Genomic DNA, 115,343 nt, shown 5'->3' with positions numbered 1-115,343 from the left:
TAGATGATATTAATACGGCAATTGAAACTGCAGGAAAGTTAGAGGTGTATCAATTAGAGAAAAACGTTAGTGTTTTGGCAACGATTGCTGGTGCGGCACCTATGATTGGTTTTTTAGGAACTGTTATCGGTATGATTGTTGCAATTCATGAAATTGCAAATGCAGGTGGTCAAATAGATATTAAATTACTTTCGGATGGTTTATATACGGCAATGACAACTACGGTTGGAGGATTAATTGTAGGTATTATTGCGTACATAACTTATAATCATTTGGTGGTAAGAACAGATAAGGTAATCTATCAAATGGAAGCAAAATCTGTTGAGTTCTTAGATTTATTAAACGAGCCAGTATAAGTAGTTTTAAATTCAAAGTTTGAAAAATAATATTTTATGAATTTACGCGGAAGAAATAAAGTAGATCCTACATTCAATATGTCATCAATGACAGATATTGTTTTTCTATTGTTGATATTTTTTATGCTTACCTCTACATTGGTTACTGTAAGTGCTATTGATGTTTTGTTGCCAAAGGCAGGAGGGAAAACAGAGAATAATAAATCTGTTGCGGTATCTATCACAAATGAATCGTTGTTTTATATTGATAAAACAAAAGTGAGTTCAGCAAGTTTAGAAAGTGAAATTCTAAAAAGTGTTGGTGCAGATAAAAAGAAGACTATTATTATAAGAGGAGATAAAGATGTGCCTTATAAAAATGTAATGCAAGTTATTGATATTGCAAATAAGAACAAGTTAAAAATGATTTTAGCTGTAAAAGGCAAATAAAATGCAAATACTAAATACAACACATAAACGTAAATCTGCTGTAATTACAACGGTTATTCTGGTGCTTATCATCTTCGGGATTCTAAATTACGGAATGAGTTATTTAGATCCTCCAGAAGAATACGGTTTGGCTATTAATTTTGGAACTTCAGAAGTTGGAAGTGGTGAACCTGTAGAAGATACAAAGAAAATTTCTGCTCCAGAAGTTGTTGAAGAAGAAGTTGTAGAAAAAGAGGTGGTTGAAGAAGTAGTTAAAGAAGCTCCGCAAGAAGTAGTTAAAGAAGATATTATTACAGAAGAGACTTCTAAAGACGTTCCGGTTCTAGAAAAGATAAAAGAAGTAGTAAAAGAGCCTGTAAAAAAGGTTGTAGAAAAAAAGGTGGAAGTTGTAAAACCTGTTGAAAAGGAAGTCGTGAAAGAAATTCCGAAAGAAAAGCCAAAACCATCTAAAGCAACTCAAGATGCGTTGAATAATTTATTAAACGGTAATTCTTCCGATGGAAAACCACAAGGAGAAGGAGATGATGCTAAGCCAGGTGTAAAAGGAAAAGAAACTGGAGATCCGGCTTCTTCTAAGTACTATGGAAATACAGGAAGTGGTGATGGAGGTGATTATAATTTAGCGGGTAGAAGAGCACTTTCTAAGCCAAAAGTGCAACCCGATTGTCAGGAAGAAGGTACTGTGGTGGTGCAAATTCAAGTTAATAAAAATGGAAAAGTAATTTTCACAAAACCAGGATATAAAGGAAGCACGAATACGGCTCCTTGTTTACTTAAAGCGGCAAAAGAGGCAGCTCTAAGAACTACCTGGAACCCTGATGAAAAAGCACCTGCAAACCAAGTTGGGACAATTATTTATAAGTTTACCTTGTCTAAATAATCACGTATTTTTACAAAATGAATTATCAACAAACATTAGATTGGATGTTTGCGCAATTACCTATGTATCAAAAAGAAGGTAAAACGGCATTCAAAAAAGATTTAACCAACACTTTAGCGCTTTCAAAAGAATTGGATTTTCTAGAAAAGAAGTTCAAATCTATTCATGTTGGAGGTACCAACGGAAAAGGCTCTACAAGCCATATGTTGGCTTCTATTTTACAAGAAGCAGGTTATAAAGTAGGTTTATATACGTCTCCTCACTTAAAAAACTTTACAGAAAGAATTAGAATTAATGGCCTTGAAATTCCTGAAACAAAAGTTTTATCGTTTGTAAAAAAACACAAAGCATTTTTAGAAATACAAAGGTTGTCGTTTTTTGAAATGACGGTAGGTTTGGCTTTTGATTATTTCGCAGAAGAAAAAGTAGACATTGCCATTATTGAAGTCGGTTTGGGAGGAAGATTAGATTCTACGAACATTATTACTCCAGAGGTTTCTGTAATTACGAACATAGGTTTAGATCATACGCAGTTTTTGGGAGAAACATTACCTGAAATCGCTTTTGAGAAAGCAGGTATTATAAAAGATAATATTCCGGTTGTAATTGGGGAGGAGCAAGAAACGGTTAAAAAGGTTTTTATTGCGAAAGCGGAAGAATGCAAAGCGCCTATTTATTTTGCTTCGGATGATGGTAAAAGTTACAGAACAGATTTGTTGGGCGATTATCAAAAGAAAAATACAAAAACAGCTGTTGCGGCCATTCAAAAATTAAAAGGATTCACGATATCTTCAGAAAACATCGAACAAGGATTGTTGAAGGTTGTTGAGAACACCAATTTAAAAGGTAGGTGGCAGATTTTACAAGAGCAACCAAAAGTAATTTGCGATACTGCGCATAATAAAGATGGTTTAAGTATTGTTTTAAAACAATTAGAAAAAGAATCATTTAAAAAGATACATTTTGTTTTAGGAGTTGTTTCTGATAAGAAATTAGAAGAGGTTTTACCACTTTTTCCTAAAGACGCACATTATTATTTTTGTAAACCAGATATTCCAAGAGGTATGTGTGAAGCTGTTTTGCAAGAACAAGCAAAAGAATTTCATTTAATTGGAAAAAAATATCCTTCGGTAAAAGAAGCGTTTGAAGATGCGTTACTAAATGCAAATCAGGGAGATATCATTTATGTAGGAGGAAGTACTTTTGTGGTGGCTGAAATTATTTAAATAAAATATCATTTTTTACTTGGTAGAACTAAAATAAGTTCTATATTTGCAACCGCTTAGGGCAATTAGCTCAGTTGGTTCAGAGCATCTCGTTTACACCGAGAGGGTCGGGGGTTCGAATCCCTCATTGCCCACCAAAGCAAAATCCTTCACATTTATGTGAAGGATTTTTTGTTTTTAGATAGTTTTTTAAATAAAAATGAAATTGTTTTTCATTTTGTTTGGTAAAACTAAATAAAGTATTATATTTGCAGCCGCTTAGGGCAATTAGCTCAGTTGGTTCAGAGCATCTCGTTTACACCGAGAGGGTCGGGGGTTCGAATCCCTCATTGCCCACCAAAGCAAAATCCTTCACATTTATGTGAAGGATTTTTTGTTTTTAATAGGTTTTGGTAAAGTAGCCAATGATTCTTTTGTTATATTTGTTTCTTTATAAAAAATAGCTAAAAGAGTTTTAATGGATATAAAGTTATCAGGAAAAAAAATACTTGTTACAGGTGGAGCTGGTTTTATAGGTTCTAACCTTTGCGAGGTTTTACTTGAGAAAAAGAATACAGTGGTTTGTTTAGATAACTTTTCTACAGGAAAAAGAGAAAATATAGAGCCTCTAAAAGAAAACCCAAACTTTACGTTGATTAATGGAGATATTAGGTGTTTAGAAGATTGTATGTTGGCAGCTTCTGGTGTCGATTATATTTTGCACCAAGCCGCATTAGGTTCTGTGCCAAGATCAATTAAAGATCCTATTACCACAAATGATGTTAATGTTACCGGTTTTCTAAATATGTTAGTAGCGGCAAGAGACAATAATGTAAAAAGATTTGTTTTTGCAGCAAGTTCATCTACGTATGGAGATTCTGAATCGTTACCAAAAGTAGAAGATGTAATTGGGAAGCCGTTGTCTCCTTATGCAGTTACCAAATATGTTAATGAATTGTATGCCGATGTTTTTGGTAAAACGTATGGTTTGGAAACAATTGGATTAAGATATTTTAATGTTTTTGGTAGAAAGCAAGATGCGAACGGGGCGTATGCAGCTGTAATACCTAAGTTTGTAAATCAGTTTATGAATTTAGAATCTCCGATTGTAAATGGAGATGGAACTTTTTCTAGAGATTTCACCTATATAGATAACGTTATTCAGGCAAACTTACTCAGTTTAGTGGCGGATAAAGAAGCTGCAAACGAAATATATAACGTAGCATTTGGAGATCGGAATACTTTAATAGATTTATGTGATTCTTTAAAGGGGTTTTTATCGAATTACAATCCGAAAATTAAGGACGTAGAAGTGGTTTTTGGTCCTAATAGAATTGGAGACATTCCGCATTCTCACGCAGATATATCAAAAGCTAAGAAATTATTAAATTATAATCCAAAATTTTCTTTAAAAGAAGGATTAAAAGAATCAATAGATTGGTATTGGGAAAACTTAAATAAATGAGTAAAATTAAAATAGGTATTATTGGTTTAGGCTATGTAGGCTTGCCATTAGCTAGACTTTTTGCAACAAAATTTTCTGTTGTTGGTTTTGATATTAATCAGCCTAGAATAGAAGAATTAAAATTAGGGCAAGACAATACAAGAGAAGTTTCTAAAGAGTTGTTGTTAGAGGTTATAAATGAAGAGAATTCAGATGAAAAAGGATTGTTTTTTGCATCTAATTTAGAGGAGTTAAGAGCTTGCAATTATTTTATTGTTACGGTTCCTACGCCAGTAGATAAAAATAACAGACCTGTTTTAACGCCTTTAGTAAAAGCGAGTGAAACAGTGGGGAGTGTAATGAAAAAAGGCGATATCGTTATTTATGAATCTACAGTTTATCCTGGTGCAACAGAAGAAGATTGTGTGCCAATTTTAGAAAGGGTATCTGGTTTAGTTTTTAATAAAGACTTTTTTGTGGGGTATTCTCCGGAAAGAATTAATCCGGGAGATAAAAAACATACCGTAGAAAAAATATTAAAAGTGACTTCTGGCTCTACAAAAGAAGTAGGAGAAAAAGTTAATGATTTGTATGCGTCTGTAATTACTGCTGGTACACATTTAGCACCTACGATTAAAGTAGCGGAAGCTGCAAAAGTGATCGAAAATTCTCAAAGAGATATTAATATTGCGTTTGTAAATGAGTTGGCTAAGATTTTTGGGCTGATGAATATCAATACACAAGATGTTTTAGAGGCTGCAGGTACAAAGTGGAATTTTTTACCTTTTAAGCCAGGTTTAGTTGGTGGACATTGTATTGGCGTAGATCCTTATTATTTAGCTCAAAAAGCACAAGAATATGGCTATCATCCAGAAATTATTTTGGCAGGTAGACGTGTAAATGATGGAATGGGAAGGTATGTAGCGTCGGAAGTTGCTAAATTGATGATTCAGCGTGATATGGAAGTAAAAGGGGCTGAAATATTGGTTTTAGGAATTACTTTTAAAGAGAACTGTCCGGATGTGAGAAATACAAAGGCAGTAGATCTTATTTATGAATTAAAAGAGTATGGAGCTAATGTAACTATTTTTGATCCTCATGCAAATGAAAGTGAAGTTCAAAGAGAGTACCAGTTAGAATCGAGTATTGTTTTACCTAAAAAGAAATTTGATGCTGTTATATTAGTTGTGGCACATAAAGAGTTTCTTAAATTGGATTTTACTGAATTAAAAAAAGAAAAATCAATTGTATACGATGTGAAGAATTTTTTAGATTCTAAACTTGTAGATAAATCACTATAAAAATGAAGAATTTTGCATTAATTGGTGCTGCAGGATATATTGCACCAAGACATTTAAAAGCGATTAAAGAAACCGATAATCAACTAATTGCGGCTTTAGATAAGTTTGATAGTGTAGGAGTAATGGATAGTTTTTTTCCAAAAGCAGATTTTTTTGTAGAGTTTGAGCGATTTGATCGTCATATAGAAAAATTAAAAAGAGGAGGAACGCATTTAGATTATGTAAGTATTTGTACACCTAATTATTTGCACGATTCTCATATTAGAATGGCTTTAAGAAGAGGTGCGGATGCTATTTGTGAAAAACCGTTGGTTTTAAATCCTTGGAATGTTGATGCTTTAAAAGATATAGAAAGAGAATCTGGTCAGAAAATACATACCATTTTACAATTAAGATTGCATCCAAGTATTATTGCTTTAAAAAACAAAGTTGCTTCAGAAAATAAAGCAGGAAAATACGATGTAGATTTAACGTATATCACTTCTAGAGGAAAGTGGTATGACATTTCTTGGAAAGGAGATGAGAGTAAATCTGGAGGAATTGCTACAAATATTGGAGTCCATTTTTACGACATGTTGTCTTGGATTTTTGGCGAAGTACAAGAAAACATAGTACATCTTAGGGAAAAAGATAAATCTGCAGGATATTTAGAATTTAAAAATGCTAGAGTACGCTGGTTTTTATCAATAAATGAAGATGATTTACCGCAAGAAATTAAAGAAAAAGGACAAAGAACTTTTAGATCTATTACTATTGATAACCAAGAATTAGAGTTTAGTGCTGGTTTTACAGATTTACACACTACAAGTTATCAAGAAATACTAAAAGGAAATGGTTTTGGACTTCAAGATTCCGAGGAGTCTATTAAGATTGTTCACAATATTAGAAATGCTGCTATTAGTACAATGGGTGAAAAACATCTGTTTGTTAAGTAGTAGGGGTTTTCTAAACAAAATTAACGTATATATAATTTGTTGTTATTAATGATTATGCTGTCTTTTTAGAAGGAAGCATCATAATATCAAATTATTTTGAATAAGAATAATGAAAAAAAGAACCTTTTAATTTTCGGAACAAGGCAGAAGCAGTCAAAATGGCACCTTTAGTAAATCAGTTTTTAGCGGATAAAAGGTTTGAAACTAAAATTTGTGTAATGGGCAGCGTATAGAAATGTTAGATCAGGTTTTAAGTTTTTTTGATACTGCTCCATATTTCGATTTGTGTTTAATGAAACCAAGTTTGTTGTGCAAAATAAATTTAAAAACAGATAAAGTTGTTTTAGATTTTTGTGGCATTATTAAATAGTAAGCTGATTAAAGTATGCTAATTATTGAATAATTATTCTGAAGGAGTTATATTCAATTTTACAGAATTTCATTGTTTTTTAAGTCTAAAGAGATTTATGATTTTTATTGATTTTAAGTAGTATTATTTGCTGTGTTTAGAAAAGGTAAATCTCTTTTTTGCTACTAATAAGAATACATTTATGTTGTTGTTAATTAGGTGTGTAGGTGTTTTTTTTTTCAATGAAACTAAAGGGACTAAAGAAAAAACTACTGTGTATTAAATAATTAAAAAATTAACATATATTTGCCAAAAAAAAAGAAACTTATGAAAGTAGGAATTACCTTTAGTGCTTTTGATTTATTCCATGCAGGACATGTGAAAATGTTAGAAGACGCAAAAGAACAATGTGATTATTTAATTTGTGGTATACAGACAGATCCTACTTTAGATCGTCCAGAAAAGAATATGCCAGTACAATCTGTTGTTGAAAGATACATTCAATTAAAAGGTTGTCGCTTTGTAGATGAAATTGTTCCTTATGCAACAGAACAAGATTTAGAGGATATTTTAAGGTCTTTTAAACTTGATGTTCGTATTATTGGTGATGAGTATGCTAGCAAACAATTTACAGGTAGAAAGTATTGCGAAGAAAAAGGAATCGACTTGTACTTTAATAAAAGAGAGCACCGTTTTTCTAGTAGTGGACTACGTAAAGAAGTTCAAGAAAAAGAGAATTTAAAAAAGAAAGAGAAATAAGTGTTTTACATATTCTGGTGAAAAGATTTCATTTTTAGAATGATTTAATATTTCGCCAATAATAGCGTGAAAACACGTATTTACCGTGGAATAATTTAATTTATATTTGCAAATAAATGAAAAAACTTATTATAGTATCAGGATATTTTAATCCAATTCACAAAGGACATCTAGAGTATTTTAACAATGCAAAAGCGTTGGCAGATGAATTGTTTGTAATTGTTAATAGTGATCTTCAAAGAGGGTTAAAAGGCTCTAAAGAATTTCAGAAAGAAGAAGAGCGCTTATTTATTGTAGAGAATATTAAATCTGTAGATAAAGCAATGGTTTCTGTTGACAAGGATAGAACTGTTTGTGCGTCTATACGTGCTATTCATGAAAAGTATGGAAAAGAGTATCAAATAGGTTTTGCCAATGGAGGAGACCAAGACAATAACTCTATTCCTGAAGTACCTGTTTGTAAAGAATTACATATTGACTTGATTGATGGTTTGGGAGATAAAATACAATCATCTTCGTGGTTGTTAAAAAATAATTAGAAAGAAAAACACTTATTTTTAAGTGTTTTTTTATGATGATATCTTAAATAAATTGAATATTAAAAAATAAAAAGAATTATGAATATTGCTATAGTTGGTTCTGGTTATGTTGGTTTAGTATCTGGTACTTGTTTCGCAGAAATGGGAAACAAAGTTACTTGTGTAGATATAGATCAGAAGAAAATTCAAAAATTAGAGGAAGGAATTATTCCTATTTTTGAACCAGGTTTAGAACAAATGGTTTTAAAAAATGTAAAGAATAAAAACTTGTTTTTTACAACAAAACTAGGAGAAGCTATTAGTGATGCAGAAATTGTTTTTATTGCTGTTGGTACCCCAATGGGCGATGATGGCTCTGCAGATTTACAATATGTTTTAGCAGTCGCAAAGTCTATTGGAGAAACTATGCAGAAAAGATTGATCGTAGTAGATAAATCTACAGTGCCAATTGGAACAGCAGACAAAGTAAAAGCAACTATTCAGGCAGAATTAGATAAAAGAGAATCAGATTTAGAGTTTAGCGTTGTCTCTAATCCAGAGTTTTTAAAAGAAGGAGCAGCTATAGATGATTTTATGAAGCCTGATAGAGTAGTTATCGGTGCAGATTCTGACTATGCTTTTGATTTAATGAAGCAATTATATTCTCCTTTCTTTAGAACCCATGATCGTTTTATAACGATGGATATTCGTTCTGCAGAAATGACAAAATATGCTGCAAATACAATGTTAGCGACAAAAATTTCATTTATGAATGAGATTGCAAATATTTGTGAAAGAGTAGGCGCAGATGCAAATATGGTGCGTATCGGTATTGGTTCAGACAAACGTATTGGGTATAGTTTTATTTATCCAGGTGCAGGTTATGGAGGTTCTTGTTTTCCTAAAGATGTAAAAGCTTTAAAGAAAATTGCAGAAGAAAACGGTTATAAAGCAAACTTAATCGAGTCTGTAGAGAATGTTAATGATGCTCAGAAATTAGTGATTGCACATAAAATTGTAAAACGATTTGGAGAAGACTTATCAGGTATGACTTTTGGTTTATGGGGATTGGCCTTTAAACCGGGTACCGATGATATGAGAGAGGCTCCAGCTATTTATATTGTAAAAGAATTAGAGAAAAGAGGTGCAAAAGTGAAGGCTTATGATCCTAAAGCGATAGAAGAAGCGAAAGAATTTTATTTAAAAGACGCTAAAAACATTACGTATTGTAGTTCTAAGTACGAAGTTTTACAAGGTTCGGATGCATTAATTTTATTAACAGAATGGAAAGAATTCCGTTCTCCAGATTTTGTAGAAATAAAGCAACAATTAAAGAATCCTATTATTTTTGATGGAAGAAATCAGTACAATGCTTTCAATTTAGAAGAAAAAGGATTTGAGTATTTTCAAATAGGGAAATAAAAACCGATTTCCGATGTTCGATATCCGTTTACAGCTCGAACGAAAAACGATCGTCGAAAAAGGAGACATCAGATAAGAAAAAAAAGATGAAAAAAGATACTAAAATATATATTGCTGGTCATAGAGGTATGGTGGGTTCTGCTGTGTGGAGAACTTTAGAAAAAAAGGGATATACAAATTTAATAGGCAGATCTAGCAAAGACTTAGATTTAAAAAATCAGGAAGCTGTACTTGATTTTTATCAAACAGAAAAACCTGAAGTTGTGATTGATGCAGCTGCAAAGGTTGGTGGTATTTTGGCCAATAATAATTTTCCGTATCAATTTTTGATGGAAAATATGCAAATTCAAAACAATTTAATTGATAGTGCTTTAAAATCTGGAATTGAGAAGTTTATATTTTTAGGGAGTTCTTGTATCTATCCTAAGTTTGCTCCACAGCCTTTAAAAGAAGAATACTTGTTGACTGATTCTTTAGAACCGACCAATGAATGGTATGCGATTGCGAAAATAACAGGTGTAAAAGCATGTGAGGCAATTAGAAAGCAATTTCAGAAAGATTATGTAAGCTTAATGCCTACAAATTTATATGGTACACATGATAATTTTGATTTAAAGTCATCACATGTGTTACCTGCCATGATTCGTAAATTTCATGAGGCAAAAATGAATAACAATTCAGATGTTACCTTATGGGGAAGCGGAACGCCAATGCGTGAATTTTTGTTTGTAGATGACATGGCAGAAGCTGTGGTATATGCTTTAGAAAACGAATTACCAGAATACCTATACAATATAGGTACAGGTGAAGATTTGACGATAAAAGAATTAGCAGAAACGATTCAAGAAGTAACAGGGCATCAAGGAACGATTGTTTGGGATGCTGATAAACCAGACGGAACGCCAAGAAAACTGATGGACATTTCTAAAATGCACAACTTAGGATGGAAGCATAAAGTTGATTTGAAACAAGGAATTGAAAAAACGTATACTTGGTTTTTAGAAAATATAGAAAATTTTAAAGAAGTCAAGCTTTAAAAATCGTTTATCGTCCAACGAAAATCGTCCATCGTTTACCGTTTACCGTCCATCGAGTAACGAACAACGAAACACGAACAACGTCCAACGAAACACGAATAACGAAAAAAAATATGGAATGTAAACTAGAAGTTTGGAAACTAGCACATCAATTAACCCTTGATGTATACCAAGTTTCAAATAACTTTCCTTCATCAGAAAAATTTGGGTTAACCAATCAAGTAAGAAGAAGTTCTAGTAGTGTTCCAACAAATATAATAGAAGGGCAAGGGAGGCAGTATAAAAAGGAGTTTATTCAATTTTTATATATTGCGAAAGGCTCTTTGGAAGAAGCTAATTATCAATTATTTTTGGCAAAAGATTTAGGATACATTTCTAATGAAGAATATGTGAAATTATTTGATCTTTGCACGAGAATTAAGATGATGCTGTATAAATTAATAAAATCACTAAAGTGAAAAATCGTTCTTCGATTTTCGTCCACCGTTTATCATTTATCGTCCACCGAGTATCGAAAAACGACCAACGAAAAACGACCAACGACCAACGAACCACGAATAAAGAAAAACGAACATGAAAGTAGCATTAATTACAGGGATTACAGGGCAAGATGGCTCATATTTAGCAGAATTATTATTAGAAAAAGGATATATCGTACATGGTATCAAGAGAAGATCATCTTTGTTTAATACAAACAGAATAGATCACTTGTACCAAGATCCACACGATCCTGATCAAAGATTAAAATTACACTATGGTGATTTAACCGATGCGATGAATTTAACGCGTATCATTCAAGAATGTCAACCAGATGAAATTTATAATTTAGGAGCAATGTCTCATGTTGCCGTTTCTTTTGATACTCCAGAGTATGTTGGTAATGTTGATGGATTAGGTACTTTACGTATTTTAGAAGCAGTAAGAATTTTAGGTTTAGAAAAGAAAACAAGAATTTATCAAGCGTCTACTTCAGAACTATATGGAGGTATGCCAGAGAATAAAAATGAAAGAGGTTTTTATGATGAACTGTCTCCTTTTTACCCTCGTTCTCCTTATGGAGTAGCAAAAATATACGGTTTTTGGATCACTAAAAACTATCGTGAAGCGTATGACATGTTTGCTTGTAATGGTATTTTATTCAACCATGAATCTCCAAGAAGAGGGGAAACTTTTGTAACAAGAAAAATTACACGTGCTGTGGCAAAAATTGCATTAGGCTTACAAGAAAAAGTGTTTTTAGGAAACTTAGAAGCAAAAAGAGATTGGGGACATGCAAAAGATTATGTTCGTATGATGTGGATGATCTTACAAGCTGATACACCAGAAGATTGGGTAATTGCTACAGGAGTAACTACAACAGTAAGAGATTTTGTACGTTTAGCTTTTAAGGAAGTTGGTATCGAGGTAGAATTTAAAGGAGAAGGAGTTGAAGAAAAAGCATATGTTACAGCATGTAATCATAAAGATTTTCAAATAGAAATTGGAAAAGAAGTCTTATCTGTAGATCCTTCTTATTTCCGTCCAACAGAAGTGGATTTATTAATTGGAGACCCTTCTAAAGCAAAAAATAAATTAGGATGGGTACCAGAGCATGACTTAGCTTCTTTGGTAAAAGATATGATGCAAGGGGATGTTGCAATTATGAAAAAAGATGTTGTTCTACTAAAAGCAGGACATGAAATTTTAAAACAAGCTGAGTAGGTTATATATTATATCATTTTTGTAGAAATAAATTATTTCTTTTTAGAATGGTTTTTTATTAAATAAAATAAAATAAAAATTAAAAAAGTATGAAAAAGGTATTAATAACTGGTGGAGCTGGTTTCATAGGATCGCATGTTGTGCGTCTTTTTGTAAACAAGTATCCTGAGTATCATATTTATAATCTAGATGCTTTAACTTATGCAGGTAATTTAGAAAATTTAAATGACATAGAAAATAAGGAGAATTATACTTTTTTAAAGGGTGATATAACCAATGAATCATTTATTGAAAGTATTTTTCAAAAATATAAATTTGATTCAGTTATTCACTTGGCAGCGGAGTCTCATGTAGATAGATCTATAACAGACCCTTTAGCTTTTGCAAAGACCAATATTTTAGGAACAATGAATCTTTTAAATTCATTTAAAAATTTATGGAATAAAGATTGGAAGAATAAACTTTTCTATCATGTAAGTACAGATGAGGTTTATGGAACTTTGGGAAGTGAAGGTTTGTTTACAGAAACTACTTCTTATGATCCTAATTCACCATATTCTGCATCTAAGGCAAGTTCAGATCACTTTGTTAGAGCTTATGGAGAAACTTACGGATTACCTTATGTAATTTCTAATTGTTCTAATAATTATGGTGCGAATCAGTTTCCTGAGAAATTAATTCCATTATTTATTAATAATATCATCAATAAAAAAGCATTACCGGTTTATGGAGATGGAAAATATACTCGTGATTGGTTGTATGTTGTAGATCATGCTATTGCAATTGAATTGATTTTTCGCAATGGAAAGAATGAAGAAACCTATAATATTGGTGGGTTTAATGAATGGCAGAATATTGATTTGATTAAATTGTTGTGTAAGCAAATGGATCAAAAGTTGAATAGAATAGAAGGGGAAAGTGAGCAGTTAATTACTTATGTAAAAGATAGACCAGGTCACGATTTACGTTATGCCATAGATGCTTCCAAAATCAATAAAGAATTGGGGTGGGAGCCTTCAGTTACTTTTGAGCAAGGATTATCTAAGACGATTGATTGGTATTTAAATAATACTGAATGGATGGATCGTATTGTAAGTGGAGAATACGAAAAATATTATAACAAACAATATAAATAATATGAAAGGAATTATATTAGCTGGAGGTTCAGGAACTAGACTATTTCCATTAACAATTGCTGTAAGTAAACAGTTATTACCTGTTTACGACAAACCTATGATTTATTATCCGCTATCGGTACTAATGTTAGCAGGTATTAAAGAAATATTAATTATAACAACACCTCACGATCAAGCGTCATTTAAAAAATTATTAGGAGACGGTTCTCAGGTCGGTTGTAAATTTGAATATGCCATTCAAGCAGAACCAAATGGTTTAGCAGAAGCATTTATTATTGGTGAAGAGTTTATAGGTAATGATAAAGTAGCACTAGTTTTGGGTGATAATATTTTCTATGGAAGTGGTTTTGGAGCTTTACTCCGTAGTAAAAAAGATATTACAGGAGCTGCAGTTTTTGCATATCCAGTTCATGACCCAGAGCGTTATGGAGTTGTTGAATTTGACAGTGAAAATAAAGTAATTAGTCTGGAAGAAAAACCCAAATTAGCAAAATCAAATTATGCGGTACCTGGTTTATATTTTTATGATAACCGTGTCGTTGAATTTGCTAAGAAAGTAAAACCATCAAGTAGAGGTGAAAAAGAGATTACAACTTTAAACCAAATGTATCTAGATAAATCAGAATTAGAAGTAGGTATAATGACAAGAGGAATGGCATGGTTAGATACAGGTACAGTCGATTCTATGGATGCGGCAACAGAATTTGTACGGGTTATAGAGAAAAGGACTGATAAAAAGATAGCCTGTATCGAAGAAATTGCTTATTTACATGGTTTTATTGATGAAAATCAATTATTAGAAACTGCTAAAAAGTATGGTAAAAGTGGTTATGGCGAATATCTAAAAAAATTGTAAAAATATGATAGAGAGAGTAAAAATAATAAATTTACCAAAAATATTAGATCCTAGAGGTAATTTAAGTTTTTTAGAATCTAATAATCATGTACCTTTTCAAATTAAACGTACTTATTGGATTTATGATGTGCCAGGTGGAGAAATTCGTGGAGGGCATGCTTTTAAAGAACAACAAGAGTTAATTGTTGTACTTTCAGGAAGTTTAGATGTGATTATTAAAGACGGGAACCAAGAAAAGAAATTTTCTTTAAATAGATCATATTATGGGTTATATGTTCCTAATGGACTTTGGCGTCATATGGAAAATTTTTCAACAAATACTTTAGCAGTAGTGGTTTCTAGTACAACTTTTAATGAGAATGATTATATAAGAGACTTTGAAGAATTTAAAAAAAACAAATAATATGTTGAAAAATAATACAGTTTTTGACTGTTCTTTAATAGAGTTACCGAAAGTTAAAAACAGATCTGGAAATATTACTGCAATTGAAAATGATATTCATATTCCTTTTAGCGTAAATAGAATCTTTTATTTATATGATATTCCTGGAGGTGAAGACAGAGGAGCACATGCACATATAGATTGCCATCAATTTTTAGTAGCGGCTTCGGGTAGTTTTGAAGTTTTATTAGATGATGGTAATGTGAAAAAAACAGTTATGTTAAATCAACCATTTAGAGGTTTACATATTCCACCTGGTATTTGGGCTTCAGAAATTAATTTTTCTTCTGGGTCAATTTGTTTAGTGTTAGCTTCTCATAAGTATGATGAGAATGACTATTTGAGAGATTACAATGATTATTTAAAGTTTAGATCATGATTTTTTTTAATCATAAATTATCTGAAGTACAATCAAGTAAAATTGGTAAAGGAACTACTATTTGGCAATTTGTTGTTGTTTTAAAAGACGCTGTAATTGGTGAAAACTGTAATATCAATTCCCATGTATTTATAGAAAATGATGTTATTATAGGAAATAATGTTACTATTAAAAGTGGTGTTCAAATTTGGGACGGTGTTACTTTAGAAGATGATGTCTTTATTGGGCCAAATGTAACATTTACTAATGATTTACTTCCAAGGTCTAAAAAGTATCCAAAATCTTTTTCTAAAACAATAATTAGGAAAGGAGCATCTATAGGTGCAAATGTAACTATTATAGCAGGGAATAATATTGGGGAGAAAGCTATGATTGGTGCAGGTGCAGTTGTAACAAAAGATGTTGGGGAAAATGAGCTTTGGGTAGGAAACCCTGCGAAAAAAATTGGCTATGTTTCTTGTATGGGAGATATTTTAGATCTCGATTTCAAAGATAAAAAAGGTAATAAATTTACCAGGAAAAATGAACAACTAATAAAAATAATCCAGAATGATTAAGTTTTTAGATTTACAAAAAATAAATGCTCAATACGAGCAAGAACTAAAAGAAGCAGCAGTTAGGGTAATAGATTCTGGGTGGTACTTGATGGGGAAAGAGTTAGAATCTTTTGAGAAAAATTTTGCTTCCTACTGTAATGTAGATTACTGTTTAGGTGTTGCCAATGGATTAGATGCTTTGCGTTTAATTTTTAAGGCATATTTAGAAATGGGAGTTATGGAAAAAGGGGATGAGGTTATTGTTCCTGCTAATACATATATTGCTTCTATTTTGGCTATTACAGATAATAATCTAGTACCTGTTTTTGTTGAACCTAATTTAGAAACATTTAATCTTGATTCAGATTTAATAGAAGCTGCTATTACAAGTAAAACAAAAGCAATATTAACAGTACACTTATATGGACAAAACTCTATAGATGTTAAAATGTTAGATATATGTTCTAAATTTAAATTAAAATTGATTGAAGATGGAGCTCAATCTCATGGAGCAAAATTTCAAGGAAAAATTTCAGGAGCTATTGGAGATGCAGCAGGACATAGTTTTTATCCAGGTAAAAATTTAGGTGCTCTTGGAGATGGTGGTGCGGTAACTACTAACGATTCGAAATTAGCAAGTACTATTAGTGCATTACGCAATTATGGATCACACAAAAAGTATGAGAACAAATTTCAAGGATTAAACTCAAGACTAGATGAGATTCAAGCAGCTTTTTTAGATGTTAAATTAAAATATATTCAAGAAGATATTGCTGCTAGGAGGAAAGTAGCTAATTATTATTTAGAAAATATTAAGAATTCAAAAATTGTGTTGCCTTTGGTTTTAAATCAAGAAGGGCATGTTTGGCACTTATTTGTTGTGAAAACTGAAAAAAGAGATGAATTACAATCTTATTTAGCAGAGAATGGTATTCAAACATTGATTCATTATCCAATACCACCGCATAAGCAACCCGCATATAAAGAAATGAACCATTTGTCTTTTCCTATTACAGAAAAGATACATGAGGTAGTTCTTAGTTTACCGATGAGTGCAGTAATGTTGGAAGAAGATATGAGAATAATAGTTGATATTTTAAATAAGTATTAATGCAAGACGTAAAGAAATCGTCTTATCGTGGTGTGGTTAAAGCTACTTCAATTTTAGGAGGTGTTCAATTTTTTCAAATTATTATTCAGATAGTTCGGTCTAAATTTATAGCAATATTTCTTGGTACTACAGGGATGGGTATTGCTTCTTTATTAAATTCTACATTAGATTTGATAGGGGCTTTTACAAATTTGGGTCTAAATACAAGTGCTATTAAAAATGTTTCTGTTGCGAATGCTAGTGGAGATGTTAATAAGGTAGGAACAATTGTAACTGTTTTAAGGAAGTTAATTTGGTTTACAGGAATTTTAGGAACTATTATTACTCTTATTTTTTCTTCATGGCTTAGTGAATTTACATTTGGTAATTCTGAATTTTCTTTTGCCTTTATGTGGATTTCTATTACTTTACTGTTTAAACAATTAACAACTGGTCAGTTAGTTATATTGCAGGGTTTGCATAAAATTAATTATCTGGCTAAAGCAAATTTAGTGGGTAGTTTAATTGGATTAATTGTTACTGTTCCCTTGTATTATTTTTTTCAGATTGATGCTATTGTTCCTGCAATTATAATTACATCTATAATAAGTTTAATTGTGTCAAAATATTTTTCTCTTAAAGTTGACGTAACTAAAGTTAAGGTATCAGGGAAGAAAACAATTGAGGAAAGTAAAGCTATGGTTGAAATGGGCGTAATGATTAGTTTGAATGGGATATTTACTATGATTGCTGCCTATTTCTTGAAAATTTACATAAGTAATATAGGCGGGGTTGAGATTGTTGGTTTGTATACAGCTGGTTTTGCAATTGTCAATACATATGTTGGAATGATTTTTTCGGCTATGGCTACAGATTATTATCCGAGGTTATCAGCTGTAAATACAGATAATGATTTAGTTCAAGAAACTGTAGAGCAACAAGCTCTTATTGTACTTTTAATTTTGATCCCAATAATTGTTGTTTTTTTAATTTTCTCACCTTTATTAATTCAATTTTTTTACAGTAATAAGTTTATACCTATTGTACAAATGGTAAATTTTGCGATTATAGGTATGGCTTTTAGAGCAGTTTCTTGGTCATTGGGTTTTATATTATTGGCAAAAGGAGAGAGTAAATTACTTATTAAAACAGGGGTAGGTTTTAATACTGTTTTTTTTTTATGTAATATAAGTGGTTATATGCTTATGGGATTAACTGGGATTGGGATCTCATTTATTGTAAATTATATTATTCATCTATTAGGTATGTTGCTTATAACGAAGTATAAATATTCTTTTTTCTTTAGCCTTACTTTCTATAAAGTTTTTTTAGTCAGTTTATTAATTTGCTTTATTGGATTAGGTATTACATTTGTGTCTAACAGTTTACTCAGATATCCTTTAGGAATAGTATTAATTATATCTACTATTTATTATTCTTTTATAGAACTGGATAAAAGGTTAAATCTTAGAGAAATCTATTTAAATTTCCGTTTAAAAAATAACAAATAACAAATAACAAATAACAATGAACTTCATTATTAAACTATTGAAATATTTATTTAATAAAATCAACTTTTATTTGTCAATAAATTGGTTGAAAACTATTTATTTTAATTTTAAAATGTTTCCATTTAAAATTGCAAAAAAAATGCCTGTTGTTTTTTATGGAAAAGTAAAACTTCAATGTTCGAAAGGTAAGGTAAAAATAAATGCACCAATTAAATTTGGAATGATTGGTTTTGGTCAGAAATATGAATTATTCAAAGTATCCAAAAAGAATGCACAATTAACATTAAAAGGGTTAATAGTGTTTAATGGTCATGTTCAGATAGGATTAGATTATTCAATATATATTAATAATGATGCAGTTCTTGAAATGGGGCACCTTTCTTCGATAGGGGCAAATGGTAAGATTATTTGTATGAATTCAATTACAACTGATGATTTTGCTAGAATTGGATATGAATCTCAGTTGATTGATACATCATTTCATTCAATGAAAGACTTGAAAAGTAATGTAACTTATGAAAAGATTGGTTCGATTAAAATTGGAAAATATAATTACATAGGTGGAAGAGTGTCAATTATGAAGTCAACACATACACCAGATTACTTTACCGTCAGCTCAAATAGTTTGTTAACTAAAAATTATTGTGAATTAGGCGAAAATGTCTTAGTCGCTGGGTTTCCTGCAAAGTTAATTAGAAACGATGTAAGAAGGGGATGGGAAGAAGAAGATTTAGAAGGCTTGTTAATCATTTAATTACGTAAATATTTAATTTTAGAATGAAAAATAAATTAGTTTCATATTGTCTTTTTACATATAATCAAGAAGAATATATAGAGCATGCAATTGCTGGTGCACTATCACAAACTTATACTCCCTTAGAAATTATTATTTCAGATGATTGTTCTAAAGATTCAACTTATAAAATAATTGAAGAAACTGTACAAGGATATAAGGGACCACACACAATTGTATTGAATAGAAATTCAAAAAATTTAGGGTTAGGAGATCATGTATCTAAAATTTTGTATGATACTGCTAAAGGAGATTATTTACTAACTTGTGCGGGAGATGATATTTCTAAGCCAAATCATGTATTAGAGGCGGTAAAGGTAATAGAAAATGATGCTATTGGTAATATGGTTGATTTTAGTGGTGAAATAATAGATGAGAATGGGGTATTTGTAAAGAAAATCGAATTGCCTTATCAAGAAAAATTTAATACTCTAGAAGATTATTTAAATTTAAAAAAAATTGAGTTATTTGCACCAGGTAGAATTGTTAGTAAAAAAATGCTAAACCATTTTGAACCTCTTACAAAAAAATGTCCTACAGAGGATACTGTCTTAGTCTTAAGAAGTTTATTATTAGGTGGCTTTACTAGAGTTAATAAGGATTTGGTTTCTTATAGAAAGCACATGAATAATATTTCAAGCAAAGGAGGATTGTCAAAACTGTCTAATTTGGCTATTATAGCTCAATATATAAAGGATGTATTGTTTCTTTTTGAGACAAATATGCTTGATGAGGAAACGGCAAGTATATTATTAAAAAGAATAAATTTAGAATATAAAATACGTTTTTTAAGTTTTGGTAAAAGAAAATATAAGTTACAAAACTTAACACGACCTTTATTAAAAAGAGTATATAAAATTAAATTTAAATTAATTACAAATAATAAAAATTAAATAATGAAAAGTAAAGTAAATGTATATTGGTTTAATAAAAAAGGGAAATATGGTAATTTCGGAGATGAATTAGGCCCTTACTTAATAAAAAAGATTTCAGGAAATGAAGTGTCTCAAGTTATTATTAATAGAAGTTCTATTAAATTAATACTAGCATATTTAAAAGGTCTAGTATTAGGTTATTATGGTTTAGATATTTTAAAAAACGTTTTAAAGACACTTAAATTAAATGGTAATTATATTGTTTCTATAGGTAGTATTATAGGTTGGGGTAGTGGTAAGAGAATTGTATGGGGTAGTGGTATTTTATTTAATAATGAAAAGGTAGATAACGGTAAGTTTTTAGCGGTTCGAGGTAAATATACTCAAAAAAGATTATTAGAGTTGGGGTATGTTTGTCCGTCTGTTTTCGGAGATCCAGCATTGCTTTTACCTTTGGTTTATAATCCAAAGGTTAAGAAAACCTATAAATTAGGTATGATACCTCATCACACGCAATATGAACACTTTGCAGGTTATGAAGAAAAACACGGAATAAAAGTGATTAATTTAATTGGAGATATAGAGGATATTTTAAATGAAATTTTATCTTGTGAAAAAATTATTTCATCATCATTGCATGGTGTAATTGTAGCACAAGCTTATTCTATACCTGCTCTTTGGTATGAGTATTCTAAAATACAATGGCATGGAGAAAATATTAAGTTTTTAGATTATTTTTCATCAGTAGGCATAAAGGAATACAACCCAATTCCTTTAAAAGAGATGGACGATTTTAATATAGAGGAAGAATTTGAGAAATTTAAAGAATACTCTGAATATTTAAATATTAATTTAAATTTAAAGAATATTCAAAAGAATCTTTTAGAAGTAGCTCCTTTTAATGTTTTGGAAGAATTTGCTAAATAATAGTTATTATACATTGTATGAGTTTTAGATATGATATTGGGTTTTTAAGGGCGTTAGCGGTTGTAGTAGTAGTTTTTTTTCACTACCAAATACCTTTTTTTGAAGGTGGCTTTGTTGGAGTTGATATTTTCTTTGTTATAAGTGGTTATTTAATGACAAGAATAATATTGAAAAAATTTCAAACAAACTCATTTATTTTAAGTGAATTTTACAAAAGACGATTAACTAGGATTCTACCAGTATTAATTGTTATGATAATAGGTGTTTTAATCAGTACTTATTTCTTGTATTTTCCGATAGATTTTAGGCAATTATCTCTTTATTCATTGTTTTCTAGTCTATTTTTATCGAACTATTATTATTTATTTAATTCTGGGTATTTTGATCCGTCAGCACAGTCTAATATACTTCTGCATACTTGGTCTCTTTCTGTAGAATGGCAGTTTTACATGATTTACCCTCTTTTCTTAATATTAATTAGAAAAATTTATTTAAAAAAATACAAGAAATTTAAAGTTATCTTTTTAACAGTAACAATCTTATCTTTTTTTCTGATAATTATTTTTAATAATTTTTTACCGACTAATTATACTAAAATTAGTTTTTTCTCATTTACACACCGAGCATGGGAAATGATGCTAGGTGGTGTTGCATTTCTTTATAGTGATTTTTTTCAAACAAACATATCTATTGTTTTAAAGAAACTAATTACTTATTTATGCTTTTTGGGTTTAGCTATAAGTATTTTCTGTTTTACAGATAATGATGTTTGGCCATCAGCTTTAACATTGTTGCCAACTATATCTTCATTTTTATTAATCGCAATCCATAAAGAGTATTCTTTTTACAAAAATAGAGGAATACAGTATGTTGGAAGTATTTCTTATAGTCTATACCTTTGGCATTGGCCTATTTATGTTATTTCGAAATATTTTGATTATAATGGGTGGGACGTAATAATTAGTTTATTAATATTATCAGTTATATTATCAGTTTTAACTTATACTTTTATTGAAAAGAAAACAAAATTTATATCTGTAAATGCAATCCTTGTTACAACTTTTTTTACTCTTCTCATTTCGGGTTTAGCATATTTTTTTCCCTTAAATAATCACTTATTTAGTGAAGATGTCGTAGCTCTTTCTGAATATAGACAACATTATGAAGCTACTAGAGCTAAGCAATTCCATTCTGGTACTTGTCACCATATGAAAAAGATTAACTATAAAGATTGCTTATGTATCAATTTTGATAAAAAAAATGTTTTGTTATTAGGTGATAGCCATGCAGCCCAATACTCCCTTTCTTTGAGAAGTAAATTAGATAGTAGTAAATATAATTTCATAGAACATACAGTAGTTGGTACTCTACCTTTAATTAATTTTCAAGGCGAAAAAATGGCTAGTAAGCAATTTCAAGATATCTTTGAAAACTTTATTGTTACTAATAAGGATAAAATAGATGTAATTATTCTTTCTGGCCATTGGGTAAATTATCACACCTTTAAAGATTATGAAAATGATGTAGATTTAGCAAAAGGTATCAATGAAACTATATTCTTTGTAGAAAAACTTGGAATAAAATTAATAATTCTTGGTCAAACTGAAAAATATAATATTAATTTTTCTAGAGTAGAAGCTTTTAAGATGATTGGTAAAAAAGAAAAGTCTTATATAGATGAAAACTCTTTTTTATTAAATAATAATCTAAAAAAATTAGTTCCAGTAAAAAATTATATTGACTTATTTTTAAGGAGTGAATTTAAGCATTATGATAATAAAACTAAAACTCCTTATATGTTTGATGATGATCATTTGAGTTTATACGGAGCTGACCAAGTAATCGATTTCCTAATAAAGGAAAAGAAAATTTAAAACAGAATCTGAGTATCGTATTCATAGTATATTAATTTTGTATGCTTAAATTGTACTCAGAAGGTAGAGCGAATTATTTTGCCTAAATTTGTAATATTAAAAGTGTGTTTATGAAAATAGGTTTTTTTTTAGGTCAATCAGCTATAATATCAGGTAATTCTAATGGTGTTAAAAATCAAGCGAGAGAATGGAGTAAAGGGCTTGTTTCTCAGGGACATACTGTAGATGAGCTTAATGTGTGGGGTAATTATGATTGGAAAACATATGATGTTTTACATATTTTTGGAACAGGTATTTGGTTACATGCTTTTATTATAGTATTGTCTAAAAAAAATAAAAACATAGTTATTTCACCGATAATTGACTCTATACAAAGTCCTTTTATGTATAAGCTATCTACTTTTGTTGGTTTTGAAAAATTACGGTTATATTCTCCCACGTATGCATTAAAAAAGTCCTTACCATATATTAAAGGGGTTTTTGTAAGATCCGATTATGAATCTCTCTTTTTTAGTAAGTCCATGAACTTAAAATCTTCAAAAATTTTTAAAGTACCATTAAGTTTTGATGATGAAATTTGTAAAGAATATAATCATAATTTAAAAAAAGAAAACTTTTGTTTACATATAAGTTCAATTTATCAAGAACGTAAAAATGTTATTAGGTTAATTAAAGCTGCAAAAAAGTACAAATTTAAATTGGTATTGGCTGGAGCAAAAGGTTCAGAAGAGCAATTTAGACCATTGCTTAATGAGATTGGTGATTGTAAGAATATTAAAGTTCTTGGTTTTATAACAGAAGAAGAAATGATTGATTTGTATAAAAAAGCAAAAGTATTTGCTTTACCAAGTATAAGTGAAGGAGTAGGTATTGTTGCTTTAAATGCGGCCTATTATGGATGTGAAGTTGTATTAACAAATGTAGGGGGACCAAAAGAATACTTTCACCCTTTTGCCGAATTGGTAAACCCTTATTCTGTGAGAGATATAGGAGTTGCTGTCAATAAATTATTGATTAAAAATCAAGATAAAAAATTACATAATCATATTTTATGTAATTTTAAAGAAAATGTAATTTCAAAAAAAATTATCAAAAGCTATTTTAAAATATTGAAAGAATATAAATAAGTTGTTCATGATTCGTAGGCTAGTTTTTATTATAACTTTTTTTTCTTATTCAGGATTTTATGCTGTTTTGGCTATAGTAATATCATTGGGGTTTGGTAATTCTTCAAGAGCAGTTACTGTTCCAATTAGATTAATTACCACTTTATTAATGAGCTATGTTATTTTTTGTCTCCTCAAGAAAAACAGTATGGATAAACAAAAAAGAACTATTATTTTTTTATTTATAGTTTTTTGGTTTTTTTATTTTATAAAAGTTTTATTACATCATAATTCAACATTGTTATTATCTAAAAATTGGTTTGAGTATATCTTTTATTCGATAAATTTTTGTATTCTGCCTTTTTTAATGTTTTCTTCAATAAACTTTTCTGATTTTAAAAAAAATATTTTAAAATCTTTTATATTTTCAGGTTTTTTAATGGGCTTAATATCTCTTTATTTGTATAAAGATATGCTAGCTGCTGGAATAGGAAGAATATCGATGGCAAAATATGAAGGTTTTGATGAGAGTACTTTAAATCCATTAGCATTATCTTATGGGGGAGCTCTTTCTTTAATGTTATGTATATTTGAAATTGTATTTAATAAATATAAAACAAGAATTTATAAAGTATATCTTTATCTTACGATAACTTTGTCATTAATGATGTTTTTCCTTGGTGCTTCTAGAGGGTCTTTAATCGCTATTGTGTTTTCTTTACCCTTGTTTGTTTTATATGGTTCAGTAAAAAATAAATTTAAATTTTTAGCGGCCTTCATATTAAGTATTCCAATACTTATTTGGGGGGCTATAAAAACAGGTAGCTCTATTTTTGCAAGAACTGTTGAAACAGCTGAAACGGGTGATAATAATAGAAGTATTATTTGGAATCAAGCATTATCTGAATTTTTTAACTATCCTATTTTTGGAGGAGGAATAGAGTTCGGAATATATCCACACAATTTTATATTAGAAATATTAATGGCAACCGGTATTTTAGGTTTGTTATTGATTTTACCGGTATTTTATGGAGGTTTTAAACGTATGAATAGATTAATTAAAGTAGACAAAGATTATATTTGGGTTTATATCATTTTTATACAAGGTTTCGTTCAACATTCTTTTACAGGAGCTTTATATTTTTCGGTTTTATTATTTTTGCCTTTGGGTATTATTTACTCCCAAAAAAAATAAGAGATTAATTAAATTTATAATTATAACTATACAAAATTGTGTAGATTTTTTTAGGTTTGGGCTCATTATTATTTAATTGAGTATGATGAATTGGCTTAACTTAATAGATATTTATCTTTAAGTATCATACAACTAATTAATATACAACTCTATTGTTTTAAAGTTTCTATTAAAAAGAATATATGATTTTATTTATATATCCATATTCTCTAAACCTTCTAGATGTTCAATACTGGTTTTAGAATAATGAAAAAAAATAAATAGAATTTTAACACTGCAATATTGAATACACATGATTTGTTTGTGGTAATGGATATATTCAAAGAAATAGTAGTTTTTAAGTTGGTCTGTTTTTTTACATATAAATAATAAATTCTCTATAATTTTTTAGGTGCTATTTAAAAATAGTTATTCGAAATAAATAAAATTTGATGAAGAAAAAAGTATATAAATATTAGGAGGTATGATGAAGATCAATTCACTATTTTTGAAAATTATTTTCAAATTAAAAAAATATATAAATTTAATTAATACTGAAATTAATAATAAACTATTTAGTTTACTTAGAAAGTTCAATATATTAATTATTAAACGTATTAAAAATGACAAGAAAAATTGTAATATTAACCTCTATATACCCTGGGAAAGATATTAATGAAACCTTTACACCTATAGTCCATTATTTTACAAAGGAATGGATTAAAATGGATTGTGAAGTTATAGTAATACATAATTTGGCATTTTATCATAAGTTTTTTTATTTTTTGGCGTCAATTTTCTCAAAATTAATAGCCGCATTTACGGGTACTAATATTCCTAACCAAAGATTAACTCAAGTTTATAAATATCATTTGGATGGTGTTATAGTAATAAGAATGCCAATATATAAAAGCTTTCCAAGGTTTAGGTTTGCAAAAAAAACAATAGAGAGGCAAGAAGAAAAAATTTTTAAAGAGTTAGACCAATCTAATTTTATACCTGATATTATTGTAGGGCATTGGGAGAATCCACAGTTAGAATTAATAACGCTCTTAAAAAAAAGATTCTCGAGTGCTGTTACTTCCTTAGTTTTTCATCATAAAGCAGATTTTTTAATTAATTTATATAAAAATAATACAAAAGAAATATTAAGTAGTATTGATGTTTTTGGCTTTAGAAGTGCCCCTATAAAAGCTAGTTTTAAACAATTTGGAGTTGATGAAAAAAATAGTTTTATGTGTTATTCTGGTATACCTGAAAGATTTACAGAGAATAAAAATGTAAAGAAGTTTAATGCAAAATTAGCATCTTTTCTTTTTGTAGGGACTTTAATAAAAAGAAAATATCCAAGTGAAATAATTGATGCTTTAACAATAGTATATAAAAATAATGATTATAAATTAGATTATATTGGAGGTGGATTTGAAAGTAATAAAATCGAAACAAAAATAAAAGAAAAATTGCTTTCAGAAAATGTTACTTTAAATGGAAGAGTAACACGTGATAAAGTGTGGGAGAAAATGATAGAAAGTGATTGCTTTATAATGATTAGTAAAAATGAAGCCTATGGCTTAGTTTATTTAGAGGCTATGGCAGCAGGTTGTATAACAATTGCAGCCAAAGACGAAGGTTTTGATGGTGTTATTAAGCATGGAGAAAATGGGTTTTTATGCGAAGCAGGTAATGTTGAAGAATTAGCAATTTTGATTGAATATATTAATAAAATGAGCATACAAGAAAAACAAGAAATATCAAAGAGTGCTGTACTCACTGCATCAAAATTAACGAATTTTAAAGCTGCAGAATCTTATTTAAGAAATCTAGAAAAATAAAAATGAAAATTTCCATAATAACAGTCTGTTACAATAGCGAAAAAACTATTGAAAAAACATTTAAATCTGTACAAGCACAAACATACAAGAATATAGAATACATTGTAGTAGATGGGGGGTCTAAAGATAGTACTATAGATTTAGTAAAGAAATATAAATCTATGATATCTCAATGGGTTTCTGAACCAGATAAAGGTTTGTATGATGCCATGAACAAAGGGATTGAAATGGCTACAGGAGATATTGTAGGGATTTTAAATTCTGATGATATTTTTACAGATGAAAAAGTACTAGAAAATGTAGCTAATTTTCATTTAAAAAATAAAAATATGGATGCTTCTGTAGGTAATATTTTACAATTTAATGAAGAAGAGAAAACGGTAAGAAAATATTCCGCTAAAAATTGGAATCCAGAAAAGCTGAAAATAGGTTTTATGCCTGCGCATCCAGCGATATTTTTTAAAAGAGATTTGTTCAAAAAATATGGACTTTACCATTTAGATTTTACCATTGGAGCAGATTATGAATTGATTACTCGTTTTTTCTTACAACATAAAATCACTTGGAAATTTTCTGAGATTACCACTACGTCTATGTTAATAGGTGGTGTAAGTAGTTCTGGTTTTAGTAGTTATCAATTAATTTCAAAAGAAATAAAAAAAGCATTGACCAGAAATAATATAAAATTTAGTTATTTAAAAGTACAGTTAAGAGGCTTTTGGAAAATAATTGGGTTTTTAAATAAAAAGTAATTGATGAAAAGTAATTTGCATATCATTACAGGAAATAAAGGTTTTGTTGGTCTTAATTTGATAGATTATTTTAAGAAACAGAAAAAAGAAATTGTTGGTGTATCTAGAACGCCAAAGAATGAAGAGCTTAGTTATGAAACTTTAAGTTTAGAAAAATTGAACCAAGCTAAGAGTTTTATTCATTTAGCAGGGAAAGCACACGATTTAAAAAAAACATCAGAAGACGCAACATATTTTGAAGTAAATACAGAATTGACTAAAACACTTTTTAATCAATTTTTAGAAAGTAATTGTGAAGTTTTTATTTATATGAGTTCTGTAAAAGCAGCTGCAGATGAAGTAAAAGGGCTTTTAACAGAAGAGGTAACACCAAATCCTGTTACGGTGTATGGGAAATCTAAATTAGCAGCAGAGGCTTATATTTTATCACAAGAAATACCTCAAAATAAAAGAGTGTATATTTTAAGACCTTGCATGATTCATGGTCCTAATAATAAAGGAAATTTAAATTTGTTGTACACTTTTGTATCTAAAGGAATTCCGTATCCTTTTGGAAAGTATGAAAATGCAAGATCTTTTGTTTCTGTCGAAAATTTATGTTTTGTTATCAATGAGTTGATAGAAAATAAAAACGTACCATCTGGTGTATATAATGTGGCTGATGATGCTTCTTTATCTACCACAGCTTTGGTTAAAATTATAGGGGATGTCATAGAGAAACCTGCTAAAGTTTTAAATATTCCAAAGTTTTTTGTGGAGGTTTTAGCAAAAGTAGGAGATGTATTACCATTACCTGTTAATTCTGAAAGGGTACAAAAATTGACAGAAAATTACGAAGTATCTAATGTAAAGATTAAAAAGGCACTTCAAAAAGAATTACCTTTATCAGTAGAAGAAGGAATCAAAAAAACAATAGCATCATTTTAAGTTTATGGAGAAGAATTTAATCGTTTTATGTATATTAATTGTAGCCTCTTTTGTGTATTTAAAGTTGGCTAATAAATTTAATATTGTAGACAAACCCAATGAAAGAAGTTCGCATACGAAAGTAACAATACGAGGAGGGGGAATTATTTTTCCGATTGCAATTCTATTATTCTTCTTTATGAATGATTTTCAATATCCCTTTTTTGTTTTAGGTTTGTTTTTAATTTCTTTTGTTAGTTTTTTAGATGATATCTACACTTTGAGTTCAAGAGTTCGGTTTCCTTTTCAAATAATTGCAATATCCTTAATCTTATTTCAAGCGGCGTTTCCTGTTTTTCCATTGTATTATTCAGTACTTTGTTTAGTGTTGGGGGTTGCAGTAATTAATATGTTCAACTTTATGGACGGTATTAATGGTATAACAGGTATGTATAGTTTGGCTGTATTGTCTGGTATGTATTTTATCAATTTAAATGAAGCGATTGTTCATACAGATTTAATTGTGTTTTCTGGTTTGTCTCTTCTTGTTTTTGGGTTTTATAATTTCAGAAAAAAAGCGCTTTTTTTTGCAGGAGATATAGGAAGTATTGCTATAGGAATGTTGCTCTTTTTTATCGGGTTTTTATTTGTTTTAGAATTGCATTCTCCAATATTATTATTGTTAATTTTAGTTTATGGAGTAGATACCGCTCTTACAATGCTGTATAGAATTATATATACGAAGGAAAGTATTTTAGATCCTCATAGGCACCATGTGTATCAAAAATTGGTTGATGTATCTAAAATATCACATTTAAAAGTTTCTTTGGGATATGGAGTACTTCAATTAGTAGTTAATTTTATCATCCTTAAAACCTATAAGTTAGATATGACAACTCAATTAGTAGTGTTTTTTGGTGTGATTATACTTTTTATTTTACTTTATATTTTCCTTTTTAGATTGCTAGCTAAAAAAGCAAAAATTAACAATGCAACATAAAATTCCTTTATCTGAGTCTCTTATAGATATTGATTTAAAAACTTCCTTTTCATCAATAGATATTGATGTTGTTGCAGAATTTGAAAAATCATTAGAGTCGTTCTATGAGGATCAGAAAAGTGTATTAGCAGTAAATTCGGGAACTTCAGCCATTCATTTGGCATTAATTTTAAGTGGCGTAGAAAAAGGAGATGAGGTTTTATGTCAATCATTAACGTATGTTGCTACTATAAACCCAATTATCTACCAAAATGCAACTCCTATTTTTATTGATAGTGAGAATGATACTTGGAATATGTGTCCTATTCAATTAGAATGCGCTATAAAAGATAGAATCTTAAAAGGGAAAAAACCGAAGGCAATTATTTTTGTCCATTTGTATGGTATGCCAGCAAAAATTGATGAAATAGTTGGTATTTCTCGTAAATACAATATTCCATTAATTGAAGATGCAGCAGAAGCTTTAGGAGCAGATTACAAAGGGAAGAAATGTGGTGCTTTTGGAGATTTTGGAATTCTTTCTTTTAACAATAATAAGATTGTATCTACTTTAGGTGGCGGAGCTTTAATCTGTAATACAGAAATAGAAAAAGAAAAAGCCTTTTTTCACGCTACACAAGCTAAGGAAAATGAAAGGCATTATGAACACAAAGTAATAGGGTATAACTACAGAATGAACTCTTTAGGTGCACTTATTGGAATTACCCAACTTAAAAAGCTGGATGCATATCTTAAAAAGAGACGAACAATTAATGATTTTTATAAAGAGTCTTTTAAGTGCTTTTCGGAAGTGTGTTTTTTAAAGGAACCGTCAATAGATTTTGTCTCAAACCATTGGTTAAGTTGTATTCTTTTAGAAATGAAAGAGGTTGCTAATAAAAAGTATAAACTGATGGATGTACTTAAGAAAAATAACATTGAAGTTCGTTTTTTATGGAAACCGATGCATTTACAACCTGTTTTTAAAGAGTATCCATACTATGGTGGCGAAATTGCAGAAAATTTATTTCAAAAAGGAATTTGTCTTCCATCTGGATCTACCCTCAAAAAAAATGATTTAATCAAAATTTCAGAATCCATTAAGAAATTTTTGTAGATTTGTAAAAAAAAAACTAGAAAACTAAAAAATGATAAGAACCTTTTTTCTACGAACCCTAAATAAATATGCGTCTAAGTGGCTAGTTTTATTGATAGACATATTCTTAGTTTTTACCTCTTTTTTTATCGCTTATTTTATACGCTTTAATGTAAGCTTCAATTTTAACTTCTCTAATTTATTAAATCAAATACCTTATGTTTTAGGTTTTGCGCTGATAAGTTTTTTAACAGTAGGCTCTTATAAAGGAATAATAAGACATACGGGTATTAGAGATGCTTTTAATGTATTTATTGCAAGTTCATTAGTCTGCTTGTTACTACTTTTGGCTGTAACTTTTAATGTTTTTTTTAAAGTAATCGATTCTTTTTACATTCCAAAATCCATTATTATTATTCATTATTTAGTAACTACATTAGTCCTTATTTTAAGTAGATTTATTTTTAAGGCCTTTTTTGAAGTCTTATCCACAGAATTAGATACAATTCATAATGTTTTGATTTATGGAGCAGGAGATTCTGGGATTATTGCTTTTAGTGCTTTAAACAGGGATAAAAAAAATAATTATGATGTTATTGGATTTATAGATGATAATAAAAATAAAATTGGAAAAAAAATAGATAGAGTTAAGATTCACAACCCTAAACATATTACAAAACAGTTTATAGAAAAACATGCTGTTGATGAAGTAATTATTTCTATCCAAAATATTAAATCCAATAGATTATTGGCGATAACAGATAAATTTATTGATTTGGATATTGACGTTAAAATAGTACCACCATTATCTAAATGGATAGATGGAGATTTAAATGCAAACCAAATTAGACAGATTAAGATTGAAGACTTATTAGATAGAGCTCCTATTATTATAGACAATCCAATTGTACAAAGAGAGGTAAATGATAAAGTTATATTAGTTTCTGGTGCTGCAGGATCCATAGGAAGTGAGATTTCTAGACAGTTAAGTTTGTACAATTGTAAAATGATCATCTTAATAGATCAAGCAGAATCACCCCTTTACGATTTACAACAAGAATTAATTCAAAAAGGAATTACAAACTTTGTAGCAATAGTATCAGATGTAAGAGATCGATTTAAAGTAGAACGAATATTTAAGAAATATAAACCGCAAAGAGTGTTTCATGCGGCAGCCTATAAACATGTGCCTTTAATGGAAAAATCGCCCTATGAGGCAATTAAAGTAAATGTATTGGGAACTAAGAATTTAGCAGATTTATCTGTTGAATATAAAATTGAAAGATTTGTCATGGTTTCTACAGACAAAGCTGTAAACCCAACAAATGTTATGGGCGCTTCTAAAAGAATTGCAGAACTATATATTAGTTGTGTTAGTAAGAAGTCTAAAAAAACAAAATTTACAATTACAAGATTCGGTAATGTTTTAGGTTCTAATGGATCCGTAATTCCATTATTTAAAAGGCAAATAGAAAATGGAGGCCCTTTAACGGTAACTCATAAGAAAATTACGAGGTATTTTATGACCATTCCAGAAGCGTGTAGTTTGGTTTTAGAAGCAGGTACGATGGGTAAAGGAGGAGAAATTTATATTTTTGATATGGGGAAATCGGTTAAGATTTTTGAAATAGCAAAAAGAATGATTTATTTATCAGGATTAAGATATCCAGAAGACATCGATATAAAAATTACTGGTCTAAGACCAGGAGAAAAGTTATACGAAGAGTTATTAGCAGATGGTGAGAATACAACAAAAACCTACCATGATAAAATAATGATTGCTAAGACTCAAAAAATTGATAATTCTATCGTTAAAATTAAAATTGATGATTTATCTCTTAATTTTGATAAACTAAATAATAGTGAGTTGGTGGCATTAATGAAAACGTTAGTTCCTGAATATGTTTCTAATAACTCGGAATTTGAGATATTAGATGTGAAACTTAAAGAAGTCAATATTAAATAGTATTTTCGCAAAAAAAAAAAATGAATAGAATTACAACGATTCTCTTTTTGTTAGTGATTGTAATGTCATCCTGTGTTTCTAATAAAGATATTGCATATTTTCAATTTGATGAGATTAACCAATCTGAGGTAAATAATAATTTTGAGACGATTTTTAAGCCTGATGATTTGTTACAAATCACCATTTCTTCAGATAATATTGAAGCAACTTTACCTTTTAATCTACCAGCTGTAACTTTTGGTACTGCAGGTACAGCAACAGGAACACCTAAACAACAGACCTATTTAATAGATAGTAGAGGTGAAATAGATTTCCCTATTTTAGGGAAGTTAAAATTAGGAGGGCTTTCAAGAGAAGCTGCATTAGACCTATTTAAACAAAAATTATCTCCCGACTATGTTGCTAGCCCAACGATTAACATAAGTATAGCAAATTTTAAAGTGACCGTATATGGAGATGTTAAAAAACCAGGTACGTATACTATACCTAACGAAAGAGTTAGCATCTTGGATGCGATTGGTTTGGCGGGAGACTTAAATATTTCAGGTAAAAGGGACAATGTGTTGGTGATAAGAGAGGAAAATAATAAAAAAGTGAAATATCGAGTGAATTTATTGTCCAATAAAACACTGTCTTCTCCCGTGTTTTATTTACAACAAAATGATGTGGTGTATGTAGAACATAACAAAGCAAGAATTCAATCAGCTTCTTCCAATTCGAATAGCACCTTAATTATATCCGTTACAAGTTTGATTATTACTTTAGTATCTATTTTAACAAGATAAAAAATGCAAATACATAAAGAAAATACAAGTTTTAAAAGTAATGAAGAAGGTGAAACTTTAAATATTCGTGAGGAGTTAGAAAAGTACTTGTTTCATTGGAAATGGTTCGTTCTTGGTGGGATTTTTTCACTTATTTTTGCATTTGTCTATTTAAGATATAGTACACCACAGTATAGTGCTTCTACTTCCATCCTGATAAAAGACAATCAAAAGTCAGGAATTTCAAAAGAGTTAGAGGCTTTTAAAGATATGGGGATTGTTGGTAGTGGTTCTTCTAATAATACAGACAATGAAATTGAAATTTTAAAATCTCGTAAAATTATTGGATCTGTTGTTGATACTCTAAATTTAACAACACTTTATTTCCAAGAAGGTAGAGTAAAAAGAACAGAGGTATATGATAATAACCCTATTAAAATAATATATGACACGGATAAAGAATCTTTAATTAAACAAGTAAAAGATACTTCTTTTACTGTTAATATTATTTCACAAAATAAGTTTGAATTAAAGGATTCTGAAGACATCTTTGTTTCTCATCATAAGTTTGATGAAATTGTAAATTCAGGTATTGGTAAGTTTAGGGTGAAACAAACCGATAACTTCAAATTTAAAGAAGCACATAAAATTTATGTAACTGTGTTAAAAAGAAGTAGTGTAATAGATAGCTACAAATCTGCTGTTAAAATTAGCAGTGTGGATAAAAACTCGAGCGTTTTATTGTTGTCTTTTACCCACCCAATTAAAGAAAAAGCAGAAGACTTTTTAAATGAACTGGTGACACAATATAATTTAGATGCTATTAAAGATAAAAGTGAAGTTTCTCAAAAAACAAAAACGTTTATTGATGATCGTTTATCTGCTATCGGGAAAGATTTGAATGAGATTCAAGACCGGGTAAAGGATTTTAAAACAGATAATAATATTACAGGTCTTTCTACTGAAGGAGAACTTGCTTTACAAACTGCTTCTTTAAATAATGAAAAATTAATTAATATTAAAACACAATTAAATATTGCAGAAGGTGTTTTAAAAAATATAAAAAATCAGTCTAATACAGACGAAACTTTACCACAAAATTTAGGCTTTTCGGAAGGATCTATTTCAGAATCTATCAAAGCATACAATGAATTAGTTGTTTATAAAAATCGTTTAAGTGTAAACGCTGGTGATAAAAACCCTCAAATAATACAATACCAAAAGGAGATTAATTCGTTGAAATTGAATTTAAGGAATAGTATTTCAAATTTAATTGCTTCGCTACAAACACAGTATGCTCAAATTAATACCGAAGCGAATAAAATAAACTCGAAAGTATCTGCAATTCCTGTTTTAGAAAGAGGCTATATTGATATTGAAAGAGAACAAGAAATTATATCTGGTTTGTATTCTTATTTATTAAAGAAAAAGGAAGAAACTGCCATTTCTCTCGCGGTTACCGTACCTAATGCAAAAATTATTGATGTTGCCTATAGTAATGGAATACCCGTTTCACCAAAAAGAAAAATTATTTTCTTAGGTGCATTGTTATTAGGAGTATTAATTCCTTTCATCATTATTTACTTGAAAGGCCTCTTAGATACAAAAGTACATACTCGAAAAGATATTGAAGAGTTAACCACAGTGCCTTTTCTTGGTGACGTTCCTCATTCTGACACCAAAGAGAAAATTGTGATTGGAAATGACTCAAGAACAAGTACTGCGGAGGCTTTTCGTTTGATAAGAACCAATTTAGATTTTATGTTGCCTCGTAAAGAGAATGATTTAGGAAAAACAATTTTTATCACTTCTACGACCAGTGGTGAAGGAAAATCGTTTATTTCTATTAACCTTGCAGCGGCATTGTCACTTTCTAATAAAAAAGTATTATTAATAGGCATGGACCTTAGAGCTCCTAAAGTTACAGAATATTTAGGGATACCAGAACGCAAAGGAATTACCAACTTTATTACAAACGAAAAAATATCTTTAGATGATATTAAATTTTCTATTCCAGAAATTAAAGGATTAGATATTATTGCATCTGGTGTTATTCCACCAAACCCTGCTGAATTGTTATTGCATTCTAAGGTGAAAGAATTATTTGAAGAGGTTAAAAAGGACTATGATTATATTATTGTAGATACTGCTCCAGTAAACTTAGTAACGGATACCTTATTGGTCTCTAAGTATGCAGATATGTTCTTATATGTTTCTAGAGCTAATTATTTAGACAAACGTATGTTAAATGTTGCGCAGACTTTATACAATGAAAAGAAATTACCAAACATGGCAATTGTTTTAAATGATACAGATATGACAAGAGGTTATGGCTATGGTTACGGCTATGGTTACGGTTATGGAAATGCGTATGTAGAAACCGTTAAGAAACCTTGGTATAAAAGAATATTAAGTTAATAAAATCCTCTGACTTTGTCATACTGAACTTGTTTCAGTATCTGAAGTCACCAAGACTTAATGCGCTCGTAAGAAGCTAAATAGAGATTCATATAAAAAAAGCATCCATTTGGATGCTTTTTTTGTTAATTTATATGAATTTTTTATTATTATCTAAGAGGTGCTTAATTTTTTCTAAATTCTTTTTAGTGCCTATCTTTTTTAGAAGTTCTAAATGATTGTTATGATGTGTGTCTGTACCAACAAAATCATATAAATTTTCTTTTAAAATCTTTTCAGAAATTTTTTGCACTCCTTTTCCATATTGCTCGGTAAGGGATAATAAATTTAACTGAAACATACATCCTGCTTTTTTTAATTTATAATAATGGTTAAAGTCATTGTGAAGAAAACTATAGCGTTCTGGATGTGCTAAAACGGGCTTATAACCTTTGACTTGTATTTCAAAGAGAATTTCATAAAGATTGATAGGCGCACTGAAATAAGACATTTCTACCAAAACATAATTGTCTTTTATTGTAAGGATGTCATTTTTTTCTAATAATTCAGAAAACTGCTCATCCATCATGTATTCTGCAGCTGCATTTATGGTAACATCTGTAATATTTTTTCTTTGCAGTGCTGCTTGTACTTCTCTAAGTTTGTCTTTTATAGTATCCGAAGAGTTTTGATAAAGGTCTCCCAATACATGAGGTGTTGTGATGATGTTTTTAATACCATAAGAGTGCATCTTAGTGATTAATGCTATAGAGGTTTCTATATTTTTTGCTCCATCATCTATTCCTGGTAGTAAATGTGAATGAATATCTACAAAACTATCTGGAAAAAAATTGATTAAAGGAATTTCTTTCTTTTTAAAAAAGATCATATCATTATTTTAATACAAATTTACAATAATTTAACGTGTTTCATAAATGTTATACTCAATCAAAATAAAATATTTAATACGAAAACGATTGAATATTGATTTCCTATTGTATATCAATTTTAGTTGTAATATCTTTGGGTAAAACAATATAATTATGATTTTAATTGCAGATGGAGGTTCTACAAAAGCAGACTGGATTGCTATAAATAAAAATAAGGAAGAGGCTTTTAGAACAAGGACACTTGGTTTAAATCCTGCTATAGTTCCAGCAGAAGAACTTTATAACAGAATCATTAACATGTTTCAATTAATTAATGTTAAAGATGATGTAGAAGAGATTCATTTTTATGGAGCTGGGTGTGGTACTCCAAAACCTATTCAGATTTTAAAAACTATTTTAGAATCTATTTTTGTGAATGCAAAAATAGTTATTTCAGAAGATATGTTAGCGGCTGTTTACGCGGCAACAGGTAATGATCCTGCTTTAGTTTGTATTTTAGGTACGGGGTCTAATAGTTGTTATTATGATGGTAAGAACATGGAGATGTTAGTACCTTCTCTAGGATATATTTTAATGGATGAAGCAAGTGGTAATTACTTTGGTAAAAAATTGATTATTGATTATTTCTATAACAATATGCCTGTAGAAATTGCTGAGAAATTTAAAGAAGAGTTTGATCTTGATCCAGATTATATTAAGAAAAATTTATACAGAGAACCAAACCCAAATATGTACTTAGCTTCTTTTGCGAAATTTATGTTCGATTTTAAAGAAGAAAAATATATTAAAGAAATTATTACAGCAGGTTTTCAAGAGTTTTTTAAATATAGAATTTTACCATACAACAAAACAGCAGAAACACCTATTTACTTTATTGGATCTATAGCACATTACTTTAGAGATATCTTAGAAGAAATGGCAGGGAAAAACAATCTAGTAATAACTGATGTTATACAAAGACCTATTGATAACTTATTAGAATATCATAGAAATAATATTAAATAATAATAGTGTCCGATTAAAAATATTTTTATCGAGATATTGCAGTCATAATATTCTAAATTATAACTCTTTTAGAATAAAGTTAGGTTTAGTCTTGATTCTTGTTTCTTAAAAGCGAAGCGGTCTTGTATCTTTTTATTGGATAATAATATCAACTAAGAATATCTAACAGTCTTTCTAAACGCATTCCTCTTGAACCTTTAATCAGAATTGATTGATGTTTAAGAGGATTGTTTTTTAGATGGCTTAACAAGTCTTCAAACGTTTTAAATAAAGAGTTCTTCTTTTTAGTTTGATAAAAATTTTCTCCAACAAAAAAGCAATGGTCAAAATGTAGATTTTCTACGAAGTCTACAATACTTTGATGTTCTTCTAAGCTCGTTTTTCCCAACTCGAACATATCACCCAAAATAACGGTTTTACTTTTTGCTTTAATTTCTTCAAAATTTTCTAAGGCAGCTTTCATGCTCGTAGGATTCGCGTTATAAGCATCTAAAATAATGGTATTCGTTGTTTTTTTAATGATTTGCGAACGATTGTTTTCTGGGATATAGTTTTCTATTCCAGCTTTTATTTCTTGATTAGAAACCTTAAAATGATCCCCAATGGTGCAAGCAACTGCAATGTTTGTATAATTGTATTTCCCGATAAGATTACTTTGTATTTCATTAGAATTTAAAGCTAATTTTGCAAACGGATTTACCTCCATAAATTGCAAACCTTCTAGAAACGGAATAGATTCTATATCCTTTGTTTTTTCTACTTGTAATAAATCTTGTGGGTTTATAAAGGCAGTCTTATTATGCTCTTTTAAATAGGTGTATAACTCACTTTTAGCTTCTATAACGCCTTCAATTCCGCCAAAACCTTCTAAATGTGCTTTTCCAAAATTGGTGATATAACCAAAATCAGGATTACAAATAGTACACAGAAAGGCAATCTCTTTTTTATGATTTGCGCCCATTTCTACAATGCCTATTTCAGTTTTAGGCGTCATAGAGAGTAGTGTAAGTGGCACTCCAATATGGTTGTTTAAATTTCCTTTGGTGGCACTCGTTTTATAGGTTGTAGATAAAACAGCGTTAATCAATTCTTTGGTTGTTGTTTTACCGTTACTACCAGTTAGTCCAATAATAGGAATGTTTAACGTTTTTCTGTGGTGTTTTGCCAATTCTTGTAACGTTTCTAAAACATCATCAACCAAAATAATATTAGAGTGGTTATTATATTTTTCTTCATCTACAATAGCATAAGAAGCACCTTGCTTTAGTGCTTCTGCAGCAAATGCATTTCCATTAAAATTATCGCCTTTTAAGGCGAAGAAAATAGTGTTTTTTCTAATAGTTCTGGTGTCTGTATCTACAAGAAAATGTTTGGTATATAATTGGTAAATGTCTTCGGTTTTCATCTTTTAAAAATAAAAAAACCTCACTGTAATACATACAGTGAGGTTGTGTTCTTTAATAAATAGTGTATTATCTCGCTGAATTTCTTGCTTTCTTGTTGTTAGATGAAGACATAGGACCTACCTTGTCTGTAACACATCTAAAACCAATAAAATTTGTTGCCATATATTCTGGCAAGTATCTTCTTTGAGCTGGATCTAACCAATATTCTCTATCAGACCAAGCACCACCTTTGTATACTCTTGTTCTGTTACTAATTAAAGTAGTTCTTTTTTGATCGTCATTTACTGAAATCTCTCTACCCGTTTCTGGATCTATTTCCTTCGTTGGGTTTTTAGGAGAGTTGTACATACTTGGTTTAGAACCAAACTGGTCTTGTTCATCTTCATAGAATCTAGAAGAGTTTAAGTCGCCATCACCTATATCTGTATTGTCCGAAACAGAAAAGTTTCTTCTTAAGGTAGCATCGTTTTTCGTAATTGGAATGTATTTAATAGTTCCAGGTAATTGTTTTGGAGTTATGATGCCATTCGGTAAAGTATCATATTCTACTTCTGCGTTACTATTGCTATTCACAATAACAACTTTACCATCTTTATCAATCATCTTTTTAGTGAAAATATTACCTCTAAAATAATTAAAATCGTTTGCTTCACTATCAATAATAGGTCTGTAAACATCAGCGACCCATTCTGCAACGTTTCCAGACATATCATACAATCCGAATGCATTTGGTGGATATGATTTTACTTTAATAGGAATGTCTGAACCATCAGAACTCCAACCAGACAAACCACTATAGTTACCTTTTCCTTGTTTAAAGTTAGCCATTTGGTCTCCTTTATGTCTTTTGCTTGTTTCTCTAGAATATTTACCATCCCAAGCATATTTTTTTCTACCTCTAATATTGTTGTATTCTCTATTTTCAATATTCGCTTTAGCAGCAAATTCCCATTCTGCTTCTGTAGGCAATCTGTATTTCTGACTTAAAACACCGTCTGCTTGTGTTATTTTTCTACCCTGAAAAGCATCTCTACCTCCTTTAGCAGAACCACCTGTTCTAATACCTCTTCTGTAGATGGTAGAATCTCCATCAAAAAGATTATCAGAATCAGCTAAGAAAACATCGGTATCAAAAAAGTTTCTAATACTATCGTTTTCAAAAATATTTTTAACATATCCTTTATCTATTAACTTTTTTAAGTTAACAGCATTGGTACGCCATTTACAGTATTGGTTAGCTTGTAACCAACTAACACCAACTACCGGATAATCTGAATATGCTGGGTGTCTTAAGTAATTTTCAGATAAAATATCTGTATTACCTAAACTCTTTCTCCATACTAAAGTATCTGGTAAAACAGAGTTATAAATGTGTTTGTATTTTTCTTCTGAAGGAGGAAAAACATCTTTTGTATTCTGTACATATAAAAAGTACTCAGAATTGGTAACTTCGGTCTCATCCATATAAAAAGAACGGATGTGCATTTTTTTAGGAGTTGTATTCCAATCAAACATAACGTCATCTTGTACTTGTCCCATTGTAAACGAACCACCTTCAATAGCAACCATTCCTAAAGGAATTTCTTGTCCGGCAGTTTCACTTCCTCTTATATAGTTACCATACTTAGAACTGTTAAAAGGCAATCCTGTAAGTGTCGATTTTCCTGAAGTTGATTTACTGCAACTAGCCAAGGTTAAGGCTGATAGTACAACTAAAGATATTTTTAATACGTTTCTCATTTCCTAATTAAAAATTAGTTTAAGGTTTTTATTATAGCGATGCAATTTACAATAATTCTACATTCATACAAGTAAAAGAGAAAATTTAACGCTGCATTTTTATTGCCACATTTAATTAAACGATTGCTTTTTAAATTTAGTATAATTTATCTTTGTAAGACTTAAAATATCTCTAAATTATTTGCGTTATTTGAATACTATTATGAAAAAACAATATTTACCCCTTTTTTTTATTTTTTTAGTTCAAGTAATTTCTGCTCAGACCACTAATTCTGTACTTTCTACAGGAGACTGGTTTAAATTTTCTGTGGATACTACAGGCGTTTTTAAAATAGATAGAAGCTTATTACAACAAATAGGAATCTCTACAAATGGATTAAATCCTAAGAAAATAAGCATTTATGGAAATGGTGGCGCCATGTTACCGGTTTTAAATTCTGATGTTAGATTTACGGATTTACAAGAAAATGCCATTTATATTGAAGGGGAAGATGATGGTTCTTTTGATGCGAATGATTATATCCTTTTTTATGCGCAAGGACCACATGATTGGGAAGGTACAGATGCTAGCAACATAAAACATAGGCAAAATATTTATTCGGATGAAGCATATTACTTTATCACTGTGTCTAACAATGATGGAAAACGGATTCAAGAAAAGACGCCAATAACAACCACTGCTACCAAACAAATTACGATTTTTGACGATTATACTTTTTATGAAAAGGAGGAAAGAAACTTAATTGCTGCAGGTACTCAATGGTTTTCCAATACAGATTTTAATATAGAAAATACACAGAATTTTAAAATACCTTTTCCCAATGCGGTTTCTGGAGCAAATATATCAGTTGCTGTTAGAGGTGTTTCTACATCTATCTCCTCTTCTTCAATGGCAGTAAATGTGAACGGACAAGACCTTTATAGTCTTAATTTTTCGCCAGCAAATACTACCGTTAAAGCAAAAACTTCTGAAAGAACAGGGAATATTGTAAATTCAGCAGATATTTTAGATATTTCTATTACCTATAATAACAACGGAAACCCATCTGCAACAGCCTTTTTAGATTATATTGAAATTGTAGGTAAAAAAGAACTGATTTCAGCTGCGAATCAATTTTCTTTTAGAAGTTTTGAACAAGCAAATTCAGTAGGTGCTGTGGAATATCGAATTGAAAATAGTTCAACTATTTTTCAAGTTTGGGACGTGTCAGATCATGTAGCTCCTAAAACAATTCAAAATAATAGTACGGACAATAGTTTTACTTTTATTGCTGATGGAGGAACGCTAGAGGAATATCAAGTATTGAATCAGAATGATTATTATACACCTAAAGCATTGCAAAATGGACGAGTTGCAAACCAAAATCTACATGCTTTAAAAGACCTTAATTATATTGTAATTACCAATACGGAACTTTCTAGTGAAGCCCAAAGATTGGCAGATTATCATCAAGAAAATTCTGGACTCACTACCAAAGTAATTATTTTAGATGATATCTATAATGAGTTTTCTTCAGGATCAAAAGATATTACCGGAATTAGAGATTTTCTAAGACATTTTTATATGACAAACTCATCCGAAGAAACAAAACTAAAGTACGTGTGCTTTTTTGGTGATGCTTCTTATGATTATAAAGATAGAATTACAGGAAATAATAATATTGTACCTATAAAATTGTCTGATGTAAGCTTTAATTTAGCGACCTCTTGGGTAACGGATGATTTTTTTGTTATGCTAGGTAATTCTGATGGAGGCATGAATACTAGTGATCAAATAGATGTTGCATCAAGTAGAATTCCGGTTTCTACTTTAACGCAAGCCAAAGATGTGGTAAATAAAATTTTGTCTTATTATGATAAAAGTTCTTTAGGTGATTGGCGTAATACGATTACTATGTTGGCAGATGATATAGATAACCCTTCTAGCGATGCGTCTTTGCAACCAGGTTTAGATAGAATTGCAGAGTCTATAAAAACGAATAAACCTAGTTTTAATATTAATAAAATTTATGCGGATGCTTTTGTGCAAGAAAACTCATCGGGTGGAGAACGATATCCTGAAGTAAATGAAGCCATTACCAATGCTATCGAAAAAGGAACCTTAATATTTGATTATTTTGGTCATGGAGGAGAAGATGGTTTTGCAGAAGAAAAGATTTTAGATAAAGCTCAAATACAAGGTTTTAATAACCCTAATACACTACCTCTTTTAATAACAATTACTTGTGATTTTTCTAGATTCGATAATCCGAATAGAGTTACTGCGGGTGAGCTTACTTTATGGAACACCAGTGGTGGTGCAGCTAGTATGATTACCACAACTAGAGAGGTTTATATTAGTACCGGACAAACGTTTAATGAAGATTTAATCAAAATTTTGTTAGAGTATGGAGATGCAAGTATTCCTGATAATTTATCTATTGCTGAGGCTTTAACTGTTGCTAAAAATAGGTCTTCTAGCTCTCAAAAATTCTTTATATTTTCATTTGGAGATCCAGCAATGAAATTGGCAATACCAAGACCTAATGTGCGTATTACTAAAATGAATGAAAAAGAGATAACAAGTTCTATAGATACTTTAAAAGCATTGTCTAGGGTAAGTTTTGAAGGTGTTGTAGTGGATGATTCTGATGCTATCTTAACCGATTTTAACGGTTCTCTATCTACGGTTGTGTACGATAAAGTAATAGAGAAAACCACCTTAGCAAATGATGGTAACGGAAGTAAAGTTCCTTTTGATACACAAGATAGTAAGTTGTTTAGCGGTAAATCTACCGTAACAAATGGTGTTTTTAAATTCGATTTTATTGTTCCTAAAGATATTAAGATCGCCTACGGAAAAGGTAAAATAAGTTTTTATGCGGAAAATGGAGTTTTAGATAAAGCAGGTGCCAATTTTGATGTAATTGTTGGGGGAATCAATGATAATGCACCAGATGATACGGTGGGACCAGAAATAAAGCTCTATATGAATGATGAGTCTTTTATAGATGGGGGAAACACCAATGCTTCCCCTAGTTTAGTGGCTGTTTTAGTTGATGCAAGCGGAATTAACACTTCTATTACAGCAGTAGATCATGATATTGTAGGAGTTTTAGATGGAGATACTACCAACCCAATTATCTTAAATGACTTTTATGAAACCGAATTAGACGATTTTACAAAAGGAAAAGTTACCTATAAATTAAGGGATTTAGAGGTGGGACCTCATACTTTAAAAATAAAAGCCTGGGACACTTATAATAATTCATCTGAATTAACGTTAAACTTTGTGGTTGTTAGTGATGCTATCTTAAATTTAGAAAATGTATTAAACTATCCAAATCCGTTTGTTAATTATACCGAGTTTTGGTTTAACCATAACAAACCAAATGAGAGTTTAGATGTGCAAGTACAGATTTTTACGATTTCTGGTAAATTAGTAAAAACGATTAACCAAAATATACCCAATGCAGAAACGTTGGTAAGAAGTGTTTCTTGGAATGGTTTAGACGATTTTGGAAATAAAATTGGAAAAGGAGTGTATGTTTATAAATTAAAAGTGAAAGCAACCTCAAGTAACCTTATTTCAGAGAAATATGAAAAATTAGTAATACTTCAATAAAAATTAGATATTTGTCAAATTAAAATCAGAATAAAGAAATCAAATGAAGAAATTAGGAATTTGTATTGCACTTTGTGCTTTCATAAGTGTAAAACTTGCAGCTCAAGAGAGTTCTATTACAACAGCTACACCATTTTTATTAATTGTACCAGATGCTAGGGCAGCAGGTATGGGAGATGTTGGTGTGGCAACTTCTGCAGACGCTTTTTCGCTTTTTCATAATCCTGCGAAAATGACGTTTAGTAATAGACAAGTAAAAGCAGGTATTGCGTATTCACCTTGGTTACGTAATTTAACAGATGATATTTTTGCAGGAACTGGCTCATATATAAACAGATTTAGTGACAGAGCAGCTTGGGGAGCTTCTGTAAAATACTTCTCTTTAGGTCAGATAGACTTAACGGATATTGATGCTAGAGGTTTTCCTGTGTCAAATGGTATTATTAAGCCAAATGAATTAGCACTTACCGGAGCGTATTCTTTAAAGTTGAGTGAGACTTTTTCAATGGGAGTTTCTCTAAAATATATACATTCAGATTTGGGGTTTCCAGGTAATGGATTAGAGCCTATAAATTCTTTTGCTGTGGATATTTCTGGTTATTACCAATCTTTTGAAGAAAACTATGGAGATTTTAATGGTCGTTACAGGTTAGGATTTAATATAGCCAATATTGGCCCTAAGGTTTCTTATAGCCCAGGAACAGGTAATGAAAATTTTATTCCTACCAACTTAAAGTTAGGTGGTGGATTCGATTTTATATTAGACGATTACAATACCATTTCTACCAACGTAGAATTTACAAAATTATTAGTGCCTACTCCACCAATTAGAGATACGGATGGTAATATTGTAGAAGGAGAAGATGATAATGTTGGTTGGGTTAGTGGTATTTTTCAATCTTTTGGAGATGCTCCAGGAGGATTTAGCGAAGAAATCCAAGAATTCACCTATGCTTTTGGTGCAGAATATTTATACAACAATGCTTTTGCTTTAAGAGGTGGTTATTTTCATGAAAGTCAAGACAAAGGAAATAGACAATACTTTACTTTAGGTGGTGGGTTTAAAACCAATGCTTTAAATGTAGATTTATCTTATTTAATTAATTCTTCAGATGTAAATAATCCGTTAGAAAACTCATTACGTTTTTCATTATCATTTGATTTAGGAGAAGTTTTTGATGATTATTAAAAGTCATTTATTTTTAGTAAGTTTATAACAATATTTAAAAGCAGTCAAATAAGGCTGCTTTTTTTGACGAACAGATTTTTATGAGAAAAATTGAAGTTTCAACATCAGCAACAGTCTATAATGATATTTCAGAACTATCTGCAGAAGATACTCTTTTAATGCAGAAAGCTATAGAAGCTAGAAAGAAAGCGTATGCTCCATATTCTAAGTTTCATGTTGGTGCCGCTTTATTATTAGACAATGGCGAAATTGTTTTAGGAAACAATCAAGAAAGTGCTGCATATCCTTCTGGTATGTGTGCAGAAAGAGTTGCTATTTGGAAAGCAGGTTCTGAATATCCAGATATGAAAATTATAAAATTAGCAATTACGGCAAGTTCTACAATAACTAACGTAAACAAGCCGATTGGACCTTGTGGTGCTTGTAGACAAACATTGTCTGAATATGAAATCAATCAAAAATCACCATTTCAAGTCCTTTTTATGGGAGAAGTAGGTGAGGTTGTTGTTACAGAATCGCTACTTTCATTATTGCCTTTTTCTTTTGATAGCAAGTATTTATAATATCTTTTGGGCGTTTTAACGGGCTTGGAATTTATCTTGATCGTAGTCGAAATACTTTATCTTTTTACTTTAAAAAAAACGATGTCATTTCAATCCCTAACGCAAGCAAACAGCAATCTTGTAAACACTTGTAATATTTAAAGAACCTTTTAGGCGCTCTAAAAAATAAAATATGAAACCAGATATTTCATCAAGAAAAGATATAAAATATATCATCACTAAGTTTTACGACTTGTTATTAGCAGATAAAAAAATGATTCCTTTTTTTGAGGATATTGTTGCACAAAACCATTTAGAAGAACATTTAGAGGTGATTTCCGACTTTTGGAATGACATTCTTTTCGATACCAATACGTATACGAATAATGTGATGAAAAAACATGTAGATAAAAATGTTTTTGTTGCTTTTAAGAAAGAGCATTTTACCATTTGGATGTCGTATTTTTTTAAAACTATTGATGACAATTTTGAAGGAGAAAGGGCACATAATATGAAGAACAGAGCGAGGTCTATTGCTACTGTTATGGAGTTAAAAATGGGCGTATACCAATAACATAAACGTAATTTTTCTCTATTTATATTTTTCCTCAAAAAGTAGTTTTGAATATCGTTTTTTATACGATTTTTTAATTCTATTAATAGTGAAATTCGTACTTTAGAGGGCTAATATTTTTTAAGTAAAATAATATTTAATATCAATTATGATTTCATCAAAAATAACAGGAACAGGTACTTTTATTCCTTCTATAACTAAAGAAAATAAAGATTTTTTAAACGAACACTTTTTAAATGAAGATGGTTCGCCTTTTAATTCTGATAACGATGTAATTATAGAAAAGTTTAAGGCAATTACGGGTATTGAAGAAAGAAGATATGCAAAACCAGAATATACATCTTCTGATTTAGCATTTTTTGCGGCTCAAAAAGCTATTGAAGATGCTAACATCGATCAAGAAGAGTTAGATTATATTATTATAGCGCATAATTTTGGAGAAGTTAAAGCTGGTGGAGGTCAGAGTGATTTATTACCAAGTTTATCTACAAGAGTAAAACATAAATTAGGTATTAAAAACCCTAATTGTGTAGCCTATGATATTCTTTTTGGTTGTCCAGGTTGGATAGAAGCTACCATACAAGCACACGCATTTATAAAAGCGGGTATGGCTAAAAAATGTTTGGTAATTGGTGCCGAAACTTTATCTCGGGTGGTAGATAAGTACGATAGAGATTCTATGATTTTTAGTGATGGAGCTGGAGCTTGTATTTTAGAAGCTACGGAAGAAACTGATGCTGGTATTTTGAGTCATGCAACCCAAACTTTTGCAAACGAAGAAGCTTATTATTTACACTACGGAAGTTCTTTTAACAAAGAAGTAGACCAAGACGTGCAATATATAAAAATGCTAGGAAGAAAAATTTATGAATTTGCTTTGGTTCATGTTCCTGTAGCTATGAAATTCGCTTTAGATAAAGCTGGTGTAGAAATAGATGAGGTTAAAAAGATTTTCATTCATCAGGCCAATGAAAAAATGGATGAAGCAATTATGAAGCGCTTCTTTAGACAGTTTAAAAAGAAAGTTCCAGAAGGTGTTATGCCTTTAAGTATTACTAAATTAGGTAATAGCTCTGTAGCAACTGTGCCTACGCTTTTAGATTTAGTTTTAAAAGGAGAAATTGAAAATCAAGAAGTAAATAAAGGAGATGTTGTTATTTTTGCTTCTGTTGGTGCAGGAATGAATATAAATGCAATCGTTTATAAGTTTTAAAAAATTAAGGTTTACAAGCAAACATATTAAGTGATAGTTTGTTTTTACAATAGATCATAAATATTTATAAAAGAAAACTCAAGAATATAAATTTCTTGAGTTTTTTTATGCTTTATTTTTAATATATAGCAAGATATATTAAGAAGTAATTGCAATTATATTTTCTTTGAAATCTTAACGAAAATTCTTTGCGTCCTTTGCTTTAATTTCAAATCAATATATTATTTTTGCGCATGCAACAACACAACGTACTTATTTTAGATTTCGGATCGCAATACACACAGCTAATTGCGAGAAGAGTAAGAGAATTAAACATTTACTGTGAAATTCATCCTTATAACCATCCACCAAAAAATCAATCAGAGTTTAAAGCAGTTATCTTATCAGGTAGCCCAAATTCTGTAAGGGGAGAAAATGTTTTACATCCAGATTTATCAGAAATTAGAGGAAAAAAACCTGTTTTAGCTGTTTGTTATGGTGCGCAATATTTAGCGCATTTTGCAGGCGGACAAGTAGCTCCTTCTAATACGAGAGAATATGGTAGAGCAAATTTATCATATATAAAAAGTGATGAAACTTTTTTTGATAACATTTCAGCAGGTAGCCAAGTTTGGATGAGTCATTCAGACACTATAAAAGAATTGCCAACCAACGGTGAGTTATTGGCGAGTACTAAAGACGTAGAAAATGCGGCTTATAAAATTAAAGGAGAAGAAACGTATGCTATTCAGTTTCATCCAGAAGTATACCATTCTAAAGATGGTAAACAACTATTAGAAAACTTTTTAGTTAAAATTGCAGGTGTTGCACAAACATGGACACCAGATTCTTTTGTAGAAAGTACAGTAGCAGCAATTAGAGAAAAAGTTGGGAATGATAAAGTAGTTTTAGGACTTTCTGGAGGTGTAGATTCTTCTGTAGCAGCGGTTTTGTTAAACAAAGCAATTGGTAAAAACGTATACTGTATTTTTGTAAATAACGGACTTTTACGTAAAAATGAGTTCGAAACAGTATTGAAGAGATACGAAGGTATGGGATTAAACGTTAAAGGTGTAGATGCATCGGCACGTTTTTTGAAAGCCTTAGAAGGTTTAACAGATCCAGAGAAAAAACGTAAAGCAATTGGGAATGCTTTTATAGAAGTTTTTGATGATGAAGCACATAAAATTAAAGATGTTACTTGGCTAGCACAAGGAACTATTTATCCTGATGTTATTGAGTCAGTTTCTGTAAATGGAGGTCCATCTGCAACTATTAAAAGTCATCATAATGTGGGAGGTTTACCAGATTATATGAAATTGAAGATTGTAGAGCCTTTAAAAATGATTTTTAAAGACGAAGTTAGAAGAGTAGGTGCTTCTATGGGGATAGACCCAGAATTATTAGGTCGTCATCCATTTCCTGGACCAGGTTTAGGGATTCGTATTTTAGGAGATATTACGGCAGAAAAAGTAAGAATTTTGCAAGAAGTAGATGCTATTTTTATAAACGGTTTAAAAGAAGACGGTTTGTATGATAAAGTTTGGCAAGCAGGAGCTATGTTACTTCCGGTAAACTCTGTAGGAGTTATGGGAGATGAAAGAACTTATGAAAAAGTAGTGGCTTTAAGAGCAGTAGAAAGTACAGATGGAATGACGGCAGATTGGGTGAACTTACCTTATGAATTTTTGCAAAAAACATCTAATAAAATAATAAATCAAGTAAAAGGTGTAAATAGAGTTGTTTATGATATTAGCTCTAAACCACCTGCAACTATAGAATGGGAGTAATGTATATGAAACATGTAAAGTTTATTGTATTTCTATGTATTTTAACGTTTACCGTTTCTTGCGGTCAACAAAGTAAATACGTTCAGTATAAAGTAAAAGAGGGGGAAACAATGAGCGGTATTGCTCAGAGATTTAATATGAACACCAAAGATTTACTGCGATTAAACCCAGATGTGGGAAGCAATCCAGCAGTAAATTCTGTTATTGTAATCCCTAATAAAAAAATAAAAGCAACAACTTCTACCAAAGATAAAACGGTAGAAGTTGTTGCAACCGGTGCTAAAGACAAAGAAGCTACTGTAAAAGAAAAAAAGGAGGAGCTTATAGATGAACTTAAAAAGAACTTTGTTGTTTATGAAGTTAAAAAAGGAGATACTTTTTATAGTTTAACTCGTTTTTATAATGTGACTCAAGAAGAGTTGACAACACTTAACCCTGTTTTAACAGAAGGTTTAAAAGTGGGGCAGATTATTAAAATAAAAGCCATTGAAGAAGGAGAAGTTGTTATCGAAAACAATATCTATGAAGATGTAATTGATTCTAAAATTCATTTAAAAGCGGCCTTATTACTACCTTTTAGAGCTGATGAATATAGATCTTCTACGTCAAAAGATATTTTTCAGAAGAGCAAATTGGCAGATATGGTTACAGACTTTTATTTAGGTGCACAAATTGCCGTAGACTCTTTAAGAAGTCAAGGAGTTAACATTGAGTTAAATGTCTTTGATACAGGAAGTAATAGTACAAAGATTAAAACAATTTTGTCTGAAAATAACCTGAATAAGAATGATGTAGTAATTGGTCCTTTGTATTCGGAAGAGGCAGAATTGGTGGCAAATAGGTTAAATGTACCTGTTGTTTTTCCTTTTTATTCTACCAAGCAATCTAAATTTACTGCTTCAAAATTGATTAAAACATCACCAGAGAAAAAAGTTTTTAGAGACGAATTAGTTACGTACATAAAAGACAATTTTACAACTGGTAATTTAATTTTAGTAGGAGATGGAGAATATGAATCAAATATTTCTAATGCTGCCATAAAACAGTCATTACAATCTCATGATTCTATTACGGTTGTTCATGTTTTAAAACCTTCAAAGGGATATATTGCTAAAAATCGTTTTTTAGAAATCTTAAAACCAAATCAGAATAATTGGGTTGTTTTAACTTCTGATAACACTATTTTAGTTGCAGGTGCTATAAATAGTTTAATTAGTTTACCAGATAATACAAACGTTCAATTATTTACCTACAACAAAGGAGATGCTTTTGATAAAATTGCAAATCTAAAATTAGCAAAAGTTAATTTAACGTATGTAAGTGATGAGTATGTAAGTGAAGCTTCAATTTCAACACAACAATTTAACAATCAGTATTCTCGAAAAAACAATGCGTTGCCTTCATTTTCTGCAACCAAAGGTTTTGATATTACTTACGATGTTTTAATTCGATTGGCTTCTGGAGATGATTTAAAAGACACGTTTAAAGAAGGTGCTTCTTTTAGAATAGAAAGTAAGTTTGATTATACCGACAAGTCTGGTGGTGTCACAGAAAACAAAGGTTTATTTATTGTAAAGTATAATAATGACTTAAGTTTAACTAGATTAAAATAGTTAAGGTTTAGCTTGTAGTAGCAGTGTTTTTTTCTGTTTTTTTAGAAGCTATTTCCTGCTTTTACTACTCGCTTTTTTTATCCTAAAAAGGAATAAAAAAGAGCTCAAACCAATAGCTTGTCTTGAGCTTGACGAAAGGTTCAATCAGGGCTAAACAATCTTATCAGCTTTCTGTTTAAATAGGCTGTTAGAAGTTTTAATATGAAAATAATAAGTACATATAAGTCATAAAAAAATCCGCTAAACAGCGGATTTTTTTTATATCAGTAAAGGAGAAAAAGAAAGTATTAGATTTTTATCGGGTCTTTCATTATCTCCATTTAGTCTTTTAATATACCGTGTTTGTCTAGTTTTTCACCTTCAGCCTATCAAGTTAGTTGCCTCACGGTTGTGTCTTTTTTTTACTGCAATACCTTTTAATTATAATAATTATAAGTCATAAAAAAATCCGCTAAATAGCGGATTTCTTTATATCAGTAAAATGAAAGTATTAGATTTTTTTCATCTGATCTTTCATCATCTTCATTTGGTCTTTTAACATACCATGTTTGTCTAATTTTTTAGCTTCAGCCATTAAGTTAGTTGCTTCACGTTTACGTCTTTTTGTCATTGCAATACCAGCTAACTGCAATTTAGCCATTGCTAAATCATGATCCATAGGTAAACCTATTTTTACTGCTTTACGTAGAAATTTTTCTGCTTGTGTAATATTGGTCTGACTTAATATAATACCATGTAAATAATTAAAATAACCTTGTTGCTTAACAATTAATGCAGCTTCTGGGTTTTTAATATATCCTAACCATTTTTTAGTTCCTTCAAAATTTTGCTTACGTAATTGTAAAAAAGCAAGTAAAATAAATTCGTTTTTAAAATAGAATAATACAAAAATCCCTGCCAAAAGTAAGATCGAAATTCCGTTCATTATATTACCTAAGGTAAATTGATACACCGCGAAAGCTGTTATTAAACCAGCTAAAATTAATTTTATATTTTTATGAAACATATTGTTTTTTATTGTTATTAAATCAGTTGCAAAAGTACATTTTATTGCTAAATTATGTGTTACTTTTTAAAGTATTTCTTGTATTTAAAGGATGCTAAAACTGTAAGTAAAACTAATGCACCAATATAAATATAAGCCTCTCTAGGTGTTACAGCCTTGTCTCCACTTGCATAAGAATGCAAACCAGATAAATAGAAGTTCACTCCAAAATAGGTCATCATTATGGCTAAATAAGAAAAAGCAGAAGCAAAACTAAACGCTAATCGACTACGTAAACCAGGTATTAAACGCATGTGTAGAACAAAAGCATATACCATGATAGAAATTAGAGCCCAAGTTTCCTTTGGATCCCAACCCCAATAACGTCCCCAGCTTTCGTTGGCCCACATACCTCCTAAAAAGTTACCAATAGTTAACATAACCAAACCAACACTAATGGCCATTTCATTAATAATAGTTAACTCTTTAATATTAAGATCCATTCTTTTCTTGTTTTTCTCGGTAGTAAAAACAATAAGAATTAAAGAAACAATACCTAAAATCATTGCTAAAGAGAAAGGACCATAACTAGCTACAATAATAGACACGTGCACCATTAACCACCAAGAATTTAAAACAGGTTGTAAGTTAGCAATTGCAGGATCTAACCAGTTTTGATGTGCAAAAAACAGAATAATAGCTGCTAAAAAAGTAGTTGCACCAATGGTTAAAGTCGATTTTTTTCCTAAAAACAACCCAAATAACATGGTTGCCCAAGCAACATAAATAATAGATTCATAAGCATTACTCCAAGGTGCATTTCCACTTATATACCATCTAGAGGCTAATCCAAACGTATGAAATAGGAAGCTTAAAATTGTTAATGCAATAAGTCCTTTAACAATATAACCTAGTACTTTAGATTTATAATAGAATATTTTTAATATCTCAATAAATATTAATAACAATCCTAAAATCATATATAATACAGAAGTTTTTGTGAAAATTTCCCATTTATTATAAGTGATTTCTAAGTCAATTCTATTTTGTGAAGGGTATACTTCTGATCCAAATTTCTTCTGAAACTTCTTAATACCATCTAAGATTTGATCTGCTTTAGTGTAATCATTAGATTTTTTAGCCTCTTGTAAAAGTTGAATATAAACAGGTAACGATTGTCTAACAAATACCGAGTCTGTAGCTTTAAAGCCTGCAGTTGAAGTTTCTGGTTGAGAAACCCAAGTATTATTATCATCATTAGGTATTGGGTAAATACGTAAAATTCCACCTCCAATAGCACTGTATAATAAACCTACACGTTTATCAATTTTAATTAAATCGTTTTCATATTTATTTTTTATATTTTTCTTTTGTGCTTCTGCTACATCATCTTTTATTTTATAAGCTCCAGTTGGAGTAATAAAATCTGATAAACGAGCGTGTGTAGCGGTTACGGGTAAACTTAAAACCTCTCTAATTTTTGAATTTCCTTTTTCTAAATATATAATAGGCACTTCAAACCAAAGTCTTGGGTTTTCTATAATAGATAGTAAAACCTGACTAGGTTGCATTCCTTTAAAAGTTTCTTCTTTACTTACTTTTCTAACCAATTCAGAAGAAAAAGTATGTGCCGGCTTCATTCTACCTCCAGCATCTTGAATAACCAATTTATTAAAACTCTCGGCATGTTTAATATCAACTATATTAGCTTGTAATAGAGAGTCTATTTGTTGGTTTGTAATTTGATTCGGTTCATGCGGAGCGTGTGGTGTTTCTTGAGCAAAACTAAAACTAGAAAGTAGTAATGTTGCTACAATAGATAGGGTAGCCTTTTTCTTTCTGATTTTCTTTAAAGATTCTTTTAGGTGACTAAATCTCGTGTGTTTTGCGAATAGAATACAGATTAAACCTGTGTATAAGAAAGAATAACCTAAGTAAGTAATAAATGTTCCTAAAAAATCATGATTTACAGAAAGATGTGTCTCCTCTACTGGTCCAGATAAGTCGTAACTAGATTGGAAGAATTTATAGCCTTTGTGGTCTAAAATGTGATTCATAAATATTCTATAATCAAAAGATTCATCTCCATCTATTACGGTTACTTCACTAGCGTAAGATGCAGCACTTTCAGATCCTGGGTATTTTTCTAATTGAAAGTCATTTAATTTCACTAAAAAGGGTGTTTCTAAAATTTTTGCACCATATAATACTCTAAAATTTAGTCCTCCAACAGTAACTTCTTTAGAACCTTGAGAGTTAAATTTACCTCCCGTTAATTCTACTCTTTCTGTTTGGCCATTACTTGTAATATCAACAACAACAACATCTAATTTTTTATCGTCTTTTGGACCACTAGTCGTTTTCATTATACCCTTTTCTGAAGGTCTTGGAATTACAAATTGCAATCCAGAAACATTGTGTAATGTTAAATATTGAAAGTTTTGAACAGAGTCTTTTACAATATTACCCTTTTTCTGGTCTGCCATTCTAAACCAATCACCATCATCTTTAGAAACCATTTTTAAGTTTCCATCTTCTTCCATAAAGTTGATAGAAGCATTATCTCCCTCAGCATTATAGCCAACTAAAACGCCATGAATATTTTGAATCGTCCCTTTTTGAATCCAATGTTCATGACGACCACCTTCAGAAGATTCTACAAAAAACAAATGTTCAACTCCATTTTCATCTTCAACTAATTTTCTTTCAGCCCAAGGAATATATTCAACAAGCTCAAAACTAAAATCTTGTTCTGTGTCTTCGGTTTTAAAATGATCTGAGTAAGACCAAGAGTTTTTACCCCAAGCAGATAACAGCATTGGTTTGTTTATTTCTGGCTTCTGTACCTTATTATTATCTACAATTGCGTTTAAGTAAGTAGTCTCAGATAAAAATTTATTGGTAGATTCACCTTCTTTAATCAACATTATACCTTCGTAACCAATATAACGAGTTACGCCTGCACCAATAAGAATTAATAAAAAGGATAAATGAAACATTAAAACGGCCCATTTTTCTTTTTTATACAATCTGTATCTAAAAATGTTACCAAAGAAATTAATAACAAATAACAGCATAATTAGTTCAAACCACCAGGTGTTATAAACGAGTGCTTTAGAGGTTTGTGTGCCAAAATCGTTTTCTATAAATGTTGCAACTCCCATTGCAACCGCAAAAAGGATAAATAAAACGGCCATTAAACGAGTCGAGTAGAGAATACTAATAATTTTTTTCATCCTTCTGAAATGCTTTTTTAAAAGAGCTACAAATTTAAGCATAAAAGCACAAATGAACTTCTAGATATGGGTATATTTATGTACTAAAGTTTTAAAAAAATCATAAAGTTTATGCCTAAATATCATGTAATTCCTAAAACCATAAAAGATGAAGTAGAAACTGCGCTAAATTACTATCCGCAGTTAAAAAATATACACATTGAGTTTAAATTTAAAAAGAATATTAAAAAATCTACCATGCAGGCAAGACCTACTTTTGATAGTTTTTTTAAATTGAAAAAAAATAGAAAATTTTTAATTTTGATTAGTGAAAAATTTAAAATTTCTGATAAGGAATTTTCTACACGAGATATTCCAAAAGATATTTTTATTGGTTGGATTGGTCACGAGTTAGGGCATATTATGGATTATCAAAATAGAAGCAAGTTAAATTTAATTTGGTTCGGACTTAAATACTTGTTTTCGGATAATCATATTGTTGAAGCAGAAAGAGCCGCAGATGGTTTTGCTGTAAAGCACAAAATGGAATTGTACATTATAAAAACAAAGAATTTTATTTTAAATCATGCTGATATTTCAGAAGCATATAAAAATCGGATTAAAAGATATTATTTATCTCCAGAAGAAATTATGGTGTTGGTGGATGATCGAAATAAATTAGATGAAAATTTAGAAAATATAAAATAAGTATTCTTAAAGTAAAAGTAAAAACCATCACTAATTTGTGATGGTTTTTACTTTTATTCAATTTTAGAAAAATTAATCTATCCAAATAGACTTTGTATTTACAAATTCTCTAATTCCGTAGCTAGAAAGCTCCCTACCATAACCACTATTTTTAATACCACCAAAAGGCAATCTTGGGTCTGAGGTGACTAGTTTATTTACAAAACTGTTTCCTGCCTCTAATTGCAAAGCAATTTTTTCTCCTCTTTTAGAATTACCCGTAAGTACACCAGAACCCAAACCAAAAGATGAATTATTTGCAAGTTCAATTGCTTCCTCTTCATTTTTTGCTTTGATAACAGAAGCTACTGGCCCAAAAAGTTCTTCATCAAAAGCCGTCATGCCAGGTTTTAGATTGGCTAAAATTGTGGCAGGATAATAAGCTCCTTTTCTATCAGGAATTTTTCCACCCAAAATTAACTTTCCACCTTGTTGAACTGTTTTTTCTACCTGTTCATGAATTTCGTTCCTTAAATCTATACGTGCCAAAGGTCCGTAATAAACATCTTCGTCTGTAGGAGCTCCCATTTTTGCGGCTTTCATTTTTTTAGTGAATAGTTTTAAGAAATCGTCATAAATTTCTTCTAAAACAATAAAACGCTTTGCAGCAATACAGGTTTGTCCGTTATTTTGTAATCGTCCAAAAGTAGCCATGTCGGTCGCCTTCTCTAAATCCACGTCTTCTAAAACAATGTAAGCATCACTTCCACCTAATTCTAAAACGGTCTTTTTTAAATTTTCTCCTGCAGTTTTAGCAACAGCACGTCCTGCGGGTTCACTTCCTGTTAAGGTTACTGCAACAATGTTTTTATCTTCAATAATTGCTTCTATAGCATCTGATGCCACATTTAAGTTTGTAAAAACTCCTTCTGGGAAACCTGCTTCTGAAAACGCCTCTTCTAAAGCAAATGCACAACCTTGTACGTTAGACGCGTGTTTTAAAACTCCAGTGTTCCCTGTCATTACTGCTGGAGCAGCAAAACGAACTACTTGGTAAAAAGGGAAATTCCATGGCATTATGGCCAAAGTAACTCCTAAGGGCTGAAATGTTACATAACTTTTACTTGCTTCTGTTTCTACTATTTTATCGGCTAATAATTCTGTGATGTTATCTGCATAATATCTACATATTAAAGCACATTTTTCTATTTCTTTACGAGATTGTTCAATTACTTTTCCCATTTCTTGGGTGGCTAATTGTGCGTATTTCTCTTTGTTATTGTCAAAGATATCAGCAAGTTTGTGCATCAACTTAGAGCGTTCTTCTAAACTTGTTTTTTTCCAAGATTTATAAGCCTCATTTGCTTTTGCTACTTTTTCTTTTGTTGTTTTTTCTGAAATTCTGTTATAAGTTGTAATTTCTTCCTCTGTGGCAGGATTTATAGTGGTGATTGTTTTCATAATTTTATTTTTTAGAATTTTCACTTAGTAATACATTTAATATTTCATGATTTAATGAATAATCTACGGCTAAATCAATTACATGTACTCCTTTTAAATTTAATGTTTTTGTTAAGGTTTCTTCGAACTCAGATACTGATGAAGGTCTGTGTCCAATAGCTCCAAAACTTTCTGCATATTTTACAAAATCTGGGTTTTTATATTCTAGTCCAAATTTAGGGAATCCTTCTCCTTCTTGTTTCCATTCAATCATTCCGTATGCGTTATCATTCAAAATAATAATAACCAAATCTAAATCCATTCGAACAGCAGTTTCTAATTCCTGAGAATTCATCATAAAACCACCATCACCATTTACAGAAACAACTTTTTTGTGAGGATATAATTCTTTTGCCATAATTGCTGAAGGAAAACCTGCACCCATTGTTGCCAAAGCGTTGTCTAAAAGTAAAGTGTTTTGAGCATAAGCAGGATAGTTTCTAGCAAACCATATTTTATAAATTCCGTTGTCTAAAGTTACAATTCCGTCTTCGGGTAAAACGTTTCTTGTAATTTCTACCAAACGTTGCGGTAGCATTGGGAAGCGATTGTCATCTTTGTATTTAGAGAGATGGCACAATACATTGTCTTTCACTTTTAGAAAAAAGTCAAGATTCCATTTTTTTGCATTCGATGCTAACTTTTTTGTTAATTGATGAATACTTGTAGCAATATCTCCAATTACATTTAATTGAGGGAAATAAACCTCGTGAACTTCTGCAGCAAAAAAGTTAATATGAATCACTTTTCTTTTTTCATCAGCATTCATAACAAACGGAGGTTTTTCAATCGTATCATGACCAACATTTATAATTAAATCTGCTGCTTCTATGGCTTCATGTAAAAAATCGTTTGAAGATAATGCGGCAGTTCCTAAATAAAGCGGATTCCTTTCGTCAATAATTCCTTTTCCCATTTGTGTATTAAAAAAAGGAATTCCTAATTGATCTACAAAATTAGTTAAAGCTTCACTGGCTCTTTTTCTATTAGCACCAGCACCAATTAATAATAAAGGTTTTTTTGCTGAAAGAATCATCTCTTTTGCTTCTAAGATGGAACTTGTATTTGCTGATGGAATTTTAGCGCTATTCACATTAAAACATTGCGGATTCTCAACGATTTCTTTACAAACATCTTCCGGAATTTCTATATGTACAGCACCTGGTCTTTCTTCTTGAGAAACTCTAAATGCTTCTCTAATAATTGCACTTGCATTTTTACCATAGGTTATTTGTTTAGAAAACTTTGTAAGTGGTTGCATCATCTCTAAAATGTCTACAATTTGAAACTTACCTTGTTTGCTTTCTTTTATTGGTTTTTGCCCGGTAAGCATTACCATTGGCATTGCGCCCAATTGTGCGTAAGCTGCAGGCGTCATTAAATTGGTTGCTCCGGGGCCTAATGTAGACATGCAAACTCCAGGTTTTCCTGTAAGTCTGCCATAAGTTGCTGCCATAAAGCCAGCTCCTTGTTCGTGTCTGGTAAGTATTAATTTTATTTTATCAGATTTTCTGATGGATTCTAGAAGGTCTAAATTTTCTTCACCAGGTAAGCCAAAAATATATTCTACGCCTTCATTCTCTAAAGATTTTATGATGATATCTGAAGTTTTCATTTTAGTAAGTTTAAAAGTTAATTTTAGTTTTTTTGAATTATGCTTTTTGAACAAATTTTTCCCAGTCGGCAAATTTTTCTTCTTTCATTACACGTTCCATTTTTACTTGTCCACCTTTTTTCTTGTTATTATCATTCCAATTATGAAATGTTTCAACAGGAATTACGGCAACCTTAACACCTTTTAATGCTTTGCTTCTTGCAACTTTATAATTATTATTTGCTTCTTTTAGAAAATCATCTAAAGCAGTTGCAATTTTATCATTGTCACCTTTTAAATCGGAACCTAAATACCAAGAATGATAAAATTCACCATCTTCGAATCGTTTTGCACAAATGGTATACTCTGTGATAGTTGTAGAGAATTTTTCTTCTATATGCTTAATAGCATCATCCATTTTATTAACGGATAATTGAGATCCAACAGTATTTAAGAAGAATTTAGTACGTCCTGTAATCTTAATTTCAGCCTTTTCTACATCTGTAAATTTAATGGTATCACCTATTAAATAACGCCAAGCACCACTTACGGTACTTATAATTAAAATATAATCGGTGTCTGTTTCAACTTGCTCTAAAGTTAAAGAAGGTGCGTTTTGTTTGATAGATCCATCCTCATTTATATAATCAGGATTCATAGGAACAAATTCAAAATAAATACCATTCTCGGTATTTAACTGCATTGCATCGGTTTCTGGTCTTACTTGTGTAGCGATGTATCCTTCGGAAGCCAAATAAGTGTCTATAACCGTAACGGGTTTTCCTAATAAGGCTTTAAAGCTTTTTTCATAAGGACCAAAAGCAACTCCACCAGAAGTGTACACTTGAAGATTTGGCCAAATTTCATGAATGTTTTCTAAATGATGAAAATCAATCACTTTCTGCATCATTAACTCTATCCAAGAAGGTATTCCGCTTAAAGCACCAATATCCCATGATTTAGCATTTTCTGCAATATGTTGTACGCGCTCGTCCCAATCTTCAATCTTGGCAATTTCTTCTCCGGGTTTGTAATAACCTTTAAACCAAAAAGGAATATTACTAGCACTAATTCCACTTATTTCTCCTTCAAAGTGATCGTCTTTCTCATCTAAATCCGTAGAGCTTCCTAACATCATAATGTCTTTCTCGAAGAAATCTACAGGTAAATCAAAGTTGTTTAAAGAAGTAACTTGTTTGATTCCAGAACTTTTTATAGCAGCAATCATTTCATCTGTAACCGGAATTCTTTTACTCGTTTTTCCGGTGGTACCAGAACTTAAAGCAAAATAAGACGGACTACCAGTCCAAGTTACATTTTCTTCTCCATTATGGATTTTGTACCACCATTTGTTGTTCAGTGAATTATAATCGAAAAAAGGAACTTTATTAGCAAAGGAGGTTTGTAAATCATCACTTAATAGAATGGATTCAAAATTATAAGCTTCACCAAATTGAGTTTCTTTGGCTGTTTCAAGTAAGTTTTGTAAAACTTCTTTTTGAGCTTCGATGTGATTTGTTTCTGATGAAAGTGTATCAGTTAAATTGATAATTCCTTTTATAATATTTCCTAAGATTGCCATAGTTTATGTTTTTTACAAAGATCAAGATTGTGTAGCTATTAGATTAACTCGTATCGTAGAAAAAAGAGTGCATTAGAGTTTTTGATTTGAGTTAAAATCTAAATGGTTTGCAGTACTCTTTTCTATGTAATTTCTTTTATTTTGTGATGAACCTAAATTATATATAAAATGAATAACGATAAAAATGAATTAGAAATAATAAAAAAATACCAGGAAAAAGGGTATACCAGTAATTATAGAGTGGTAGATGGAGCGTTAATTGATAACAATACAAAAAGTAAGTACAAGCCTACTGAAATTTTTATTGTTGCAGAACATCGATTTGAAGGAATGAGTAATCCTGCAGATATGTCTATATTATATGTTGTGGTAACAAAAGATGATGAGAAAGGAACTTTTTTAGCGTCTTACGGAGGAGCATCGAGCACCGAAGCAGCAGAATTCTTTAATGAGATTCCGAAAGAAAATGTTTCGAATAAAGAAAACTTATTTATGTAAAAAAGGGTTTTTATTCGGCTGTACTTTCAATTAAAATAGTTAGTAAGTCAATGGCAGCTTGTGCAATTTTAGTTCCAGGGCCAAAGATACCAGCAGCACCAGCTTCTAATAAAAAGGGATAGTCTTGTATAGGTACAACGCCACCAACAATAACCATAATGTCTTCTCGCCCGTATTTTTTTAATTCGGATATAACTTGTGGAACTAAGGTTTTATGCCCTGCCGCTAAAGAGGAGATTCCTAAAATATGGACATCATTTTCTATCGCTTGTTTTGTTGCTTCTTGTGGTGTTTGAAATAATGGACCAATATCTACATCAAAACCTAAATCAGCATAACCAGTGGCTACAACTTTTGCTCCTCTATCGTGTCCATCCTGACCTAATTTGGCAATCATAATTCTAGGGCGTCGCCCATCTAACTCTGCAAATTTATCTGATAAATCTGCTGCTCTCTTATAGAGTTGATCGTCTTTTATTTCTTTACTATATACTCCAGAAATTGTTTTGTGAATTGCTTTGTGTCTCCCAAAAACGAGTTCTAAAGCATCAGAAATTTCACCTAGAGTTGCTCTGTTTTTAGCTGCTTTAACTGCTAAGTCTAATAGGTTTCCTTCTCCAGATTTTGCCGATTCTATTAACGCGTCTAAAGAGTTTTTAACAGCTGAATTATCTCTTGTCTTTTTTAGATGATTTAATCTTTTAATTTGAGAATTTCGTACAGCTTCATTATCAACCTCTAAAATTTGTAGAGAATCTTCTTTTTTTAACTGATATTTATTAACTCCTACAATTACGTCTTTTTCACTGTCTATTTTTGCTTGTTTAATAGCTGCAGCTTCTTCAATACGCATTTTAGGAATTCCTTTTTCAATGGCTTTTGTTATGCCACCAAGTTCTTCTACCTCGCTAATTAGCTCCCAAGCTTTATTTGCTAAATCTTCGGTTAACTTTTCTACATGATAACTTCCTGCCCAAGGATCTACCGTTTTGGTTATATATGTTTCTTGTTGTAAGTGTATTTGTGTATTTCTAGCTATTCTTGCAGAAAATTCTGTAGGTAAAGCAATGGCTTCATCTAAAGCATTGGTGTGTAAACTTTGTGTGCCACCAAAAGCAGCAGCCATAGCTTCTATGGTTGTTCTTGCTACGTTGTTAAAAGGATCTTGTGCTGTTAAAGACCAACCGCTTGTTTGGCAATGTGTTCTTAAAGCTAAAGATTTTGGGTTTTTAGGATTAAATTGTTTTACAATTTTTGCCCATAACATTCTTGCAGCTCGTAATTTTGCAATTTCAGTAAAATGATCCATGCCAATTGCCCAAAAGAAAGAAAGTCTTGGGGCAAAAGCATCTATTTCCATGCCTGCTTCAATTCCTTTTCTAATATATTCTAAACCGTCTGCTAATGTATATGCCAATTCTATTTCTGCTGTAGCACCGGCTTCTTGCATGTGGTAACCAGAAATAGATATGGAATTAAATTTTGGCATTTTACTGCTTGTAAATTTAAAAATATCAGCAATAATTTTCATGGAAGGAGCAGGAGGGTAGATGTATGTATTTCTAACCATAAACTCTTTTAGAATATCATTTTGGATAGTACCAGATAATTGTTCTAAAGAAACACCTTGTTCTTCTGCGGCAACAATATAAAAAGCTAAAATGGGTAAAACAGCACCATTCATAGTCATAGAAACAGACATCTTATCTAACGGAATTTTGTCAAATAGAATTTTCATATCCTCTACAGAGTCTATGGCAACACCAGCTTTACCAACATCACCTTGTACTCGTTCGTGATCTGAGTCATAGCCTCTATGCGTTGCTAAGTCAAAAGCAACAGACAATCCTTTTTGACCTGCTTCTAAATTTTTTAGATAAAAAGCATTGCTTTCTTCTGCCGTAGAAAAACCAGCATACTGTCTAATTGTCCAAGGTCTTCTAACGTACATAGTAGCATAGGGACCTCGTAAATTAGGAGCAATACCAGCAGCAAAACCTTCTTGATTAAAAGAAGGTTTTGTGTTAACGTCTGTATTTTTGAGTTTTATATTTTGTAAATTTTTTCTACTCATTTTTAGGGCTGCCCTCGTCTAGTTTCATTAATTTATATAATTCAACTCCAATATTTTTTACTTTTTTTTGTCTTTTCTTAATTTTAATATAGTTCTTTAAGATAAAAGCTAAAGAGAATACACACAATAGCATAACGGTGCTAAATATAAAGTTAACACTGTTTCTAAAAAAATGATAAAACTTATCTTCCAAAAAATATAGACTTACAGTAACTAAAAAAATAAATCCGATTATAAGTGAAGGAAGTTTCTTTTTTAATTGTTGAATCTCAAGTTTTAGCTCATTTTGTTTTTTCTGTTTAAGTAGAATTTCTTTGTTTTTATCCATTTTTATTTTCTTCTATACTTTTTTCAGAATGTAACCGATCCTTTTCTAATGATTCTGAAAGCCGTTTTCTAGTTAATGGGGGGACTAGTGTTTTTATATTTCTTTGCTTAACAAAAGGATACAATTCTAAATCTTGTTGCATTTTATCTTCCTTATTTTGTTGCAAATTTGTACCTAAAAGTATAATTTCTTTTTGAATGAAACTATTTTCTTCTTTTAAAGCACTTTCTTTAATTTTTTTCTGAATGATGCCGGTCTTTAATTGTTTTAAAAAACCGCCACTTTTTTCTATTTGCTTAAAAAGAGTTAATGCGTTTTCTGCTAATTGTTGTGTTATTGATTCTATATAATAAGAACCTTCGGCAAAACATTGAGCTTCTGCTAAGTAACTTTCTTGTTGTAATATTAATAATTGATTTCTTGAAATACGATTTCCGAATTCGTTAGATTTATGATAAATGGCATCGTAAGAAACATTAGAAATTGTATTTGATCCACCTAAAATAGCGCTCATACATTCTGATGTTGTTCTTAATAAGTTCACATTATAATCATAAATAGTTTTGTTTCTTAAACTTGGTTGCACAAAAATATGAGCTTCTAAATCCGCAATTTCATATTCTTTTATAAGTGCAGACCATAAAATTCTAAAAGCTCTTAATTTTGCAATCTCAAAAAAATAATTACTTCCTACAGAAAAAGAAAAACTTAATTTTTCTGCAACAGTATTTCCAAACTTATTTAGATATTCATTTGCATGCGCTAGCGTATAAGCTAATTGTTGTGTAATTGTTGCTCCGCAATTTTGATATAGATCTCCAGAAATAGCAATGCAATTTGTAGCATTTTTCTGAATTCTCTCTAGCTTTATAAAATCTTCTTTTAAATTAAAAAACCAATTACCTGTTTCCGCTAAGTTACCTATTATATCTGTTTGAAAATATGTTTTTTCTGAATTTACAAATTTAGAAACTTCTAACTGAAAGGTGTCCTCTAAAAAATGAAACTGAAAGTAAATGAAAATAGATTTTACATCAATATTAAGAAGTAGTTTTCTATAATCGAAATTTTTATATGCAATAAATTGAACCGAGTTGGCACCTCTTTTTAAAGCATCTATAGCTAGTGAGTTAGCTATTTTTTCATCATCAACAAAAATAGTTTCACAAATATTAAATCCTTTTTTTGGAGTTTTTATTTTAAGACTAGATCTATCTTCTTGTGTATAAAATGGCTTTACAACAATACCTTCTTGAGTTTTCCATAACAACGTGTCATTATAATCTGCACCTTTTAAGTCTACTTGAATTTTATTTTTCCAAGCAGCTGGTGTAGTTTTTAGAAAATCATCAAAAAGAGAATTTTTCATTTCTTATTTTATGGTATCAAATTCTATTAAATAAATTTCTTCATTTTCTTTTTTCATTAAATACTTTTCTCTTGCAAAACGTTCTAATTGAATAGAGTCTTGTAGTTTTTTTATGGTGGCTTTGTCTTCTGCTATTTTCTTTTGATAAAATGAAATTGTACTTTCTAAGTCTTTAATTTCATTATCGAATTTTCTATGTGCTAAATAGGAATTTTCGTCAAAAAAGAACATCCAAATTAAAAATGGAATTAAGATTAAAACAAAAACGTTTGTTAGAATCTTTACTGCCTTATTATTTTTAAACGTGCTAAAAGTCATAATTAGATTATAAACGATCGTTAATTACTGTTCTAACAACATCAATTGCTACGGTGTTGTGTTTATTATTAGGAATAATAATATCTGCAAAATTTTTAGTTGGCTCAATAAATTGAAGGTGCATTGGTTTTAAAGTATCTTGATACCTATTTAAAACTTCGTCAATGTCTCTTCCTCTTTCTGTAATATCTCTTCTAATTCTTCTAATTAAGCGCTCGTCTGTATCTGCATGCACAAATATTTTTATGTCAAACAAATCTCTTAATGCTTCATTGTTTAAAATTAAAATACCTTCTACTATAACCACTTTTCTAGGATGTGTTTTAATAGTGTCTGTAGTTCTGTTGTGTGTTACGAAAGAATAAACAGGTTGTTCTATTGTTTTTCCTAATCTTAATTTTTTTAAATGCTTAACAATTAAATCAAAATCGATGGCTCTTGGATGATCAAAATTAATTTTTGATCTTTCTTCATAAGATAAGTTTACGGTTTCGTTATAGTATGAATCTTGAGAAATTACACAAACCTCACCTGTAGGTAGTTGTTTAATTATTTGATTTACAACCGTAGTTTTTCCACTTCCTGTACCTCCGGCAATTCCAATAATGAGCATATAATTATGATTAAGATAATTAATTGTCTAAAATAATAAAGAATTTACAAATATTTAGGATTTATTTAATCTTAAATAGCTTCTATTTTAAAATAATAGAGCTGTTTTTAATTAGCTGCATTTTTTAAAATAAAAATTAAATTATTATTTAGACTGATTTTTAGTGTTTTACATAAAAAAAGTCTCAAAAATTAATTTTTGAGACTTTTTAATAAATTGAGCCGATGGAGGGACTCGAACCCACGACCTGCTGATTACAAATCAGCTGCTCTAGCCAGCTGAGCTACATCGGCTTTTATTTTGAGAGCGCAAATTAAAGACTATTTTTAGTTACTACCAAATTAAATTTCATTTTTTTTAATAAAAAAGCTTCAATTTACATTGAAGCCTTTAAAACAAGAATAATTTTACATAAAATTGAAGAATATTGAATAGATATTTTTCTATTTTATAAGTAAAAAACGTATTTATATTTTATATGTTGCTTTCTTTTATATTTAAATTTGATAAAAAAAATTGTAAGAACAACTAGAAATCTACCAATGCTTTTTTATAGGTGGTTAAACAACGTTCTCTAGCAGATTTATGTTCTACAATAGGAGCAGGATATGTGAGTTCTTGAAAGTCTGGAACCCATTTTTTGATATAATTTAAATCTTTATCAAATTTTTTAATTTGAGTGGTGGGGTTAAAGATTCTAAAGTAAGGCGAGGCATCCACTCCAGTACCTGCAACCCATTGCCAATTACCTATGTTGCTGGCTTGTTCGTAATCGTGTAATTTTTCTGCAAAATAAGCTTCTCCCCATCTCCAATCTATCAATAGATGTTTGCAAAGAAAACTACCTACCAACATTCTAATTCTGTTGTGCATAAAACCTGTTTGGTTTAATTCTTTCATGCCTGCATCTACTAACGGATAACCTGTTTCACCTTTGCACCATGCTTTAAATTCGTCTTCGTTATTTCTCCAAAGAATTCTATCGTATTTTGGTTTAAAACTCTCTTTAACGGTGTGTGGAAAATGCCATAAAATCTGCATAAAAAACTCGCGCCAAATCAATTCTTTTAAGAAAGTAATGTTGTTGCTTTTTGATGCTTCGTCAACCATTTTACGGATACTCACGGTACCAAAACGTAAATGAGTACCTAATTTAGAAGTACTGTCTTTTGCAGGGAAGTTTCTGGTTTCTTCATACGTATCAATTAATTTAGAAGATACTTTGTAGGAAGCAACTTTTATGGCAGATTTTATAAAACCAATAGCTTCTAATTTTAAAATAGGTTGGTTTTTACTTTTGATAAAATTCTCTAGCAATGTTTCTGAAGGATAAAACTGAATTCCCTTATTGTGAAACGCTTCTAACCATTTTTTAGAAAAGGGTGTGTAAACTTTATACGGTGTACCGTCTTTTTTTACAATTTCATTTCTTTCAAAAATTACTTGGTCTTTAAATGTTTTAAAATTGATGTTTTTTGATGTAAGAAATTCCTTAATCTCTAAATCTCTTTTTATCGCATACGGTTCATAATCATGATTTGTGAATACGGTATCGATGCTGTACTTTTCTGATAATGAGTTGTAAATTTCTTTAGGCTTTCCTTGATAAACCTCTAAAACACTCCCTATTTCAACTAATTTTTCATGAATATGCGCTATTTCCTGATAAATAAAAGAAACACGTGCATCATCTTTCTTTAATTTACTTAAAATTTCTTCATCAAAAATAAAAATTGGAAGTACTTTTTTACCTGATTTTAAGGCATGATATAATCCGCAATTATCATCTAACCGTAAATCTCTTCTAAACCAAAAAATGTTTATCTCTGTCTTCATTTATTATAATTATTTAATTTCTGTAAAACAGAAAAAATCTATTTAATTGGCGGGTAGTATTGTCCAAAAAGTTCAATTAATTTCTTTTGTCTGTACTCAAAAATTTCCTCTAATTTGGGTTCTACTAGTATAGGATGTGCTATTTGACCTAAAATTCCCATAGGAACTTTATAGTCTATAATGTCTTCCATTTCTACGCCACCTTCAATTTCTTTGATAAAATGTTTGTGATGCCATAATGCATACGGTCCAAAACGTTGTTCATCTACAAAGTATTCGTTTTCTTTTACGTGCGTAATTTCGGTAACCCATTTTGTTTTTATCCCAAGAATTGGGGTAACAATATATTGTATAATCTGACCAGCAAACATTGGTTTTTCTGCTCCCGAAAGAATATCAAAACTCATATAAGTAGGCGTAATTACTTTTAAATTTTTTGGGCTCGATAAAAACTTCCAAGCCTCTTCTAGTGTAATTGGTAGTTTTTGTTTTCTGTGGAATGTGTATATTTTCATGTTAATTATGAATTAGAATGTAGAGATTTAATGAGGTTGCAATACAAAGCCAAATCATGTATGGCAATAGTAAATATTTATAGCCGCCTGTTTTATTACTTAATTTAAAAAAATAATAAAATAATGTTGCTGTGAGTAATACAATCGATATCAAACCAATTAAAACTAAATGTTGATTGAAGAAAATGTAGTTCCAGCTAACGTTTAAAATAAATTGAATTATAAAAACGGAAAGTATTTTTGAATTGTAATTGGTTGTAAATTGTTTACCTAAAAAGATAGAAAAACAAATCATAATAAAAGTCCAGGCAATACCAAATACAATTCCAGGTGGTGTCCAAGGAGCTTGGTTTAGGTTGGTGTACCAATCGGAAAGTGGTCCGTTATTCATTAACCAACTTCCAATGGCTAAAGCACCAAAATTGATTACTAAAAATAATAGTGTAAGCTTTACTTGTTTCATAGAATAAATTATTTAGATTTTAAAGACTCATTTTTTTTTAGGATGTTATCTGCTTCTGAATAATTTTTGTCGCTATTTGTTCTAATAATAGCTTGTAGTTTAAAAGCTTCTTCCATTAATTTCTTGTAAGATTCTTACAACTTTTCTATCTCACTTTTCTTTTTAAATAAGTCAAACCTATTTTATGATTTTAAGTGTTTTATTATTTTTGAACTCAAAGGTTTTGTAATTGAAAAATAATAATCAACTAATTCTCCTTCTGGTGAAACTAAATATTTTTGAAAATTCCATTTTACGGTAGAGTTTTTTTTATTATTGAACTTCTTAGATGTTAGCCATGTATATAGTGGATTTTGATTTTTTCCTTTTACATCAATTTTTTCTGTAATTAAAAAGGAGACACCATAATTAACTTCGCAAAATTCTTCAATTTCAGAAAAAGATCCTGGTTCTTGTTTTCCAAACTGATTACAAGGAACTCCAATTACAACTATTTTGTCGTTATAAGTTTTATGCAACTCTTCTAAATCTTTGTATTGCGGTGTAAATCCGCATTTAGAAGCTACGTTTACAAAAAGAATATATTTGCCTTTAAAATCTGACAAAAGAATAGGGGTATTCTGGAGACTATTAATCTCTATATTGTAAATATTCATTTAATTCTGATTTTAATTATATTTTAAAACTGACAATTCCGCAGTCTAATTCAAAAATTTGACCAGATATAGCACCTGCTTTTTCAGATATTAAATAAGAAGCTAGGTCTGCAACTTCTTTTGGGGCTAAATATTTTTTTAGAGGGTGTCGTTCTTTTATGTTTTCAATCATTCTTTCATTGCGCAATAACTTAGAGGCTAACTCTGTATCTGTTACTGTTGGGGCAATGGCGTTTACGCGAATTAGTGGTGCCAATTCTGCTCCTAACGATTTTGTTAATCCTTCTACGGCAGATTTTGCAGTAGCTACACTTGCGTGAAAAGGCATTCCTAATTTAGCAGCTACCGTGCTAAATAGTAAGATGGAGGGGTTGTTTCCTTTTTTTAATGCGGGTAAATAATGTTGAATTGCTTTTACAGCTCCAATTACATTAATTTCAAAGTCTTCTCTGAAATCGGTAAGTTTTAGTCTAGAAATTGGCTTTAAATTGATGCTTCCTGGGCAATAGATTAAGGTGTCTATTGCGTCTATCTCAGGTAAATCATCTGTAAGAATATCACAAGTAAAGTGATTAAGGTTAGTGTGGGAAAGTAAAGGAGCTGTTCTACTGATATTTATAATTGAGTTTTCATCAATTAAGCTATCAATAATTGCTTTTCCAATTCCTTTACTTCCGCCAATAACTAAAATTTTATTCATTTGCTTTTAAGGTCTTCCTTTCAAGCGCTTTTCAATTTTTTGTTTAACTGCTGTAAGGCGCTTCATTTGATCCATTATTTCAAGATCTTTTTCTGCTTTATATACTTCATTTAGCTCTAGTATTAAGGCTTTTACCTCTCTAGAAGCTACAATTCTATCACTAGTTGTTTTAAATGAGAACTTTCTATGTTCAAACTCTTCCGCTCTTTCTAATAAATTCATGCTATGTTTCTCTGTTTTAATCTATAATTTTGTGAATATAATTATAAAAGTTAGAAAAACAAGAGAAATCTATAATTATTATGCAGTTAACGGTTTTCCCTTTAAACGTCTCTCTATTCTTTGTTTAATAAGGGTTAAACGTTTCATGATATCCATAATTTCAGAATCTTTATTCTTTTTATATACCTCGTTTAAGTCTAAGATTAAAGCTTTTGCTTCTCTAGCTGCTAAAACACGGTCACTTGTAGTTGGAAATCTCATTTTTCTTGTTTCAAACTCTAATGCTTTTTTGATTAACTCCATAATTTAATTTTTCTGTATTGAACATTTAAATCTTCCTTTTTGGAAAGTTCTTAACTTTAAATGTTTTGTTTTTCTTTCCTGAACCCTTTTTCTCCACATTACAAAGCTTTTGGGCTTCGTTTCTTTTCGCATTAAATCAATTACTTCTTGTTCTTTTAAGTTAAATTGATGTTTTATTGCTTCAAACGTGGTTCTATCTATCCAGTTTATTTCTATTATACAATCAATAGCTATGCCGTTTAATTGCTTAATGCATAGATTTATCTTATAGCTGCATAGAATTAACTTTTTATTATTTTAATATGTTTATAGCAATCAAATACTATAAACATATTAAAATAAATTTCCTTTTTCCGTTTTTGAAAAAAGCAATTAGGGGACTATATTTCCTATTAACAGTTATTTATATTTCAAATATAATAAATGTTTAATGATTTACCAAATAAATTAAACAAGATTGTTGTTTTAAATTTATATGCCTTTTTTGATAAAATTCTTTAAGATCAAATAACTTTTAGAATAGAAAATAGATAAATGTGTCTAGTCCTTGATAAACGATACAGATTAATAAGGATTTTGACTTATAAGTTATTGTGGTATTTTACTTGTTAATATTGTTAATCATACCGTTAAAAACAAACCAATGAAAAGGCATTACAGCATACCAATAGAGTCTTCCTGCTAAACCATGAGGTCTAAATGTTGCAGTTTGGTGTAATTTACCTTCATCAATTTTAAATTCTAACCAAGCTTCACCAGGCATTATCATTTCTGCATAGAGTAGGAGTTTTCCTTTTTCTTTGTCAGCATAAATTACCCTCCAGAAATCTAGAGCATCACCGATATTTAATTCTGTAGGATGCCTTCTACCTCGTCGTAAACCGGCGCCACCAAAAAATTGATCTAAAAATCCACGAATTTTCCATAGAAAAGTTCCGTAATACCAGCCTGTTTCTCCTCCAATTGCCCAGATTCTGTCTAGTGTTCTTTTTTTATCGTTTATAACTCTTTCTTTATGGTCTTTAAAGCAGCCATACTCTGGGACGTTTACAAACTCGTGAACAAAGTTTTTTAATTTTCCGCTACTTATATAGGAATCTTTCCAACTAGAAATAATGCTGTTTTGTTCAATTTTTTTAAATGCTAATTTCACAGCCTCTTTGTAAGACATTGGGTTTACATCTAAAATAGCATTAATGTTACTTTTGTTTCCAATAACTTCTACTCCCATAGAATTTACTAAAGAGCTTGCTAATTTGTAAGAAGTAGAGGTTACAAAGTAGAGCCAATAAGAAGATAATTTTGGTGTCATTATGGGCACCGTTAAAATGTGCCTTTTTAGTTTTCTAACTTCTGCGAATTGCAGTAACATTTCTTTATAAGTTAGAATTTCTGGGCCAAAAATATCGTGAGAAGTATTGAATAATTCCTTTTTATCTAATGCTTTGTGTAAAAAAGTTAAAACATCTCTAATGGCCAAGGGTTGTGTTTTTGTATTCAGCCATTTAGGAGCAATCATTGCGGGTAATTTCTCTACCAGGTCTCTTATGATTTCAAAAGAAGAACTTCCAGATCCAACAATAATTCCTGCTTTAAAAGTAGTTAATGCGTATTTGTCTGACGCTAGTGTAATCTCTACGTTTTTTCGTGATAATAAATGTTTAGAGAGTTTAGTGTCATTGGTTATTCCGCTTAAATAAATAACTTGTTTTATGTTTGTTGTTTCTGAAAAACGTTTAAAATTGAGTGCGCATTTTTCTTCTAAAAGATGAAACTCTTTTGCGGAATTAGACATGGAGTGAATTAAATAATAAGCAGCGTCTATGTCTTTTGTAATATTAAGGAGGCTGTCTATGTTTAAAAAATCAGCTTCAACTAATTGAATGTTTTTTTGATTTCTGTAGTAATTTTCAGCTCTTATTTTATCTCTTACAGGGCAAATTATAGTATGTCCATCATTTAGTAATAACGGAATTAAACGTTTGCCTATATAGCCAGTTGCACCTGTTACAAGAATTTTCATAGATTTTGTCTCTTTTTTAGGTTTTTGATAAGTTAATTGTTTCTTTAATTTTGATTTAGAATAACAGTCTAAACCATTAATTGTGGCAACATTCACTTTAGGTAATTGATTAACCCATCGTTTTCTAACAATTTACTTTTTATATTTAACTCTTCTAGATATTTTGTTGATGTAGTATGTGCGTCTTTAATACTATTTTAAAAAATATGATTGATAGTAAAGATACCATTTTCTTTTATGTTTTTATAAATATCTCTTGGGGGTGATTGTAGACTTTAAAATAAAGTATAAAGTTGGGGAATTTAAAACTAGAGCAACTAGTTATAAGGATTATTTTATATAGATGCTCTAGTTTTGGGGGACCCTTATGGGGGAATAAAGCTATTATAGCGATTTAAAATTATTGATTTTTATGTCTTTTGCTTTTAAATCGTGCATTAAATTGTATAAGCCAAAAAAGGTTCTATTAATATAAATAAAGTGCTTAGATCCTCTGTTTCCATTCATGTCTTTTAGCTCTGTACTTTTTGCGTATTTAGCTCCTAAGTCAGAAAGTTTACCGAAGAAAACTTCATCAGAAAAATCGAAAGTTTCTTGATGAAACGGTTGTGTAAATAAACTTAACATTTCATGAAACATAGCTCTAAAAAACACGAGTTCTTCTTTTGAGTCGTCTTCTCTTAATATTTCTAACTGAAATAATTTTTCTTCGAAAAACGTAGGGTTGCTAATATTTTCTTTTTGAGCTAATTCGAAATAAGGAACATAAAAGTCCTCTGGAATGGTTTTCATACAGCCAAAATCAATGACAATTAGTTCGTTTTCTGGTGATATTAAAAAATTTCCAGGATGTGGGTCTGCATGTACTTTTTTTAACTTGTGAATCTGAAACATGTAAAAATCCCATAGTGCTTGTCCTAATCTATTAGCTACTTCTTGGTTGTCTGTGTAAAATTCAGATAAATGAACACCATGCATCCAATCCATAGTTATAATTCTGTCTGATGACAATTCTGGATAATAATTTGGAAAATTTAGATTAGGGATGTGTTTACAAGCCGCAACAATTGCCTGACTTTGTTCTACCTCTAATATGTAATTGGTTTCTTCAACCAATTTATTTTCTACTTCTTTAAAATATTTATCAGAATCTTTACCTCTAATATTAAACATTTTAATAGCGATAGGTTTTACCAGTGCTAAATCGGATGCAATACTTTGTGCAACACCTGGGTATTGAATTTTTACGGCTAGTTCTTTTCCGTCCTTTTCCGCTTTATGAACCTGACCAATACTTGCTGCATTTATAGAAACAGTGTTGAATTTGTCATATATTTCATTCGGATCTTTTCCAAAATACTTTTTAAAGGTTTTGGTAACTAAGGCAGGGGAAAGTGGCGGTACAGAGAACTGCGAAAGAGAAAACTTTTCTACGTACGCCTGTGGTAAGATACTTTTTTCCATACTCAACATCTGAGCTACTTTTAAAGCACTTCCTTTTAACGTTTTTAAACCGTCATAAATATCTTCAGCATTATTTTCGTTTAAACGTGCTTTTGCTTCGTCTTCTGTTTTGGTTATTTTATCTCCATAATATTTAAGATAATTAACTCCAATTTTTGCACCAGTGGTAACTAGTTTAGAAGCTCTCTGAATTTTGGAAGTTGGTATAGAATCTATTGTTTTCATGAGCTTTTTAGTTAAAGTTTACTTTTTCTTTTAAAATGAATTTCCCGAAATCTATAATGCTTTGTAAGGGTTTAATGTCCATTAAGTCAAAGCGAGCATTGATTGATTTTTCAATAAAAATGTCGGTTTTTTCAAAGGATGGTGAAACGTCATCTAGCCAAAACTTCATAGTTACTAATAAATGAAACCAAGAAGATTCTTTAATTGATTTATCTTGAATTTTTTCTAGTTTCTCGTGCTTTAAATCTATTTTTTCTATGCCTATATTCTGAACATAGTTGAGGTAGCTTTCTCGTAATTTTTTTAGCGATTTTAGTTTCTTAAAATCATTTTTGCTGTTTTCTAATGCATACACAACATAGCTTCTATTCGCTGTTAGTATTTCGAAAAAAGTAAAATAAAAACTGAGTAATTTGTTTCTTGCATCAAAGTTTTCATAGTCTTCACTTTTAGCTAAAACAGTTATGGTGTGATTAAAAAATTCAGAAAAGATAGCTTCTTCAATAGTTTCAAAAGAACTATAGAATTTATAAAAATCAGCTTCATCAAAATTATTTTCTTTCGCAAAACTATATACAGACTTTGGTTGGTGGTTGTTTTCTAAGACAAATTCCATATACCAAGATATTAAATTGTCTTTTGTAATATTTTTCTTTTTTGCCATAATCTTTTGATATTTATGTAAATATACAATTGTTTAACGAATTCTTTGTTTTGTTAAACAATAATTTTATGTTAAATTAAATTGAGAGATTTAGAATTAAAAGAATAAACATCAATAGATTATCTATATTTGCGTGCAATCTTAATTTATTATTGATGAATTTTAATTTGAAAACAGTATTAATTACCGTACTATTATCAACAGCTCTTTTTAGTAGTTGTGATAAAAAAAAATCAGAAAAAGATAAAAAAGAAACCGTAGAAAGTGAGATTTTAACCCAAGAGGTTAAAGCGCCAGAAGGTATGGTGTGGGTTTCTACCAAGACTTTTTTAATGGGAGCAAAAGAGGGAGACCAATATGCAATGCCGCGAGAAAAACCTGCTCATAAAGTAGCGGTAGATGGCTTTTTTATAGATGCAAATGAAGTAACAAATAAACAATTTAGAGAGTTTGTAGTAGCTACTAAATATGTTACTGTTGCAGAAAGACCAATAGATTGGGAAGAAATAAAAAAAGATTTACCTGCGGGAACAGAAAAACCTGCCGATTCAATTTTACAACCCGGAAGTTTAATTTTTAATAAACATGCTAAAGGAGTTGTTTCTATGGCGAATTACGGACAATGGTGGAAGTGGCAAATTGGTGCAAACTGGAAACAACCAGAAGGTCCAGGTAGCTCTATTGAAGGGCAAGATAATTTTCCGGTTGTACATGTTGCGCAAGAAGATGCTTTGGCATATTGCAAATGGGCTAATAGAAGGTTGCCTACTGAAGCGGAATGGGAATCTGCTGCACAAGGTAAATTTGAAGATAATATTTTTACTTGGGGAAATAAAGCAGAAGATTTAGATGCAAATGCGAATACATGGCAAGGTAAATTTCCAACAGAAAATATTTCTGAAGATGGGTTTGATTATATCTCTCCTGTACGATCTTATCCTGCAAATAATATTGGTTTGTATGATATGGCTGGTAATGTTTGGGAAATGACTTCAGACTTATTTAATGTAAAATATTATGAAACTTTAGATCCTTCTGTGGTTTTAACAAACCCTACAGGGGCAGAAAAATCGTATACACCAAGTAATCCGTATCAAATTGAATATGTTATGAAAGGTGGTTCTTTTTTATGTCATGCATCTTATTGTGCTAGTTTTAGAATTTCAGCAAAAATGGGTATGGAGCCTAATTCTGGTTCAGATCATATTGGTTTTAGAACAGTTGCTACTAAAGACATGTTGGCAGAATAATAAAATATTTATAAATTGATTAAAACTCCTTTTTTTTGATAAAAGGGAGTTTTTTTTGTTTACAATCATTATAAAATATTATTCCGACTAAGTTTCTATAATAAAGATTAAAATAGATTATAGATAATGTAATTTTTATCTATATTTACGGAAAATTACTAAAGAAAATTTAATGAATTAATTAATTCGTTAAATAAATTCTCCTTATTATGTGTTTTTGTTAGTAAAAACGCATATTTATAATTTGATGGAAATCTTATTAAAAATGAAATCTTTTAGAGAAAGTAAAACCTGTTTAACTATTTAAAATTTAATTTAAAATTAATAAATAATGAAGTTCTTTTTAATACCCCTAGCTTTTATTTTTCTTAGCTATAATTTTACATTTGCTCAATCTTCTTCAGGGTTCCCTAAAGAATATAAAGTATTAGAAGTTAAACCTTCTAGTACAGATTCTCTTATTAAAGAATCAAATTCTCCTCATTTAGTTGTTTATAACCCAGATGCAAAACAAGGGAAACTGTTGTTTTTTATGCCAGGAACTGGAGGTATAGCTCTAAATGGTCCTAAAAGATTTTTTGCAACAGCTGTATCTCAAGGGTATCATGTTATTAATATATCTTACATTAATAGACCTGCTGTGGCTCAAATTTGTAAAGGTGAAAACTTAGCAGACAATTCTAAATGTACATCAGAATTTAGACAGCAGCGTATTTATGGTGATAACGACTTTTCATTAATAGATGATGAGCCTCAAGACGCAATAGTAAATAGGCTTACTAAGTTATTAATTTATCTTTCTAAAACAGATAAAGCTGGTAATTGGGATACTTATTTAGAAGATGGTAAACCAAAATGGAGTGAAATAGCTGTTTCGGGTCAATCTCAAGGAGGAGGAATGGCTGCTTTTATAGCAAAAGAACATTTAGTTGCTAGAGTTATCGATTTTTCTGGTGGTTGGGATTATTCTGCTAAAAATAAAATAGCAGATTGGTATGCTGCAAAAAGTGTAACACCTGCCAACCTTTGGTATGGAACTTATCATGCAAAGGAACCTGCGGCAAAAGTAATTAAAGAGAGTTATGTGGCTATGAAAATTCCTGAGAATCAGATTTATGCTTTTGATTTAGCTTTTCCTAAAGGAAGAAAAGCACACTCTAATGGTATTAGAAATACTAATTATGTTGATCAATGGATTGAATTGTTAGGAAAGGCAAATTAATAATTCTTTATAATTTTAATTTTTTTGCAAAAAGATAGAAAATATTATTTAATGCAATATAAGTATCTTAAGGTATTCTTTTTTTTTGTTATTTCATCTGTATTGGTTTTTGCTCAAGAGCAAAAACCAATAGATAAATTATCTAAAGAGTATGAGTTTTCTTTAATAAGAAAAGGTTTATTTGAAGAGGTTCTGTTACTTAATATGAAGCTGGTTGAAAAAGCTAAAAAAAATAATGATGAAGAAACTATTGCTTTAGGTTATATTAGAATTGCTAGTGTTTTATGTAATTTTGGGGAGAATCTAGAAAGTTTAAGATATTTAGATTTAGCAAATAATATCGTTTTTGATGATGGCTATGATAATTTAAAAATAAGGGTTTTAGCAAACTATGGTAGAAATTACTCTGCATTAAAAATCAATAAAAAAGCTGTTGAATGTTTTGATAAAAGTATTGAGATTTGTAAAAATTTAAAATCATATGATCAGAATTTACTGTCTTTTTTGTATATTAATAAGGCAGATGCTTTTTTAGATACGCAATACGAAACGGATTCTACGCTAGTTTACCTCCATAAAGCAATTAAAATTAAAGAAAATCCTTTTAAATATGCTGTTGTTGCAAATTACTATTTAAAAGAAAATGTAAATATTGACTCAGCAAAAGTATACCTAGATAAAAGTAAGGTATTAATATTAGGCGATAATAATATTACAGAATATTATAAAGCTACTGTTATACATGCAGATGCTAATTTTAATAAAGCGATTGGAAATTATAAAAAAGCAATTGTTTTATATAAGGAATCGTTAAATATTTATAAAAAAATAAAGAAAATAGAAGAGGTTAAATTGTCTCATAAATTAATTTCTGAAACTTACTCGCAATTAAATGATGAAGATAATTCACATAAATATCTTATAAGTTATACTAAAATTACAGACAGCATTAATGCAAGGTATAATCAAAATATAGATGTTGTTATTGGTAATTTCTTGAGTGATCAAGAAAAGGAATATCAAAAAAAAGAAAAAAAATACAATTCTCTTATTGTAGTAGTTATAACGTTTTTTTTAAGTGTTGTTCTTTTTATTGTTTATAATTATAGAAAAAAGAGACGTAAAATAATTGAAGAAAAAGAGCAAATTATTAACCAGAAGAATATTGAAAGTAAAAAATTAAAGCAAAAATTAAATGTTGCTTTTGATGAGGTTATTTTGTTAGCTAAAAAAAATGATTCTTCTTTTTTAGTTCGTTTTCAAGAAGTATATCCAAATGTTTGCGAGAAGTTGTTAGAGAATAACCCTAAACTAGTAAATACAGAATTAACTTTGTGTGCCATGGTTTGGCTTAATTTTTCTTCAAAAGATATTGCAAGTTATACGAATGTTCAGCCAAAAACAGTGCAAACGAAAAAGTACAGACTTCGTAAAAAATTAAACATTCCAGAAAATATAAATATTTATACGTGGCTTAAAAACCTATAAGTTGTATTTTTTTTAAAAGAGCATTCTTATCCTCTTTTATCATTTTACTAAAAATTCACTTTTTACTTTTTTTTTGATTTCTAATATGTAAATACTTTTTGCATTTAATTTTTATCAATTTCTAGTTTTAGAATCTCTCTTTCATTTTTAAATGAACTTAAGCAAAAAGTGTTTATTAATCTTCTTTTTATGTTTATATCCTTGCAATAGTCTTTTTAGACGAGTTGTTAAATTCGGTATTTAAAGAGATGAAATTTACATTTTATTAATATATCATACTTTTTTTTTGTTTTTCGTAAAAGTCCCTAAAACACTTGGAGTGTAGTACAAGTGTAACCCTCTATTCTAGTCTTTTAGAGGTTTTTTATTGTTTTTTTACGTTGTACTCTTTGGTGTTTTATTGGTGTTAAAGCTGATAAGATATTAAAGTTTAGAGAAAATAAATTTCACTAAAACCAATTTATATATGAAAACAAAAATTACAAAGTTATTTATTTTATTTCTCGTAATTCAATTCATTACATTACAACAAACGTTCTCTCAAGAGGGTGTTATTTCAGGAAAAGTAATGGATGAATCTGGTATGCCAGTATTGGGTGTAACAGTTTTAATAGAAGGAACTAAAACAGGTACGCAAACAGATTTTGACGGAAACTATTCTATTAAGGCAAGTATTGGTAAAGTATTGATTTTTTCTTATTTAGGAATGAAGTCAGAAAAAAAGTTGATTCAAAATTCTTCATTAATTAATGTAATTATGCAAGAAGATGAAGAGTCTTTGGATGAAATTGTAGTGACAGCAATGGGGATTGAACGTGCTGAAAAAACATTAGGTTATGCAGTAAGTACTGTAAAATCTGCCGATTTTGAAGAGGCAAGAGAAACCGATGTTGTTCAAGCATTACAAGGAAAAATATCTGGAGTTCAAATTACTGGTCAAGGTGGAGGTGTAGGTTCTTCTACAAAAATTACGATTAGAGGACTTACTCGAATAAGTGGAAATAATCAGCCATTGTGGGTAGTTGACGGTGTACCTATATCTGATGCTAATGACTTTTCAGATTCTAGAACAACAGGGTCTATAGATTATGGAAATAGAGCTCAGGATATTAATCCGGACGATATAGAGAGTTTAACGGTTTTAAAAGGTGCTTCTGCAGCAGCGTTGTATGGATCAAGAGCTTCAAATGGTGTTATCGTTGTAACTACTAAAAAAGGAAAAGGGGATGGAAAAGCAACTATTACTTACAGTTCAACCATTAGGTTTGATTCACCTCTTTTGCTTCCAGATTTTCAAAACACGTATGGACCCGGAAACCAAGGTATTTATAATGAAGATGATGGTGATACTGTACAATCTGCTTCTAAAGGTTGGGGACCTGCTATTTCTAGTGGTACGGCATATACCGACTTGGCAGGGAATGCACAAACTTTTCAAGCGAACCCAGATATTCAAAAAGATTTTTATAACCTAGGTTCAACCGTTTCTCATAATTTTGCTGTTTCAGGAGCTTCTAACGATGGAAAGAATGATTATCGTCTTAGTAGTTCTCATACTTCAGTTAAAGGTATATTGCCTGGTTCATTGCTTAATAAATTAAATTTAGGGCTTAATTCTGGTTCTCAACTTTCTAATAAATTAAAATCTAGATTTAGTATTAATTATATTAATACAGGTATTGAAGGAGCTGTGTCAAAAGGAGCAAACGACCCTAATGTATTAACTAGTATAATAAATAGGTTACCAAGAATTACTAATATTGAAGTTTTAAAGCCTTGGATTGCTGATGATGGAATTACACAATTGTCTCCTATTGATGAGGATACTAATAATCCATATTGGATAGTTAATGAAAACCATAGAACCAGTGATACAGAACGTTTTTTTGGAAATGTAAGCTTTGATTATAATCCTGTAGAACATCTTACAATGTTAGGTAGAGTAGGTTATGATTCTTACAATACAAAGCATTTTAGAAGTAATCACGTTGGTACTTTGGGGTATCTTGATGGTAATTATAAAGATAATTACATCAGTAGAAAACAATTAACTTTAGATTATTTGGCAACTTATGATAATTCTTTTGGAAATTTTGATGTTACCTTAATGGCTGGTGTGCAATGGAACGAAAGAGAATATGAGCAAAATGGTAATCTTGGTACATCACTTTCTATACCAGAACTTTTTAGCCCTGGTAACGTAGCGTCAAATAGCCCAACAAAGAATTATTCTTTAAAACAAATTTTTGGAGCTTTTGGAGATTTTACAATGACATATAAAAAATGGCTTACTTTAAATGCTACTGCTCGAAACGATTGGTCTTCTACCTTACCTGTAAATGGAAATAGTTATTTTTACCCATCTGTAGCTTTAAGTTTTGTTTTTAGCGATGCTTTTAATATTGATAAAAGTATTTTAAGTTATGGTAAATTAAGAACAAATTGGGCAAATGTTGGAGGTGATACAACGCCATATCAATTAGATTATTTGTATTACCCACAAACTTCTTATTACGGACAATTTAATACTGCAGGTACATTTCCATTTAATGGTCAAATTGCGTATTCTGGACCAAATTCTTTACCAAATGCAGATTTAAAACCAGAAAATCAATTAAACAAAGAAATTGGTGTTGAATTAGGTTTTTTTAAAAACAGAATTAAAATAGATGCTACTTATTATAAAAACACTACTACCGATCAAATTATACCGCTATCTACACCTGCTTCCACTGGTTATAGTACAGCTTGGACTAATTTAGGAGAAATATCTAATACAGGTTTTGAGTTAGAATTAGGACTAAAAGTAATTCGTTCAGAAAAGTTTAAATGGAATTTAGATGCTAATTTTTCAACCAATGAAACCATTATTGAGGATTTAGGAGATTTAGAACAATATACTTTAGCTTCTTCTTTTGGTGGCTTAGTAGTAGCTGCAGAAGAAGGTAAATCGATAGGTCTTTATGGTAATAGATTTGCAAGGGCAGTAGATGGTGATGGTAACACGATAGAAGATCAAATATTAGTAAATAGTAATGGTCTGCGATTTGAAGGAGATAATGGTCGTTTAGGAAATATAACACCAGATTTTACAATGGGACTTACTTCTGTATTTAGTTATAAAGGCTGGAGATTATCAACAACATTTGATTGGAAACAAGGTGGTATTTTATATTCACAAACGGTAGGAACACTTAGAACAAGTGGTTTAGCTGCCGAAACAGCTACAGATAGAGAAACGCTTTTTGTAGATCCTAATACCTTTGTAGATAATGGTGATGGAACTTATTCTGAAAACACCATAGCAATTCCAAGTGTACAACAGTATTGGAATAGTTATTCATCCTCTACGATTCATGAAAGTAACACCTTTGATGCGACTTATATAAAATGGAGAGAGTTAGGTTTGTCTTATTCATTTAATAAAAAACAACTTCAAAATATACCTTTTACAGCCTTATCGTTGAGTTTACAAGGAAGGAATCTAGCTATTTTTAATACAAGTATACCACATATAGATCCAGAAACTAATTTATTTGGATCTAGTAGTAATGGAGGAGGTATTGAATACAATGGTTTACCTTCTACAAGTAGTATTGGTTTAAGTGTTAAAGTTAAATTTTAAAAATAAAAAAGATGAAAAAAATAATTATAAAACCCACGTATTTGTTTTTACTATCCTTTGTTGTCTTCTGTTTAAGCGGATGCGATGGTATAACAGATATTAATGAAGATCCTTTAGCTGCAACATCGGTTACACCTTCTCTTTTGTTTCCAGAAGTAATAGCTAATATGTCTTCGCAAAGAGTTATTGAATTGGCAGGTTCTAATATGCACGCGCAACAATGGGCTGGTAGTTCTGGTACATGGTTAAGCAGAAGTAGATATACACTTGGTACTGCTTCTTTAAATAATGCATGGACAATTTGGTACACAACCTGTATAAAAAATCTATCTTTAGTAGAATTATTAGTCGAAAGAGATAATCCAAAGAATGTGTATATTATTGCGCAAGCAAAAATATTAGAAGGCTTTATTTATTCTAATTTAACCCAAATATGGGGAGAAGTTCCATTTACTCAAGGTGGAAATCCAGCAGAATATCCATATCCTGAATTTGATTCTCAGGAAGTTGTAATGGAAGGGGTTATAGATTTAATGGATGAGGCTATTGCAATTTTAGAACAAGATGTAGATTCTGATATCGTTACCGATTTAATTTTTGAAGGTGATAAAGAAGCATGGATTCGTTGGGCATATTCTTTAAAATTTAAAATGCTCATGTTTATGGCTAATGTAAAACCTCAAGAAGTTTCTAGTGAACTTCAGGCTTTAGTAAATAGCCCGTTAATACTAACCAACGAGCAAGAAGCAAATTTAATATATAGTAATGAAATTGGTAATGAAAATCATTTGTATAGATTTTTAACAACTAATTGGGCAGGAGTAAATAAAAGTTGGTATGCAGGAAGACCTCTTGTAGATCTTATGAATGCTTTAAATGACCCAAGAAGAGCAACCTATTTTGAGCTGAATAGAAATAATATTTATGCTGGTATCTATCAAGGTAATACTGGTGTTGCGTCTGTTTCAAAAATAAATACAGATAATATGGTTAAAGCAGACTCACCTGATAGGTATTTTACAGCTTCGGAAACTAAGTTCTTATTAGCCGATGCTGCTGCTAACGGCTATGTATCTGGTGGTTTGTCGCAGGCTAATACATGGTTCTTAGAAGGTATTACACTTGCTTTAGGTTATTATGATGGATCGACAGGAGAGATTCTACAAACAGATAAGGATACTTATTTAGCTAGTTTTCCCGACTTGTCTACTTTAACAAAAGAAGAGGCTTTAGATTACGTTAATGATCAACATTATATTTCATTATTTGGTAATGGAATAGAAGCATGGAACCAATGGAAACGAACAAAGTCTGTAGACTTTACTATCCCTACTAATTCTAGCGCAACAGATTTTATTAGAAGATATACATATCCTAGAGATGAATCTGCAGCAAATATAAATATACCTACAGGAGTAACTATTGAGGATCCTATGTGGTATGAAAAATAAGGATTATTAATTATCCTCTTTTTATTGGTAATAAGCTAGTATTTTTAAACTATTGTCTTTAGCGAAAAATAATATTTAAAATACTAGCTTAACTATCTATCAGTAGAATATTAAAAAAAATAATACATAATAATTGATGAAAATTTTAAAACTATTTATACCAGTGCTTTTGGTGTTTTTTACTTCTTGTTCACAGAAAAGTGATCCCCAAAAAGATCAAAAAACAGTACAAAAACCAAATATCATTTTTTTGTCCATAGACGATTTAAGAGCTGATCTTGGTTCTTATGGAAATAAAGAAATAAAGACACCAAATATAGATGCGTTATCAGCCAATTCTATGGTAATGCTAAACACTCATTCTCAATCAGCAGTTTGCGCACCTTCAAGAGCAAGTACAATGTTAGGTTACAGACCAGATTCTACAAGAGTTTGGCACTTGGGGGATAAGTTTAGAGAGATAAACCCTGATGCAGTAACAATGCCTCAATATTTTAATAAAGCAGGATATTATACCGTAAATATTGGTAAAATTTTTCATAATTATATGCCAGATTCTATTTCTTGGGATGAGCCAGATCTTAGACCTTATCCATATAATACTAAAGAATATGTGAAGAGAGATGCTGAAACATATTATTATACAGAAGCATCAAAGAAAGATCAAATTGCAAAAAGAAAGATTTATGTAGCCAAGAAAAAAGGGAAAAACTTATATGGTGATGGTTGGAATCGTGGACCGGCTATAGAGTTAGCTGATGAACCAGACTCTTTATACTATGATGCAATGCAAACAACATTGGCTTTAAAAACCCTAGATAGAATTAAATATAAAAAAGAACCATTTTTCTTAGGCCTAGGTTTTTATAGGCCACATTTACCATTTGTAGCTCCAAAAAAATATTGGGATCTATATCCAGCCGGATCAGTTTCTCCTGCAGCAAATCCGAAGTTACCAAAAAATGCACCAGTAATGTCTGCAAATGCAAATTACGAATTACGAGCATATACAAACCCAACCAAAATTGGTCGTCCAGAAGATGAACCTTTACCAGAAAAATATGCAGATTCTTTAAAAAGGGGGTATTATGCAAGTGTAAGTTTTGTGGATGCTTGTGTAGGTAAATTGGTAGCAGGATTAAAAGAACGTGGTTTGTATGAAAATACAGTAATTGTTCTTTGGGGAGATCATGGTTGGAAATTAGGAGATCATAACGGTTGGGGTAAAATGACGAACTTTTATATAGATACACATGTGCCCTTAATTATAAAAGGAGCAAATCAACAAGAAGGAAAACAGATAAAGGCTCTTTCGGAATTAGTAGATATATTTCCAACATTATGTGATTTAACAGGTGTTGATAAGGCAGATTATTTACAAGGAACAAGTTTAGTTCCTGTTTTTGAAAATCCGGATTTAGAATGGAAAGATGCTGTTTTTACTCAGTTTAGAAGAAGACCAAGAGTATCTAAAGATGGGCAAGAATATATGGGGTATTCAATGCAAACAAAACAATACCATTATATAGAGTGGTATCATTGGGATAATGTAAAAAAAGAAAAAGGAGCTTTTGCAGCTACAGAATTGTATGACCATTTTGTAGATCCTAACGAAACAGAAAATGTTGCAGGAATTTCTGATAAAACTGAAATAATAAAAAGTTTATCTGTTCAATTATCAAAAGGATGGAAAGGGGCTTTGCCTAAAAATATAAATTAAATTATGGTAAAAATTAAATTACAAATTTCGTTATTTATTTTAGCAGTACTTGTTTTAAGTTCGTGCCAAAATACAGTTGAAAAGAAGGCTGAGGTTAAAAAGCAAAGTAGACCAAATATTCTTTTTATTCCAGTAGATGATCTTAGAACAGATTTGGGGGCTTATGGTAATGTAGTTGTAAAATCTCCCAACATAGATAAATTGGCTAGTAATGGTATGGTTTTTAATCGTGCATATTGCCAACAAGCTGTTTGTACAGCTTCTAGAACTAGTTTATTAACGGGTTTAAGACCAGATTCTACACAAATTTGGGATTTAAAAACACATTTTAGAGATGCGATGCCTGATATCGTTTCTTTACCACAATTTTTTAAGAATAACGGCTATCATACTGTTGGTTTAGGAAAAACGTTTCATAATACATTGCAAGATTCTATTGCTTGGAATGAGTATTTGCATGTGGATGGTTTTCCTTTCGATCCAGATGCGGTTTATGTCAATCAAGATAACTTAATAATTCAAAAAGAAAAAGAACTTAAACTTGTAAAAAAAGGAAAGCATAAATTTGATAAATACGGGTTTATTTATACGAAAGCCAAATCTATTGAAATGGCAGATGTAGGTGATGATGATTATTACGATGGTGCGCAAACTACCATGGCAATAAAAAAGATGCGTGAGCTAAAAAAAACAGATAAACCTTTCTTTTTATCTGTAGGTTTTTATAAACCGCATTTGCCTTTTACAGCTCCAAAAAAATATTGGGATATGTATAATTCGGAAGATATTCCGTTAGCTAAAAATCAATTCCCTCCTAAAAATAGCCCGGAATTTGCTATGCATGGCGATGCGGAACTTAGAGGTTATGCAGATAAACACGATTTACCAAAACCAGCGGAAGGCTCATTATCCGAAGCAGAACAAAGGGAACTAATACATGCTTATTATGCTTGTGTAACTTATGTTGATGCTCAAATTGGTCGTTTAATGGATGAACTTGAGAAATCTGGATTGGCAGAAAATACGATTGTTGTTTTATGGGGAGATCATGGATGGAAGTTAGGAGAACATAATGGTTGGGCAAAACAAACTAATTACGAAATTGATACTAGAGCACCTTTAATAATAAGTGGTAAAGGCGTAAAAAGCAAAGGAGAAATGACGCAATCATTAACTGAGTTTGTAGATGTTTATCCTACTCTTTGTGACATGACGGGGTTTGAAATACCAAAATATTTACAAGGTGAAAGTTTAAAACCAATTTTAGAAAACTCGAAGACTATCGTAAAAGAAGCCGCTTATAGTCAATTTTTATTAGGTAGATACGGATCTAAAGAAGATAGAAAAACAGAACGAATGGGGTATACTGTAAGAACAGAACGATATCGTTATGTAGAGTGGTATAAGTGGAATCCAAAACAAAAAACAAAAGGAGACTTTATAACCAGAGAACTTTTTGATCATAAAACAGATCCGCAAGAAAATAGTAATATAGCTGATGTTCCAGAAAATAAAGAGTTAATATTGGGGTTATCAAAATCATTAACCAAAGGTTTTATTTTATAACAAATCAAATATGAAAAATTTTCTATATTGTTTTATGATTATAATGCATCTTTCATGCGGTAATTCAAAAGATAATAACAAACAAAAATTAGTAGACAGTAGTTTTCAATTAAATCAAAAAAAAACAACAGTTAAAGATATGAATACACTTGGGCTTTTAGGTGGTACGTCGTGGCACTCAACAGTAGAGTATTATGCTGCAATTAATCAATCTATTAATGATTATTATGGCAATAATACAAATCCGCCCTTATTAGTTTATACCTTAAATCAAGCAGAAATTCATAGATTTCAGAAAATAGATAAATGGGATTCGATTGCAGGAATGTTAACTGATGGTGCATTAAGTTTACGTAAAGGAGGAGCAGAGGCTGTAATGTTTTGTGCAAATACACCCCATAAAGTATTTGATATTGTCCAAAGTCAATTAGATTTTCCTATTATTCATATTGGTGATGCTACGGCAAAAGCTATTCTAAAAAAAGAAGTGAAGAGTGTTGGTTTTTTAGGTACAATTTATACAATGGAAGGTGATTTTATAACCAAAAGAATCGCTGATAACGGAATAAATGTTTTAGTGCCAGAAGAAAAGGAAGTACTTATTGAGTTGCAAAGAATTATTGAAGAAGAACTTACGTATGGCGTGGTTAAGCCTGCTTCTAAAACCTATGTGCTTAATGTTATTAAAGGTTTGGTAGATAGAGGCGCAGAAGGAGTTGTTTTAGGTTGTACAGAATTTCCTTTAATGATTTTTGATGAAGATTTAGAAATTCCAATTTTTGATACAACAGAAATTCATTCTATGGCTGCCGTAGATTTTATTTTAGGTAATTAATGCCTTTTAAATTGTAATACAATTTTGGTTTCTATAATTTGCCCTATATTATTTCGTGCTTTACGGAAAAATATAGGGCAATATATTTTATTAATATTTTTTTTATTAAAAACGTATTCTTGTTAAATAAAATGAATATAAATTTCTACATTCTATCTTAATAGAAAACTACATATTATAAGTTTTAATACCCTATCGATTACTTCTCTTTTTTTTTTTAGTAAAAATAAGCACTATGTTTTTTTCAATTATTATTAGTAATGCGTGCTTTTTAAGTATTATCTATGGGTAAAAGGGCTTCTATAAAGTAATACTAATTTTAGTAATATCATCTTTTTTATAAACTTAAATTACTAATTATTTAGAACTTTATGTTAATTGTTGGGTAATTGCAACAATACTACCCTGTTTTTGAGAATTTCTGAATTTAAATAATTAATAGGTTTGAAGTAACCGTTCGTTGTAATGGTAAAACCAAATTATAAACTAATTATTAAATCAATGAAATTAAAACTAAGTGCTTTGTTGTTTCTGTTTTGTAGTTTTATGTCTTTAACGGCTCAAACAACAATTACAGGTACAATATCAGACGAAACAAGTTTAACTCTTCCAGGAGTTAATATCTTGGTAAAAGGGACAGATAGAGGTACAAATTCCGATTTTGAAGGAAAGTATTCTATTAAAGTTTCTAAAGGTGAAATTTTACAATTCTCATTTGTAGGTTTTGTAAATCAAGAAGTTGTGGTTGCGGGTCAAAACGTAATAGATATTGTCTTAAAAGAAGATGCGCAACAATTAAATGAAATAGTAATAATAGGATATGGTTCTACTACAAAGAAAGATTTAGTTTCTTCTGTTTCTTCTGTAAAGGCAGATGTTTTAGAGAACCAGCCAGTTGCAAGATTAGACCAAGCATTACAAGGTAGAGCAACAGGAGTTTCTGTAACATCTAATAGTGGAGACCCAGGCTCCGGTTCTACAATTAGAATTAGAGGTAATAGTTCTATCAATGGAAATAATAATCCTCTGTATGTTATAGACGGATTTATTGTGGGTACAGATTTTAACTTAAATACTTTAAATGTAAATGATATTAAATCTGTAGATGTTCTAAAGGATGCTACTGCATTGTCTATTTATGGAACAAGAGGTGCTTCTGGAGTTATTTTAGTAACGACTAAAAATGGTACAGAAATTTCAAAAGGAAAACCAAGAATTAGTCTAAATCATTATTATAGTGTTCAGCAAGTAGCAAATGAGATTGATCTTTTAAACGGAGAAGATTATGTAAATTATATTAATGAGGCAGGGCAATTTAACCCGAACTTAAATAATGGTTTTGGAGGGACAGACCCTACTTTACCTTTATTGTTTGATGAGCCAGGAGAAATTGAAACTACAGATTGGTTAGATCTTGCAGCTCAGACAGGGTATGTTAGAAATACAGATTTATCTATAATGGGGAATTCAGAAAATTCTAATTATTATATCTCTATCAATCATTTTGATCAAGAAGGAATTTTAAAAGGCTCTGGTTTAGAAAGAGTTACTTTTAGAACAAATTTAGATGTAAGGCTTTCAGATAAATTTAAAACAGGTATTCGTTTAAATGCAACACATTATAAAAAAGAAAATAATAAAGTTAATTATTCTCAAATTGTTTCAAATGTGCTGCCAATTAGAACCGTTTATGATGAAAATGGAGACTATACTGGGGTTAACCCAATAAGTTCTGGGACAGAAAGAAATCCTGTAGCAGATGCAAATCTAAGAGTAGATCATGATTTAGTTACAAAGCTTATTACAAATGCTTATGTTGAGTATGAGTTGTTTGAGAACTTTAAATTGAAGTCTACTTTTGGAGCAGAAATTACACATACAAAATATAACGATTATCTTCCGGGAGCATTACCAGATAGACAGATTTCCAAAGCAGGAACTGGTTATGCTAATATAGCAACAAATTATGGGAAAAGTATTTTGAATGAAAATACGTTTACCTATGATTTAGGTTTAGAAAATCATTCTGTTAAGTTGTTAGGAGGATTTACATGGCAAAAGGATACGAATGAAAGTACCGTTTCTCAGGCAGATGGTTTTCCAAATGATGCCGTATTGTTTAATAATCTAGCTTTAGGTGATGCAACGCTTTATTATGCAAATTCTGGATATGGTCAAAGAACATTAGCTTCTTTTTTAGGTAGGGTAGATTATGGCTACAAAAGTAAATACCTTTTAACCTTAGTTGGTAGATATGATGGATCTTCTGTTTTTGAAGAGGGAAGTAAATATGCGTTTTTTCCATCTGTAGGTCTTGCTTGGAATGTAAGTGATGAGACTTTTTTAGAAGATGTAGATGTAATTGATAAATTAAAAGTTAGAGGTAGTTATGGTATTGTAGGTGAACAAGGAGTAAATTCTTATAATTCTATTGCAACCTATAATAACACTATCAATATTTTTAACGACAATGTTGTTAATGGTGTTCAATTAGGTTCTGTGCCAAGTGAGGGATTAACATGGGAAACTACAAAACAACTAGATCTTGGTTTTGAAGTTAGTCTTTTAAAGGATAGAATTTCTTTTGAAGCAGATTATTATTTAAAAACTACAGAAGATTTACTTTTAGCTAAAGCTTTATCTGCACAAGCAGGAGGTGGTACTCAGTTGCAAAATGTAGGTTCTGTAGAAAATCAAGGTTTTGAATTTTCATTAAACACCATTAATGTGGAGAAAAAGGATTTTTCTTGGAATTCGACATTAACAATATCTACAAACAAAAGTAAAGTTTTAGAGTTAGATGGTAGAGATTATTTAGATTTACAATCTACAGGTAACCAAGGTGGTACTTCTGCGAGACTTATTGTTGGTGAGTCAATGCCAGTTTTTATTGGACTTAAATACTTAGGGACTTATAAAAATGAAGATGAGATAATTGCAGATGGTAGAAAGGGAATGTCTTTTATTGGTGGTCCTAGATTTGAAAATTTAGATGATAACCCTACTTGGAATGATGAAGATGCTGTTATAATTGGTAGTCCAGAACCAGATTTTTATGGAGGTTTCAGAAATACATTTACTTATAAAGGTCTTTCTTTAGATGTCTTTTTTCAAGGTCAATATGGTAATGACATCTTCAATATAAGAACACAGGCATCTTATTACGGAAGGGGAGAGCAGAATTTAGATTCTAGAGTATTAAACCGTTGGCAAGAAGGAGTAAATGAAACTTCAGATATACCTAGAGCAGGTGCTTCTACAAGTTTATTCAACCCAAATAGTACTGTTAATATAGAGGATGGTTCATTTTTACGATTAAAAACAGCTACTTTAAATTATAATCTTCCATTAGAAAAAATAGGATTAGAAAATACATTAAGCGCTTTTAATGTTTATGTAACAGGTACTAACTTATTTTTATTATCTAAATTTAAATTAGGAGATCCAGAAACAAGTAATTTTAGTGCTAGTAGTGGGTTAGGTTCAGTATCTCAGGGTTTTGCTTCGGGTACTTACCCTTATGCTAAATCTGTTACATTAGGATTAAAAATGGAATTTTAAAAAAATAATAAAATGAAAAATATATTAAAAAATAAAGTAGTTCTAGTCTTGCTAGGTTTATTTGCTTTAATTTCTTGTGATGATTTTCTGCAAGAAGATTTAAGAGATGCTATTACACCTGGAAATTTTTTCAATAATGACAAAGAGGCAGAATTAGCTGTAAACGGAATTTATAGAATCTATCATAATAATAATTTATATGCTCAAAGAGGTTTAGATGATTATTATACACATGGAGCAGATGTTGTTGGACCTAACAGAAATGTGAATGGATCTATTCATAATTATCTAATTGCAGAGGGTGTAGCAGACGGAAACGGTGTATGGTCTCAGTTATATGAGGTAGTAAATGGTACCACAGAATTCTTAGCAAATATTGATGGTAATGAAAAACTTACGGAAGCTAATAGAGATCAAGCCGTTGGAGAGTTGTTGTTTTTAAGAGCTTTGGCTTTTTATCATTTAACAAATTTATGGGGAGACGTTCCTTATTTTAGAGAAATGTTAAACCCTATTGAAGCGGGAGAGTTGGGGCGTTATGATAAGGATTTAATAAGAACGGATATGAAAGTAGATTTAGAAAGAGCAGTAAGTTTATTGCCATCTACATATTCTGGTTCAGATTTAGGAAGAGCAACAAAGTGGGCTGCCTATGCATTAAAAGCAAAATTTCATTTATTTGATAAAGAGTGGTTATTGGCTAAAAATGCTTGTGATGAGATTATAAATAATTCACCACATACTTTATTACCAAATTATGCAGATGTTTTTAATCAATTAGATCCTGCGAACTCTATAAATAACGAGCATATTTTTATCATCGATTTTAAATCGGATGAGGTTACAACTACAAGAACAGATGATTATAATCCTCGAATTAGAGATGAGCCATCTAATAGAAATGATGATGCTGTTGATGAATTTGGTGCGCCAGTTTTAAAAGCAAATGGAACCCAAATGAAAAGGTGGGAGTATTTTCAGAGTGTAATGTTAGAGCAAGAAGAAGATATGCAAGGTTACGGATGGTCTGTGCCTTTACCTGAATTAGCAGATAAAAATAACTGGCAAGATGGAGATTTGCGTTATGATGCAACTGTAGTAACCGAGTATTTAGGTTTTGAGCTTGCGTTTCCATACTTCAGAAAAAATTGGAACTTAGATCAAGTGAATTCTTTGAGGGGTAATCATCATGAAAATTATATTGTTTTCCGTTTAGCTGATATTTATTTAATGGCTGCTGAGGCAGAAAATGAATTAAATGGTCCAGGAACTGCGTATTCTTATGTAAACGAAGTTCGTAAAAGAGCTTTTGAACCAGACCAACCTTGGAGTGGTATGTCTCAAACATCTTTTAGAGAAGCAATGTATGATGAAAGAAAGTTTGAACTTTCTGCAGAAGGACATAGAAAAATGGATTTAGTTAGATGGGGAATTTTATTAGATGTGGTTAAATCTACAGAGCATAGAAATTGGAATAATCCAGGGGCTAATATTCAGCCGTACCATGTGTTATTACCAATACCACAAGCACAAATAATTTTGAATGCTAATTTATTAACATCAGACCCTACTAATAACGGTTACCGTTAGGATGTAAGAAGTTTTTAGTAAAGAGGTTGTTTAAAAAGTGAATTTTTGTCATTCTGAATTTATTTCAGATTCTTATGAAGGTTAAACTTCTGTGTGACAGGGTTTATCTCTTTTAGACGGCCTCTTTTTTTCGTGGAAATATTTGTCTCTTAATTTTTTAAATGGTATTTTATTTATTCTACAGATAGATAGTTAAACAATGATCTCTAGACAAAAAGTATAAAATCCTTTAAAGTAATTGATAAAAGAAATATAATGAACCTTTTATAGAGATAAATAAAAGTTGTAAATGTTTATTTTTGATATTTTAATATTGTTTTTTACTGAAAATTAAAATCGTTTTCCAATACCAATTCCTATGGCCCAAGTACCTAAATCGTTTGCACGATAATCGTATAAAACAGTAGGAGAAACATCCCAATGATTTCCAAATTCTATTTCATATTCCAGGCCTGTTCTTACAATAAAAAGATTCTCTTGTTTTTCCAACTCAACACCTGTACCTAGTACTAAAACCCAATTTTCGTGAAATTTATAAAGTGCATCTAAAGTTAAAACTACAGGGTACTCCTTTTCAACAAAAAGTTCATGTTCTTTTTCTATTTCAAAAGTTTCAAGTTCTAAATCATTGTGTAAACCCAGTCCCCATTTTTCATTAATCCAATACTCTAAATCCAATCCAATAGTAGGTACAATAACGGTTTTATTTCCATCGGGTGTAGAGGTGGGAATATATGTATGACTTAATACGGGGCTGATTCTAAAGTGTTTAAAGTGGTGCTCTTGTGCGGTAGTAATAAAACTAATAAAAGTAAATACGATTATTAAAATGGCTTTTTTCAAAATTATTTTTATTTAGGCAGCAAAAATAAGTATAAAAATAAATGCCAAATATGATATATGTTATTTTTTTAAGAAAGATTTAGAAAAATATTTAAATTACTGTAATGCCAACTTAAGTTTGTAAGTCGTATTCTTTGTTGATGAAATTTCTTAAACTGAGATGGCGATTTTTGTAAGAAGTTGTAATTTCCACAACTTATATACTTAATCCAATTTTCGACTTGATTCGTAGTTTTTGTAAAATAAAAAAGCAGAATATTTTTTAAAATATTCTGCTTTTTGTCGGGGTGGCAGGATTCGAACCTGCGACCTCCTCGTCCCAAACGAGGCGCGATGACCGGGCTACGCTACACCCCGAAAATTGATACATCAATTTGCGAGTGCAAATATAGAATAATATTTATATATTTAATGAAAATTTAATTTTATTTTCAAAAAAATGAAACAATCTATTTTAATATTTTTCGTCTATTTTAGTTTTATTGTATTTGGGTTTTCTCAAAGTAAAGAGTATGAGTTAATTGTGCCTGATTTAACAAATCCGTGGGGTTTTACTTTTTTACCTGATAACGCTATGTTAATTACAGAAAAAGAAGGAAAGTTAATTCATTTTAAAGATGGAGTAAAAACAGAAGTAAAAGGTGTTCCAGAAATTTACCTGAGAGGTCAGGGGGGATTTTTAGATATTGAACTGCATCCTAATTATCCAAATAATAATTGGATTTATTTTACCTACGCATCATCCGAAGGAAAAGGAAGTGGAGGTAATACTAGTTTAATAAGAGCAAAATTAAAAAACAACCAATTAATAGATAAACAGGTCTTATACAAAGCAAGTCCTAATTCTACTAGAGGACAGCATTTTGGTTCTAGAATAACTTTTGATGAGGAAAACCATGTTTATTTTAGTGTAGGAGATAGAGGTAATAGAGATGAATATCCGCAAGATATTACAAAAGATGGCGGAAAAATATATCGGTTAAATGATGATGGAACTATCCCTAAAGACAATCCTTTTGTAAATGTTAATAATGCAAAAAAAGCAATTTATAGTTATGGACATAGAAACCCACAAGGGATGGAAGTGAATCCAGAAACAAAAGAAATTTGGTCTCACGAACATGGTCCAAAAGGAGGAGATGAAATAAATATTATTAAAATTGGTAAGAATTACGGTTGGCCAAAAGTAAGCTATGGTGTTAATTATAGTGGTACTAAGTTTACTGACAATACTTCTTTGCCGAATATGGAAAACCCTATTTATTATTGGACACCTTCTATTGCTCCAAGTGGTATGGCTTTTATCAACAGTGAAAAATATGGTAAATGGAACGGTAATTTATTAATTGGGTCTTTAAAGTTTCAGTATTTAACAAGATGTATTTTGAAAGGAGATAAAGTTTTTAAAGAAGTTAAAATGCTAAAAGATATAGGTAGAGTTCGCTCTATTGTACAAGGTTTAGATGGTTTTATATATGTTGGTGTAGAAAATTTAGGGATTATTAAGTTACTTCCAGAATAATATTTTAATTTTATAAACTTATTTTTCCATTGTTAAAACTTATAAACAATCGTGCTATAAAGGAATAAAAAAGAATATTTTTGTTATCCATAATCAAATAAATTTAAAATGTCAGATACAATAGAAAAAATAAAATGTTTAATTATTGGTTCTGGTCCTGCCGGTTATACCGCAGCAATATATGCAGCTAGAGCAGACATGAAACCTGTAATGTATACAGGAATGCAAATGGGAGGACAATTGACAACTACAACCGAAGTTGATAATTTTCCGGGATATCCAGAAGGTACAGATGGTACTGCAATGATGACAGATTTACAAAAACAAGCAGAACGTTTTGGTACAGAAGTTCGTTTTGGTTTGGTAACTAGTGTAGAATTAAGTGATAAAGAGGGCGGAATTCATAAAGTTATTGTGGACGAGTCTAAACATATTGAAGCAGAAACTATCATTATTTCTACTGGAGCTACTGCAAAATATTTAGGTATAGAGAGTGAGCAGCGTTTAATTGGTGGTGGAGTTTCGGCTTGTGCTACTTGTGATGGTTTTTTCTATAAAGGACAAGATGTAGTTGTTGTTGGTGCAGGAGATACTGCAGCAGAAGAGGCTACATATTTATCTAATATTTGTAGTAAGGTTACTATTTTAGTACGTAAAGATTTTATGAGAGCTTCTAAAGCGATGCAACATAGAGTTAATAAAACTAAAAATATTGAAGTTTTATACAACACAGAAATAGATGAGGTTTTAGGATCTAATGTTGTAGAAGGTGTAAGAGCAATTAACAATCAAACAAAGGAAACTACGGATATTGCAGTTACTGGAGTTTTTATTGCAATTGGTCATAAACCTAATTCAGATTTATTTAAAGGTGTTTTAGATATGGATGAAACTGGGTATTTAATTACCAAAGGGAAATCTACAAAAACAAATTTACCAGGAGTCTTTGCTGCTGGAGATATTCAAGATAAAGAATACAGACAAGCAGTAACTGCCGCAGGTACAGGTTGCATGGCAGCTTTAGATGCAGAGCGTTATTTAGGTGCTCTAGAATAGAGAAGAATTACAATACGAAATACATTTTTTTAAAAAGAGAGGCTACATTTATGTAGCCTCTCTTTTGTTTTTTACAAGGATGATATTCCTCATATATAGAATTTCCTTAATAATTTATGTTTGCATCATAATTAAAAAACGATAGAAATATGATTTATCAGAAAAGATTAAACGTAGTGATTTTAGGAATGTTTGCTATGTTTTTATGTACATCAATTAAGCTTAATGCTCAAGAGTTTTCAGTAAATACTCAAAATTCTTCATTATTAGTTTATGGGACTTCAAATATTCATGATTGGGAAATTGAAACAGAAAACCAATCTGGAGTTATCTCTTTAGAAACTGCAAATGAACTTCAAATTAAAAAACTAAATTTTACAGTTGAAGTAGAAAGTTTAAAGAGTGGAAAAAATGGAATGGATAAAAACACTTATAAAGCTTTAGATACCAAAAATTATAAAACGATTGAATTTCAACTTGTAAGTACAGAAGAAATTACAGATTTAAAAGATGGGAATTTCAAGGTAAAAACAAAGGGAGATTTAAAGATAGCAGGAGTTACTAAAAGAATTTCATTAGATTTTAATTTAAATATTAATGAAGGAACGGTAAAACTTGTTGGAGAAAAATCACTAAAAATGACGGACTACAAAGTTTCTCCTCCTACAGCATTACTAGGTACTATTAAAACAGGTGATGAGGTAACAATCAAATTCAATACAATTTTAAAATAATTCAAATTCAATTCAATTCAATTCAATTCAAATTCAAAAGCAATGAGAAAAATTTTTCAAAAAACGTTAGTAGCAGCTTTAATTTTAGGAAGTATAGGGGTTTCAGCTCAGAGTAAGAGAGATTTAGATAATTATAGATACACAGATAAAAGAGGGGTTAATGTATTTGAGGCACCAAAAACATTAGATTCTAATTTTGATGGACTTAAAGTAAGATTAGGCGGGTCTTTTGCACTACAATACCAAGGAATAAGTCATGAAAACTCTGGAAGTGTAAGATTACAACCAATTGGAGCTAATTTTAATTTAGCAACTGCAAATTTAGACATAGATGTTGCTTTATATGATGGTGTTAGTATGCATTTACGTACTTTCTTGTCTTCTCGTCATCATCATGAAACATATGTAAAAGGTGGTTATTTACAAGTAAATAAATTAGATTTCATTAAAGAAGGTTTCATGGAAGATTTTATGAAATATACTACGATAAAAGTAGGTCATATGGAAAATAATTATGGTGATGCTCACTTTAGAAGAACAGATAACGCACAATCTTTGCACAACCCTTTTGTAGGTAATTTAATAATGGATTCTTATACAACAGAAGTAGGAGCAGAGGTTCTTGTTAGAAAGAATGGTTTTATTGGAATGGTAGGTGTTACCAATGGTAAATTAAATCAGTCTGTAGAGAAAACAGAAGAAACATTAGCAGATGGAACCTATGAAGAAGGTCGTTCAGGAGGAGCTTCTTTTTTAGCTAAATTAGGATACGACAAACAAATTAATAATGATTTAAGAATAAGAATTACAGGATCTATGTATAACACAGGTTATGTACCAAATTCTTACTTATATGCTGCAGATAGAGCAGGTTCTAGATATTATGGTGTAATGATTGCTGCAGATGCTGCTTCAGATGACTTTAGATCTGGTAGATATAATCCTAATTTAAAAAATAGTATTTCTGCAATTATGTTCAACCCATTTATTAAGTATAAAGGATTAGAGTTTTTTGGAACAGTAGAAACTGCTACAGGTAAAGCAACAGCAGAATTAGAAGACAGAACTGCAAATCAGCTTGCTGGAGAGCTTATTTATAGATTTGGTAAAAATGAAAACTTGTATATTGGTGGTCGTTATAATATGGTAGATGCAGAAGATATGACACATGGAGATATTGAAATTAAAAGATCTCAATTAGTTGCTGGTTGGTATATGACAAACAATATTTTAATGAAAATGGAGTATGTTAATCAAAAATATGAAGGCTTTGGAGCAACAAGTACTTTAGAACAAGGTAAATTTAATGGAGTAATTTTAGAAGCAGCAATTAGTTTTTAAGGATACTACATCGTAAATATTTGTATTAATAATTTAACAAACCTCTTATAATTTTTTAAAAAATAGGGGGTTTGTTTATTTAAAGAAGTTAGCATAAACAGAAAGAATAAAACTATGAAAAATTATATTCCTTTAATTTTAATTTCATTAATCTTATTTTCTTTTACTACAATAAATGTATTTAATAACAGTACAATTATTGAAGTAGAACCTGAAAGTGAATTAGAGATTTTAGGTTTTACGAATGTAAATAAGTTTAATTGTGATTTTAATTTTTATGAAGTTGATAAAAAAATTCCATTAACTTTTAAAAAAGTAGGTGATAAGATTTATTTTAAAAAGGCAATTTTAGAGTTGCAAAACTCTGGTTTTGATTGTGGAAATAAAGTAATGAATAAAGATTTTTCTAAGTTATTGAAATCAGATGAGTTTCCTCAAATTTTACTAAATTTAAAAGAACTTGTAGAAAAAGAAACGTTTACTGAGGCTTCTGTAGAAATGACAATTGCTGGGGTTTCTAAAATGTACAAAGTTCCGGTAACAATAGAAGAGAATGATGCGTTTTTAGTTAGAGGTAATTTAGATCTAAATATAGAAGATTTTAATATTAAACCACCAAAGAAAATGTTAGGTTTAATTGTAGTTTCAGAAATGATAAATATTAATTTTAACTTAGTTTTAAATCAGAAGTAAGTTTTATCTGTATTACAAAAAAAAAGAGATTGCAAATAGCAATCTCTTTTTTTGTTTTTATAATAAAAGTCTTTAAACAGTTACAGAAGCTTTCATAGATTTTCTGTAAGTAAAAGAGTTGAAAATATTTCTTTTACCAAAGTTGTTCATTGATTTCGCATTTACAAATTTTCCAAAAAGTATTTTACTAACACCAAAGTATTCGTATTTATTACCATCTGTAAAAGTTACTTCTAATAACATACTTTTGTGATGCCAGTCTGCAACTTGAAACTCTGTAATAGTTGTTTTATAAGCATCTAAATTAGCTGCTTTAGTTTCTGGAGCTATACTTACTAAGAAATGATACCCATCTATAATTTGAGTACTCATAAGATCTGCTTCCTCCTTTTTAGCGTCATCAGTAAATTTATCTGGATGCCATTCCTTTACTAAACCTCTATAAGCTTTCTTTAAATCTTTTAAATCTATAGGACCTTCTACTTTAAAAAGTTTTTTATATTCTTTAATACGTTTCATTCGTGTGTTTTCAAATTGCGTGCAAAAGTACTGATATTAAATGGATTGTAATGCAATAAAAGTTTATTAAATTATAAAGAGCGTTTTTAAAAATTTAATTTCATTTAATTAGAACAAATTTAGCGCTCTCTAAAATAGTTTTTTTTAATTGTTAAAGTTGATAGTTAACTGATTTTTATCATTTTATTACCAGGTTTTCTTTCGCACCTTTAGAGATATCTTTAAAGTATTTTATTATGAAAACGAGCATTTCTTATTTCGAAACCAAAACCGAATTTCGTCTGTTTGTAACGAAATCATTTTCAAGTTTAGTAAAATTAAAAAAGGAAGAAAAACAAATCGATTTTAATCAGTTGGTTTTAAAAATTTTACCTGAAATTAGAAAGTATGTAAATCAAAGATTGAATACAGCGATAAAAAAAGGTCACTTTTCTAAGAAGAAATATAAAGCAGATGATATTATAGATCAACTTTTTATTACTATTTACGATACTATTGATGAAGTAGAAAGTGAAGGTGATTTCTATTTATGGTTGTATAAAAAAACGAATGATTTATTAGAAGACGTTATTGTTGAGGAAGAGTTTAATGAATTGTTTTTCAGAAATATTGATGATTATTCTAAACCAGATTGGGATGAAATGCAAGAAGAATTTAGCATAGACGGAGAGGGAGACTTATTGCTGTTAGAAGAAATAGATGATGTTACTTATACGGATAACGAATATAGCTTAGACCATGTATTTGTAGAAGATGATGAGAAAGAATTGATAGAAAAGTTAGATACGCAATTAGGCGAAGATAAAGTGAATGCACATATAGAATTAGTGTTGCATAATATGCCTGCTGCGATGCGTATTGTTTTCTATTTATTTACAAATCAAAAATTAAAAATAGAGGAAATTGCAGAAATACAGAAAAAGTCAATTCCAGAAATAGAAAAACTTCTAAGTGATGCTAAAAAAGCAATACAAAGAAGTTTGTTTAATAGGTATTCTGTATCTGATTAATGTTTTAAAACGGGGGTTCTTAAATCACTTTTTATATGATTGATTAAAAAATCAATTTAATAAGAAGTGGTTTTTTTATGACGAATAGAATCTTTTTGAGCGTTTGTCCAATTATAGTTTCCTTCATAAATACCTTTTGTTTCCCAATCTCCATACATTGGGTTTGGTAAAACAATATATTTATGACCAAAAGAAGTATGTAAACTATCAGCGTTTTTATTTCTCTTATCAGTAGTGCTATTTTCGAATATTGATGAAAAGTCAGACAAATTATCACCAAGAAGTAATACTATTTCATGTGTTTTGTTCACAACACTTCTTCTAGACCCTTTTTCGCTACTTTTTGTTTTTAAAAGTACATGAGTTTCATCAGCAAAAGGAAAACCTTTTAATTGCAAGTTCTCGATGGTTTCTTTTGTTTGTGTTGCTGATCTATTAGAAATATAAAATACAGTTACATTTTTACTTTCAGCGTATTTAAAAAAAGCAAGTGCTCCTGGTATTGCATCTGCTTTTTTCTCTGCTACCCATTCTGCCCATCTATCTGATGTATAGTTTTCATCTAACTCAATTTGTTTACCAGAATACGGACTGTTGTCTAAAAGAGTTTCGTCTATATCTGTAACAATAGCTATTGGCTTTTCAGAATCATTATTGGCAAGAATTTGATCTAATCTAAGTTGTGCCAAATTATAAGCTTGGTAAGTTAACGCTTTGTATTCTGCAGCATTTTGAACCCATAATAAAGATTGTATGGTATGCTCTTTAGTAGGAGTATTATTTATAGTTTGTTGTTTAATGGTAGTGATCTGAGTTTTACATCCTAAAAAGATGAATGCTGTAAAAAGAGAAAAAAATATTTTATTTTTCATTATTAATTATGTTTTATAAATACTAAAGTACTTCAAAATTAATATAATTTTAATTATTCTATGAATGTTTAGGGTATAAAAAAAACCATCATTAAAAATGATGGTTTTTACAACAAACAACTAATTTTTAATCTAAAACTAAGATTAATTTTTTATTATATTCTGATAGTCAGTTGAGTTTGAACAAGAATTTGAAAACTTCGACAAACTCAATTTGACATCAAGAGTTTTTAGAAACAGTATTTATTTTCTGCTTTTACTTTTTCTGCGATTTCGTTACGTAAATCTACAATATCTGGGTAGTTTTGGTACTTCGTAAAACGTTTTAATCCCATTAACATCATACGTTGTTCATCTCCTTCGGCAAAAGAAATAATACTTTCTTTCCCTTTTTCTTCAATAATATCTACTGCATGATATAAATATAATTTAGACATTGCAATTTGAACAGACTGTGCTTCTTTGCTAGTGCGTTTTACATTTTTTTCTGTTCTTAAAATAGCAGATTCAGCCATGTATATTTCAATTAAAATATCTGATGCTGCAAGTAATAATTGCTGATGTTCTTCTATTTCTGGACCATATTTTTGAAGTGCTGCACCTGCAACCATTAAAAATGTTTTCTTTAATTTAGAAATCATTAGTTTTTCTTCAGAAAATAATTCAGAAAAATCAGGAGTTTCAAAAGAAGGAATTCCCATTAAGCTATCTGCAACTTCTGTTGCAGGGCCTAATAAGTCAACATGACCTTTCATCGCTTTTTTAATTAACATTCCTACAGAAAGCATTCTGTTAATTTCGTTAGTTCCTTCGTAAATACGAGCAATTCTTGCATCTCTCCAGGCAGATTCCATCGGAGTTTCTTCAGAGAATCCCATTCCTCCAAAAATCTGAATTCCTTCGTCCGCACAATTTTGTACATCTTCAGAAACAGCCACTTTTAAAATAGAACATTCAATAGCATATTCTTCAACACCTTTTAATTCTGCCTCTTGATGCGTGTTTCCTGCTTCAACTCTTAATGCAATTCTGTCTTCAATATCTTTAGAAGCTCTATAAGTTGCAGATTCACCAACATAAGAATTGGTAGCCATTTCTGCTAATTTTACTTTAATGGCTCCAAAATCTGAAATAGGAGTTTTAAATTGTTTACGCTCATTTGCATATTTTACAGCATGTGTAACAATTCTTCTTTGAGAATCTAAACAAGCAGCGGCTAATTTAATTCGCCCAACATTTAAAGCGTTCATAGCAATTTTAAAACCTTCCCCACGACCTGCTAACATATTTTCTACAGGAACTACAGTATCATTAAAAAATACTTGTCTTGTAGATGAAGCTCTAATTCCTAATTTATGTTCTTCTTCTCCTAATGTAATTCCATTCGGATTTTCTTTGTCAAACTCAACAATAAAACCTGTTATGTTTTTATCACCTTCTATACGCGCAAAAACGATCATTAAACGACAAAAACCTGCGTTAGAAATCCACATTTTTTGACCGTTAATTTTGTATGATTTTCCATCAGCAGATAATTCAGCGGTAGTTTTACCAGAATTTGCATCAGATCCAGCACCTGGTTCAGTTAAACAATAAGCACCAAACCACTCACCAGTAGCTAATTTTGGCACATATTTTTTCTTTTGTTCTTCTGTTCCATATAAAGTAATTGGCATGGTACCAATACCTGTATGTGCACCAAAAGCGGTACTGAAAGAACCTGTTCCTGATGAAATATAATCACACGTTAAAACGGTAGAAACAAATCCCATTCCTAATCCTTCATAAGCTTCAGGAACTGCTACTCCTAAAAAACCTAATTCACCTGCTTTACGCATTACTTCTTCTGTAAGTGCATAATCTTTTGCTTCAAAACGTGCTTTATGAGGAATGATTTCTCTGTCGTTAAATTCAGTAACAGCCTCTTTCATCATTTGTTGCTCTTCAGAAAAATCTTCTGGAGTAAATATATCTTCACAGTTTGTTTCCTTAACAAGGAATTGTCCACCTCTTAATAAATCTGCCATAGTTAGCCCCTTGTTCCCAGATGGGAAACCTACCAAGGGTTAGTAGGGTTTTAGTTAATTATTTTGTTTTTCAAGAACTTTATTCTTTTCTTATTTTTCTTTTCAGAAAAATGTATATGTGCTTTTTTAGTTATGAAAGAAATTCAAAAACACCCGCAGCACCTTGTCCGGTACCAACACACATAGTTACCATTCCGTATTTGTTTTTCATATCGCGTTTACGCATTTCATCAAATAATTGTACAGATAATTTTGCGCCTGTACAACCTAACGGATGTCCTAATGCAATGGCTCCACCATTTACATTTACAATGTCTTGGTTTAAATCTAACTCACGCATTACTGCTAAAGACTGAGAAGCAAATGCTTCATTCAATTCAATTAGCTCGATATCGTTTTGTTGTAAACCTGCTTGTTTTAAAACTTTAGGTATTGCAGCAACAGGACCAATTCCCATAATTCTAGGTTCTACACCAGCAGCAGCATAATTTACTACTCTTGCAATTGGTTCTAGATTTAATTCTTTCACCATTTCTTCGCTCATTACCATCACAAAAGCAGCACCATCACTCATTTGAGATGAGTTACCAGCAGTTACACTTCCGCCAGCCGCAAAAACCGGACGTAATTTATTTAAAATAGCTGTTGAGGTTCCTGCTCTTGGACCTTCATCTTTATTTACGGTATATTTTTTTGTTGCTTTCTTTCCGTTTGCATCTAAATAGGTTTGTTCTACTTCAATAGGAACAATTTGATCTTGAAAACGGTTTTCTGCTTGTGCTTTTAAAGCTTTCATGTGAGAATTGAAAGCAAATTCATCTTGGTCTTCTCTAGAAACCTTAAACTGATTTGCAACTGCTTCAGCAGTATTTCCCATTCCCCAATAATAATCTGCATGACCAGATTTTATCGTATCGTAATTTAATTCTGGTTTAAAACCTGTCATTGGTACAGAACTCATACTTTCTGCTCCACCGGCAATAATACAATCAGCCATTCCTGCACTAATTTTAGCAGCAGCCATTGCAATGGTTTCTAATCCTGAAGAACAAAATCTGTTTACAGTAACACCAGGAACATCCACAGAATTTAATCCTATTAAAGAAATAAATCGTGCCATGTTTAATCCTTGTGCTCCTTCTGGCATTGCATTACCAACCATAACATCATCGATGCGCTTTACGTCTAAATTTGGTAATTCTTTCATCATGTGCTGAATGGTTTCGGCACCTAATTCGTCTGCTCGTTTAAAGCGAAAAACACCTTTTGGAGCTTTTGCAACTGCTGTTCTATATGCTTTTACTATATATGCTGTTTTCATTTTTTCTTGATTTTTAGATTATTGGATTTTCAGATATTTAGATTTCTAACAATCGAGAAATCTAACGCTCTAATAATCTAATTTCTTAATGGTTTACCTGTTTTTAACATCGCTTGAATTCTCTCTAACGTTTTGCGTTCCGTACAAAGTGATAAAAATGCTTCTCTCTCTAAATCTAATAGATACTGTTCTGTAACCAAAGTTGGTTCAGATAAATCTCCTCCTGCCATAACATAGGCCAGTTTATTAGCTATTTTCATGTCGTGTTCAGAAATATATTTAGAATGTTCCATAGAATCCGTTCCTACTAAAAACATACCCAAAGCTTGTTTACCTAAAACCTTAACGTCATTTCGCTTTACAGGTTGTGTATAACCACTCTCTGCCATTAATTTAGCGTGTGCTTTTGCAGTTGCTATTTGTCTATCTTTATTTACAACAATAATATCTTTTCCTTTTTGAAGTAAGCCTAAATCGAATGCTTCATACGCAGAGGTAGATACTTTTGCCATACCGATGGTTAAGAAGTTTTCTTGTAAAACGTTTAACTCAACATCTCCTTTTTGAAAAGAATCTGATGCTCTTAAGGCCATTTCTTTAGAACCACCACCACCAGGAATTACACCAACTCCAAATTCTACTAATCCCATATAGGTTTCTGCAGCTGCAACAACTTTATCTGCGTGTAAAGAGATTTCACAACCACCACCTAAAGCCATTCCATGAGGAGCAGAAATAGTTGGTATAGATGAATATCGCATACGCATCATCGTATCTTGAAAATGTTTGATGGCATAATTTAATTCATCATATTCTTGCTCTACAGCCATCATAAAAATCATACCAATGTTTGCCCCAACAGAAAAGTTTGCTGCTTGGTTACCAACAACCAAACCTTGAAAATCTTTTTCTGCTAAATCTATTCCTTTATTAATACCAGTTAATACATCACCACCAATCGTATTCATTTTAGATTGGAATTCTATATTTAAAATTCCGTCTCCAATATCTTCTATAACAACACCCGAATTTTTAAAAACTTCGTTTGATTTTCTAATGTTATCTAAAATAATAAAACCATCTTGACCCGGTTTTTTAGTTTGAGATTTAGAAGGAATATCATAAAAATAAGTAGCACCTTCTTTAACTGAATAGAAAGATTTAGAACCAGAGGCTAACATTTCTGTTACCCAAGTTGCAGGTTCTTTACCTTCGGCTTTCATTAATTCGATTCCTTTTTCTACACCAACGGCATCCCAAATTTCGAAAGGACCATTTTCCCAACCAAAACCAGCTTTCATTGCATCGTCAATCTTATAAAGCTCATCAGAAATTTCTGGAATTCTATTTTGGACGTATGCAAACATAGCTGCAAAGTTCTTTCTATAGAATTCACCAGCTTTATCTTTTCCACCAACCAATACTTTAAATCTGTCAATTGGCTTATCAATCGTTTTCGTAAGTTCTAAAGTTGCAAATTTTGCTCTTTTAGAAGAACGATATTCTAAAGTATCTAAGTCTAAAGTTAAAATTTCTTTTTTTCCTTCAGCATTTACTGTTTTTTTGTAGAAACCTTGTCCAGTTTTACTTCCCAACCATTTGTTTTCCATCATTTGGTTGATGAAACTAGGAAGCTTAAATAAATCGTGAGCTTCATCATCAGGACAGTTTTCATAGATTCCGTTTGCAACGTGTACAAGCGTATCTAAACCAACAACATCCACAGTTCTAAAAGTAGCAGATTTTGGTCTACCAATAACCGGTCCTGTTAATTTATCTACCTCTTCAACTGTTAAACCTAATTCCTTTACTTGATGAAATAAAGATTGAATTCCGAAAATTCCAATTCTATTTCCAATAAAAGCAGGAGTATCTTTTGCTAAAACAGAAGTTTTACCTAAAAATTTTTCTCCATACATCATTAAGAAGTCAGTAACCTCTTGTTTACAATCTGGTCCAGGAACAACCTCAAAAAGTTTTAAATATCTTGGAGGATTAAAAAAGTGAGTAACTGCAAAATGTTTCTGAAAATCTTCACTTCTTCCTTCATTCATAAACTGAATAGGAATACCAGAAGTGTTAGAAGAAATGATAGTACCAGGCTTTCTGTATTTCTCTAGTTTTTCAAAAACTATTTTTTTAATGTCTAGTCTTTCAACCACAACTTCCATAATCCAATCTACATCCGCAACTTTTGCAATATCATCATCTAAATTACCAGTGGTGATTCTATTTGCAAATTTTTGATTATAAATTGGAGATGGTTTAGATTTAAGGGAAGCTGTAAGTGCATCATTTACTAAACGATTTCGTACAACTTTGTCTTCGAGGGTTAGTCCTTTAGCTTTCTCTTTGTCGTTTAATTCTCTTGGCACAATGTCCAATAAAAGAACTTCAACTCCAATGTTTGCAAAATGACAAGCAATTCCGCTTCCCATAATTCCAGAGCCAATGATTGCTACTTTTTTAATTCTTCTAGTCATTTGTTTTTAAAATTATTTGACGTATGATTTAAAAAGAAATAAGATGTAAGACTTTTTGTATTCAGTCTAATTATCTCAGGTCATTCAGTCTTTAGTCAATTTTGTTATACTGCTTTATTTTTGTTGGCATTTTCGTAAATATCTTTGTCTGCAATTAGTTTGTTTATGGTAGATGTTACTTTAAAAAATCCTGCTAAATCTTCTTCAGAAACATTTTCCATTACGGTTTCATTAAACTGTATTACATACGCTTTAGATATTTTACGCATTTCTTTGCCATACTCAGTTAATTTGATGATGACACTTCTACCGTCATCTGGGTTTTTCTCTCTAGAAATAGCCCCTTTATCTTCCATCGTTTTTAATATTCTAGAAAGACTTGTAGGCTCCATTCCCATTAAAGGGCCTAAAGCTGTAGATGGTGTACCGTTTAGCTTGTCTATATTTAATAAAACAAATGCGGTAGCCATTGTACTATCATGTTTTACGGCCTGCTCGTTATACACTTTAGCGACTGCTTGCCAAGTTGCTCTGAGCTCATGATCTATTGATTTTAATTTATTCATTATGTCAAATATATAAAAATTTATTATGCACGCATAGTAAATTTACAAAAAGTTATGCGTGCATAGTAAATTTTAACAAATAATTTAGCGTTTTTAAGACCACATACTTGTGTTTCTTAAGTTGCGTTTTTATAATTATTATCTAAAAGGAGACCTTTTGTTTTTATTAATTGAAGTCTTTTTAAATTATATTGTAACGTTTTATCAAGTTTTTATACTAATCTTTTTAAAATATGTAAGTTTGTGATTACTGAGAACTTTCAGAAAAAAATTATTAAGAGGCAATGAAAAATTTATTAGAAGTTAATAATGTTGTAAAAAATTATGGTGATTTTAGAGCATTAAATGATGTTTCATTACATATACCTAAAGGATGTGTTTTTGGATTATTAGGTCCAAATGGAGCGGGAAAAACATCTTTAATTAGAATTATAAATCAAATAACAATGCCGGATAGCGGATCTATTATTTTAGATGGAGAAGTATTGGCACCACATCATACAGCACAAATTGGCTATTTACCAGAAGAACGTGGTTTGTATAAATCTATGAAAGTAGGAGAACAAGCTTTGTATTTAGCACAATTAAAAGGATTGAGTAAAGCTGAAGCAAAAAAACGTTTAAAATATTGGTTTGATAAATTTGATATTTCTGCTTGGTGGAATAAGAAAATTGAAGAGCTCTCTAAAGGAATGGCGCAAAAAGTACAGTTTATTGTTACGGTAATGCACAATCCTAAATTATTAATTTTTGATGAACCTTTTTCTGGTTTCGATCCTATTAATGCACAATTAATAGCGAAAGAAATTTTACAGCTTCGTGATGAAGGTGCAACCATTATTTTTTCTACCCACAGAATGGAATCTGTAGAAGAAATGTGCGATGAAATTGCTCTGATTGATAAATCGAACAAAATTTTAGACGGTAAGTTAGACGATATTAAGCGTCAGTTTAGAACGCATACGTTTCAAGTAGGCTTGCATACTGATCATCCTAAGGAAGTGGAAGCGAAATTAAAAGAGAATTTTGAGGTTTTTCCATCAAACTTTAAATTATTGAATGACAGTTTAACAATGAATATAAAATTAACAGAAGGAAATACTGCAAACGATTTGTTATCATTTTTAACAAGTAAGGGAGAAGTGCAGCATTTTGTAGAGTTGATACCAAGTGCAAATGATATTTTTATTCAGGCAATAAATAAGAACAATTAATAAAATGAGCAAGTTAAAACTAATTATACAGAGAGAGTTTATTGCAAAGGTTCGTAACAAATCTTTTATAATGATGACTTTTTTAAGTCCGTTATTAATGATTGGTATGGGGGCTTTGGTGTATTTTCTGATGCAAAAAAATGATGAGAAAGTTAAAGAAATCGTTTATGTAGATAATTCTGGGTTGTTTTCTAAAGAAGATTTTAAAGATTCTAAAACCATTCATTATACAGATTATACTGCTTTAGGAATTGAAGAAACAAAGAATAAGGTTGAAGAGGGAGATTATTACGGAGCACTAATTATCCCGAAACAAGATAGTTTAGAATTGTTGGCAAAATCGATAGAGTTTTATTCTACAGACTCCCCGGGAATGTCTGTTATGAGTTCTATGGAAAATAAAATAGAAACTAAAATTAGGCATCTAAAACTGAATAATTTTGGTATTGATATAGAGAAAATAGAAGCTTCTAAAATTAATACAGATATTAAAATGTATAATTTTTCAGGTGAAGAATCATCCAAATTAATAAACGGGTTAAAAATAGGTGTCGGGGCTATTGCTGGTTACTTATTAATGATGTTTGTAATGATTTATGGTACTTCTGTAATGAGAAGTGTTATTGAGGAAAAGACAAGTAGAATTATAGAAATTATTGTTTCGTCTGTAAAACCATTCCAACTAATGTTGGGTAAAATTTTAGGAAATGCCTCTGCCGGTTTACTGCAGTTTTTAATTTGGGGTATTATACTATCTGTTATTTTGTTTGTTGCTCAGTCTGTTTTTGGAGTAGATATGGTAGAAGTACAATCTGCAAGAATACCTGCGGAACAAATGGATGCTGTACAACAAGCAACAGCAGGAGATAAAGGTCAGATGATTGTACAAGAAATTCTGAAACTACCAATTTTAAAAATGTTTGTGTTATTTATTTTTTACTTTCTAGGTGGTTTTATGTTGTATAGTTCTTTATTTGCAGCTGTTGGTGCTGCTGTAGACAATGAAACAGATACACAACAATTTATGATGCCAATAATGTTACCTCTTATTTTAGGAGTTTATGTTGGTTTTGCAACCGTTATAAATGATCCTCACGGATCTATTGCCGTATTGTTTTCTCATATTCCGTTTACAAGTCCTATTGTAATGTTAATGAGAGTTCCTTTTGGTGTTTCTTGGTATGAATTGGTAATTTCTATGGCATTATTGTTAGTCACATTTGTATTTATGGTTTGGTTAGCAGCTAAAATTTATAGAGTAGGTATTTTAATGTATGGTAAAAAAGCTACCTATAAAGATTTGTATAAATGGCTAAAATATAAAGGATAATACTAGTTTTAATGAGAAAAATATTAGATTTTATAAATTCAAACTATGTAATAACAGATACTTTTAGTATCAGTATTCTTGATGTTCTTATTTTGACAATTACTTTAACAACTGCTTCTGTAGTGATAAGATTGTTCAAAAAAATAGTTAATAGAAAATTACTGCCAGAGAATGAATTAAAGGTTAGAAGTATTTTTTCTTATTTAACTTGGATTATCTATGTAGTTATTTTTTTAGTAACTATAAGTAAAATGGGGGTAAACTTAACGGCCCTTTTTGCAGCATCTGCAGCACTTTTAATTGGTGTTGGTTTGGCTTTGCAAACGTTATTTCAAGATATTATTTCGGGTGTTTTTATAATGATTGATAAATCTGTGCATGCTGGTGATATTATTGAGTTAGAAGGGAAAGTTGGTAGAGTAGAAGAAATAAAATTAAGAACCACTAGAGCGGTTACCTTAAATAATAAAGTATTAATAATCCCTAATCATTTATATTTAACCAACAGTTTGTATAATTGGACACAAAATGGCACTACCACAAGAGAATCTGTAAAAGTTGGAGTTGCTTATGGTAGCGACGTGCAATTGGTAAAAGAATTGTTAATTAAAGCTGCAAAATCTCACCCAAGTGTTTTAGTTAGTCCACCAGTTTCGGTGCTTTTTGAAGATTTTGGAGATAGTTCGTTAAACTTTAAAGTAGTATTTACACTTGCAGATAGTTTTAAAGCACAATATCCACAAAGTGATATTCGTTTTGAAATAGATAGATTATTTAGAGAACACAATATTTCAATTCCATTTCCTCAAAGAGATATTCATGTTTATTCTAATACGCAAGGACTTGTTAAATAAGGATTAAAATGAAGAGATGTATAATTGTTTTAGTATTATTTGTTAGTTTATCAACAAATGCACAGTTAACAGATTTAGCAAGAGTAGAATATTCTTTTATTCCCAAAAAAAAATCTGATGATCAATATACTAGAATTAGAGCGCTTTTTAATTATCCTATAAAAATAAAAGAAGATAGTTATTTAATAATTGGTTCAGAATTTAATAGGATATTTTTAAACTTAAAAGATGAATATCCTTTTGATACATCGCTATTAGAGAATATTAATGTTATTGATTTAAATTTAGCATACACTCATAAAATGAGCGATCATTGGAGAGTTGCTTATAGTTTTACACCTAGATTAGCAGCAACCTTAACAAAAAAAATAACGAGCGAAGATTTTTTTATGAACGGAGGTCTTTTTTTTATAAAAGATAGAACAAAAGATAAAAGTGTAATAAAACCATATCGTTTAACTTTGGGTTTAACATATAATACAACTGCAGGTATTCCTTTTCCGTTACCTTTAGTAAATTATTTTAGGCAAGTAAACGAGAAATGGTCTTATACAGTTGGTGTGCCTAAAATGAATTTAAAATATAAAATAAACCCAGTAAACAGTTTACAATCCTTTGTTGGTTTAGATGGTTATTTTGCACATTTAAAGACGCCAATAATTATGGATAATAAAGAAGCAGACAATATCTCTTTATCTGTATTGGTTGCAGGTTTGGGCTATGACTATCAACTTACAAAGCACTTAGTTTTGTTTGCATATAGTGGTTACACTGTTAGGTTGAGTAATGTTTTAAGAGATAAAGACAGAAAGCATGTATATACTTTAGATAAAGTAAATGCGTTTTATTTAAGAACAGGTATTAAATTTAAAATATAATGTCAAAGATTTTAATTATAGAAGATGAAGCCGCAATTAGAAGGGTTCTAACAAAAATTATTTCTGAAGAAAATGAATCCTATCATGTAGAAGAAGCAGAAGACGGTTTGTTAGGGATAGAAATGATTATGAATAACGATTACGATTTGGTTTTATGTGATATTAAAATGCCGAAAATGGATGGTGTTGAGGTGTTAGAAAAAGCTAAGAAAATAAAACCAGAAATTCCTATTGTTATGATTTCTGGCCATGGAGATTTAGACACTGCGGTAAATACAATGCGTTTAGGTGCTTTCGATTATATTTCTAAACCACCAGATTTAAACAGACTTTTAAATACAGTTAGAAATGCTTTGGATAAAAAAGTTTTGACTGTAGAAAATAAAAGACTGAAGAAAAAAGTAAGTAAAAACTACGAAATGATTGGTGAAAGTGCTGCAATTTCTCAAATAAAAGAGATGATTGAAAAAGTAGCACCAACCGATGCAAGAGTTTTAGTAACCGGACCAAACGGAACAGGAAAAGAGTTGGTTGCACATTGGTTACACGAAAAATCAGATAGATCTAAAGGTTCTTTAATTGAGGTAAACTGTGCTGCAATTCCTTCAGAATTAATAGAAAGCGAGTTATTTGGTCACGTAAAAGGTTCTTTTACTGGTGCAAATAAAGACAGAGCAGGTAAATTTGAAGCTGCAAACGGAGGTACTATTTTTTTAGATGAAATAGGAGACATGAGCTTGTCTGCACAAGCAAAAGTTTTGCGTGCTTTACAAGAAAATAAAATTCAGCGTGTTGGTTCGGATAGAGATATCAAAGTTAATGTTAGAATTGTTGCTGCAACTAATAAAAATCTTAAAGTAGAAATAGAGGAAGGTCGATTTAGAGAAGATTTATATCACAGGTTAGCGGTTATTTTAATTCAAGTTCCGTCTTTAAATGATCGAAGAGAAGACATTCCGTTATTGGTAGATTTCTTTACGGGTAAAATATCTGTAGAACAAGGAACGCCTAAAAAATCATTTTCATCTGATGCAATAAAATTGTTACAAGAATATGATTGGACGGGAAACATCCGTGAATTAAGAAATGTTGTAGAACGTTTAATTATTTTAGGAGAAAAAGAAGTCTCTGCAAACGATATTAAAATGTTTGCAAGTAAGTAGCTTCTTGAGTTTCTAGTAAGCTAATAATTTCTGTAAAATCTTTAGCTTTTGCAGTATCTAAGGCAGATTTGTTTTCTTTATCTTTAAGGGATAAATCTGCGTTTTGTTCTAATAAAAATGCCACCATCTTAGGTTGATTATATATAGTTGCAAAAATTAAAGGAGTGTAACCAAGGTTGTTTTGCGCATTGATATTTGCGTTATTCTTTAAAAGAAGTTTTGCAATATCTACATTGCCTTTAAAAGCGACACCTAATAAAGCGGTGTTTCCTTTAGCATCTTTATGATTTACATTTGCATTGTGTTTTATTAAAGTTTCTGCAATTTCTATTTTATCAAAATAAGTAGCAAAAACTAAAGGTGTAAAACCTCTTTTATCTTGTGCGTTTGCTAGTTTTGGAAACCTTTTTAATAGTGTTTCTATAACATTGATATTTACAGATTGAATTGCATCAAAAAAAGTATTTAAAATATTCATAAGTACTGTGTTTATTAAAAGAAGCTGTTCAAAAAGTATTAAATCTTGTCATACTGAACTTGTTTCAGTATCTCAACTTACTGAAATTCAATCTTCATAAGAATCTGAAATAAATTCAGATTGACAAAAAAACTTGCTTTTTGAACAGGCTCTTTTTTTTTAATTAATTATTTTACATCAAATCTATCAGCATTCATCACTTTTGCCCAAGCCTTTACAAATGCGTGTACAAATTTTTCTTTATTATCATCTTGTGCAAAAACTTCTGCATAAGAGCGTAAAATAGAATTAGAACCAAATACTAAATCTACACTTGTTGCAGACCATTTAAAAGCATCTGTTTTACGGTCTCTAATTTCATACAAACCTTCACCAACAGATTTCCAAGTATTTCCCATGTCTGTTAAGTTTACAAAGAAATCATTGGTTAAAGCACCTTCATTATCTGTAAAAACTCCATGTTTAGTTCCTCCGTAGTTCGTCCCTAAAACTCTCATTCCTCCAATTAAAATGGTCATTTCTGGTGCTGTTAAACCTAAAAGCTGTGTTTTATCTAACATCATTTCTTCCGGACTAACAATATATTCTTGTTTTAACCAGTTTCTATATCCGTCTGCAACTGGTTCTAAAGGTTCAAAAGAAGCTGCATCAGTCATTTCATCAGTAGCATCTCCACGTCCAGTAGTAAAAGGAACAGTTGTATTAAAACCAGCATTTTTAATTGCTTTTTCTACACCAACATTACCCGCTAAAACAATGGTGTCGGCAATACTAATTCCAAATTCTGTTGCAATTGGAGTTAAAACATTTAAAACCTTCGCTAATCTTTCTGGTTCATTACCAGCCCAATCTTTTTGCGGAGCTAAACGAATACGAGCACCATTTGCTCCTCCACGCATATCAGAACCTCTATAAGTTCTTGCACTATCCCAAGCGGTAGATACTAATTCTGCAATTGTTAAATCGGTATTAGAAATTTTTTCTTTAACAAGGTTTACGTCATATTCTTTCTTTCCTATAGGAAT

General features: G+C 30.5%; 98 protein-coding genes, 4 tRNA genes and 1 pseudogene (2 of these 103 running past the window's edge). 67 read left to right on the top strand and 36 right to left on the bottom strand.

The features are described from left to right. From WHD08_RS08415 to WHD08_RS08235, 36 genes are all read left to right on the top strand, one after another. Positions 1–356, top strand: partial view of a MotA/TolQ/ExbB proton channel family protein gene (locus WHD08_RS08415; protein ID WP_165733013.1) — the 3' portion only. The gene continues 334 nt to the left of window position 1, outside the view; only the last 356 of its 690 coding nucleotides appear in the window; the start codon falls outside the window, past its left edge; its stop codon occupies positions 354–356. 36 nt (positions 357–392) lie between these two features. Next, positions 393–785 (top strand): ExbD/TolR family protein, encoded by a 393-nt coding sequence (locus WHD08_RS08410; RefSeq protein WP_165733012.1) that lies wholly within the window; start codon positions 393–395, stop codon positions 783–785. A 1-nt stretch (position 786) separates the two neighbouring features. Beyond that, a complete protein-coding gene (locus tag WHD08_RS08405) occupies positions 787–1,665 on the top strand; it encodes an energy transducer TonB (RefSeq protein WP_208891133.1) in 879 nt (292 codons plus the stop codon). A 17-nt stretch (positions 1,666–1,682) separates the two neighbouring features. Then, positions 1,683–2,891, top strand: a complete 1,209-nt coding sequence (locus tag WHD08_RS08400; RefSeq protein WP_208891134.1) for a bifunctional folylpolyglutamate synthase/dihydrofolate synthase — start codon at positions 1,683–1,685, stop codon at positions 2,889–2,891. 59 nt (positions 2,892–2,950) lie between these two features. After that, positions 2,951–3,028: transfer RNA gene (locus tag WHD08_RS08395), tRNA-Val, on the top strand. 124 nt (positions 3,029–3,152) lie between these two features. Continuing rightward, positions 3,153–3,230, top strand: a tRNA-Val gene (locus WHD08_RS08390). A gap of 118 nt (positions 3,231–3,348) precedes the next feature. After that, the gene (locus tag WHD08_RS08385; protein ID WP_208891135.1) at positions 3,349–4,335 is read left to right on the top strand and encodes an SDR family oxidoreductase; all 987 of its coding nucleotides are present in this window, start codon (positions 3,349–3,351) and stop codon (positions 4,333–4,335) included. Next, on the top strand, positions 4,332–5,615 hold the full coding sequence (locus WHD08_RS08380) for a nucleotide sugar dehydrogenase (protein ID WP_208891136.1): 1,284 nt from the start codon (positions 4,332–4,334) through the stop codon (positions 5,613–5,615). Before WHD08_RS08385 ends, WHD08_RS08380 begins: the two co-directional genes overlap by 4 nt. A 2-nt stretch (positions 5,616–5,617) precedes the next feature. Beyond that, positions 5,618–6,550 carry a Gfo/Idh/MocA family oxidoreductase gene (locus WHD08_RS08375; RefSeq protein ID WP_208891137.1) on the top strand — a complete coding sequence of 311 codons (933 nt, stop codon included), beginning with the start codon at positions 5,618–5,620 and terminating at the stop codon, positions 6,548–6,550. A 676-nt stretch (positions 6,551–7,226) separates the two neighbouring features. Further along, the gene (locus WHD08_RS08365; protein WP_165733004.1) at positions 7,227–7,658 is read left to right on the top strand and encodes an adenylyltransferase/cytidyltransferase family protein; all 432 of its coding nucleotides are present in this window, start codon (positions 7,227–7,229) and stop codon (positions 7,656–7,658) included. Between the two features lie 116 nt (positions 7,659–7,774). After that, positions 7,775–8,197 carry an adenylyltransferase/cytidyltransferase family protein gene (locus WHD08_RS08360; RefSeq protein WP_165733003.1) on the top strand — a complete coding sequence of 141 codons (423 nt, stop codon included), beginning with the start codon at positions 7,775–7,777 and terminating at the stop codon, positions 8,195–8,197. Between the two features lie 78 nt (positions 8,198–8,275). After that, a complete protein-coding gene (locus WHD08_RS08355; RefSeq protein WP_208891138.1) occupies positions 8,276–9,598 on the top strand; it encodes a UDP-glucose dehydrogenase family protein in 1,323 nt (440 codons plus the stop codon). Positions 9,599–9,684: 86 nt separating this feature from the next. After that, a complete protein-coding gene (locus WHD08_RS08350) occupies positions 9,685–10,635 on the top strand; it encodes a GDP-L-fucose synthase family protein (RefSeq protein WP_208891139.1) in 951 nt (316 codons plus the stop codon). A 113-nt stretch (positions 10,636–10,748) separates the two neighbouring features. Then, positions 10,749–11,093 carry a four helix bundle protein gene (locus WHD08_RS08345; RefSeq protein ID WP_208891140.1) on the top strand — a complete coding sequence of 115 codons (345 nt, stop codon included), beginning with the start codon at positions 10,749–10,751 and terminating at the stop codon, positions 11,091–11,093. A 115-nt stretch (positions 11,094–11,208) separates the two neighbouring features. Beyond that, positions 11,209–12,336: a GDP-mannose 4,6-dehydratase gene (gene gmd / locus WHD08_RS08340; protein ID WP_208891141.1), complete on the top strand. Its 1,128-nt coding sequence runs from the start codon at positions 11,209–11,211 to the stop codon at positions 12,334–12,336. An 89-nt stretch (positions 12,337–12,425) separates the two neighbouring features. Further along, positions 12,426–13,472, top strand: a complete 1,047-nt coding sequence (gene rfbB / locus WHD08_RS08335) for a dTDP-glucose 4,6-dehydratase (protein ID WP_208891142.1) — start codon at positions 12,426–12,428, stop codon at positions 13,470–13,472. A gap of 1 nt (position 13,473) precedes the next feature. Further along, positions 13,474–14,328, top strand: coding sequence for a glucose-1-phosphate thymidylyltransferase RfbA (rfbA, locus tag WHD08_RS08330; protein ID WP_208891143.1), 855 nt, complete (start codon positions 13,474–13,476; stop codon positions 14,326–14,328). A 4-nt stretch (positions 14,329–14,332) separates the two neighbouring features. Continuing rightward, complete coding sequence (locus tag WHD08_RS08325) at positions 14,333–14,731, top strand: sugar 3,4-ketoisomerase (protein WP_208891144.1); 399 nt, start codon at positions 14,333–14,335, stop codon at positions 14,729–14,731. A 1-nt stretch (position 14,732) separates the two neighbouring features. Further along, positions 14,733–15,149, top strand: a complete 417-nt coding sequence (locus WHD08_RS08320; protein ID WP_208891145.1) for a sugar 3,4-ketoisomerase — start codon at positions 14,733–14,735, stop codon at positions 15,147–15,149. After that, a complete protein-coding gene (locus WHD08_RS08315; RefSeq protein WP_208891146.1) occupies positions 15,146–15,706 on the top strand; it encodes an acyltransferase in 561 nt (186 codons plus the stop codon). The genes WHD08_RS08320 and WHD08_RS08315 overlap by 4 nt, the downstream gene beginning before the upstream one ends. Further along, a complete protein-coding gene (locus WHD08_RS08310; RefSeq protein WP_208891147.1) occupies positions 15,699–16,796 on the top strand; it encodes a DegT/DnrJ/EryC1/StrS family aminotransferase in 1,098 nt (365 codons plus the stop codon). Before WHD08_RS08315 ends, WHD08_RS08310 begins: the two co-directional genes overlap by 8 nt. A 32-nt stretch (positions 16,797–16,828) precedes the next feature. Further along, positions 16,829–18,286, top strand: coding sequence for an oligosaccharide flippase family protein (locus tag WHD08_RS08305; RefSeq protein ID WP_208891148.1), 1,458 nt, complete (start codon positions 16,829–16,831; stop codon positions 18,284–18,286). Between the two features lie 112 nt (positions 18,287–18,398). Further along, on the top strand, positions 18,399–19,040 hold the full coding sequence (locus WHD08_RS08300) for an acyltransferase (RefSeq protein WP_208891212.1): 642 nt from the start codon (positions 18,399–18,401) through the stop codon (positions 19,038–19,040). Positions 19,041–19,063: 23 nt separating this feature from the next. After that, the gene (locus WHD08_RS08295) at positions 19,064–19,972 is read left to right on the top strand and encodes a glycosyltransferase (protein ID WP_340833796.1); all 909 of its coding nucleotides are present in this window, start codon (positions 19,064–19,066) and stop codon (positions 19,970–19,972) included. A gap of 3 nt (positions 19,973–19,975) precedes the next feature. Next, the gene (locus WHD08_RS08290) at positions 19,976–20,881 is read left to right on the top strand and encodes a polysaccharide pyruvyl transferase family protein (protein ID WP_340833795.1); all 906 of its coding nucleotides are present in this window, start codon (positions 19,976–19,978) and stop codon (positions 20,879–20,881) included. Between the two features lie 17 nt (positions 20,882–20,898). Continuing rightward, complete coding sequence (locus WHD08_RS08285; RefSeq protein ID WP_208891151.1) at positions 20,899–22,755, top strand: acyltransferase family protein; 1,857 nt, start codon at positions 20,899–20,901, stop codon at positions 22,753–22,755. Positions 22,756–22,865: 110 nt separating this feature from the next. Beyond that, positions 22,866–23,882 carry a glycosyltransferase gene (locus WHD08_RS08280; protein WP_208891152.1) on the top strand — a complete coding sequence of 339 codons (1,017 nt, stop codon included), beginning with the start codon at positions 22,866–22,868 and terminating at the stop codon, positions 23,880–23,882. 346 nt (positions 23,883–24,228) lie between these two features. Then, positions 24,229–25,056, top strand: coding sequence for an O-antigen ligase family protein (locus WHD08_RS08275; RefSeq protein ID WP_340833794.1), 828 nt, complete (start codon positions 24,229–24,231; stop codon positions 25,054–25,056). Positions 25,057–25,658: 602 nt separating this feature from the next. After that, entirely contained in the window at positions 25,659–26,867 is a 1,209-nt protein-coding gene (locus tag WHD08_RS08270) for a glycosyltransferase (RefSeq protein WP_340833793.1), read from the top strand. A 2-nt stretch (positions 26,868–26,869) separates the two neighbouring features. Further along, the gene (locus tag WHD08_RS08265; protein WP_208888563.1) at positions 26,870–27,619 is read left to right on the top strand and encodes a glycosyltransferase family 2 protein; all 750 of its coding nucleotides are present in this window, start codon (positions 26,870–26,872) and stop codon (positions 27,617–27,619) included. A 3-nt stretch (positions 27,620–27,622) separates the two neighbouring features. Continuing rightward, complete coding sequence (locus WHD08_RS08260; protein ID WP_208888564.1) at positions 27,623–28,546, top strand: NAD-dependent epimerase/dehydratase family protein; 924 nt, start codon at positions 27,623–27,625, stop codon at positions 28,544–28,546. 4 nt (positions 28,547–28,550) lie between these two features. Next, entirely contained in the window at positions 28,551–29,525 is a 975-nt protein-coding gene (locus WHD08_RS08255) for an MraY family glycosyltransferase (RefSeq protein ID WP_208888565.1), read from the top strand. After that, the gene (locus WHD08_RS08250; protein WP_208888566.1) at positions 29,515–30,621 is read left to right on the top strand and encodes a DegT/DnrJ/EryC1/StrS family aminotransferase; all 1,107 of its coding nucleotides are present in this window, start codon (positions 29,515–29,517) and stop codon (positions 30,619–30,621) included. The genes WHD08_RS08255 and WHD08_RS08250 overlap by 11 nt, the downstream gene beginning before the upstream one ends. 31 nt (positions 30,622–30,652) lie before the next feature. Beyond that, positions 30,653–32,566, top strand: a complete 1,914-nt coding sequence (locus WHD08_RS08245) for a polysaccharide biosynthesis protein (protein ID WP_208888567.1) — start codon at positions 30,653–30,655, stop codon at positions 32,564–32,566. A 20-nt stretch (positions 32,567–32,586) separates the two neighbouring features. Beyond that, positions 32,587–33,351: a polysaccharide biosynthesis/export family protein gene (locus WHD08_RS08240; RefSeq protein WP_208888568.1), complete on the top strand. Its 765-nt coding sequence runs from the start codon at positions 32,587–32,589 to the stop codon at positions 33,349–33,351. Between the two features lie 3 nt (positions 33,352–33,354). Then, complete coding sequence (locus WHD08_RS08235) at positions 33,355–35,748, top strand: GumC family protein (protein ID WP_208888569.1); 2,394 nt, start codon at positions 33,355–33,357, stop codon at positions 35,746–35,748. Between the two features lie 130 nt (positions 35,749–35,878). Here WHD08_RS08235 and WHD08_RS08230 read toward each other — a convergent pair whose 3' ends face one another. Then, the gene (locus tag WHD08_RS08230; protein WP_208888570.1) at positions 35,879–36,616 is read right to left on the bottom strand and encodes a tyrosine-protein phosphatase; all 738 of its coding nucleotides are present in this window, start codon (positions 36,614–36,616) and stop codon (positions 35,879–35,881) included. A gap of 154 nt (positions 36,617–36,770) precedes the next feature. Here WHD08_RS08230 and WHD08_RS08225 point away from each other — a divergent pair, with 154 nt between their 5' ends. Then, positions 36,771–37,622 carry an N-acetylglucosamine kinase gene (locus WHD08_RS08225; protein ID WP_208888571.1) on the top strand — a complete coding sequence of 284 codons (852 nt, stop codon included), beginning with the start codon at positions 36,771–36,773 and terminating at the stop codon, positions 37,620–37,622. Between the two features lie 148 nt (positions 37,623–37,770). Here the strand turns inward: WHD08_RS08225 and WHD08_RS08220 are convergent, their stop codons facing one another. Both WHD08_RS08220 and gldJ read right to left on the bottom strand, forming a co-directional pair. Continuing rightward, positions 37,771–39,027 carry a UDP-N-acetylmuramoyl-tripeptide--D-alanyl-D-alanine ligase gene (locus WHD08_RS08220; RefSeq protein WP_208888572.1) on the bottom strand — a complete coding sequence of 419 codons (1,257 nt, stop codon included), beginning with the start codon at positions 39,025–39,027 and terminating at the stop codon, positions 37,771–37,773. 67 nt (positions 39,028–39,094) lie between these two features. After that, complete coding sequence (gene gldJ / locus WHD08_RS08215; protein WP_208888573.1) at positions 39,095–40,768, bottom strand: gliding motility lipoprotein GldJ; 1,674 nt, start codon at positions 40,766–40,768, stop codon at positions 39,095–39,097. A gap of 202 nt (positions 40,769–40,970) precedes the next feature. Between gldJ and porU the strand changes: the two genes are divergently transcribed. The 7 genes from porU to WHD08_RS08180 all read left to right on the top strand — a co-directional run bounded on the left by porU (position 40,971) and on the right by WHD08_RS08180 (position 51,272). Continuing rightward, on the top strand, positions 40,971–44,372 hold the full coding sequence (gene porU, locus WHD08_RS08210; protein WP_208888574.1) for a type IX secretion system sortase PorU: 3,402 nt from the start codon (positions 40,971–40,973) through the stop codon (positions 44,370–44,372). A gap of 43 nt (positions 44,373–44,415) precedes the next feature. Then, complete coding sequence (porV, locus tag WHD08_RS08205) at positions 44,416–45,561, top strand: type IX secretion system outer membrane channel protein PorV (protein ID WP_208888575.1); 1,146 nt, start codon at positions 44,416–44,418, stop codon at positions 45,559–45,561. An 80-nt stretch (positions 45,562–45,641) separates the two neighbouring features. Continuing rightward, a complete protein-coding gene (locus tag WHD08_RS08200; protein WP_208888576.1) occupies positions 45,642–46,124 on the top strand; it encodes a cytidine deaminase in 483 nt (160 codons plus the stop codon). A 172-nt stretch (positions 46,125–46,296) separates the two neighbouring features. Continuing rightward, positions 46,297–46,677, top strand: coding sequence for a group III truncated hemoglobin (locus WHD08_RS08195; protein WP_165732977.1), 381 nt, complete (start codon positions 46,297–46,299; stop codon positions 46,675–46,677). A gap of 148 nt (positions 46,678–46,825) precedes the next feature. After that, positions 46,826–47,890: a 3-oxoacyl-ACP synthase III family protein gene (locus tag WHD08_RS08190; protein WP_165732976.1), complete on the top strand. Its 1,065-nt coding sequence runs from the start codon at positions 46,826–46,828 to the stop codon at positions 47,888–47,890. Between the two features lie 233 nt (positions 47,891–48,123). Next, positions 48,124–49,659 carry a glutamine-hydrolyzing GMP synthase gene (guaA, locus tag WHD08_RS08185; protein ID WP_165732975.1) on the top strand — a complete coding sequence of 512 codons (1,536 nt, stop codon included), beginning with the start codon at positions 48,124–48,126 and terminating at the stop codon, positions 49,657–49,659. A gap of 5 nt (positions 49,660–49,664) precedes the next feature. Further along, positions 49,665–51,272, top strand: coding sequence for a LysM peptidoglycan-binding domain-containing protein (locus WHD08_RS08180; protein WP_244183217.1), 1,608 nt, complete (start codon positions 49,665–49,667; stop codon positions 51,270–51,272). Positions 51,273–51,762: 490 nt separating this feature from the next. On the opposite strand, the gene WHD08_RS08175 is transcribed toward WHD08_RS08180, so the two are convergent. Next, positions 51,763–52,278: a DUF2892 domain-containing protein gene (locus WHD08_RS08175; protein ID WP_208888578.1), complete on the bottom strand. Its 516-nt coding sequence runs from the start codon at positions 52,276–52,278 to the stop codon at positions 51,763–51,765. Between the two features lie 59 nt (positions 52,279–52,337). After that, positions 52,338–55,493 (bottom strand): cytochrome c biogenesis protein CcsA, encoded by a 3,156-nt coding sequence (ccsA, locus tag WHD08_RS08170; RefSeq protein WP_208888579.1) that lies wholly within the window; start codon positions 55,491–55,493, stop codon positions 52,338–52,340. A 111-nt stretch (positions 55,494–55,604) separates the two neighbouring features. Between ccsA and WHD08_RS08165 the strand changes: the two genes are divergently transcribed. Continuing rightward, positions 55,605–56,180, top strand: a complete 576-nt coding sequence (locus tag WHD08_RS08165; RefSeq protein ID WP_208888580.1) for a hypothetical protein — start codon at positions 55,605–55,607, stop codon at positions 56,178–56,180. 72 nt (positions 56,181–56,252) lie between these two features. Here the strand turns inward: WHD08_RS08165 and WHD08_RS08160 are convergent, their stop codons facing one another. From WHD08_RS08160 to WHD08_RS08150, 3 genes are read right to left on the bottom strand one after another with little or no spacing between them, the layout of a single operon-like run. After that, positions 56,253–57,620 carry an NAD-dependent succinate-semialdehyde dehydrogenase gene (locus tag WHD08_RS08160; RefSeq protein ID WP_208888581.1) on the bottom strand — a complete coding sequence of 456 codons (1,368 nt, stop codon included), beginning with the start codon at positions 57,618–57,620 and terminating at the stop codon, positions 56,253–56,255. A 4-nt stretch (positions 57,621–57,624) separates the two neighbouring features. Then, entirely contained in the window at positions 57,625–59,274 is a 1,650-nt protein-coding gene (locus WHD08_RS08155) for an acetolactate synthase large subunit (RefSeq protein ID WP_208888582.1), read from the bottom strand. 37 nt (positions 59,275–59,311) lie between these two features. After that, positions 59,312–60,835 carry a GH3 family domain-containing protein gene (locus WHD08_RS08150; protein WP_208888583.1) on the bottom strand — a complete coding sequence of 508 codons (1,524 nt, stop codon included), beginning with the start codon at positions 60,833–60,835 and terminating at the stop codon, positions 59,312–59,314. 168 nt (positions 60,836–61,003) lie between these two features. Between WHD08_RS08150 and WHD08_RS08145 the strand changes: the two genes are divergently transcribed. After that, a complete protein-coding gene (locus WHD08_RS08145) occupies positions 61,004–61,333 on the top strand; it encodes a hypothetical protein (protein ID WP_208888584.1) in 330 nt (109 codons plus the stop codon). Positions 61,334–61,343: 10 nt separating this feature from the next. On the opposite strand, the gene scpA is transcribed toward WHD08_RS08145, so the two are convergent. The 18 genes and pseudogenes from scpA to WHD08_RS08055 all read right to left on the bottom strand — a co-directional run bounded on the left by scpA (position 61,344) and on the right by WHD08_RS08055 (position 75,106). Then, positions 61,344–63,407, bottom strand: a complete 2,064-nt coding sequence (scpA, locus tag WHD08_RS08140; protein ID WP_208888585.1) for a methylmalonyl-CoA mutase — start codon at positions 63,405–63,407, stop codon at positions 61,344–61,346. After that, positions 63,400–63,735, bottom strand: coding sequence for a hypothetical protein (locus WHD08_RS08135; RefSeq protein ID WP_208888586.1), 336 nt, complete (start codon positions 63,733–63,735; stop codon positions 63,400–63,402). The genes scpA and WHD08_RS08135 overlap by 8 nt, the downstream gene beginning before the upstream one ends. Then, positions 63,728–65,104 (bottom strand): methylmalonyl-CoA mutase subunit beta, encoded by a 1,377-nt coding sequence (locus tag WHD08_RS08130; protein WP_208888587.1) that lies wholly within the window; start codon positions 65,102–65,104, stop codon positions 63,728–63,730. Before WHD08_RS08130 ends, WHD08_RS08135 begins: the two co-directional genes overlap by 8 nt. 3 nt (positions 65,105–65,107) lie before the next feature. After that, positions 65,108–65,422, bottom strand: a complete 315-nt coding sequence (locus WHD08_RS08125) for an FtsB family cell division protein (RefSeq protein WP_165732963.1) — start codon at positions 65,420–65,422, stop codon at positions 65,108–65,110. A 7-nt stretch (positions 65,423–65,429) separates the two neighbouring features. Further along, positions 65,430–66,035, bottom strand: a complete 606-nt coding sequence (gene udk, locus WHD08_RS08120; RefSeq protein WP_165732962.1) for a uridine kinase — start codon at positions 66,033–66,035, stop codon at positions 65,430–65,432. A gap of 219 nt (positions 66,036–66,254) precedes the next feature. Next, positions 66,255–66,328 (bottom strand) — tRNA-Thr (locus tag WHD08_RS08115). Between the two features lie 235 nt (positions 66,329–66,563). Then, positions 66,564–67,871: a cryptochrome/photolyase family protein gene (locus WHD08_RS08110; RefSeq protein ID WP_208888588.1), complete on the bottom strand. Its 1,308-nt coding sequence runs from the start codon at positions 67,869–67,871 to the stop codon at positions 66,564–66,566. A gap of 38 nt (positions 67,872–67,909) precedes the next feature. Continuing rightward, on the bottom strand, positions 67,910–68,386 hold the full coding sequence (locus tag WHD08_RS08105; protein ID WP_165732960.1) for an SRPBCC family protein: 477 nt from the start codon (positions 68,384–68,386) through the stop codon (positions 67,910–67,912). 1 nt (position 68,387) lies between these two features. Continuing rightward, entirely contained in the window at positions 68,388–68,849 is a 462-nt protein-coding gene (locus tag WHD08_RS08100) for a TspO/MBR family protein (protein WP_165732959.1), read from the bottom strand. A gap of 8 nt (positions 68,850–68,857) precedes the next feature. Next, positions 68,858–68,971, bottom strand: a pseudogene (locus WHD08_RS08095) (hypothetical protein); the annotation flags it as partial. 60 nt (positions 68,972–69,031) lie between these two features. Then, a complete protein-coding gene (locus WHD08_RS08090) occupies positions 69,032–69,505 on the bottom strand; it encodes a glutathione peroxidase (protein ID WP_165732958.1) in 474 nt (157 codons plus the stop codon). A gap of 16 nt (positions 69,506–69,521) precedes the next feature. Next, the gene (locus tag WHD08_RS08085) at positions 69,522–70,205 is read right to left on the bottom strand and encodes an SDR family NAD(P)-dependent oxidoreductase (protein WP_208888589.1); all 684 of its coding nucleotides are present in this window, start codon (positions 70,203–70,205) and stop codon (positions 69,522–69,524) included. A gap of 6 nt (positions 70,206–70,211) precedes the next feature. Then, the gene (locus tag WHD08_RS08080; RefSeq protein ID WP_068448590.1) at positions 70,212–70,427 is read right to left on the bottom strand and encodes a hypothetical protein; all 216 of its coding nucleotides are present in this window, start codon (positions 70,425–70,427) and stop codon (positions 70,212–70,214) included. Positions 70,428–70,505: 78 nt separating this feature from the next. Beyond that, positions 70,506–70,730 (bottom strand): hypothetical protein, encoded by a 225-nt coding sequence (locus WHD08_RS08075; RefSeq protein ID WP_165732956.1) that lies wholly within the window; start codon positions 70,728–70,730, stop codon positions 70,506–70,508. A gap of 3 nt (positions 70,731–70,733) precedes the next feature. Continuing rightward, entirely contained in the window at positions 70,734–70,982 is a 249-nt protein-coding gene (locus WHD08_RS08070) for a TIGR03643 family protein (protein ID WP_208891213.1), read from the bottom strand. Positions 70,983–71,331: 349 nt separating this feature from the next. Next, positions 71,332–72,753 (bottom strand): SDR family oxidoreductase, encoded by a 1,422-nt coding sequence (locus WHD08_RS08065; protein ID WP_208888590.1) that lies wholly within the window; start codon positions 72,751–72,753, stop codon positions 71,332–71,334. Positions 72,754–73,137: 384 nt separating this feature from the next. Next, positions 73,138–74,442, bottom strand: coding sequence for an ABC1 kinase family protein (locus WHD08_RS08060; protein ID WP_208888591.1), 1,305 nt, complete (start codon positions 74,440–74,442; stop codon positions 73,138–73,140). Positions 74,443–74,449: 7 nt separating this feature from the next. Beyond that, positions 74,450–75,106: a TetR family transcriptional regulator C-terminal domain-containing protein gene (locus tag WHD08_RS08055; RefSeq protein ID WP_208888592.1), complete on the bottom strand. Its 657-nt coding sequence runs from the start codon at positions 75,104–75,106 to the stop codon at positions 74,450–74,452. A 155-nt stretch (positions 75,107–75,261) separates the two neighbouring features. On the opposite strand from WHD08_RS08055, the gene WHD08_RS08050 reads away from it, so the two are divergent. The 10 genes from WHD08_RS08050 (at position 75,262) to WHD08_RS08005 (ending at position 93,414) form a co-directional block, all read left to right on the top strand. Beyond that, positions 75,262–76,356, top strand: coding sequence for a formylglycine-generating enzyme family protein (locus tag WHD08_RS08050; protein ID WP_208888593.1), 1,095 nt, complete (start codon positions 75,262–75,264; stop codon positions 76,354–76,356). Between the two features lie 331 nt (positions 76,357–76,687). Next, on the top strand, positions 76,688–77,578 hold the full coding sequence (locus tag WHD08_RS08045) for a BPSS1187 family protein (protein WP_165732951.1): 891 nt from the start codon (positions 76,688–76,690) through the stop codon (positions 77,576–77,578). Between the two features lie 51 nt (positions 77,579–77,629). Beyond that, positions 77,630–79,066 (top strand): transcriptional regulator, encoded by a 1,437-nt coding sequence (locus WHD08_RS08040; RefSeq protein WP_165732950.1) that lies wholly within the window; start codon positions 77,630–77,632, stop codon positions 79,064–79,066. A gap of 466 nt (positions 79,067–79,532) precedes the next feature. Then, on the top strand, positions 79,533–82,691 hold the full coding sequence (locus tag WHD08_RS08035; protein WP_208888594.1) for a SusC/RagA family TonB-linked outer membrane protein: 3,159 nt from the start codon (positions 79,533–79,535) through the stop codon (positions 82,689–82,691). An 11-nt stretch (positions 82,692–82,702) separates the two neighbouring features. Beyond that, the gene (locus WHD08_RS08030) at positions 82,703–84,142 is read left to right on the top strand and encodes a SusD/RagB family nutrient-binding outer membrane lipoprotein (protein WP_208888595.1); all 1,440 of its coding nucleotides are present in this window, start codon (positions 82,703–82,705) and stop codon (positions 84,140–84,142) included. A gap of 136 nt (positions 84,143–84,278) precedes the next feature. Further along, a complete protein-coding gene (locus tag WHD08_RS08025) occupies positions 84,279–85,862 on the top strand; it encodes a sulfatase (protein ID WP_208888596.1) in 1,584 nt (527 codons plus the stop codon). Positions 85,863–85,865: 3 nt separating this feature from the next. Continuing rightward, a complete protein-coding gene (locus tag WHD08_RS08020) occupies positions 85,866–87,428 on the top strand; it encodes a sulfatase (RefSeq protein WP_208888597.1) in 1,563 nt (520 codons plus the stop codon). A gap of 10 nt (positions 87,429–87,438) precedes the next feature. Further along, positions 87,439–88,263 carry an aspartate/glutamate racemase family protein gene (locus WHD08_RS08015; RefSeq protein ID WP_208888598.1) on the top strand — a complete coding sequence of 275 codons (825 nt, stop codon included), beginning with the start codon at positions 87,439–87,441 and terminating at the stop codon, positions 88,261–88,263. 501 nt (positions 88,264–88,764) lie between these two features. Then, positions 88,765–91,824: a SusC/RagA family TonB-linked outer membrane protein gene (locus WHD08_RS08010; RefSeq protein ID WP_208888599.1), complete on the top strand. Its 3,060-nt coding sequence runs from the start codon at positions 88,765–88,767 to the stop codon at positions 91,822–91,824. A gap of 12 nt (positions 91,825–91,836) precedes the next feature. Next, positions 91,837–93,414: a RagB/SusD family nutrient uptake outer membrane protein gene (locus tag WHD08_RS08005; RefSeq protein ID WP_208888600.1), complete on the top strand. Its 1,578-nt coding sequence runs from the start codon at positions 91,837–91,839 to the stop codon at positions 93,412–93,414. 330 nt (positions 93,415–93,744) lie between these two features. Here the strand turns inward: WHD08_RS08005 and WHD08_RS08000 are convergent, their stop codons facing one another. Together WHD08_RS08000 and WHD08_RS07995 are read right to left on the bottom strand one after the other, a co-directional pair. Then, entirely contained in the window at positions 93,745–94,257 is a 513-nt protein-coding gene (locus WHD08_RS08000; RefSeq protein WP_208888601.1) for a hypothetical protein, read from the bottom strand. Positions 94,258–94,539: 282 nt separating this feature from the next. Further along, positions 94,540–94,614: transfer RNA gene (locus WHD08_RS07995), tRNA-Pro, on the bottom strand. Positions 94,615–94,696: 82 nt separating this feature from the next. On the opposite strand from WHD08_RS07995, the gene WHD08_RS07990 reads away from it, so the two are divergent. The 5 genes from WHD08_RS07990 to WHD08_RS07970 all read left to right on the top strand — a co-directional run bounded on the left by WHD08_RS07990 (position 94,697) and on the right by WHD08_RS07970 (position 99,603). Beyond that, entirely contained in the window at positions 94,697–95,779 is a 1,083-nt protein-coding gene (locus WHD08_RS07990) for a PQQ-dependent sugar dehydrogenase (protein WP_208888602.1), read from the top strand. A 108-nt stretch (positions 95,780–95,887) separates the two neighbouring features. Then, positions 95,888–96,835, top strand: coding sequence for a thioredoxin-disulfide reductase (gene trxB, locus WHD08_RS07985; RefSeq protein WP_165732940.1), 948 nt, complete (start codon positions 95,888–95,890; stop codon positions 96,833–96,835). Between the two features lie 149 nt (positions 96,836–96,984). Continuing rightward, positions 96,985–97,569 carry a YceI family protein gene (locus tag WHD08_RS07980; protein ID WP_244183218.1) on the top strand — a complete coding sequence of 195 codons (585 nt, stop codon included), beginning with the start codon at positions 96,985–96,987 and terminating at the stop codon, positions 97,567–97,569. 42 nt (positions 97,570–97,611) lie between these two features. After that, a complete protein-coding gene (locus WHD08_RS07975; RefSeq protein ID WP_208888603.1) occupies positions 97,612–98,910 on the top strand; it encodes a hypothetical protein in 1,299 nt (432 codons plus the stop codon). A gap of 114 nt (positions 98,911–99,024) precedes the next feature. Then, a complete protein-coding gene (locus tag WHD08_RS07970; RefSeq protein WP_208888604.1) occupies positions 99,025–99,603 on the top strand; it encodes a YceI family protein in 579 nt (192 codons plus the stop codon). Between the two features lie 72 nt (positions 99,604–99,675). Here WHD08_RS07970 and WHD08_RS07965 read toward each other — a convergent pair whose 3' ends face one another. Next, positions 99,676–100,122 carry a KTSC domain-containing protein gene (locus WHD08_RS07965; RefSeq protein WP_165732937.1) on the bottom strand — a complete coding sequence of 149 codons (447 nt, stop codon included), beginning with the start codon at positions 100,120–100,122 and terminating at the stop codon, positions 99,676–99,678. Between the two features lie 236 nt (positions 100,123–100,358). Here WHD08_RS07965 and WHD08_RS07960 point away from each other — a divergent pair, with 236 nt between their 5' ends. Further along, on the top strand, positions 100,359–101,132 hold the full coding sequence (locus WHD08_RS07960) for an RNA polymerase sigma factor (RefSeq protein WP_208888605.1): 774 nt from the start codon (positions 100,359–100,361) through the stop codon (positions 101,130–101,132). Between the two features lie 56 nt (positions 101,133–101,188). Here the strand turns inward: WHD08_RS07960 and WHD08_RS07955 are convergent, their stop codons facing one another. The 5 genes from WHD08_RS07955 to WHD08_RS07935 all read right to left on the bottom strand — a co-directional run bounded on the left by WHD08_RS07955 (position 101,189) and on the right by WHD08_RS07935 (position 108,401). Further along, positions 101,189–102,004 (bottom strand): 5'-nucleotidase, lipoprotein e(P4) family, encoded by an 816-nt coding sequence (locus WHD08_RS07955; protein WP_208888606.1) that lies wholly within the window; start codon positions 102,002–102,004, stop codon positions 101,189–101,191. A 230-nt stretch (positions 102,005–102,234) separates the two neighbouring features. Further along, positions 102,235–104,031, bottom strand: a complete 1,797-nt coding sequence (locus WHD08_RS07950) for an acyl-CoA dehydrogenase family protein (protein WP_208888607.1) — start codon at positions 104,029–104,031, stop codon at positions 102,235–102,237. Positions 104,032–104,161: 130 nt separating this feature from the next. Further along, the gene (locus tag WHD08_RS07945; protein ID WP_208888608.1) at positions 104,162–105,352 is read right to left on the bottom strand and encodes an acetyl-CoA C-acyltransferase; all 1,191 of its coding nucleotides are present in this window, start codon (positions 105,350–105,352) and stop codon (positions 104,162–104,164) included. A gap of 77 nt (positions 105,353–105,429) precedes the next feature. Beyond that, on the bottom strand, positions 105,430–107,835 hold the full coding sequence (locus WHD08_RS07940) for a 3-hydroxyacyl-CoA dehydrogenase/enoyl-CoA hydratase family protein (RefSeq protein WP_208888609.1): 2,406 nt from the start codon (positions 107,833–107,835) through the stop codon (positions 105,430–105,432). 104 nt (positions 107,836–107,939) lie between these two features. Next, positions 107,940–108,401: a MarR family winged helix-turn-helix transcriptional regulator gene (locus WHD08_RS07935; protein WP_208888610.1), complete on the bottom strand. Its 462-nt coding sequence runs from the start codon at positions 108,399–108,401 to the stop codon at positions 107,940–107,942. Positions 108,402–108,685: 284 nt separating this feature from the next. On the opposite strand from WHD08_RS07935, the gene WHD08_RS07930 reads away from it, so the two are divergent. From WHD08_RS07930 to WHD08_RS07910, 5 genes are read left to right on the top strand one after another with little or no spacing between them, the layout of a single operon-like run. Further along, positions 108,686–109,615, top strand: a complete 930-nt coding sequence (locus WHD08_RS07930; protein WP_166385339.1) for an ABC transporter ATP-binding protein — start codon at positions 108,686–108,688, stop codon at positions 109,613–109,615. A 4-nt stretch (positions 109,616–109,619) separates the two neighbouring features. Then, the gene (locus WHD08_RS07925; RefSeq protein WP_208888611.1) at positions 109,620–110,945 is read left to right on the top strand and encodes an ABC transporter permease; all 1,326 of its coding nucleotides are present in this window, start codon (positions 109,620–109,622) and stop codon (positions 110,943–110,945) included. Positions 110,946–110,956: 11 nt separating this feature from the next. Then, the gene (locus tag WHD08_RS07920; protein WP_166385335.1) at positions 110,957–111,799 is read left to right on the top strand and encodes a mechanosensitive ion channel family protein; all 843 of its coding nucleotides are present in this window, start codon (positions 110,957–110,959) and stop codon (positions 111,797–111,799) included. Between the two features lie 8 nt (positions 111,800–111,807). Continuing rightward, positions 111,808–112,677 (top strand): DUF6268 family outer membrane beta-barrel protein, encoded by an 870-nt coding sequence (locus WHD08_RS07915; protein ID WP_208888612.1) that lies wholly within the window; start codon positions 111,808–111,810, stop codon positions 112,675–112,677. Continuing rightward, a complete protein-coding gene (locus WHD08_RS07910) occupies positions 112,677–113,840 on the top strand; it encodes a sigma-54-dependent transcriptional regulator (RefSeq protein ID WP_165732925.1) in 1,164 nt (387 codons plus the stop codon). The genes WHD08_RS07915 and WHD08_RS07910 overlap by 1 nt, the downstream gene beginning before the upstream one ends. Here the strand turns inward: WHD08_RS07910 and WHD08_RS07905 are convergent. Further along, positions 113,818–114,318: an ankyrin repeat domain-containing protein gene (locus WHD08_RS07905; RefSeq protein ID WP_208888613.1), complete on the bottom strand. Its 501-nt coding sequence runs from the start codon at positions 114,316–114,318 to the stop codon at positions 113,818–113,820. The genes WHD08_RS07910 and WHD08_RS07905 overlap by 23 nt on opposite strands. 167 nt (positions 114,319–114,485) lie before the next feature. Next, positions 114,486–115,343, bottom strand: the final stretch of a protein-coding gene (katG, locus tag WHD08_RS07900; protein ID WP_208888614.1) for a catalase/peroxidase HPI. Its footprint extends 1,317 nt past the window's final position; the window shows 858 of its 2,175 coding nt (coding positions 1,318–2,175); its start codon lies beyond the right edge, outside the window; the stop codon is at positions 114,486–114,488.

Origin of the sequence: Polaribacter sejongensis (genome assembly GCF_038024065.1) — a bacterium.
In the GTDB taxonomy this organism is placed as follows: Bacteria; Bacteroidota; Bacteroidia; order Flavobacteriales; family Flavobacteriaceae; genus Polaribacter; species Polaribacter sejongensis.
Note: the sequence above shows the minus strand (reverse complement) of the source record. Positions and strands in the feature narration are given on the sequence as shown.

Excerpts from the sequence above, each read along its gene's own strand:
- WHD08_RS08410 (WP_165733012.1), top strand. The coding sequence starts at position 393 with ATGAATTTACGCGGAAGAAATAAAGTAGATCCTACATTCAATATGTCA.
- WHD08_RS08405 (WP_208891133.1), top strand. The coding sequence starts at position 787 with ATGCAAATACTAAATACAACACATAAACGTAAATCTGCTGTAATTACA.
- WHD08_RS08400 (WP_208891134.1), top strand. The coding sequence starts at position 1,683 with ATGAATTATCAACAAACATTAGATTGGATGTTTGCGCAATTACCTATG.
- WHD08_RS08385 (WP_208891135.1), top strand. The coding sequence starts at position 3,349 with ATGGATATAAAGTTATCAGGAAAAAAAATACTTGTTACAGGTGGAGCT.
- WHD08_RS08380 (WP_208891136.1), top strand. The coding sequence starts at position 4,332 with ATGAGTAAAATTAAAATAGGTATTATTGGTTTAGGCTATGTAGGCTTG.
- WHD08_RS08375 (WP_208891137.1), top strand. The coding sequence starts at position 5,618 with ATGAAGAATTTTGCATTAATTGGTGCTGCAGGATATATTGCACCAAGA.
- WHD08_RS08365 (WP_165733004.1), top strand. The coding sequence starts at position 7,227 with ATGAAAGTAGGAATTACCTTTAGTGCTTTTGATTTATTCCATGCAGGA.
- WHD08_RS08360 (WP_165733003.1), top strand. The coding sequence starts at position 7,775 with ATGAAAAAACTTATTATAGTATCAGGATATTTTAATCCAATTCACAAA.
- WHD08_RS08355 (WP_208891138.1), top strand. The coding sequence starts at position 8,276 with ATGAATATTGCTATAGTTGGTTCTGGTTATGTTGGTTTAGTATCTGGT.
- WHD08_RS08350 (WP_208891139.1), top strand. The coding sequence starts at position 9,685 with ATGAAAAAAGATACTAAAATATATATTGCTGGTCATAGAGGTATGGTG.
- WHD08_RS08345 (WP_208891140.1), top strand. The coding sequence starts at position 10,749 with ATGGAATGTAAACTAGAAGTTTGGAAACTAGCACATCAATTAACCCTT.
- gmd (WP_208891141.1), top strand. The coding sequence starts at position 11,209 with ATGAAAGTAGCATTAATTACAGGGATTACAGGGCAAGATGGCTCATAT.
- rfbB (WP_208891142.1), top strand. The coding sequence starts at position 12,426 with ATGAAAAAGGTATTAATAACTGGTGGAGCTGGTTTCATAGGATCGCAT.
- rfbA (WP_208891143.1), top strand. The coding sequence starts at position 13,474 with ATGAAAGGAATTATATTAGCTGGAGGTTCAGGAACTAGACTATTTCCA.
- WHD08_RS08325 (WP_208891144.1), top strand. The coding sequence starts at position 14,333 with ATGATAGAGAGAGTAAAAATAATAAATTTACCAAAAATATTAGATCCT.
- WHD08_RS08320 (WP_208891145.1), top strand. The coding sequence starts at position 14,733 with ATGTTGAAAAATAATACAGTTTTTGACTGTTCTTTAATAGAGTTACCG.
- WHD08_RS08315 (WP_208891146.1), top strand. The coding sequence starts at position 15,146 with ATGATTTTTTTTAATCATAAATTATCTGAAGTACAATCAAGTAAAATT.
- WHD08_RS08310 (WP_208891147.1), top strand. The coding sequence starts at position 15,699 with ATGATTAAGTTTTTAGATTTACAAAAAATAAATGCTCAATACGAGCAA.
- WHD08_RS08300 (WP_208891212.1), top strand. The coding sequence starts at position 18,399 with ATGTTTCCATTTAAAATTGCAAAAAAAATGCCTGTTGTTTTTTATGGA.
- WHD08_RS08295 (WP_340833796.1), top strand. The coding sequence starts at position 19,064 with ATGAAAAATAAATTAGTTTCATATTGTCTTTTTACATATAATCAAGAA.
- WHD08_RS08290 (WP_340833795.1), top strand. The coding sequence starts at position 19,976 with ATGAAAAGTAAAGTAAATGTATATTGGTTTAATAAAAAAGGGAAATAT.
- WHD08_RS08285 (WP_208891151.1), top strand. The coding sequence starts at position 20,899 with ATGAGTTTTAGATATGATATTGGGTTTTTAAGGGCGTTAGCGGTTGTA.
- WHD08_RS08280 (WP_208891152.1), top strand. The coding sequence starts at position 22,866 with ATGAAAATAGGTTTTTTTTTAGGTCAATCAGCTATAATATCAGGTAAT.
- WHD08_RS08275 (WP_340833794.1), top strand. The coding sequence starts at position 24,229 with ATGTTTTCTTCAATAAACTTTTCTGATTTTAAAAAAAATATTTTAAAA.
- WHD08_RS08270 (WP_340833793.1), top strand. The coding sequence starts at position 25,659 with ATGACAAGAAAAATTGTAATATTAACCTCTATATACCCTGGGAAAGAT.
- WHD08_RS08265 (WP_208888563.1), top strand. The coding sequence starts at position 26,870 with ATGAAAATTTCCATAATAACAGTCTGTTACAATAGCGAAAAAACTATT.
- WHD08_RS08260 (WP_208888564.1), top strand. The coding sequence starts at position 27,623 with ATGAAAAGTAATTTGCATATCATTACAGGAAATAAAGGTTTTGTTGGT.
- WHD08_RS08255 (WP_208888565.1), top strand. The coding sequence starts at position 28,551 with ATGGAGAAGAATTTAATCGTTTTATGTATATTAATTGTAGCCTCTTTT.
- WHD08_RS08250 (WP_208888566.1), top strand. The coding sequence starts at position 29,515 with ATGCAACATAAAATTCCTTTATCTGAGTCTCTTATAGATATTGATTTA.
- WHD08_RS08245 (WP_208888567.1), top strand. The coding sequence starts at position 30,653 with ATGATAAGAACCTTTTTTCTACGAACCCTAAATAAATATGCGTCTAAG.
- WHD08_RS08240 (WP_208888568.1), top strand. The coding sequence starts at position 32,587 with ATGAATAGAATTACAACGATTCTCTTTTTGTTAGTGATTGTAATGTCA.
- WHD08_RS08235 (WP_208888569.1), top strand. The coding sequence starts at position 33,355 with ATGCAAATACATAAAGAAAATACAAGTTTTAAAAGTAATGAAGAAGGT.
- WHD08_RS08230 (WP_208888570.1), bottom strand. The coding sequence starts at position 36,616 with ATGATCTTTTTTAAAAAGAAAGAAATTCCTTTAATCAATTTTTTTCCA.
- WHD08_RS08225 (WP_208888571.1), top strand. The coding sequence starts at position 36,771 with ATGATTTTAATTGCAGATGGAGGTTCTACAAAAGCAGACTGGATTGCT.
- WHD08_RS08220 (WP_208888572.1), bottom strand. The coding sequence starts at position 39,027 with ATGAAAACCGAAGACATTTACCAATTATATACCAAACATTTTCTTGTA.
- gldJ (WP_208888573.1), bottom strand. The coding sequence starts at position 40,768 with ATGAGAAACGTATTAAAAATATCTTTAGTTGTACTATCAGCCTTAACC.
- porU (WP_208888574.1), top strand. The coding sequence starts at position 40,971 with ATGAAAAAACAATATTTACCCCTTTTTTTTATTTTTTTAGTTCAAGTA.
- porV (WP_208888575.1), top strand. The coding sequence starts at position 44,416 with ATGAAGAAATTAGGAATTTGTATTGCACTTTGTGCTTTCATAAGTGTA.
- WHD08_RS08200 (WP_208888576.1), top strand. The coding sequence starts at position 45,642 with ATGAGAAAAATTGAAGTTTCAACATCAGCAACAGTCTATAATGATATT.
- WHD08_RS08195 (WP_165732977.1), top strand. The coding sequence starts at position 46,297 with ATGAAACCAGATATTTCATCAAGAAAAGATATAAAATATATCATCACT.
- WHD08_RS08190 (WP_165732976.1), top strand. The coding sequence starts at position 46,826 with ATGATTTCATCAAAAATAACAGGAACAGGTACTTTTATTCCTTCTATA.
- guaA (WP_165732975.1), top strand. The coding sequence starts at position 48,124 with ATGCAACAACACAACGTACTTATTTTAGATTTCGGATCGCAATACACA.
- WHD08_RS08180 (WP_244183217.1), top strand. The coding sequence starts at position 49,665 with ATGAAACATGTAAAGTTTATTGTATTTCTATGTATTTTAACGTTTACC.
- WHD08_RS08175 (WP_208888578.1), bottom strand. The coding sequence starts at position 52,278 with ATGTTTCATAAAAATATAAAATTAATTTTAGCTGGTTTAATAACAGCT.
- ccsA (WP_208888579.1), bottom strand. The coding sequence starts at position 55,493 with ATGAAAAAAATTATTAGTATTCTCTACTCGACTCGTTTAATGGCCGTT.
- WHD08_RS08165 (WP_208888580.1), top strand. The coding sequence starts at position 55,605 with ATGCCTAAATATCATGTAATTCCTAAAACCATAAAAGATGAAGTAGAA.
- WHD08_RS08160 (WP_208888581.1), bottom strand. The coding sequence starts at position 57,620 with ATGAAAACAATCACCACTATAAATCCTGCCACAGAGGAAGAAATTACA.
- WHD08_RS08155 (WP_208888582.1), bottom strand. The coding sequence starts at position 59,274 with ATGAAAACTTCAGATATCATCATAAAATCTTTAGAGAATGAAGGCGTA.
- WHD08_RS08150 (WP_208888583.1), bottom strand. The coding sequence starts at position 60,835 with ATGGCAATCTTAGGAAATATTATAAAAGGAATTATCAATTTAACTGAT.
- WHD08_RS08145 (WP_208888584.1), top strand. The coding sequence starts at position 61,004 with ATGAATAACGATAAAAATGAATTAGAAATAATAAAAAAATACCAGGAA.
- scpA (WP_208888585.1), bottom strand. The coding sequence starts at position 63,407 with ATGAGTAGAAAAAATTTACAAAATATAAAACTCAAAAATACAGACGTT.
- WHD08_RS08135 (WP_208888586.1), bottom strand. The coding sequence starts at position 63,735 with ATGGATAAAAACAAAGAAATTCTACTTAAACAGAAAAAACAAAATGAG.
- WHD08_RS08130 (WP_208888587.1), bottom strand. The coding sequence starts at position 65,104 with ATGAAAAATTCTCTTTTTGATGATTTTCTAAAAACTACACCAGCTGCT.
- WHD08_RS08125 (WP_165732963.1), bottom strand. The coding sequence starts at position 65,422 with ATGACTTTTAGCACGTTTAAAAATAATAAGGCAGTAAAGATTCTAACA.
- udk (WP_165732962.1), bottom strand. The coding sequence starts at position 66,035 with ATGCTCATTATTGGAATTGCCGGAGGTACAGGAAGTGGAAAAACTACG.
- WHD08_RS08110 (WP_208888588.1), bottom strand. The coding sequence starts at position 67,871 with ATGAAGACAGAGATAAACATTTTTTGGTTTAGAAGAGATTTACGGTTA.
- WHD08_RS08105 (WP_165732960.1), bottom strand. The coding sequence starts at position 68,386 with ATGAAAATATACACATTCCACAGAAAACAAAAACTACCAATTACACTA.
- WHD08_RS08100 (WP_165732959.1), bottom strand. The coding sequence starts at position 68,849 with ATGAAACAAGTAAAGCTTACACTATTATTTTTAGTAATCAATTTTGGT.
- WHD08_RS08090 (WP_165732958.1), bottom strand. The coding sequence starts at position 69,505 with ATGAATATTTACAATATAGAGATTAATAGTCTCCAGAATACCCCTATT.
- WHD08_RS08085 (WP_208888589.1), bottom strand. The coding sequence starts at position 70,205 with ATGAATAAAATTTTAGTTATTGGCGGAAGTAAAGGAATTGGAAAAGCA.
- WHD08_RS08080 (WP_068448590.1), bottom strand. The coding sequence starts at position 70,427 with ATGAATTTATTAGAAAGAGCGGAAGAGTTTGAACATAGAAAGTTCTCA.
- WHD08_RS08075 (WP_165732956.1), bottom strand. The coding sequence starts at position 70,730 with ATGGAGTTAATCAAAAAAGCATTAGAGTTTGAAACAAGAAAAATGAGA.
- WHD08_RS08065 (WP_208888590.1), bottom strand. The coding sequence starts at position 72,753 with ATGAAAATTCTTGTAACAGGTGCAACTGGCTATATAGGCAAACGTTTA.
- WHD08_RS08060 (WP_208888591.1), bottom strand. The coding sequence starts at position 74,442 with ATGAAAACAATAGATTCTATACCAACTTCCAAAATTCAGAGAGCTTCT.
- WHD08_RS08055 (WP_208888592.1), bottom strand. The coding sequence starts at position 75,106 with ATGGCAAAAAAGAAAAATATTACAAAAGACAATTTAATATCTTGGTAT.
- WHD08_RS08050 (WP_208888593.1), top strand. The coding sequence starts at position 75,262 with ATGAATTTTAATTTGAAAACAGTATTAATTACCGTACTATTATCAACA.
- WHD08_RS08045 (WP_165732951.1), top strand. The coding sequence starts at position 76,688 with ATGAAGTTCTTTTTAATACCCCTAGCTTTTATTTTTCTTAGCTATAAT.
- WHD08_RS08040 (WP_165732950.1), top strand. The coding sequence starts at position 77,630 with ATGCAATATAAGTATCTTAAGGTATTCTTTTTTTTTGTTATTTCATCT.
- WHD08_RS08035 (WP_208888594.1), top strand. The coding sequence starts at position 79,533 with ATGAAAACAAAAATTACAAAGTTATTTATTTTATTTCTCGTAATTCAA.
- WHD08_RS08030 (WP_208888595.1), top strand. The coding sequence starts at position 82,703 with ATGAAAAAAATAATTATAAAACCCACGTATTTGTTTTTACTATCCTTT.
- WHD08_RS08025 (WP_208888596.1), top strand. The coding sequence starts at position 84,279 with ATGAAAATTTTAAAACTATTTATACCAGTGCTTTTGGTGTTTTTTACT.
- WHD08_RS08020 (WP_208888597.1), top strand. The coding sequence starts at position 85,866 with ATGGTAAAAATTAAATTACAAATTTCGTTATTTATTTTAGCAGTACTT.
- WHD08_RS08015 (WP_208888598.1), top strand. The coding sequence starts at position 87,439 with ATGAAAAATTTTCTATATTGTTTTATGATTATAATGCATCTTTCATGC.
- WHD08_RS08010 (WP_208888599.1), top strand. The coding sequence starts at position 88,765 with ATGAAATTAAAACTAAGTGCTTTGTTGTTTCTGTTTTGTAGTTTTATG.
- WHD08_RS08005 (WP_208888600.1), top strand. The coding sequence starts at position 91,837 with ATGAAAAATATATTAAAAAATAAAGTAGTTCTAGTCTTGCTAGGTTTA.
- WHD08_RS07990 (WP_208888602.1), top strand. The coding sequence starts at position 94,697 with ATGAAACAATCTATTTTAATATTTTTCGTCTATTTTAGTTTTATTGTA.
- trxB (WP_165732940.1), top strand. The coding sequence starts at position 95,888 with ATGTCAGATACAATAGAAAAAATAAAATGTTTAATTATTGGTTCTGGT.
- WHD08_RS07980 (WP_244183218.1), top strand. The coding sequence starts at position 96,985 with ATGATTTATCAGAAAAGATTAAACGTAGTGATTTTAGGAATGTTTGCT.
- WHD08_RS07975 (WP_208888603.1), top strand. The coding sequence starts at position 97,612 with ATGAGAAAAATTTTTCAAAAAACGTTAGTAGCAGCTTTAATTTTAGGA.
- WHD08_RS07970 (WP_208888604.1), top strand. The coding sequence starts at position 99,025 with ATGAAAAATTATATTCCTTTAATTTTAATTTCATTAATCTTATTTTCT.
- WHD08_RS07965 (WP_165732937.1), bottom strand. The coding sequence starts at position 100,122 with ATGAAACGTATTAAAGAATATAAAAAACTTTTTAAAGTAGAAGGTCCT.
- WHD08_RS07960 (WP_208888605.1), top strand. The coding sequence starts at position 100,359 with ATGAAAACGAGCATTTCTTATTTCGAAACCAAAACCGAATTTCGTCTG.
- WHD08_RS07955 (WP_208888606.1), bottom strand. The coding sequence starts at position 102,004 with ATGAAAAATAAAATATTTTTTTCTCTTTTTACAGCATTCATCTTTTTA.
- WHD08_RS07950 (WP_208888607.1), bottom strand. The coding sequence starts at position 104,031 with ATGGCAGATTTATTAAGAGGTGGACAATTCCTTGTTAAGGAAACAAAC.
- WHD08_RS07945 (WP_208888608.1), bottom strand. The coding sequence starts at position 105,352 with ATGAAAACAGCATATATAGTAAAAGCATATAGAACAGCAGTTGCAAAA.
- WHD08_RS07940 (WP_208888609.1), bottom strand. The coding sequence starts at position 107,835 with ATGACTAGAAGAATTAAAAAAGTAGCAATCATTGGCTCTGGAATTATG.
- WHD08_RS07935 (WP_208888610.1), bottom strand. The coding sequence starts at position 108,401 with ATGAATAAATTAAAATCAATAGATCATGAGCTCAGAGCAACTTGGCAA.
- WHD08_RS07930 (WP_166385339.1), top strand. The coding sequence starts at position 108,686 with ATGAAAAATTTATTAGAAGTTAATAATGTTGTAAAAAATTATGGTGAT.
- WHD08_RS07925 (WP_208888611.1), top strand. The coding sequence starts at position 109,620 with ATGAGCAAGTTAAAACTAATTATACAGAGAGAGTTTATTGCAAAGGTT.
- WHD08_RS07920 (WP_166385335.1), top strand. The coding sequence starts at position 110,957 with ATGAGAAAAATATTAGATTTTATAAATTCAAACTATGTAATAACAGAT.
- WHD08_RS07915 (WP_208888612.1), top strand. The coding sequence starts at position 111,808 with ATGAAGAGATGTATAATTGTTTTAGTATTATTTGTTAGTTTATCAACA.
- WHD08_RS07910 (WP_165732925.1), top strand. The coding sequence starts at position 112,677 with ATGTCAAAGATTTTAATTATAGAAGATGAAGCCGCAATTAGAAGGGTT.
- WHD08_RS07905 (WP_208888613.1), bottom strand. The coding sequence starts at position 114,318 with ATGAATATTTTAAATACTTTTTTTGATGCAATTCAATCTGTAAATATC.